Here is a 113125-nt window from a genome sequence, read left to right as displayed (position 1 = left end):
ACGGCTGCCTAAAGCCATACTTTTCAATGGCTTCTGTGGATATATTTCCAGAATTCTCAGCTTACCCGGCGGCTTCTCAATGAACTCTTGCGTGGAGCGATAGGTGGTTTCGTGGTGCTGTACCAGATTCACAAACGGCTGCAGGCTACTTTCGCCAAGCCAGCGCTCCATCCGTTTAAACCACTGCGGGGTGTAGTACATCTGCGAAGGCACGGTGCGGATCACTACAATTGTTTGCGCGCCCCGACGGGCGGCCTCCTGCACCGGGATCGCATCGCTGACGCCGCCGTCCAGATAGCTCACCCCATCCAGCATAACGCCGCTGCGGTAAAAACCGGGAATAGCGCTGGAGGCGCGAATCAGATCGAGCCAGGTTTGCTGGGTAGGGGAAAAGTAGTTGGGCGTATAATCATCGCCGCGGCAGGCGCACATCCAGAACTCTTTACCCTGAGCAAAACGGTCTTCAGCATAAGCCATCGCCAGCGGCATTTTTTTGGCGGTGCTGTCGACCAGCCAGTCGAGATCGATGAGGTTGCCTCCGCGGACAAAACGCATCGGGTCGAAAAACTCGCGGGCGGTGGTGTAGCGGGTGATCACCTTGCGGGCATAGCCAGGCTGGTTGCACAGATAGGCCGAGAGATTTTGCGCCCCGGCAGAGGTACCAAACAGCATATCGAACGGGTTAAATCCCGCGCGCATAAATTCGTCCAGCACCCCGGCGGTAAAAATGCCCCTCTGTCCCCCACCTTCGCACACCAGCGCAAGCCTGCCCGGCTGGAAGGGTTTAACAGATAACGGCGTAATGTTGCCCAACGTAACGGGAATTCGCTGCCCCACCCTGCTTTCCTGTCTGGCTTATTATAAAAACAAAGGTAACGCAATTTTTAACGCCCTGAAACAGAGAAAGCCAGTCTCATTGACTGGCTTTATGTAAGACGGTATTTCACTGATTAACGTCTAGGGACGTCGACGGCCGGTGAACAGGCTGACCAGGAACAGAATAATACCGACAACAAAGACAATTTTAGCAGCCCAGGCAGCGGTACCTGCCAGGCCACCAAAACCCAGAGCGGCGGCAATTAAAGCGATCACCAGAAAAATAATGCCCCATCTAAACATACGTCTCTCCTTACCATAGTTAATGACGGTCGATTTTCTGCGCACTCAGGCCGCGCATACACAACCCTGTGGTGCTACACATCCTGCGGAAAGACCGCAGAATAAATTCTTTTAATGAATGGATTTATTTAACGCTAAGATCGTTCTTCACGCTTTTGACGCCGGAAACGGCTTTAGCAATGCCTTCCGCACGTTCCGACTGCTTGCTGGACTCGACCGTGCCGGATAAATGTACGACGCCATCGGAGGTCTCAACTTTCACGTTACGCGACGGGACGATATCGTCAGCCAGTAATTTAGCTTTGATCTCGCTGGTCACCGCGGTATCGCCCGCGTAGCCCTTCAGCGACGCTGATTTTTCGTTCTGCACGCTAAGCTTGTCGTTTACCGAGCTCACGCCTTCAACGGCTTTAGCTACGCTAAGCGCTTGTTTATGCTGCTCTGAACTATCAACTGTACCGCTTAACGTGACGACTTTATTTTCCGTTTTCACCGAGATATCGGTGCTGCGAATATCCTTATGATCGATCAGCGCCGCTTTCACCCTGGCGGTGATGGTGCTGTCGTCCATAAAGTTTCCGACTTTGTTCATCGAATTATCAACGGCTTGACCGGCATTGCTGGCTGCAGATTTTGCGCTGTCTACGGTCGAGTTTTCTGCATACGCCGAAGCGCTGATTATTGCTGAGCCCAGGAAGAGGGCCAGGAGTGTCTTGCCGCTCTTAAGTCTTGTCATCGTCGTTCCTCGTTATATCTAAGCAGGTAAAGCAAAATAAGTAGTCTATTAAGCCAGGATTCCAAAAATTACTTATTAAATGTAGTAGATACACGGAAGAGTGCGGCATGAACGGGTAAAAAAGCAGGCAAAACGGTAAGAATTAAGAACTTTCCAGATAGGGGCTTCTGAAAGAAAAACGACGTGGAGCGCGGCGAAAACCGCGCTCCGGAGAGGATTAGTGCTCGCGAGTTTTACGGAACTGGACGTCAGGATAACGCTCCTGCGTCAGGTTCAGGTTAACCATGGTCGGGGCGATGTAGGTCAGATTATCGCCGCCATCGAGCGCCAGCTGAATTTCGTTCTTACGCTTAAACTCTTCGAATTTCTTCGCGTCGCTGCATTCCACCCAGCGGGCGGTGGCGACGTTGACCGACTCGTAGATCGCCTCAACGTTGTATTCGCTCTTCAGGCGAGCGACGACGACGTCAAACTGCAGTACCCCCACCGCGCCGACGATCAGATCGTTATTGGCGATCGGACGGAACACCTGCACCGCGCCTTCTTCAGAAAGCTGAACCAGACCCTTCAGCAGCTGTTTCTGCTTGAGCGGATCTTTCAGGCGAATGCGGCGGAACAGTTCCGGGGCGAAGTTCGGGATACCGGTGAACTTCATCATTTCACCCTGGGTGAAGGTATCGCCAATCTGGATGGTGCCGTGGTTATGCAGACCCAGGATATCGCCCGGATACGCTTCTTCCACATGCGAACGGTCGCCGGCCATGAAGGTCAGCGCGTCGGAGATCACCACATCCTTGCCGATACGCACCTGGCGCATCTTCATGCCCTTCTCGTACTTACCGGAAACCACGCGCATAAAGGCCACGCGGTCGCGGTGTTTCGGGTCCATGTTGGCCTGAATTTTAAAGACAAAGCCGGTGAACTTCTCTTCCGAGGCTTCCACGGTGCGGGTATCGGTTTTACGCGGCATCGGCGCAGGCGCCCACTCCACTAAACCGTCCAGCATATGGTCAACGCCGAAGTTACCCAGCGCGGTTCCGAAGAATACCGGCGTAATTTCGCCCGCCAGGAACAGATCTTTATCGAATTCGTTAGACGCGCCCTGCACCAGCTCCAGCTCGTCGCGCAGCTGCTGCGCCAGGTCTTCACCCACCGCCGCGTCCAGATCCGGGTTATTTAACCCTTTAACGATGCGCACTTCCTGGATAGTGTGACCTTTACCGGTCTGGTAGAGATAGGTTTCATCTTTATAGAGGTGGTAAACGCCCTTGAACAGCTTGCCGCAGCCAATGGGCCAGGTGATCGGCGCGCAGCCGATTTTCAGCTCGTTTTCCACTTCATCCAGCAGCTCCATCGGGTCGCGGATGTCACGGTCAAGTTTGTTCATAAACGTCAGGATCGGCGTATCGCGCAGACGGGTGACTTCCATCAGCTTACGGGTACGATCCTCAACGCCTTTCGCGGCATCGATAACCATCAGACAGCAGTCCACCGCCGTCAGCGTACGATAGGTATCTTCGGAGAAGTCTTCGTGCCCCGGAGTATCCAGCAGATTGACCAGACAGTCGTGATAAGGGAACTGCATTACGGAAGTGGTAATGGAGATACCGCGCTGCTTTTCCATTTCCATCCAGTCAGACTTCGCATGCTGACTGGAGCCGCGGCCTTTTACCGTACCGGCGGTCTGGATAGCCTGTCCGAATAACAGCACCTTTTCAGTAATGGTCGTTTTACCGGCATCCGGGTGAGAAATAATGGCAAAAGTGCGGCGCTTGGCCACCTCCTGCAAATAAGGAGACAACGTCATAATTCAATCTTCTTAGTAAACGCGGCAATGCGCCGCGCATGTTGAATACGAAAAAATTGCGGCTATTTTACCCATCAATGGGGGGGAGGCAATCAGTGTTTACACAGGAGTTGCTCCAGTTCGCTTAAAGAGGTGACCGTCCAGTCCGCGCGGAGGTCGGCAGGCAGCTCGCGTTGATGAGGGTTAAACCAGCAGGTGGCCAGGCCGGCATTCACGCCGCCGCGAATATCAGATTCCGCCGTATCACCCACCATCAGCACCCGTGAACGATCGGGGTTGCCCGCCTGCGCCAGGGCATAATCAAAGATGCGCGCATCCGGTTTAGCGACCCCAACCTCTTCAGAAATAATCAGTAAATCAAAATGATCGCGTAACCCGGTACGTTCAAGACGCGTCTGCTGTAGCGAGGTAAAACCGTTGGTGATGATGCCCATTTTCACCTTACCCTGCAGCGAATCCAGCAGCGACACCGCGCCCGGCAGCGGCGAGCAGATCTCCGCCATCGCGTTCATAAACGCGGCGTTCAGCTCACCAGGAGGGACGTTCAGGCGCTCCGCCCAACCGTCAAAGCGCTGATGCTGCAGTTGAAGAGAAGTGATAGCGCCGTTCTGATAATCCACCCACAGCGGCTTATTCACGGCCTGGTAGTCCTGAAAATCCTCTGCGGAAAAGGTCACGCTATAGTCGAGAAACATCCGCTGTAGGCCGCTAAACGAGTCAAACGTAAATAACGTTTCATCGGCATCAAAGAAAATCCAGTCCCACTTCATCGTATCACCTTGTCTTACATACTGATTGGCAGTGCCATAATAATGGCGTCCTCACGTCCGTCGACCGTGGGGTAATAGTTGCGGCGAATCGTCGCCTCGTTAAAGCCTAAGCTTTCATAGAGCGCGATGGCGGCGACGTTAGACGCGCGCACCTCCAGCCACAGCGTGACGACGCCGCGTTTTTCTATTTCATCAATCACCTGCTCCAGCAGCGCTCTGCCCAGACCGCGACGCTGAAAAGCGGGATCGACGGCGATATTAAACAGCGTCGCCTCGTCGAGCACGATTTGCGTAATAGCAAAGGCCGCCATCTCCCCGTCTACGGACAGCTGAAGATTCAGATAGCGATCGCCCTGATTGCTGGCAAACGTCTGCTCGCTCCAGGGGAAAGCGTGGGCGCGCGTTTCAATTTGCCAGGCCCGTGGCAAATCAGCCGCGTTGAGGGTAGAAATCGTGTTCATGTGCGCAGATCTGTTGCCAGAGCGCCATGCGAGCAGGCGTACTGGTCTGAAGTTCATCGAAAGCGGGCGTGGATAGCTGCGCGCCCGCCAGCATCAGCGGCGTGTCCGTACCCAGCCGCCAGCTATTACAGCGTGCGTCCTGAGGCAACATCGCCACGCGCTCAGGCGTCAACTGCATTACCTGCTCCGGCGTCAGGGACAGCGTGCGCAGAATATCGCGGATAAGCGGTTCGGTCAGCGATGGCGGTTCTTCCGCCACCATCACCAGACGAATGTGTCCAGGAAGCGAGATAGCGATTTCACCCTGTAACGCCCCAGGACGACGCAGCGACCACTGGGTAATACCCAGCTGCTGTAATTGCCAGTCTCGTCGGGATGTCATAGCGAAACACTCCTGTTAATTAAGCGCGCAATATAGCAAATACGTCGTATTTGCGCCAACAAACTACGCGGCGGCCGGAGCGCATCCCGCCGCCAACAAAGAGGCAGGCTGAAAGATAACGTGTATAATCGGCGCCAGTCTTAATGAAGGAGTGTTTCATGTCCGCTTTTACCCCGGCAAGTGAAGTCTTGCTGCGCCACAGTGATGATTTCGAGTCCGCCCGCGTTCTGTTTGCCGGTGACCTGCAGGATGACCTGCCCGCTCGTCTGGATACGGCTGCCAGCCGCGCCCATACCCAGCAGTTTCACCACTGGCAGGTACTGAGCCGCCAGATGGCTGAAAACGCCCGTTTTAGCCTGGTCGCGGAAGCCAGCGATGTTGCCGATTGCGATACGCTGATCTACTACTGGCCAAAAAACAAACCCGAAGCTCAGTTTCAGCTGATGAATCTGCTTTCCCTGCTGCCGGTCGGTATTGATATTTTCGTGGTTGGCGAAAACCGCAGCGGCGTGCGCAGCGCTGAGCAGATGCTGGCGGAATATGCGCCGCTGACTAAAGTCGACAGCGCGCGCCGCTGTGGTCTCTATCACGGTCGTCTGGAAAAACAGCCGGCCTTCGATCCCGAGCAGTTCTGGGGCGAGTATCCGCTGGAAAATCTGACGATTAAAACGCTGCCGGGCGTCTTCAGCCGCGATGGCCTGGATATTGGTAGCCAGCTGCTGCTTTCAACCCTGACGCCGCACACCAAAGGTAAAGTATTGGACGTCGGCTGCGGCGCCGGCGTACTGGCAACCGTGCTGGCCAGCCACTCGCCTAAAGTCCGCTTATCCTTATGCGACGTCAGCGCCCCGGCAGTTGAAGCCAGCCGCGCCACGCTCGCCGCTAACGGTATCGAAGGGGAAGTATTCGCCAGCAATGTATTTTCCGAAGTGAACGGCCGCTTCGATATGATTATCTCCAATCCTCCTTTCCACGATGGTCTGCAGACCAGCCTGGAAGCCGCTCAGACCCTGATTCGCGGCGCCGTACGGCATTTGAACAGCGGCGGAGAGCTACGCATCGTCGCCAACGCCTTCTTGCCCTATCCGAATGTGCTGGATGAGATCTTCGGCTTCCATGAAGTGATTGCCCAGACGGGCCGCTTTAAGGTTTACCGGACGGTGATGACGCGTCAGGCCAGGAAATAGTCCCGCGTTTTTTCGGCGACAGCAGACGCTCGTCGCCGAACTTTACCCTCTCAGTCGCCCATTTTTGCAACAATCAATCCAACTGATACAATTAACTATTGACGAATAGCTGAAAACCACTAGAATGCGCCTCCGTGGTAACGATACTTTTATAGTGTCGATGGTATGCGAAGGTGGCGGAATTGGTAGACGCGCTAGCTTCAGGTGTTAGTGTCCTTACGGACGTGGGGGTTCAAGTCCCCCCCCTCGCACCAATATTCTTACCCTTCTGCTTTATCCCATCAGCCTCAAATTCAGCAATATCAGCATTATTCCACCGATCAGCGCCACGCATGATGGCAGCAAAACAAAATGCCGTAGCTGCCGGTGCCAAATCATCATCGCTGACATCAGCATTCCCAAAGTGACCAATCCACGCCAGGCATCTACCGACAAATCGGCAAACCCGAGGGCAGCAAGCACTACGCCAGGGATCAACACGCCCCATCCACTCCCTAAAGTTCGCTGCAACATGATTTCGCCTCTCACAACGATAATGATAACCAATACCATATGATAATTTTTATCATTTGTCATCCAGGGAAAATAGCGCATCCTTATTCTTTACGTTTGCGGTAATGACATACATTCATGAAGGTGATAAATTAAACAAAATAATTTATATATTAAATTGTCTGATTATTTCGTAAAAACCTTATTTTACGCACTGTTTTTTATTATTCATTCCAACCTCACATCACTTTGAATTTTAACGATTAATAATGACAACTCCGACATGACTGCACAATCCTGGCGATCCCATTACGAACAGAAATATCAGTATTCCTTACGGCTATTTTTACTGCTTAATTTGGTTTCATCCTTTTTATCGCTGGTCAGCCCGCTCTTTACCGTCATTACATTTACCCCCCCCTGCTTTTTGATCGTGGCCTGCAGCGCGGTTCTGCTGCTATGGCACTGGAAATTCGCCCAGCACAAAATAAATATTCCGCTTATTTCACTGATATTTGGTTTGCTGTGGGCATGGCATGTAGCCCTAAAAGCAATGGTGATGGGCCCCCCACATTTTAACTACCTGGTCATCGCGTTATTAAGCGTGCTATTTATCGGCACCATTGCTTTTTCCAGCAATATCATTGCCTTTACGTTGCACTCGTTACCCACCTACGTGACCTGCCTGTTCCTCGGCGGAGGCGAACAGTGGTTGCGCATGTCCTGGTGCTTTGTGTTGCCGATTGCAGGGATCGCCCTGCAAAGCCTGATGCAAAAACGCAGCGATGTTTTCACCCAGGGCCTCATGGATAAACTGTTGAAAGAACGTAATACCCTTAACGATCTCAGCATGTTGGATCCTCTCACCGGCTTGTATAACCGTCGGGGCTTACAAAATCGTCTGGACACCATTCTTTCTTTGGACAGTAGCGAGCATTACGTCCTGCTGCTGGATATTGATCATTTCAAAGCCTATAACGACCACTATGGGCATATGATGGGCGACCAGGCCTTAATTCAGGTCTCCGCAGCCATTCGTAACGCCGTGCGCTCGCGCGATATTGTGGCCCGCTTTGGCGGCGAAGAGTTTATGGTGCTATTGACCAGCAGTAGTGCGGAAAACGCCCTTCAGGCCGCGGAGCGAATCAGGCAGCGGGTCTACGATCTGAAAATCCCGCATATGTTCAATGAAAGCGTCGCGACCAATGTCACCATTAGTATCGGCATGACGCCGCTCGTAGATGCCGATATCGATAGCGCCCTGAAACGAGCGGATAACGCGCTCTATGAAGCCAAAAATATGGGGCGAAACATTATTCTCGCCAGCTAACCCCTGTATCGCGCAGCAGGGTGTCATCAGGCGGACAAATCGCTTGCCAAGCTGGCGCCCCGGCATTAACATCGTAAATCATTATCATTTAGATTTGTATCTGGCGCGCAATGGCTTACCGTTCACTTGCATTCAATAATGACCTCATCTGGCGGGCCCCGCTGCCTTCGGCTGAGCGCGAACTGGCGAATGCATTACATGACAAGATCGCTGCGCTACGTCCCCATCTGCTTGATTTTCTGCGACTAAATGAAGAAGCCCCCCATCATGCGCTGACGCTTACAGAGTGGTCGCAGCCCGCAATGCTAAGTTCCCTGTTGGCGACCTGGTCCGACCATATTTATCGTAACCAGCCGGGGAAACCCCGTGAGCAGAAACCGCTGCTTTCCCTGTGGGCACAGTGGTACATCGGTTTGCTGGTTCCGCCATTAATGCTGGCGCTGTTGAGTGAAGAGCGCGCCCTTAGCCTGGCGCCGGAGCATTTTCGCGTCGAGTTTCACGAAACCGGCCGTGCGGCCCGTTTCTGGATTGAGGTACATTCGGCGGGCGCCTCGCCGGAACAATCTGCGCAATCAAGGATGGAAAAGCTGATCGCTACGGCTCTCCAACCTGTCGTTCAGGCGCTTGAAGCCACGGGTGATATCAATGGCAAACTTATCTGGAGCAATACGGGTTACCTGATCAACTGGTATCTGGGTGAAATGAAAACCCTGCTCGGAGATGAAAAAATTGCCGCTCTGCGTCAGCACTGCTTCTTCGAAAAACAGTTTTCTGATGGCCAGGATAATCCGCTCTGGCGTACGGTCGTTTTGCGGGAAGGGCAGCTCGTCCGTCGAACCTGCTGCCAGCGCTATCGCCTGCCGGATGTTCAGCAGTGCGGGGACTGCACGTTGAAATAAACAATTGTTTAAAACGGGCGGCTAAAATAGCCGCCCGTTTTTTTATGCCGTTTGTTGACTCTCTTCCGCCATGCGCTGTGCCTCTTCGGCCTCCTGCGCCAGCAGCTGTTTCTCATACACCTTGAAGAATGGGAAGTAGATAATTGCGGAAACGCAGGCGAGAACGACGACCAGAATCGCCGCCCGGAAATCCCATCCCAGCGCCCACGCGCCGCCGATCGGCGCCGGAGCCGTCCACGGAACAACCGAAATCACCCGGCCGATAAGATCCAGCTTCATTGCCGCCCACGCCAGTACGGCGTTAACCATCGGCGCCAGCAGAAAGGGAATAAAGAACACCGGGTTCATCACGATAGGGGTGCCAAAGATAACCGGTTCGTTGATGTTGAAAAGGCTTGGCACCACGCTAAGACGACCAATTGAACGCAGATGCGCCGAGCGGCTACGCAGATAGCAGAATACTAACCCCATCGTCGCCCCGGAACCGCCAATCACAATGAAGAATGTCCAGAACGCCTCCATAAAAATATGCGGCAGCGGAGCCCCCTGAGCCAGAGCCTGCTGGTTCATTCCAAGGTTAGTCAGCCAGAACATCTGCAGCATACCGGAAACAATAGCGGCACCGTGGATCCCCGCAAACCATAGCAGGTGCCCCACCAGCACCGCCAATAAAATCGCCGGCAGCGAATCCGCTGCGGAAACCAGCGGTTTAAAAATAGCCATAATGGCCTGGGGGATCAGCATATCGAAATGATGCTGGATAAGCAGACTCAAAGGATAAAGCGTCAGGACGACCACCAGTACCGGGATCAACAGATCAAAAGAGTTTTTGATCATCGGCGGCACCTGATCCGGCAGGCGAATACCAATATTATGTGCTTTAAGAAAGCGCATCATCTCAACGCAGTAAACGGCAACCAGAATCGCGGTAAAAATCCCCGTTCCGCCCAGGCTATCTACCGGCAGGTTACCGTTCGTTTTTGGCGCTGCCACCAGCAGGAAGGCCATAATCGACAGCATGGCGCACATGAAGGGATCGAGCTGGTTGCTTTTTTCGTAATGCTTTCCGAGGTTATAGGCGATCGCGGCGCAGATGTAGATAGACATGATGCCCATTGTCATATCGAACGGCGTCAGAATACGCCCTTCAAACTCTTTTGCCAGATCCAGCCAGGCGCGAGCAAATCCCCAGGTGGTATCCGGCGAAAACGGCGGGTAAGCAAATACCAGAAGAAATGAACCAACAATCATAAACGGCATCGCGGAGATGAAACCATCACGAATAGCCATCACGTGACGCTGGGACGAGATGCGTCCGGCGACAGGGCTGATGTAATTCTCTACAAAGCGAAATATCAGATTAAATGCAGCATGGTTAGCAGACATGGCAGCCCTCCTGACAGGCTAGATGAACAGGCCCAACAACGATTATTTTGCCGTTGTGATGAATGCGCTTCTGCGAAGAACCCATCCGTTTGGATAAGCTACCGCCTCTACAGCTCAAGACTTTTCGATTCATCCACGGCTCTTTTGTTATAGGTGAAGCAGGGAAGTTACCTTGTCAGTATTCATATCTAAATGAATAACCGCAACCGGTTACAGTAACCGGTTGCGGCCAATGTGAAGGAGATCCAGAAATTGGAAAGATTCTTGATTATCTATCAGGGATATTTACACTTTGCGAAGCTTGTGACAGATTTTTAACAAGCCTTAATCAGGAGATTCCAATGAGTCTGCAGTCCGTGCGGCAGTTTTTTGCTGACCGCGCCCCCGATATCGAAATCATCGAACTTAATCAGAGTACGGCCACAGTAGCGTTAGCCGCGGCGGCGCATAACGTTGAACCCGGACAAATAGCAAAAACCCTCTCTTTAAAAATAAAGGAAAGGGTCGTACTTGTTGTCGCAAAAGGCGATGCACGCCTGGATAATAAAAAACTCAAGGAAGCATTCGGCGCTAAAGCGCGCATGCTGAGTAGCGATGAGGTCATTACGTTAACCGGACACCCCATTGGCGGCGTTTGCCCTTTTGGCCTGGAAGTTCCGCTGGCAGTGTATTGCGATATTTCATTAAGACAGTATCCGGAAGTGCTTCCAGCAGCAGGTTCAATACATAGCGCCGTTCGCATTTCACCCGAGCGAATGGCGCAGCTGACGGATGCTACATGGATTGACGTTTGTCTTTAATAGACGATTAGCACTACTGGGCAAGGCGCATTACCCTGGCATCATCATTGTTTGCCGATAAGCGCATTAATATATCAGCCGCGCTCAGTAGTCCCATATCAGAACTGACGCCCAGCTTGGTCATGGCATTAAATTTATGCGCCCGAATCGTTTTAATATTGCGCTCCAGCTGTGTCGCAATCTCAGGCAACGAATAGCCATAAGACATATAGCGCAGGATGGTATGTTCCGTCGGGCTCAGAATTTGACTACACATGCCCTGCTTTTGGTTTAGCGAGCTTTCATTTGCCGGGCCGCTGCGTTCGAGAAGCTGCAGCAGATGTTCCTGCAGCTGTAGCCGACAGGCTGATTTATTCAAAATGCCGTGCAGGCGTGAAGGCGTCAGATGGCTAACCAGACGCATTTCAGCTTCATCATTGGCTAAGACAATTCTTTGCATTTCAGGGCAGTAGCGTGCAATCTCATGAAGAAAGAGTAAGCTTTCAAGCCGGGATCGACGGTTACCTGAAAGAGAAAAAATAATCGCCGAAAAATCTTTAGACTGGAACTCCCGCTTTAATGCCTGAGTATCTTTAAAGAATTGAATGCGATAATTCTTACCACTTTCATTAATTAAAATGTGGCGAAGGGCCACTTCCGTCATCGCACATTTCTCTACGATAGCGACATATCGTGCTGTGAGGTCTTTTTCCATTCAGTTTGATCTCCATAGGCTGAATAAATATTCAGCTCCTTCATTCCCTGTGCACTATTAATCCAGGCATACATCTCTGCATTGCTACGCAAAGACAAGCGGCGCATAGCACTATTTTTCTGCGCACTTATGGTTTTATTGCTCTTCTTCAATAAAGCAGCAATTTGATTAATTCCCCATCCTTTAGCGAGAAGCCGCAACACTTTTCGCTCAGAAAGCGTCAGAATGACCATTTTTTGCTGTTCGTCACCGATGTGTTCCACTTCAGGAGAGAACAATGTCTGGCTGATTCGCTCGGCGGCAAGCCCACCCGCGCGAACCACTTCGATGAGACGTTTTACCGGCTCACTGTCTGAAATTAATGTGCTTTCAGGCCGCATTAATAATTCAACCGCTAATGGGAAACAGGCACTTCCTACCATAAAGACCCAGTGTATATCCCTGTATTGCGTCATTAAGGAGTAGTAGTGTTCACAAATATTTCTTGGATTCTCTATTTCACCGGATAAATCTGCAATAACCAGTACTGCGCGCCGCAGTTGCAGCAGGGTGAGCTCATCCTGAGAACGGCAAAAACTCAATTCATAATCGGGTAGATGCTCCCCAACAATGGCCTTCAAGCCGGACTGCATAACCGGTATTCTGCTGATAATAATGCCGAACTTACCCTGTCCTGGTAACATAAACCCTCCGCTTCCTGTCGAAGATTCACGACCGGCAGAAAAACAATTGGATGAATAACTTAATAGCCATCATATTATTTTGCCAAAATGAATCTTTATCGTCCCTGGCGAGCACGCAGTACCGCGCTCTAAAGCCAATTTACATTATATGGAGTAACATATTGCAGTTATCCCCGCCAATGATTAACATTAACACAGGTAGTTGTCAGCAATAAATTAGAAATGATTAAAAGCTTCGTTAGATACGCTAACTTAAGATATGTTTAATAAATCTTTTTTCATTTTATTTTGTTCCTAAATGCTTTAGGAGATTCGCCGTTATAACGACGAAAGAAACGAGAAAAATAGGCTGCATCAGTAAATCCTAAATAATCAGAAAGTTGTGCAATCGTCATGCTGGTGTATTGCAGATTGCGACGCGCCTCAAGCATCAATCTTTGATGTAATACTCCCAGCGCGCTGCAGCCGTAGAATTCATGGCACAAATAATTCAGATGCGTTGCAGAAACGCCCGCCAGCTTTGCATAAGCGGCTAAGGGCATATGTTCGCGATAATGACTTTCTATCAGTCGAGAAAAATGACGCATGACGCTACGCTTGCGCTCAGCTTTGTCTGCCGTTATCGGCTGCGGGCGATGCTGCCGGTTCAACCACACCAGCAGCGCTCCCAGCAGGGAATGCAGCATCATTTCACGCGCGTCATACTCTTCGCGATACTCTTCGCGCAAAGCGGTGAATAGGGCCCGAATATGGCTCCGCGACGCCTTGACCGGCACGCATCGCGGCTGGCCGAGTACATCCAACTGACTGGCAAACTGACTTTCGAGACTTCCGAGCAGCGGCAGCGCCAGCGACAAGACGTAGCCTTCCGTACCCGGGGAAAAACGAAAACCATGAATACACAGCGCCGGAACGATCTGAATACAGGACTCCCTCATCACGGTCGTCGTACCTTCGATTTCAATTTCCGCCTGCCCTTTGTGCAGATATAGCAGCTGCACCAGCTCTGCGTGCTGATGCAGGCGGATATGCCATTCATAAAGATGGCTTCGCTGGAGTATCGACTCGCAGTGCAGCAGATCGGGCGTCGGCCAGCCCTGCTCTTCGCCATACAGTTTAAAAACGGGAATGGTACTCACTGCCTGCATCGGGACTCCTGAACGGTTTCTCTTTATGCCACGCGCTCCATCGGCAAACCGACATAGTTTTCAGCGATCGTGGTTAATCCGGCGCGTGAGCCAAGATAATAACGCCGATCCGCAGCCTGCATTTTTCTATCGAACTCGCTTTGTTGCGGGAAATCATGCAGCAGACGGGTCATAAACCAGCTGAATCTTTCGCCTTTCCATACCCTATCCAGCGCAAAACGAGAGTAGCTCGCCAGCAGGTCAACGCGACCATGGTGATAATATTCACGGAGGATGCGCCATAAATAGTTCACATCGGACGCCGCGAGATTCAATCCTTTTGCCCCGGTAGGCGGTACGATATGCGCCGCATCCCCCACCAGAAACAATCTGCCGTACTGCATCGGCTCCACCACATAGCTGCGCAGCGGCGCGATGCTCTTCTCGAGTGAGTGACCAGTCACTAACTTGCTGGACAGCTCTTCAGGGAGGCGGCGTTTGAGTTCATTCCAGAAACGCTCATCAGACCATGCCTCAACCTTTTCACTGAGCGGGACCTGGAGGTAATAACGGCTTCGAGTTAGTGAGCGCTGACTACAAAGAACAAACCCGCGTTCGTGGTGCGCGTAAATAAGCTCCGGGTTCACCGGCGGCGTATCGGCCAGCAGCCCCAGCCAGCCAAACGGCCAGACGCTTTCGTACTCTTTCAGCACCCCAGGAGGAATACTTTGACGGGACACGCCGTGAAAGCCATCGCAGCCGGCGATAAAGTCGCACTCTAAGCGGCAGTGTTCGCCATTGCTGATAAAAGAGACCGATGGTCGATCGCTCTTTGCCTCATTAATAGTGACTTCGCTGACGCCATAAATCGTCGCCGCCCCGCATTCCGCCCGCGCGGCCATCAAATCCCGCGTCACTTCAGTCTGGCCATAAACCATCACGCTTTTGCCCGCCGTCAGTTCCGTCAGCGCAACCGGTACCCGCTTGCCCTCAAACAAAAATTCGACGCCATGATGCACCAGGCCTTCAGCCTCCATTCGCCGGGCGGCGCCGGCTTCGCGCAGCAGCTCTACCGTTCCGCTTTCCAGAATGCCCGCGCGGATCCTCCCCAGCACGTACTCAGGAGTCTGTCGCTCAAGGATGACGGTTTGAATCCCGGCGTGATGTAACAACTGCCCCAGCAGGAGTCCGGATGGGCCAGCCCCGATAATCGCCACCTGTGTTTTCATAGCATCGCCTCAGTATGGTTAATTATTTGTTTGTTTTTTGTTTATTAAAAGTTTGAATTTGCATTTTTGATAAGTCTGGCGGGAAAAAGAAGGGAGAAATTGGTGCAAAAATTGTACTTTTCACCAATCTTGCGGAAGTGTGGCGGAGTTCAAATTTCAGCGCCCCCAGGATGCGACGGTTTTTTACACATTGTTTGATCCGGACCGCTCAGATAAAACGCAACTTCAGGTAAAAGTATCGCCAGACACTACGGCATCGGGCATCACGGACAGCAGGTATCTATGCAAGCAGATCGGGCAACTCAGCGCGCAATCACGCGATTGTGCATTCAATGTGGTCTTTTCTTATTACAACACGGAGCGGAAAGCGCGCTGGTAGAGGAGCTTTCAACCCGCCTGGGCCTGGCGCTGGGGATGGATAGCGTGGAAAGCGCCATCTCTTCTAATGCGATTGTTCTCACCACCATCAAAGATGGCGAGTGTCTGACGTCGACGCGGAAAAACAGCGATCGCGGCATCAACATGCACGTCGTCACGGAAGTTCAGCATATTGTGATTATGGCGGAACATAAGCTGCTGGATTATAAAGACGTCGAAAAACGCTTCGCCCAGATCAAGCCGCTGCGCTATCCACGCTGGCTGCTGGTTTTAATGGTCGGCCTTTCCTGCGCCTGCTTTTGCAAGCTTAACAACGGCGGCTGGGACGGCGCGCTGGTCACTTTCTGCGCCAGCACGGTAGCGATGTATATTCGCCAGGTCCTGACTCATCGCTCCATGCATCCGCAAATCAACTTCTGCCTCACCGCCTTTGTCGCAACCACCATCTCCGGACTGATGCTGCGCCTGCCGGCTTTCGCCAGCACGCCGACGATCGCGATGGCCGCCAGCGTGCTGCTGCTGGTACCCGGCTTTCCGCTGATCAATGCGGTTGCCGACATGTTTAAGGGACATATCAACACCGGCCTGGCGCGCTGGGCAATCGCCAGCCTGTTAACCCTCGCGACCTGTATTGGCGTGGTGATGGCGATGACAATGTGGGGGCTACGCGGATGGGCATAATCATTTATCTCTACGAACTGGCGCTGGATATGGTGCTGGCCGCCATCCCTGCCGTTGGGTTTGCGATGGTATTCAACGTTCCGCAGCGAGCGCTGCGCTGGTGCGCCCTGTTGGGGGCTATCGGCCACGGCTCGCGCATGGTTATGATGACGGCAGGTTTTAATATTGAATGGGCGACGTTTATGGCCGCCCTGGTGGTTGGCAGCATCGGCATCCAGTGGTCGCGCTGGTATCTGGCTCACCCGAAGATTTTCACCGTTGCTGCGGTAATCCCGATGTTCCCGGGCATCTCCGCCTATACCGCGATGATCTCTGCGGTGAAAATCAGCCATTTTGGTTACTCGGAAGAGATGATGATTATGCTGTTAAGCAATTTTCTTAAGGCTTCGTCTATCGTTGGCGCATTATCCATCGGGCTTTCTATTCCGGGACTTTGGCTGTATCGCAAGCGTCCGCGCGTCTAGCTAACCGCGCCGCCGGTTCGCCCGCGGCGCTCCTTCCTGAGCGACCTCTATGCTACTATGTGTGCAGCTACCCCTCTCTTTTTAGTTGTTCAGAGTTGAGATTGATTTATGTCTTCACGAATATTAACTACCGATTTTAGCGGTCTGGATGACTTCATGCAGGATCACGCGGCGGTGCTGGCAAAATCCACCGCCGGCGCCGTCGCCGTATTTGCCAACAACGCGCCCGCATTCTATGCGCTGACGCCGGAGCGTCTGGCGCAGCTGCTGGAGCTGGAAGCCAAATTATCGCGCCCTAATAGCGATATTGCGCTGGATGCGCAGTTTTTTGACGAGCCGACGACGGCCCCCGTTGCGGTACCGATGGGTAAATTTCCGATGTATGCCGACTGGCAGCCGGATGCCGATTTCCAGCGTCTGGCCGCGCTGTGGGGCATCGCCCTCAGCCAGCCCGTCACGCCGGAAGAGCTGGCGGCATTTGTCGCTTACTGGCAGGCGGAAGGTAAAGTCTTTCATCATGTCCAGTGGCAGCAGAAGCTGGCGCGCAGCGTGCAGATTGGCCGGGCCAGCAACGGCGGCCAGCCGCGACGGGATGTCAACGCGATTAGCGAACCCGATAACCATATTCCACGAGGATTCCGAGGATGAGCATGAAAAATGTCGGCGATTTAATGAAGCGCCTGCAAAAGATGATGCCAGCCCATGTCGAACCCGCGTTCAAGACAGGTGAAGAGCTGCTGGCGTGGCAAAAAGAACAGGGCAAGCTGCGCTCTGAGGCGCTGGAACGCGAAAACCGCGCCATGAAAATGCAGCGTACCTTTAACCGCTCCGGCATCCGCCCGCTGCACCAGAACTGTTCGCTGGATAACTACCGGGTTGAGTGCGAGGGCCAGATGATTGCGCTGTCCAGAGCGCGCCAGTACGTTGAGGAGTTCGACGGCAATATCGCCAGCTTTATCTTCTCCGGAAAGCCGGGTACCGGAAAAAACCACCTTGCCGCCGCTATCTGCAACGAGCTGCTGCTGCGGGGGAAATCGGTATTGATTATCACCGTCGCCGATATTATGTCAGCGATGAAAGATACCTTCGGCAACCGGGAAACCAGCGAAGAGCAGCTACTCACCGATTTGAGCAAGGTCGACCTGCTGGTAATAGACGAAATCGGTATGCAAACGGAATCACGCTACGAGAAGGTCATCATTAATCAGATTGTCGATCGCCGCTCTTCGTCAAAGCGCCCAACCGGTATGCTGACGAACAGCACCATGGACGAGATGAACAAACTGCTTGGCGAGCGCGTAATGGACCGTATGCGGCTGGGCAATAGCCTGTGGGTCAATTTTAACTGGGAAAGCTACCGCGATCGCGTAACCGGAAAAGAGTATTAAGATATTTCTGAACACCGCCAGCGTTATAATCTTTGCATGTTCAGCCACGGCGAAGAGTACGTCTATGAAATCTGCAAAAACGTTGTTCCGCACGGCGATAGTGGCCGGCGCTTTATTCACCTTCGGCGCCCACGCCACCTCCTGGCAGGATTCTCTCTCCAGCGCCGCAAACCAGCTCAGCAGCCAGAACGGTAGCCAGCAAAGCGGCGGGATGTCCCTCTCTTCTCTGACCGGTTTGCTCAACGGCGGCAACCAGTCGTTGACCTCCAGCAGCATGAATAATGCCGCAGGGATTATGTCTTATTGCGCGAAACAGAAGCTGGCTTCAGTCACCAATACTGAAAACATCAAAAATCAGGTGCTGGATAAACTGGGTCTCAGCACGCCGGAAAAACAAAAAGAAGACACCAGCTATCTTGAGGGTCTTCAGGGTTTGCTGACCAGCAAAGATGGCCAGCAGCTGAATCTGAACAACCTTGGCAGCAGCCCGCTGGCGGAAAAAGTCAAAACCAAAGCCTGCGACCTGGTCTTAAAACAGGGCGTGAGCTTCCTCTCCTGATTTATCCTCTTAATGCCGCGTTTGGCGGGTTACCCTGGCCAACGCGGCGGCAACGTCTGTTTTTTAACATCTTTGCCCGGAATCTCCTGTCTGACAGGATGTGAGGCAGATCAAAAACGGCGATTTCTAAACCAATTCTGAACCACAGCACAAATTCATGACGTTACAATTGCGGCAATATTGCGCTGCAATTACAGTGTAGCGTGGAAAAAGATCTATCTGGCCAGCAGACAACTGGCGTGAATGAGGATGAGCTGTGTCAGAGTTGTTATCCATCGCCCTGTTTCTTGCCTCGGTGATGATTTATGCATTAAAAGCCGGTCGTAATACCTGGTGGTTCGCCGCCACGCTCACGGTGCTGGGCCTGTTCGTTATTCTGAATATTACCCTCTACGCCAGCAATTACTTCACCGGCGATGGTATCAATGACGCGGTACTTTATACGTTGACCAACAGCCTGACGGGCGCTGGCGTGGGCAAATATATCCTGCCTGGCGTTGGGCTGGTCGTGGCGCTGGTCGCGGTATTTGGCGCACTCGGCTGGGTGCTCCGCCGCCGCCGGCATCACCCTCATCATTTTGGCTACAGCCTCGTGGCGCTGGTTCTGGCGCTGGCTTCAGTGGATGCCAGCCCCGCTTTTCGCCAGATTAGCGAGTTGGTTAAATCCCAGTCCCGCGATGGCGATCCTGACTTCGTGGCTTACTACAAAGAGCCATCAAAAAGCATCGCCAATCCGCAACTGAACCTGGTGTACATCTACGGCGAAAGTCTGGAGCGCACTTATTTTGATAACGACGCCTTCCCGGACCTGACGCCGGAGCTCGGTAAACTCAAAAGCGAGGGGCTGGATTTCAGCAATACCGCCCAGTTGCCCGGCACCGACTACACGATTGCCGGAATGGTCGCCTCTCAGTGCGGAATCCCGCTGTTTGCGCCGTTTGAAGGCAACGCCTCGGCCTCAGTTTCCAGCTTTTTCCCGCAGAATATCTGCCTTGGGGATATCCTGAAAAACTCGGGTTATGAGAACTACTTCGTACAGGGCGCGAATCTGCGCTTCGCCGGAAAAGATGTCTTCCTGAAGTCTCACGGCTTCGATCATCTGTACGGCGCGGAAGAGCTAAAAACCACGGTTGCCGATCCGGCCTATCGTAACGACTGGGGCTTCTACGATGATACGGTGCTTGATGAAACCTGGAAAAAATTCGAAGCGCTTTCGCAGTCCGGTAAACGCTTCTCGCTGTTTGCTTTGACGGTCGATACCCATCATCCGGATGGTTTCATCTCCCGAACCTGCCAGCGCAAAAGCTACGACATGGACGGCAAAAAGAACCTTTCCTTTAGCGCCGTCTCCTGCAGTCAGGAGCACATTGCGGCGTTAATCGAGAAGATTAAAGCTTCTCCGTGGTTCAAAAATACGGTCATCGTGGTGTCATCCGATCACCTGGCGATGAAAAACAGCGCCTGGGATTATCTGAATAAGCAGGATCGCAGCAATCTGTTTTTCGTCCTGCGCGGCGATCAACCCCAGCAGGATACGCTGGCCGTCAAACGTAATACCATGGATAACGGCGCGACGGTGCTCGATATTCTCGGCGGCGATAACTTTATTGGCCTTGGCCGCAGCAGCCTTTCCGGAGAATCGCTCTCCACTGTGTTCCTCAATATGAAAGAGAAAGTGCTGGCGTGGAAGCCGGATATCATCCGCCTGTGGAATTTCCCCAAAGAGATGAAGAACTTCACCGTTGATGCGCAGAAAAATATGATCTCCTTCTCCGGCAGCCATTTCCGCCTGCCGCTGCTGCTGCGCATCTCCGACAAACGCGTTGAGCCGCTGCCGGAAAGCGAATACTCCGCACCGTTGCGCTTCCAGCTGGCCGATTTCGCGCCGCGTGATAATTTCGTCTGGGTCGACCGCTGCTACAAGATGGGTCAGCTGTGGTCGCCGGAAGTGGCGCTCTCCACCGACTGGTGCGTATCGCAGGGCCAGCTGGGAGGCGAACAGAAAGTCCAGCGCGTTGACAAAGCCCAGTGGCAGGGTAAAACCGCGTTCAAAGATACCCTTATCGATATGGAGCGTTATAAGGGCAACGTCGATACGCTGAAGATTGTCGATAACGACATTCGCTATAAAGCCGACAGCTTCCTGTTCAACGTTGCCGGCGCGCCGGAAGAGGTGAAGCAATTTAGCGGTATCTCTCGACCGGAAACATGGGGGCGATGGTCTAACGCTCAGCTCGGCAGCGAAGTGAAAATTGAATATAAGGAGCCGCTGCCGGAGAAATTCGATCTGGTGATTACCGCCAAAGCCTACGGTCCGAATGCCAATAAGCCGATTCCGGTACGGGTAGGCAGCAGCGAACAAACAATCGTCCTGGCTAATGATGTCACCACCACTACCCTGCATTTCGATAATCCGTCGCGCAGCAGTACGTTGACGATTGCGCCGCCGGACCCGCAGTCCACGAACGAGGGCAATATTCTCGGCCACTCCCCGCGTCAGTTGGGCATCGGTATGGTTGAAATCAAAGTGGTGAAAAGCGAAGGGTAACCCCTTCCACCCGGCGGCTTTTGCGCCGGGTCGCGGTGACTGGGTGCGGATATTAGCTATGCAGCGGCTTTAACTCATCCGCTGAGAGCCCCGTAATCCGCTGAACCGTCTCGGTATCTAAACCGTTTTGCAGCATACTGCCGGCAATGCGCAACGCTTCCCGCCGGCTACCTTCCTGCAGACCTTCCAGGCGCCCTTCCTGCCGGCCTTCCTGTATCCCTTCCTGCTTGAGTTTTTGAGCGATAGACATCAACCTCTCCTCATATTGTGGCAGACGGCGGGCCAACCGGCGGAGAAACACGCTCGGATCGGCGGTGTTGCCGTACTGCAGCATATAATGAAACAGCACTCTCAACTGCCTGCGGTTAGTGTATCCCAGCATGACAAGGGTCGCCAACGACTCCGTAATCCCGCTGAGATCGCGCTGGCGAATATGCTTTTGCATCAGTTCCAGCAGCGCGACCCGCCGGTGCTGAACAATTTCATCGTCCGGTATCACCGTCACATCAACCAGCGGAAACGGACAGGCATACAGCGTCCTCGCCATCTGCGGGTCGGCAAATTCGTCCAGCCAGTTCAGGGAAAAGGGATAGGGGCTGGTCGCTCCGTGATAAAAAAGCATCGGCACCACCAGCGGTAGCGTTTTGTGCCCGGCGTCGAGGTGACGCTGCATGGCGGCAATCGCATAGCGCATCAGGCGAAAAGCCATATGGTTATCCGGCGAGCTCTGATGCTCTATCACCACATACACATATCCCAGGCCGCAGGGGGTTTGTACCGACCATAGTACGTCCGAGTACCAGGCGCGCAGATCTTCATCGACAAAGCTCGCCGGTTCCAGCCGCAGGGTAGAAAAATCACATCGCTGACGGATCGCTTCCGGCAGGTGCAGCGTGAGAAAATCATTCGCCGTTTCCGGGTGGCGAAGAAATCGCTTAAAAACCGCATCATGCGGCGTTGAGGTCATCCGTTTTTTCATGGCCGTCCGCTTGCCTGAAAGAGAAGGAAAGCCGGACTCTACCATCAGTTTTTAACCCGTTGAGTTTGACGATAATTTTCTGGGAAGCGCCTCGGAGAATAGCGCGGCGGCCAGCCGGGCTGGCCGCCATCAGCATAGCTTAGTAATCAAACTGACGATAATAACGACGGATATTAAGGTCGTGTCCGGTATGATGTTCAAAGTGGGCCGCCAGCCGGTCCACCAGCAGAGTAGAAACGACACACGGCGCCATGATCCAGCGGTAAGCATCATCAATACCGTTCAGCGGATAGTCACGCGGGTCGATAACCACCAGGTGGTCGGTGATCTTCTCAGCAAAGCGCTCAACGCGCTCATCCAGCGCCCGACATTTACCCTCGCCTTTCACCAGGAACAGGGGGACCTCTTTTTCCAGTAACTCCAGGGTGCCGTGGAAAAACTCAGCCGAACTCACCGACTTGGTCCGCTTCCACTGCATCTCTTCGAGAATACACATCGAGAACAGATAGACCTCGCCCCACATTTCCGCCCCGCCGATCCACATCATATAGTCGCAGCCGTGATACTGAGCGGCAATTTTATCCGCCTGCGGATCGAACTGGCGTTTGGCCTGCAGAAGATTTTCCGGCAGCAACTCCAGCTGGCTGGCAAAACGATCGTAATGGGCGAAATCGCCGTGACGATAAATGACGCGGAAGAATAACCAGTAGAGCAGCATATATTCATATTCCACGCCGTTCTTGTGGCACATCGGAATATGCCAGCTCGCCGCCTCAGCTAATGGCGAATCGGCATTACGGGTAATGGCCACGACGCGAATCCCCTGCGCTTTGCACCATTCGGCAATGGCCACCGACTCTTTGGTATCGCCGGATTTGGATAACGTCACCACCACCGCATCTTTATTTAATTTTTTATGCCCACGATGGATTAATTCCGCCGCCTGCTCAAGATAAACCGGCACGCCGGTTAATTCTTTAGCAAACTCATTAATTGCCATCATCGGAGCTAAAGAACCGCCTACCGAGGCGAAAAATAAGGCGCTGCAGCCGCTGTGATAAATATCGTCGGCGACGGCTTCCGCCTGTTTGCGCGCAGCGATGATTTCGCGAGCACTGGTCAGGTACTCGTCCTGATTAAAACCCAACATAGTTTTCTCCTGAATAATCAGATTTTACTTTTTAAGACGCGGTCAAAATCGTCAAAAATACGTTTAGCCAGATCGATGCCTTTCAGTCCGGCGGTATGCCAGGCCAGCATCTGGACGGGAACAATCAGCAGCAGCGGCGCCAGGTGATGTTCACACGGGCAGTTTAGCGCCAGCGTCTGCGCATCCTCTTCGTCGCTCAGCGTCAGCGTAAAGGCGCGGGCAATGGACGGCGCCATATAGTCCCGCAGCGCCCGGGTCCGCCCATCCGGCGCATCTTCAATAAACAGCATCACATGGCGGCAATTCGCCTCCAGATAGGGACCATGCATATAAGCTTCCAGCTCAAAGCCGCTCGAAGGCACGCGCACCGTTTCGGTAAATTTAGTTTCAAACTCTTTCGCAACCCCAACCAGAGCGCCATAGCCGGTGGCGACAAAGCGCTCGCCGCCCCACAGCGCTTCGCCATGCCTGTCGATAAACCGCGAGGTGCGGTCAATGACGTCCGGGATCGCCGCCGCCAGCCGCTGCAGTTCGGCAAGATAGCGCTGCTCCTCGGCCTCGCTGGCTTTTCCCTGGCTACGGGCGATGGTCAGCGCCATCAGCAGCAAATTCAGCACCGTCGCGCTAAACCCTCTGGTGACAAACCCCACGCTCTCAATCCCGGTGTTGATATCCAGTATCCCGTCGCAGGCCCGGGCTATCGGGCTTTGCGGATCGGAGGTCAGAGCAAAAACCGGCAGGCTCAATGCCTGCACCTTACGCATCGCCTCCAGCGTTGAGGCGCTTTTACCGCTCTGCGAAATCGCCACCACCAGATCGGTATGCGGATCGACCGCCTCGTAGTGCGTAAAGTTGTACGGCTCTTTAATCTCAACCAGGACGCCGAAGCGCTGCTCAAAGAAATAGCGCGCGCACAGGGCGGCATTCAGCGACGACCCGGTCGCCAACAGCAGAATGCGGCGCACCGGGTGCTGGCGGGCAAAAGTCTCAATCGCCGCCAGCTTTTGCCGGTAGTCGCGCAGGATCTGCGTCAGACAGGCCGACTCCTCACTGATATAGGTCATCATCGTTGCTACCATTTTCGACTCCTGTTAAAACAAGCCAATCCACGAACCCAGAATGCCCACCAGCGCCATCCCCCCGATAATAGAGAGCGGTTTAACCTTGCGCCCCAGCAGCCAGTAAACGATGCCGAAACTTACCAGCGGCAGCATGCAGGGCAGAATGTCGTTGATAATGTCCTGCACCTGGGTTTTCGCCTCTCCGGCGCCGAATGCGATGGGGATGGTGATATCAATCATTGAAGCGGTCATCGCCCCGACCACCATCAGGCCGATAATCGACGCGCCGTAGGTCAGACTCTCCATCATTCCGCTCTTCTGGATGCGCTGCAGTACCCCGGTGCCCAGCACATAGCCCCAGCGGGTAAAGAACCAGCGCACCAGGATGTGCGGCACGTTAAACACCAGCAGAAACAGGATGGGACCGAGAATGTTGCCTTTCAGGGCCAGGCTGGTGCCGATGCCGGTGGCGATCAGGCGCAGCGTGCCCCAGAAGAAGGAGTCCCCCAGCCCGGCCAGCGGCCCCATCAGCGACGCTTTGACGTTATCAATCGCGTTGGCGTCCATGTTCTTCTGCTGGCTATTCTTCTCCTCCATCGCCGCGGTGATCCCCAGCAGCAGGGTGACGATATGCGGCGTGGTATTGAAAAACACCAGATGTCGCTTTAACGCCCCGGCCAGCTCCTCTTTGCGCGGATAGAGCTTTTTCAGCACCGGAATCAACGCGTAAACAAAGGCAAGATTCATCTGCCGCTCATAGTTCCAGGAGAACTCCATCTGGAAGGAGCGCCAGAAGACCCGGCGTAGATCGCGCGGCGTAATACGGGCCTCTTCCTGCGCCTGCGGCTGCAGAGTTTCTTCAGAAATCATCTTCGTCGTCATCGCTGACTCCTTGTTCTGTCGTCGTACGAGGTGAGCTCAACGCGGTGACGTTAACCATGACCACCGCCACAATAGCGCCGAGAATGGCGATGCCGGTTACCGGAATTTTCAGGTAGGCCATCAGCACGAAACCGAGGAAAAAGTACGGCGCAACTTTCTTATTAATCAGTAGCCTGGCGAGCATTGCGAAGCCGAGGGCCGGAATGATGCCAGTGGCGACGCTGAGCCCGTGTTTGATAAATTCCGGGATCGTGTCAAGCAGGGATTTCACCGCATTGCTGCCGACCAGGAATGACACGGTGACCACCGTGGCGAGCATCAGCGACAGCCCGAAGCCAGCAATCAAATGCATACGTTCAATGCCGCGGGTATCCGCCCGCTCCGCATAGCCGTCAGCCTTCTGGCTGAGCATCGGAATAAACATCCCCAGATAGACGTTTTTCAGGATCAGCGTCAGGGTGGCGATGGGCAGTCCAAGCAGCAGCGCCGTTTCCGTTCCCGCGCCGGAGGTAATGGCGAACGCCACGCCGAGAATACCGCCGGTTACTACATCAGGCGGAATCGATGCGCCGACCGAGAAAGAGCCAATAAAGGCCAGCTCAAGCGTCGCGCCCATGATGACGCCGGTTTGTACATCCCCCAGCACCAGCCCGGTCAGCAGCCCGGTCACGATAGGCCGCGAAATCAGCGACGTTCCTAATGCATATTCCGATTGCGCGATAAACGCCACCAGCCCCAGTAAGAGAGCCTCTACCATAATCTGTCCTCCGCGGAATTAAACGCATTCCGCAAAAAGCTGTTTGCGGTCGTTAGGGACCTGGCGAATCTCAACTTCGACGCCTTTCCCAACCAGTTGCTGCAGTTGCTCTATTTCCTCCGGGAGTAAATTAATCGCCTTAGAGATATTTTTACTGCCCTCTTTGGCTTTAATTCCGCCGAGATTAATACTTTTAATTTCCTCGACGGCGCTGGCAATCCGCCAGGCATCATTTACCGATTCCACGACGATAAACAGATTATATTTGTCGGTCACGCCGCTTTTTATCGATTCAATAGAGTCGTTAATATTTTTAATCACCAGTTTGACTGAAGGGGGTTTAGCGAGCTTAATCGTCGTTTTCCGTAGCTCATCATCTGGGACATTATCGTTGGCAATTAAAATGCAATCAGCGCCGACATACTGCGTCCAGGAAAAGGCAACCTGGCCGTGAAGTAATCGATGGTCAACCCTTAATAGCGTAATCATAGTGTTCCCTCATTTCAGAAGTCTTTATCAATAGTCATCGCACTGGCAATCGTCTGATTGCAGTACTGAATGCTCTCTTTGGCGCTTATTAATGCTTCAGAAATTAATTTTTCGGTATTCTCTTCGCCAGCTGAAATGAGCAAATCAATAATCAACGGCAGATTTAAGCCGGACAATAAATGAAAGTGCGGGCGCGATAGAAAGCGCACAAATTCATTATTGACGCTACCGGCGAAAATATCCGTAATCACAATCAGCTCATCCTGGGCGGGAAAACGCGCCAGCAGCGTCTCCACCTGCTGCGTGAGGTCGACCTCCTCCTCGACGTAGGCGCACAGGGTATGAATATCCGGCTGTTTACCGAGGATCAGCTCCACGGAGTTCAGCAAACCGTTAGCAAAGGTGCCATGGCTGGCAAAAATATAGTGTCGTTTCATCCTTACCTCGAAAGCGCATTCCACTGCTTTCTTGATTGCAACCGGCGTGCCAGAAACAGTGGCGCGCCGGCTAGCGCAAGGATCAACTAATGAAGGGGATTAAAACTCTTGATCTTCCTGAATAAATTCAGTTTCCCGCGTCAGAATATCGTGAATGTAGTACAGCTCTACGGCGGGGATTTTGACACTATATCCACTCTCTATGACACTAAAAGCCTCGCGGAGCGTCGCCAGCTCGCTCTGCGGACACTGCCTTCCGGAATAATGGGATGGCGAGGCGTTGCGGATCAGGCGCTCTATCAGACAGCTGATATGCACATACAGCGCTACCTTGCGATCGTTAGGCACATCGCAGCCGGCCAGATGCTCATAGCGCAGTAAAAACTGCTCAACCTGATTGATCACTTTACCGGTATCGAGGATCGTCACCGACTCGATCACCCGGCGCAGCGAGAAATTCTTCAGGATCAGGTTATTGATTTCGCTGACCTGCTCAGCGGTGGCCAGCTCGCCGAAGATGCGCATCAGCGGGCGGCTCCCTTCGCCGGAGATTAACGAATCCAGCGAAATCCACGGCAGATCGGCAAGCTGCGGGTCCAGGGTTCCGACGATCGCCAGCACCTCATAGCGGCTCAGCATCGGCTGCCGCCGCGCGGGATCGGCGAGCGTCTCCACATCGCATGCCACAATATCGATCCCCAGCGCTTCAGGGATGCTGGCTTTTAACAGCGCCGACAGATTCGCCGCCGCTCCCAGGCCGGTGGCGCAGGTCGTAAGAATCGCCCGCGGTTTGTCCGCTTGCGGGTAATAGAGCTGATGCTCGATCGCGAGGTCACCGCGGATCTCCCGGACGATATCTTCCAGCATGTCGCCCTGCAAAATTCGCTCGCCGACGTACATCGCCATCCCGGTCGAGACGTTATTAATTATCGCCATCGGCGTCGTCAGCCGACGGTTAAAATGGCTATGAATGGCGTTCAGCGAACCCATATCGACCAGGATGACCAGTCCGGAGGCCAGCGCGTGACTCTCAATATAGGCCATCACCTGGTTAGCAATAGCCTCCGGCGTGACATCAAGCGGCATATCGAATGACTCAAACAGCTGGCTTTTCAGCAACCGGTTCGCCACGTTAGCGATACTGCTGGCGGTGGCGTAACCGTGGGCGAGGATAATTGCCCGGGTCACCTGCTGCTGGCTAATGGCGCCATTTTTCTGTAACCACAGCACCAGTAACAACAGGTCAATACGTCGGGGTTCAATGTCCAGCTTCAGCGCCAGCGCGGCGAGGATCTCTTCACAAAAGCGATACAGCAACGGATATTTTTGCGCCAGGAAATCCTCCAGCTGGCGGCTTTTCTCGTTGCTCATCGTCGACTGCGCCTGGCGGGAACGATGAATCAGGTAGTGGCTTAGAGCATAAATACAGTTGCCGTTAAACTGGATATTGAAGCGCTTTTCAAGGCGATAAAATTCCTCCCGCACCTGATGCGTTATCAGCAGCAGCATATGCGAACTCTGGGTATCGTGATGATCAAATATCAGCCGATCGAAGAGGGTTTCAATCTCCTCGCCCATGCTTTTTTGCGCTTCTTCCCAGAGCCTTTTTTTGCTCAGCACCGCCTCATACAGCGCGAGAACGCGGCACTGAGTATCATAAATCAGCCCCTGAACCGGGTCGCGCGCGCGCAGCAGCCAGACCAGGCTGGTCTGCGGTTCGATAAGCAGCGGCTCTTCATGGCCCATCGGTTCACTAAGCGCCGGCGTCGCGGCCATGATATTTTCCGGCAGATCGTGCAGCGTGACGTTCAGCTTCTCGCTGCCCGGAGCCCTGGCCCAGGCTGACGCAACGGCGTACTTAATCACGTTTTTTAGCTCACCGACGTTACCGCGATATACGTAGTGCGTCAGCACCTGCAAAAGCCGGGGCGTCAGTTGCAGCCGGGCGGCGAGCGTGCGCGCCTCCTGCCAGAAAAACTGCAGCGTGAGCGCTTCTTTCTCGTGGCGGCTGCGGGTCTGTAAATCAGGCAGGCTAACGAGGATCGGGATACGACGAATAAAGGTGGTCAGAAACGTGCTGTGAATATCTTCGGTGGTGGCAAACACCAGCCGCAGGGATATCGGCATCCCCTGCGCCGTTTCTCCCACCCGATAGATCTCTTTGCGATCCAGCCAGGTGAAGAGCTTCTCCTGTCCCTGCGCATCCAGACGGTGGACTTCATCGAGAAACAGCACGCCGCCGTTTGCCGCTTCAAACGCCCCGGCTTTATCGCCCTGCGCGCCGGTAAACGCGCCTTTCACGTAGCCAAACAGGTTGGCGGCCAGCAGCTCCGGGTTGCTGGCATACTGGGCGCAGTTGAAGCTGACAAAGGGCGCATCGGGCGGCAGCAGTCCCTGGGCGATGGCAAACTCATGCATCAGCTCCGCCATATAGCTTTTGCCAGTTCCGCTGTCGCCGACGATCAGTAGCGGCAGGCCACCGTTGGGATAAAACAGCGCGGTTTTCATCTGTTCGATCGGCTTGCGCAGGCTACCGTCATGGCCGGTAAGCAATGAAAAATGATCCGCCTGCTCCGGCTGTCGATCGCTCTCCGCGAGCAGCTCCGCCATGCTGGTGTACTCGCTGCGGGAAAGGGGGAAAAACTGCTGGCAGAAGGCGGCCTTATGCAGAAAATAGACCGGACGGGTATTAATCTTCACCAGCACATCCTGGGCCACCAGCTGATTCAGATAGTGGCTGGCGGTATTTCTTTGCATGGCAAAACGCCGGGCCAGGTAGCCAGCGGTGAAGACCTCGCTCAGGTTATCCGGATCAAAAAAATCGGTCTGATTTTGCAGAAAAGCCAATAGTTCCGTTTTACGCATCGCATCCCCCTCTTCACCTTACAGGGGCTTATGATGCGGGAAATCCGCCAACCATTGGCGCTTAATTTATTTTTTGCGGTTCAGAGCACAAAAAAAACGGCGTCCAAATCCGCGGACGCCGCACAACAAACCGACTACAGCCGCCTCAGGGCCTCCCGCATCCCCGCGCTCAAAATCATTTCCAGATACCGCGTGACCTGATCGGCAAGCCCCGGAACGGTCGTCAGATCTTCACCCCAGTGCGCTGCATCCTGCAGGACTTCCGTGACCAGTTCATGCAGCGGGCGGCCGCGCGCCACCTGCGCCCATCCTTCGGCAAAACGGGTTAGCCAGACGTCATCATCCTGCAGCGGATAGGTCTGTCCGTCGCGCTGGCCGCGATAGAAGGCGATGAGCGCCGCCAGGGCAAACGTTAGCCGCGGCGGGATCGCGCCGTGCCGGCGGATATTCGTCAGCAGTTGCGGCAGGATCCGGGTACGAAACTTAGTCATGCCGTTCAGGGCGATGGAGAGCAGCTGATGGCGAATCCAGGGATTAAGAAAGCGTCCGGTCACGGCATCGGCAAACTGCCGTAGCTCATCGGCGGGTAAATCCAGCGCCGGGATAATCTCCTCGTCGATAGTTTGCTGCACATAATGGCGTATGGCCTGATCATGCATCGCTTCGCCAACGGTATCGACACCGCACAGCCACGCCACCGGCACCAGCGCGGTATGCGCGCCGTTAAGAATGGCAACCTTGCGCTCTTTGTAGGGCCGGATATCCTCTACGATACGGATATTGAGCGGGTAGCGATCTAGCCGCAGCGTCTCCGCCAGCGCCTGCGATCCCTGGATGACGAATAACCAATAGTATTCGGCGGTATCCAGGAAAGCATCATGGTAGCCCAGTTCCGCCTCCAGCTTTGCCGCTTCCTCGCGCGGATAACCGGTGACGATACGGTCAACCAGCGTTGAACAAAATGTATTGGCGGTCTCAACCCAGTCGCGAAAAGCCGCGGGCAATTGCCACTCGTCGGCGTAGCGTAGCACCAGCGCCTTCAGCGCTTCGCCGTTGTAGTCGATCAGCTCACAGGGGATAATCGTCCACCCCTTATCCGCTGCGCCGTTGAAATGGCGGAAACGTTCGAGCAGCAGCTGGGTCAGCTTCGCCGGAAAGCTGACCGGCGGCTTATCATCAGGCCGGTCCCCGGCATGATAGCTAATACCCGCTTCAGTGGTATTTGAAAATACGAACTCAATCGCCGGATTACGAGCCAGCGCCAGATAGCCAGCAAAATCCTGCCAGGGGTTGATCTCGTTATTAACGGAGCGAATAATCCGCGCTTCGCTCACTGCCTCGCCACGTTCGTCCAGCCCGCGGATCACCGTGGTGTAAAGTCCATCCTGGGTATTGAGCGACGGCGGAAACTCGGTGTTGATCGGGCGAATAATGGTCACCCCTGCCGCCAGATCGGTTTGCTCATTCAGCCGATCCAGCTGCCAGTCGATAAACGCCCGCAGGAAGTTGCCCTCGCCGAACTGAATCACGCGCGTCGGGTAGTGCGGCCCGGGAAAATCTTGTCTGTTTAACGATTTCATAGCCTTTCCTGCTAAAAATGAATGACGCCTTTAATAAGCTGGCGATTGTTAATCACTTCGCTTTCGTAAATCTCGGCCAGCGACCTGAAATCGTAACGGTGGGTCAGCATCATTCTGGCGGTCACTTTCCCCTCAGCCATTAGACGTCCGACTTTGGCGAAATCCTCTTCCGTCGCATTACGGCTGCCCATCATGGTTGTCTCTTTCTTATGAAACTCCGGGTCCGGGAACTGCAGTTCACCTTTAAACAGGCCAACAAAAATGATGCTGCCGCCGTGGCGGATTAAATTTACCGTGTTGTTCATCGCCTGCTGATTCCCCGTGGCGTCGATCACCTTCTGCGCCAGCGAACCACCAAACATGTCACACAGCTGTTCGGTGAATTGCGGGTCAGAGGGGTCGAGCGTGGCCAGACCAAGGTGCTGCGCCACATGGTCGCGCCGCGCCGGGCTGGTATCCGCCACCACCACCTGCGCCCCGTCGGCTTTAGCGATAGCCGCCGCCCCGAGACCAATGGGTCCCGCGCCGACCACCAGCACCTGCTCTCCCGGCTGGATAGCGGCGCGACGCACCGCGTGGGCGCTGATGGCGAAAGGCTCAATCAGCGCTGCGGCTTCCGGCTCGACGTCATCCACCACCAGCAGATTTTTTACCGGCACGCAGAGGTACTCGCTAAACCCGCCGTCCCGATGCACGCCGATCACCGAAATTTTCTCGCAGCAATTAGTCCTGCCGCTCAAACAGGCCGGACACTGACGGCAGGCAACGTAAGGTATGACGACTACCTGCTGTCCGCTTTTCAAGTTAAGAATATTTTTACCGAGACCGATAATCTCGCCGCATATTTCATGTCCGAGCACGCGTGGATAACTAAAAAAAGGTTGATTCCCTCCCCAGGCGTGAATATCCGTACCACAAATCCCCACCGTTTTTATTTTAATGAGCACTTCATCATCACCGGGAATGGGAATCTGGCGTTTTTCCCAGCGCAATATTTTAGGTTCCTGACAAACTAATGTATTCATCGACGTCATAATAATTGCCTCCGTATTTGTTGGCTTAGATATCGATGAAAAACAGAGGTGAGAATAAATTCATTGCAAAAATTGTGAAATCTCACGCACAAAACTGTTTTAAATCCGGCTTTAATAGCTAAAAAAATGGAGATGTATAATGAGCCGCTCGCAAAACCTTCGTCACAACGTCATTAACCAGGTCATTAACGATATGGCGCGCGGCTTTCTTCCGTCGCCGCTGCCCTCACAAAGCGCGCTGGCGGAGATGTACAACATCAGCCGCACCACCGTGCGCCATATCCTCAGCCACCTGTGCGAGCGGGGCGTATTGCGTCAGAACGCTCGGGATTATCAGATCCTTCGCCAGCCGGAGATGCAGGACGGCTTCGATGGCTCCAGCGCCTCGCTGGCCGAGCAGAACCGTCTCTTTGAGCAGGCGTTTTTCACCATGATTAACCAGCGCCAGCTGCGCGCCGGAGAGATGTTTTCCGAGCTGCAGCTGGCGCGTGCTGCCGGCGTCAGTCCGGTCGTAGTGAGGGAATTTCTGTTGAAATTCAGCCGCTACAACCTGATTGAAAGCGAAAAGCGCGGCCAGTGGAACATGAAGAAATTTGAGCAATCCTGGGCTGAGCAGCTGTTCGAGCTGCGGGAAATGCTGGAAACCCACGCGCTTCAGCATTTTCTCAATCTCCCGGACAACGACGCCCGCTGGCTGCAGGCGAAAACCCTGCTTGAGCGCCATCGCGCACTGCGTGACAGCATCGGCGACAGCTTTCGTATGTTTTCCCAGCTCGATCGCGACTTTCACTCGCTGCTCCTGTCCGCGGCTGAGAATATATTTTTCAATCAATCGCTTGAGATTATTTCCGTGATTTTCCACTTTCACTATCAGTGGGATGAGAGTGACCTTAAACAGCGTAATATCATCGCCATTGATGAACATATGACCATCCTGAGCGCGCTTATCTGCCGCAGCGATCTGGACGCCAATCTGGCGCTGCGTAACCACCTGAACTCGGCGAAGCAATCGATGATTAACTCGCTCAGGCAGAGCGAATCCCTGGCTCATTAAGTACCGATTAAAAACAGAAAATGATTATCAGCAGCACAGTTCTCAAAACATAATCCAGTGCCAGAAAAAAGGTTATTTATGCTGAAAACAAGTCGACTTACTTTACTGTGAAATAGGTGGGTGGGTTTAAACCATTCGATGTCACTTGTCGTTCAAATAGAATAACCAGGAGTCAGGCGTGGAATCACGAAATATAACTATCGACCCGCAGACAACCTTTGATAAAGGAAAGGCGGAGACTGCCAGCGTTCCGTTAAATAATACGTTAACGCGCAGCGCGCGCATTAAAAAAATTCAGACAACGGCAATGATCCTGTTATTTCTGGCGGCGGTGATTAACTACCTCGACAGAAGTTCATTGTCCGTCGCGAACTTAACGATTCGCGAAGAGCTGGGGCTCAGCGCCACCGAAATCGGCGCATTGCTGTCCGTTTTCTCGTTGGCCTACGGCATCGCCCAGCTCCCCTGCGGGCCGCTGCTGGACCGTAAAGGCCCGCGCATCATGCTGGGGCTGGGCATGTTTTTCTGGTCGCTGTTCCAGGCGGTCTCCGGGATGGTACATAGCTTTACCCAGTTCGTGCTGGTGCGTATCGGCATGGGGATCGGCGAAGCGCCGATGAACCCGTGCGGCGTCAAGGTGATCAACGACTGGTTTAATATTAAAGAGCGCGGCCGCCCGATGGGCTTCTTTAACGCCGCCTCGACGATTGGCGTCGCGATCAGCCCGCCGATCCTTGCCGCGATGATGCTGATGATGGGCTGGCGCTGGATGTTCATTACCATCGGCGTGCTGGGGATCTTCGTCGCTATCGGCTGGTATATGCTCTATCGCAACCGGGAGGATGTCCCCCTCACCGCCGATGAGCAGGCCTACCTTAATGCCGGAAGCGTCAACGTTCGCCGCGACCCGCTGAGCTTTGCCGAATGGCGCAGCCTGTTTAAAAACAAAACCATGTGGGGAATGATGCTGGGCTTCAGCGGCATCAACTATACCGCCTGGCTGTATCTGGCCTGGCTGCCGGGCTACCTGCAAACGGCGTATAACCTCGATCTGAAAAGTACCGGATTTATGGCCGCCATTCCTTTTCTGTTCGGCGCCGCCGGTATGCTCATCAACGGTTACGTTACCGACTGGCTGGTTAAAGGCGGCATGGCGCCGATCAAAAGCCGTAAAATTTGTATTATTGCCGGGATGTTCTGTTCCGCCGCGTTTACGCTGATCGTGCCGCATGCCACCACCTCTATCGCTGCGGTGCTGTTAATCGGCATGGCGCTGTTCTGCATCCACTTTGCCGGTACTTCCTGCTGGGGATTGATTCACGTCGCGGTGGCATCAAGAATGACCGCGTCCGTCGGCAGCATCCAGAACTTCGCCAGCTTTATCTGCGCCTCCTTCGCGCCGGTAGTGACCGGGTTTATTGTCGATACCACCCACTCATTCCAGCTGGCGCTGGTGATCTGCGGCTGCGTCACCGCCCTCGGCGCGCTGGCCTATATCTTCCTGGTCCGTCAGCCGATTAGCGACCCGCGTAACGGCTGAATCTTAACGCCCTGCTGATGGCAGGGCGCTCAGCGTTGCGCTCATTTCATACTGTTTTAATACCCCAGGCGTATAGCCGGCGGTCTGGAACAGGGGCGTAAAGCGTTCCGGGATGGTCACCGAGGTCCCGAGCCCTGGAAACTGTCGGGCAAGCGCCATCAGCATTTCCCGCCCTAGCCCGCGCCCGCGTGCGGCGGGCTCGACCCATAAAAACTGCAGCTGCGGCCTGCTGGATAAGGTCGCCAGCACGGCGAAAGCCTGCTGATGGAGGCTCAGCGCCCGGCACGGCAGGGTGCTGAAGGTGAGCGGGTCCATCAGCCACGGCAGCTGGCCATTAAGCTCGGCGCCGGCCCTGCGCGTCAGCGCCAGCACGTCATACTCCTGCAATACGGATGACTCCTCGCTCGCGGTCTGCGCGCTCAGATAGCCGCACAGCCCGTGCCGCACCTCGAAGCCCAGCGAGTGATACAGCGCTACCGCAGCGTGGTTATCGCGAATAACCTCCAGCCACATCCGCCGTACGCCCTGCTCGCGCAATGCATCCAGCAGCGACCCCATCAGCCGGCGTCCGACGCCCTTTCCGCGATACGCGGGTCGCATCGCAAATGCCGCCAGCCTGGCTTCATCGCCGCGCCGGGCGACAACGGCCATCGCCGCAGGGACATCACCATCCAGCCAGACGCAGGAATCCAGCAGGCTCAGCCCTTCGGCGCTAAAACGCTGGACAAAAACCTCTACCGACAGCGTGACGGGAACCAGGTAATCTTCGAAACAGTCGCTGAGGATCGTCGTCAGCTGCGCGACGCTAAACTGAGTGGCGGAAACGGCGGTAAGCTCCATACATTTCTCCCGGAGGCTGCTATGCTGAGGTGATGAAAACTAACACTATAACCGCCGCCGCGACGTTACGCCTGACTGAGGAGAGAGACATCCCTCTTCTGCCCGCCATTGAGCGCTCGGCGGCCCAGGCTTTTCGCCAGATTCCGGCGCTGGCCTGGCTGGCGGAAAGCGAAGTGATAAGCCCCGAGCGCCACCGCCTGTTCCTTGAAACTGACCACAGCCTGCTGGCCGTGGCCGATGACCAACCGATAGGTTTCCTGCTGAGCGAACCGCTGGATGATGCGCTGTTTATCGTCGAGATCGCCGTTCATCAGGCATGGCAGGGGCGAGGCATTGGCCGCATGATGCTGGAGCAGGTCATTGAGACAGCCCGCCAGGCGGCTTATCCGGCGGTCACGCTCACCACCTTCCACGATGTGCCCTGGAACGCGCCGTTTTACACGCGACTGGGGTTTTCAATGTTAAGTGAGCGAAGACTACTGGCGGGACTGGCGGCAAAAAGGGAGCTGGAAACGGAACACGGTCTGCCGCCGGAGACGCGCTGCGCCATGCGCCTAACGCTGTAGCCTCCGGCGCTGATTTCAGCGGCGGAATATGGTACAAAGTATCATTGATAACTTACCTGTTGATACCCGTATGTCCTGGTCAATCGATATCATTTCCTGCATAACCGATCGCTTTGTGGAACTCACGGCGACCGAAAAGCGCATCGCGCAGTTCATTCTCGATGATGTCGCGGCGGCGGCGGAGCTGCCCATCGCGGAGATGGCGCGTCTGACCCACACCAGCCAGGCCTCCGTTACCCGCTTTGCCCGGGCGCTCGGCTGTAAAGACGTCCGTGAGCTGAAGATGAGGCTCGCGCAATCTCTGGCGGTCGGACAGCGATTTATCCTCGATGTCCCGGACCTTGAGGGCGTACAGGGGATCTACGAGTCGATCATCGGCGTGCTGGAAACCAACCGCCGGGCGCTGGACATTGAAGCGCTGAAGCGTGCGGTGAGCTGGCTGAGCGACGCGCGGCAGATCCTGGCGCTCGGGATGGGCGGCGGCTCTACCATCTGCGCTCAGGAGATCCAGTATCGCCTGTTTCGCCTCGGCCTCCCGGTTGTCAGCCAGAACGACGGTCTGCTGGTGCGCATGATGAGCTCGGCGGTGACGCCAAAGGATGTGGTTATCGTGCTGTCGTTGGGCGGCTATACCCAGGAAATCATCGAGAGCGCGGCGATTGCCAGGCAGTACGGCGCAAAGGTCATTGCCATCACCCCCGGCGGAACGCCGCTGGCGGAGCAGGCGGATCTGGTGCTGCCGCTGCTGGTGCGCGAAAACGACTACATTTTCAAGCCCAGCACTTCACGCTATGCGATGCTGGCGATGGTTGACGTGCTGGCCACCGAACTGGCGATGGCCAACAAAACTCAGGCAAAAGGCAGATTGCGCCGGATTAAGCTGGCGCTCGACAGCCACCGCGGCGGCGTCGATCGCCAGCCGCTGGGCGATTAACCGCAGCGGGCGGCGGCGATAAACCTCTCCGCCTGCTGACGGGTACGTTCCACGGCCTGCCCGGCGCGATACAGATCGCTTCCCAGGCCAGCGCCGGCGCACCCGGCCTCTACCCAGCTTGCCAGATTCTCCGGCGTCACGCCGCCGACCGCCAGCACCGGCACCTCCGACGGCAGCACCGCTTTCAGCGCCCGAATGTAGTCCGGGCCAAAAGTGGAAGACGGGAAAATTTTCAACCACTGCGCCCCGGCATCCAGCGCGTTAAACGCCTCGGTCGCGGTGGCGCACCCGGCGCAAACCCGCATTCCGCACGCCACCGCCCGGCGGATCGTCGTCGGCTCAGTATTCGGCGTCACGATAAGCTTCGCTCCGGCATCGGCCAGAAAATCGACCTGTTCCACCTTAAGTACCGTTCCCGCGCCAATCACCGCCTGCTCGCCAAAGCGCGCGACCATCTGCGGAATACTCTGCTGCCAGTCCGGCGAATTGAGCGGAATTTCGATATAGCGAAATCCTGCCTCTATCAGCGTCTCAATATGCTCCGCTGCCTCAGCGGGGCGAATACCGCGTAAAATCGCCACCAGTTTAATCTTGTCCATGCATTATCCTCGCCATGCCGCTCAGCAGCGCCTCATCGCCGCTGCAGCTGTTAACCGTCATTCCGCGCGCCTTCATCGCCCGACTGTAGCGGGCATTCAGCGCCGGGTCGCCAACCAGCGTGACGCCAGAGGTACGGTAACGCTGCCCCAGGGTCGCCACTTCCGCGCCAATCAGCAGCCCGGAGAGATAGTCGCTGACCGAGGTCGCGGCCAGGCCTCCCAGCACCCGGGCGGCCCTGGCGACAAACAGTTCGCTAATCAGCGACGGCTGCGCCAGTCCTTTTTCCAGCCCCCGTTCAAACGCCGTCTCGTCCGGCTGCTGGACCGGCAGCCCTTTGCCGATCAGCGATTGCGTCATCAGCAGATGATGCAGTTCACCGGTCATCGCCGTGGCAAAATGACGCACCGCGCCGTTCGCCACCTGTACCCATTTGCAGTGGGTGCCCGGCAGCACGTAACACTCCGCCGGCGCCAGCTGCCAGGCCCCCAGCAGCTGCGTCTCTTCGCCGCGCATCACGTTGAAATCCCCGTCCTGTTCAATCTTGAGGCCGGGAATAATCCACACGCCTTCAGCAACGGCGCATAGCTGCTGCCCTGGCGCGTCGATCGCTGCCGGACAGTCCAGATACGGCACCGCTTGCCAGCCCGCATCGCTGCCGATCATCCCGGCCATCAGCACCGGCAGCGCCTCCGCGCCGCGCCAGGGGGCCAAATGCTCCGCGAATACGTCGGCAGGCGCTCGTCCGTTCAGGCGGGTGATACCCAGCGGCAGCTGCTTTGTTTCGACGCACTGGCCATTGCGAATCAGCCAGCCGCGCAGCTGGGTAGAGCCCCAGTCGACGGCAATATAGTCCTTCATTGTGCTTCTCCTGAGACCTGCACCGTCGTCTTCGCCGGCATCGCCTGCCCTTCACGCTCCTGCGTGATCATTTCCAGCGCCTGCTCACGGCTGACTTTGCTGGCTGGCGTCAATAGGGTGACAAAAATCGCGAAAACAAAGCTGCCGACGACCGACGGAATGCACGGGTTCCCCCAGTAAGCCAGCCAGTCGGCTTTCATCAGAACCACAAGAGAAACCAGCATGCCGCTCAGCAGCGCGGTAAACGCGCCCTGCCAGTTGAAGCGCAGCCAGAAGCGGCCGAGAATCGAACAGACGAACAGACCGGACATCAGCATGGAGATCATTTTGGTGATATAGCTGATGATATCGTTCGAGGTCAGGGCGAAGATCATCGCCAGGCCGATAACGAACGCCAGCATCCAGCGGGAGAGCGTTATCGCTTTATCCGCCGGGGGCATTTTCCCGGTGATGAGGGTATAAACATCACGCATCATGATGGCCACGGCGGCTATCGCGTCAGAACTGGCCGAGGACATGGTGGCCGAAAGCCCGGCAATCAGCACCACCAGCCCGAGGATCGCCGGTAAGAAGCTGGTGGCGAACAGGAAGGCGTAATTACTGTTCTCGAGATTGGGGTTCATGGTCCATGCCGCCATGCCGATAATCGCCGGCAGCACCGAGAAAAACAGATACAGCACGCCGGTATAGACAAACGAGCGGCGCACCGAAGAGACATCTTTCCCCGAGTAAATACGCTGGCGATAGGAAGGGGTCGCCAGCACGCCGACGCCGATGACCATCGCCAGCGATAGCGCCGGAATGACCCCCAGTTTATCGACCGCAAACAGGCTCATCGCCTTGGGATCCATCGCCTGGACGATGGCATCCCATCCCCCGACGTGAACCACCGCCAGAATCGCCATCAGGATAAAACCGAAAAACAGAATTAATGCCTGAATGGTATCCGTCCACACCACCGCAGAATAACCGCCGATGATGACGTAAATCGCAAAGGCCAGAGCGATAATAATTTTCGCTAGCGTCAGATTTATTCCCGTCGCCCAGGATAAATACATGCTGCCGCCAAGAATATGCGCCCCCAGCCAGCCAATAGAGGCCACAAATATCATTATGCCGACGATATTTTTAATTAAATGACTACCGCCGGTATAATAAGAGAGCTCTTCGCTCATGGTCATAAAGCGCAGCTTGCGCACCGGGGCGAACAGCCAGGCGACCAGCAAAATACCGATGGCCCCGCCCACGCCGTACAGCATCCCGGCCCAGCCGTTGCTGTAGCCGAAGCCAACAGCGCCCATGCTTGAACCGGTGCCCACCATGGTCGCCACGGTAGAGCCCAGGGTCAGAAACAGCGGTAAGGAACGGCCACCGAGTAAAAAATCTTCTCCGCTTTTTTGATTACGCGACACGTACCAGCCAAGCCAAATCATGGCCAGCGCGTAAATAATAAAGCCGACTAAAAAGATATGACTATTCATAATTCACATCCTGCCAGTTGAGTAGGTAAAAGGTAAAAGGCTACGAAGCGCTGAATGAATTCAGCGCTCAAAAATCCTGTTTATATTTCTGGTTAATAAATTTTTATACGCGAGCCGCGTTATAACAGGTCACATCCACTTCAACTTTACAATCCACTACCAGGTCCGCTACGCAGCAGATACGGGCAGGCGGATTGTCGCCAAAGAACTCGCGGAATACTTTATTGAAAGACTGAAAATAGCGCGCATCGGTGAGGATCACCTTGACGTGCACCACGTCGGCCAGGGTGTAGCCCGCTTCGGTCATGATATCCACACAGTTCTGAATCGCCAGACGCGCCTGGTCAACGATGCCCCCTTCCACCACTTCACCCTCCTTCATCGGCGTCTGGCCGGAAACGTACAGCCAGCCCCCCGCCTCCACCGCGCGCGCGAACGGCAGATGCTGCCCACCGGTCCCGGTACCGCCCTCAACGCCATAACGTTTAATGCTCATTTTTCTCTCCTTGGTTCATTCGGCGGCGCAGGAAACGCCCTGCGCGCCCGGTAATCTTTTTATCGCTGCCGTAGCTCATCACGCCGTTAACCATCACCGCCTCGATACCGTCCGCCGGTTGTTTCGGGTCGGAGAAGCTGGCGACATCGCGCACCGTCTGCGGATCAAACAGCACCAGATCGGCAAAATAGCCCACTTTCACCAGCCCACGCTCTGCCAGCTGGAAACGCGCCGCCGACAGACCGGTCATTTTGTGGATAGCGGTGGTCAGCGGAAACAGCCGTTCATCTCGGCAGTAGTGGCCCAGGACCCGCGGGAACGCGCCCCATAGCCGCGGGTGCGGCATCGGGTCGTTCGGCAGACCGTCTGAGCCGATCATGGTCACCGGATAACGCAGTACCCGCCGCACGTCCTGCTCGTCCATGTTGTAGTAGATGGCACCTGCGGGCATCAGCCGCGCCGCCGCCTCGTGCAGGCTAACCTGCCAGCCGTCAGCAATCTGCTGCAGGGTTTTTCCGGCCTGCTCGGGCTGCGCCTCCGACCAGGTAATGACAATATCGAACTCATCGGTGACCTGCTTCATATCCAGCGTCGACGAGCTGGCAGAATAGGGGTAGCAGTCGCAGGCGATCTCCTGGCGCTGGCGCATCTCATCGAAGAAAGCCAGCGTCTCCTTCGTGCGACCCCAGTTTTTCGCGCCGGCGCACTTATGGTGCGATACCACCACCGGTACGTTACCGTGGCGGCCAATGCGGAACGCCTCGTCGAGCGCCTCCAGAATCGGTTCGAACTCCGAACGCAGGTGGGTAGTATAAATTCCCCCTTCTGCCGCCAGCTCCTCGGCCAGCGCCATCACCTCTTCAGTGGTGGACTGAAACGCGCTGGCGTAGGCCAGCCCGCTACTCAGCCCCAGCGCGCCCTGACGCAGCGCGTCGCGCAGCTGCACCCGCATTCCGGCAATCTCGATCTCCGTCGCCGGGCGGAACAGATCGTCCATATGGTTATTACGCAGCGCGGTATGGCCAATCAGCGTGCCGACGTTTAATGACGGCTTCGCCGCCGCCACCGCGTGGGCATAAGCGTCAACGGTGGGATAAACAAAGTGCTCCGCCTCACCCAGAAGATTCATCGGGTCCGGTACGCCGTCGCGCATGGTCGCCGTCGCCGCGCTGATCCCGCAGTTGCCGACAATCACCGTCGTCACCCCCTGGCTCAGCTTCGGTAAATACTCCGGCATACGGATGACGTTGATATCGTCATGGGTATGCACATCGATAAATCCGGGAGCCAGCACGCGCCCCTGCCCGTCAATCACCTGCTCCGCCGCCAGGTTCAGCGCCGGGGCCATATCCACAATTCGATCGCCCTTCACCGCCACGTCGCCGCGAAACTGTGGTCCGCCGCTGCCGTCAATGACCGTGACGTTTTTGAAAAGCCAGTTAACTTTCATCGCAATTACTCCCTTTCAACTCTGCCGACAAGTAAACCATTTACAAGGAGGAAAAACAGTGGAAAACTACGCAAAAACCAGATCAAATTGTGATACTTTTATTCACAAACAACATAAACAAATTATATATTCTATATATTTCAATTAATTAAGTTTGATACTTAGCTTTAATCCGATCTTAAACCCTAAAAGGATAGTGTTATGAAATACCATTCCGATACGCTTATTCCGCACAAAGCCGCCATAATGTCCGCACCGGCCAATCTGCTGGCGGAGGAGGTTTGCCTTCCGGCCGCGCTGCTGAAAAAAACGGCGCTGGAAAATAACATCGCCTGGATGCAGCGTTACGCCGACGCGCGCGGCGTCTCGCTGGCCCCGCACGGTAAAACAACGATGACGCCGTGGATTTTTCAGGCGCAGCAGCGGGCGGGCGCATGGGGAATCGGCGTGGGCAGCGCCTGGCAGGCCAGCGCGGCGATGGCCAGCGGCGTTGAGCGCGTCCTGATGGTCAATCAGCTGGTCGGCAGGGCGAATATGCGGGCGGTATCGCGCCTGAAAGCGCATTACCGGGCGGCGGAGTTTATCTGCTGCATTGATAGCCTCGCCAATGCCCGCGCGCTGTCGACTTTCTTCAACGAACGGCGGCAAACGCTGGACGTGCTGATTGAACTGGGCGTGGCCGGTGGGCGCTGCGGCTGCCGCAGCGTTGAGGATGCGCTGGCGCTGGCGCAGGCTGCGGCGGAACTTCCGGGCCTCAGGCTGCGCGGTCTCGAACTGTATGAAGGGGTGTTACACGGCGACGATCCGCAGCCGCAGGTGGAGGCTCTGCTGCGCCAGGCCGCCGATTTGGCCTGCCGGATGGAACATCTGGTTGAGGGGGAGTTTGTGCTGACCGGAGCCGGTACCGTCTGGTACGACGTGGTGTGCAATATCTGGTTGGCGGCGAAGAAACCGGCGCGCTGCCGAATCGTTATCCGCCCCGGGTGCTATATCACCCACGACCGCGGGATCTACGATATCGCGCAGAAAGCGCTGGTGGCCCGCGATCCGATCGCCTGCGATCTGGGCGGTGATTTAACCTCAGCGCTGGAGCTGATGGCGATGGTCCAGTCGGTGCCGGAAGCCGATCGCGCGGTGGTGAACTTCGGCAAGCGCGACTGCGCCTTTGACGCCGGCCTGCCGCAGCCTGTGGCCCGCTATCGCAACGGCGCGCAGCTATCCGCGGAGGGGATCGAGAGCGTGGGAATTATGGACCAGCACTGTATGCTGCGCCTCGCGCCCGGCAGCGACGTGCAGGTCGGCGATATTCTGGTGTTCGGTACCTCGCATCCGTGCCTGACGTTTGATAAATGGAAAACCCTGCTGCTGGTGGACGAGCAGTATAACGTGCTGGAAGAGCTCGATACCTTGTTCTGAAGGACGCTTTCTCCCGGAGGCGGCGCGCTGCGCCTGTCCGGGCTACCGTGCTGTGAACCCGTAGCCCGGACAGGTGCGCCAGCACCGCCTCCGGGATGTTTTTCGCGCGGACAATGTATTATTCCTCTCCCTCTCCCTGCGCTCCATTCCCCAGGGCGATAAACTCCTCCAGCAGCGCGGTAAGCTGACGCATTTTTTCGACGGTAAATTGGGCTTCGATCTGGCGATAGGCTTCTTCTACCTGGGCCTGGGCGCTTTCATAAAGCGTCGAACCCGCCGGCGTCAGCGAAACGTAGAGCTTGCGCTGGTCATTTACCGGTTTTAAACGCAGCACCAGGCCGTCGCGTTCCATACGGGTCAGGATGCCGGTCAGGCTCGGACGTAAAATACAGGCGCGAAAGGCCAGATCGTGAAAATCCATCGACGGATGTTCGGCGAGGATACGCACGATACGCCACTGCTGCTCGGTCAGATTGTGGCGTTTAACGATGGGCCGAAAGTGGGCCATCGCCGCTTCCCGCGCCTGCAGCAGCGCGATAGTTAACGAATCATGCATCACATACCTCTGAAGTAAATCCCCAATCTGTTAATAAGTTAATAATTAGCGCTAATTCCCTCCGAAGGCAACCGGTTTCTGCCTCTGAAAAGTACCAGATGGTACAACTGCTTCTGTTATCTAATTGATTAATAATAATTAAAATACAAATCTGTAAATTTATTGTTAATCAGATCACAAAACATTCACTTCTGTTTGCCAAACATTCCCGCAAAGCATAAAAGATGATCATTAACATATTAATGAATTAACTGACTTCCCAAATCCGTAGCAGAGGAGTGGTAAATGAAAGGTACCATCTTCGCCGTGGCGCTTAACCACCGCAGCCAGCTCGACGCCTGGCGCGAAGCGTTTCAACAGGCCCCCTATAAAACGCCGCCGAAGACCGCGGTCTGGTTTATCAAACCGCGCAACACCGTTATCGGCGATGGCGAGAGCATTCCCTACCCGCAAGGCGAAACCGTGCAGAGTGGCGCCACCGTGGCGCTGATCGTCGGTAAAACCGCGCGCAAAGTCGCTGCAGAAGAGGCCGCGGCTTATATCGCCGGGTACGCGCTGGCGAACGACGTCAGCCTGCCGGAAGAGAGCTTCTATCGTCCGGCCATCAAAGCCAAATGCCGCGACGGCTTCTGTCCGCTTGGCGCACTCGCGCCGCTCAGCGATGTCGATAACCTGACCATCATCACCGAAATCAACGGTCGCGAGGCGGACAGCTGGACTACCGCCGATCTCCAGCGCTCCGCCGCCGAGCTGCTGAGCGCCCTGAGCGAATTCGCCACCCTCAATCCCGGCGATGCGATTCTGATCGGTACGCCCCACTCCTGCGTTACGCTGCGCCCCGGCGATCGCGTACGTATTCTCGCCGAGGGCTTCCCGGCGCTGGAAAACCCGGTGATTGATGAAGGAGAGCTGGTATGAGGCAAGCACGTATTGAGTGGCAGGGACAGCGGCACGATGTCCAGGTGAATGAACGTGGTCAGGTCCAGCTCGCCAACGGCAGTCTGCTTAAGGAAGGCGAGTTTCGTTGGCTGCCGCCCGCCGACGGCACCCTGTTCGCGCTGGGCCTGAACTACGCCGATCACGCCAGCGAGCTGGCGTTTACGCCGCCAACCGAACCGCTGGTGTTTATCAAAGCGCCCAACACCTTTATCGGCCATAGGCAAGAGTCGGTGCGCCCGGATAATGTCGAGTACATGCACTACGAGGCTGAACTGGTGGTGGTGATCGGCAAAACCGCGCGTAAGGTCGCCGAAGCCGACGCCATGGAGTACGTAGCCGGGTACACCGTCTGCAACGACTACGCCATCCGCGACTACCTGGAAAACTACTATCGCCCCAACCTGCGGGTCAAAAGCCGCGACACCCTGACGCCGATAGGCCCGTGGATCGTCAGCAAAGAGGCGATCCCCGATCCGCACAACCTGGCGCTGTGCACCTGGGTCAACGGCGAGCTGCGCCAGCAGGGCACTACCGCCGATCTGATCTTCAGCATTCCGTTCCTGATCGCTTACCTCAGCGAATTTATGACCCTGCAGCCGGGCGACATGATCGCCACCGGCACGCCGAAGGGGCTGTCGGACGTGGTGCCGGGCGATGAAGTGATCGTCGAAGTGGAAGGCGTCGGCCGTCTGGTCAACCACATCATTAGCCAGCAGGCATATGAGGAGAAGCTGTCATGAAAAAAATTAACCACTGGATCAACGGCAAAAACGTCGCCGCCGCGGAGTATTTCCATACCACTAACCCGGCCACCGGCGAAGTGCTGGCGGAGGTCGCCTCCGGCGGGGCTGACGAGGTGAATCAGGCGGTGGCGGCGGCAAAAGAGGCGTTTCCGAAATGGGCCAATCTGCCGATGAAAGAGCGCGCGCGTCTGATGCGCCGACTGGGCGATCTGATCGACCAGAACGTCCCGGAGATCGCCGCCATGGAGACCGCCGACACCGGCCTGCCGATCCACCAGACCAAAAACGTGCTGATCCCGCGCGCTTCGCACAACTTCGAATTCTTCGCCGAAGTGTGCCAGCAAATGAACGGTAAGACCTATCCGGTTGATGACAAGATGCTCAACTACACCCTCGTGCAGCCGGTCGGCGTCTGCGCGCTGGTGTCGCCGTGGAACGTGCCGTTTATGACCGCGACCTGGAAGGTGGCGCCGTGCCTGGCGCTGGGGAATACCGCGGTGCTGAAAATGTCCGAACTGTCGCCGCTAACCGCTGACCGTCTTGGCGAGCTGGCGCTGGAAGCGGGTATTCCGGCGGGCGTACTGAACGTGGTTCAGGGCTACGGCGCGACGGCGGGCGATGCGCTGGTACGCCACCATGACATACGCGCGGTATCGTTTACCGGCGGTACCGCTACCGGGCGCAACATCATGAAAAACGCCGGGCTGAAAAAGTACTCCATGGAGTTGGGCGGCAAATCGCCGGTGTTGATTTTCGAAGACGCCGATATTGAGCGCGCTCTCGACGCCGCGCTGTTCACCATTTTCTCGATCAACGGCGAACGCTGCACCGCCGGCTCGCGCATCTTCATTCAGCAGAGCATCTACCCCGAGTTCGTTAAACGCTTTGCCGAACGCGCGAATCGCCTGCGCGTCGGCGACCCTACCGACCCGAACACTCAGGTGGGCGCGCTGATTAGCCAGCAGCACTGGGAGAAAGTCTCCGGCTATATCCGCCTCGGCATTGAAGAAGGAGCGACCCTGCTGGCCGGCGGCGCGGATAAGCCCGCCGATCTGCCTGCCCATCTGAGAAACGGCAACTTCCTGCGGCCAACGGTGCTGGCGGACGTCGATAACCGCATGCGCGTGGCGCAGGAAGAGATTTTTGGCCCGGTAGCCTGTCTGCTGCCGTTTAAAGACGAGGCGGAAGGTCTGCGCCTGGCCAACGATGTGGAGTACGGCCTCGCCTCTTATATCTGGACCCAGGACGTCAGCAAAGTGCTGCGCCTGGCGCGCGGCATCGAAGCCGGAATGGTGTTCGTCAACACCCAGAACGTCCGCGACCTGCGTCAGCCGTTCGGCGGCGTGAAGGCCTCCGGTACCGGCCGCGAAGGCGGCGAATACAGCTTTGAAGTGTTCGCTGAAATGAAAAACGTCTGCATCTCGATGGGCGACCATCCGATCCCAAAATGGGGAGTCTGATATGGGAAAGTTAGCGTTAGCAGCAAAAATTACTCACGTACCGTCGATGTATCTCTCTGAACTGCCGGGTAAAAACCACGGCTGCCGCCAGGGAGCCATCGATGGGCATAAAGAAATCGGCAAGCGGTGTCGCGAGCTGGGTGTGGATACCATCATCGTCTTTGATACCCACTGGCTGGTCAACAGCGCCTACCACATCAACTGTGCCGACCATTTCCAGGGCGTCTACACCAGCAACGAGCTGCCGCATTTTATTCGCGACATGACCTATGACTATGACGGTAATCCGGAGCTCGGCCACCTGATCGCCGACGAAGCGGTCAAACTCGGGGTCCGCGCCAAAGCGCACAACATTCCAAGCCTGAAGCTGGAGTACGGCACCCTGGTGCCGATGCGCTACATGAACAGCGATAAGCATTTCAAAGTGGTCTCTATCTCGGCGTTCTGTACCGTCCATGACTTTGCCGACAGCCGCAAGCTGGGCGAAGCCATTCTTAAAGCGATTGAGAAATATGACGGCACCGTGGCGGTCTTTGCCAGCGGCTCGCTGTCGCACCGTTTTATCGACGACCAGCGCGCCGAAGAGGGAATGAACAGCTATACCCGCGAGTTCGATCACCAGATGGACGAACGGGTCGTGAAGCTGTGGCGCGAAGGCAAATTCAAAGAGTTCTGCACCATGCTGCCGGAGTACGCCGACTACTGCTTCGGTGAAGGCAATATGCACGACACGGTGATGCTGCTGGGCCTGCTGGGCTGGGACAAATACGACGGCAAAGTAGAGTTTATTACCGAACTCTTTGCCAGCTCCGGCACCGGTCAGGTCAACGCCGTCTTCCCGCTGCCGGAAACGGCGTAAGGAGCACGCAGAATGCCGCATTTTATCGCTGAATGTACCAACAACATCCGTGAGCAGGCTGATTTACCGGGTCTGTTCAGCAAAGTGAACGCCGCGCTGGCGGCAACCGGCATCTTTCCTATCGGCGGCATTCGCAGTCGCGCCATCTGGCTGGATACCTGGCAGATGGCCGATGGCCAGCATGACTACGCCTTCGTGCATATGACGCTAAAGATTGGTACCGGACGCAGCCTGGAGAGCCGTCAGGACGTGGGCGATATGCTGTTCACGCTGATCAAAGCCCATTTCGCCGCGCTGATGGAGAGCCGCTATCTGGCGCTGTCGTTTGAGATCGATGAACTGCACCCGACGCTGAACTACAAGCAGAACAACGTACACGCGTTGTTTAAATAGGTGCGGCCCGCCCCTCTCCCGGTGGGAGAGGGTGAAAACAAGTACTGCCACAAACCCCAGGCCGGCTAAGACGCCTCCGCGTCGCCACCCGGCGCAGCAGCACCGAATGACGTAACAGGAAGCAACTATGCTCGATAAACATACCCATACCCTGATCGCCCAGCGGCTGAACCAGGCGGAAAAACAGCGTGAACAGATCCGCGCTATTTCGCTGGATCACCCGACGATCACCATCGAAGACGCCTACGCGGTACAGCGCGAATGGGTAAATATGAAGATCGCCGAAGGCCGCGTGCTGAAAGGGCATAAAATCGGCCTGACCTCGAAAGCGATGCAGGCCAGTTCGCAAATCAGCGAACCGGACTACGGCGCGCTGCTGGACGATATGTTTTTCCACGACGGCGGCGATATTCCTACCGACCGCTTTATCGTCCCGCGTATCGAAGTCGAGCTGGCTTTCGTGCTGGCCAAACCGCTGCGCGGCCCCAACTGCACCCTGTTCGACGTCTACAACGCCACCGACTACGTGATCCCGGCGCTGGAGCTGATTGACGCTCGCTGCCACAACATCGACCCGGAAACCCAGCGCCCGCGCAAAGTCTTCGACACCATCTCCGATAACGCCGCCAACGCCGGGGTGATCCTCGGCGGCCGTCCGATTAAACCCGACGAGCTGGATCTGCGCTGGATCTCCGCCCTGCTCTATCGCAACGGCGTGATTGAAGAGACCGGCGTCGCCGCAGGGGTTCTGAATCACCCGGCCAACGGCGTGGCCTGGCTGGCGAACAAGCTGGCGCCTTACGACGTCCAGCTGGAAGCCGGGCAGATTATTCTCGGCGGCTCCTTTACGCGTCCGGTACCGGCGCGCAAAGGCGACACCTTCCACGTTGATTACGGCACCATGGGCGCGATTAGCTGCCGGTTCGTCTAGGAGGAATATGATGAATAACGCCTTTAAAGACGCCATAAAAGCGGGTCGACCGCAGATTGGCCTGTGGCTGGGACTGACCAGCAGCTACAGCGCTGAGCTGCTGGCCGGGGCCGGGTTCGACTGGCTGCTGATCGACGGCGAGCACGCGCCAAACAGCGTGCAGACGATACTGACCCAGCTGCAGGCGATCGCCCCTTATCCCAGCCAGCCGGTGGTGCGCCCCTCGTGGAACGACCCGGTGCAGATTAAACAGCTGCTGGATATCGGCGCGCAAACCCTGCTGGTACCCATGGTGCAGAACGCCGACGAAGCGCGGCTGGCGGTGAAAGCCACCCGCTATCCGCCCGCGGGTATTCGCGGCGTCGGCAGCGCCCTCGCCCGGGCCTCGCGCTGGAACCGCGTCCCGGATTATCTCCATCAGGCTAACGACGCGATGTGCGTGCTGGTGCAAATCGAAACTCGCGAAGCGCTCAGCAATCTGCCGCAGATCCTCGATGTCGAGGGCGTGGACGGCGTGTTTATCGGCCCGGCGGATTTGAGCGCCGACATGGGCTTCAGCGGCAACCCTCAGCACCCGGAAGTACAGGCCGCCATTGAGCACGCCATCGGGCAAATTCGCGCAGCGGGCAAAGCGCCGGGGATCCTGATGGCCAACGAACAGCTGGCGAAGCGTTACCTGCAGCTCGGCGCGCTGTTTGTCGCCGTCGGGGTCGATACCACCCTGCTGGCCCGCGGTGCGGAAGCGCTGGCGGCACGATTTGGCGCAGAAAAAACCGCCGAGGGTTCGTCAGGCGTCTATTAACGCCAGGTGGCGCAGCGCCACCCGGCAACCCGCAGTACCCTACAAAATTCCCATTAGAGGAAAATGATAATGAGCGATACATCATCTGCCATCCCGGAAAAGTTCGATCCGGCTAATCAGCACAAGCAGCTGACGGCGCAGCAGCAGTCGGTTATCAACAAGCTCTTTCGTCGCCTGATCGTGTTTTTGTTCGTGCTGTTTATCTTTTCGTTTTTAGATCGCATCAATATCGGCTTTGCCGGGCTGACCATGGGGCAGGATCTGGGCCTTAACGCCACCATGTTCGGCCTTGCCACCACCCTGTTTTACGCGACCTACGTCATTTTCGGCATTCCGAGCAACGTGATGCTCAGCATCGTCGGCGCCCGCCGCTGGATCGCCACCATCATGGTGCTGTGGGGCATCGCCTCCACCGCCACCATGTTCGCGACCGGGCCGAATAGCCTCTATATCCTGCGCATGCTGGTGGGGATCACCGAGGCCGGTTTTCTGCCCGGCATTCTGCTCTATCTGACCTACTGGTTCCCGGCCTTTTTCCGCGCCCGCGCCAACGCGCTGTTTATGATCGCGATGCCGGTGACCACCGCGCTGGGGTCGATTGTTTCAGGCTATATCTTGTCGATGGACGGCCTGTTGAACCTGCACGGCTGGCAGTGGCTGTTCCTGCTGGAAGGCTTCCCGTCGGTGCTGCTCGGTATTATGGTCTGGTTCTGGCTGGATGATTCGCCGTCGAAGGCCAAATGGCTGACCGCAGAAGATAAAAAATGCCTGCAGGAGATGATGGACAACGACCGCCTGACGCTGGTCCAGCCGGAAGGGGCGATCAGCCATCACGCCATGCAGCAGCGCAGCCTGTGGCGGGAAGTATTCACGCCGATCGTGCTGATGTACACCCTGGCCTACTTCTGCCTGACCAATACGCTCAGCGCGATCAGCATCTGGACGCCGCAGATCCTCAAAAGCTTTAACGAAAGCAGCAGCAATATCACCATCGGCCTGCTGGCGGCGATCCCGCAGATTTGTACCATTCTGGGAATGATCTACTGGAGCCGGCACTCCGATAAGCACCAGGAGCGTAAGCACCACACCGCCCTGCCGTTCCTGTTCGCCGCCGCAGGCTGGCTGCTGGCGTCGGCGACCGATCATAACCTGATCCAGCTGCTCGGGATCGTGATGGCTTCGACCGGATCGTTTAGCGCGATGGCCATTTTCTGGACCACGCCGGATCAGTCGATCAGTCTGCGCGCCAGAGCGATCGGTATCGCGGTGATCAACGCGACCGGCAATATCGGATCGGCGCTCAGCCCCTTTATGATCGGCTGGCTGAAGGATATTACCGGCAGCTTCAGCAGCGGCTTGTGGTTCGTCGCCGCCCTGCTGATCATTGGCGCAGTCATTATCTGGGCGATTCCGATGAAAGGATCGCGTCCGCGCGCGACGCCGTAAGGAGCCGCTATGTGCCAGAGTCCTGTTGCCAATATCGATATTAATAAAGAGTACGATGAGAGTCTGGGAACGGAGGAGGTACATTACCAATCCTTTGCCCGGATGGCGGAGTTTTTTGGCCGCGATATGCAGGCGCACCGTCACGACCAGTATTTTCAGATGCACTTTCTCGATACCGGGCAGATTGAGCTGCAGCTCGACGATCATCGCTATTCGGTGCAGGCGCCGCTGTTTGTCCTGACGCCACCCTCGGTGCCGCACGCTTTTATCACCGAGTCCGATAGCGACGGTCATGTGCTGACGGTGCGCGAGGATCTGGTCTGGCCGCTGCTGGAGGTGCTCTATCCCGGCACGCGGGAGGCTTTCGGTCTGCCGGGCATCTGCCTGTCGCTGGCCGATAAGCCCGAGGAGTTGGCGGCGCTGGCGCATTACTGGCGGCTGATTGAACGGGAATCGACGTCGCAGCTGCCGGGGCGGGAACATACCCTGACGCTGCTGGCGCAGGCGGTGTTCACCCTGCTGCTGCGCAACGCGAAACTTGACGATCATGCGGCCAGCGGGATACGCGGCGAGCTCAAGCTGTTCCAGCGGTTTAACCAGTTGATCGATAGCCACTACCACCAGCACTGGACGGTGCCGGATTACGCCAGCGAGCTGCATCTGACCGAATCAAGGCTAACCGATATCTGCCGCCGCTTCGCCAACCGGCCGCCCAAGCGGCTGATTTTCGACAGGCAGCTGCGCGAGGCCAAACGGCTGCTGCTATTTTCCGACAACGCGGTAAGCGAAATAGCCTGGCAGCTGGGCTTTAAAGATCCGGCCTATTTTGCCCGCTTTTTTAACCGCTTAGTCGGCTGCTCGCCGAGTGCCTATCGGGCGCAGAAAGTACCGGTGTCGTAAGATCTTTCCGGCGACGGCGCGGCGAGTTCGCAGCCGTCTGAGAGGCGGTAGCCCGGGCAAGGCGCGTCAAGCGCCGCCCCCGGGAGCAGAGCGTAGAGTCGCTGAATTTCCCGGAGGCGATGCTGCGCATCTGTCCGGGCTACAAATTCAAAACCCGCCCTGGCTTGTCGTCGGTTCACCGGAGAGCCAGGCCGGAAAATAGAAAAACCAACCCCCGATCACATAACCCAACCCCGCCTGAAAAGTACCGACCATTGACCTAAAAGTCTCTTCACGAAAGCCGCGTTAACCGCTTCAATTGAACAACAAAAACAAAACATAAATTTAACATCGCATTCCGATTAATACTGAAGAGGTCACCTATGAAACCTGAAAATTTCCGTGCAGACGCTAAACGCCCGTTAACTGGCGAAGAGTACCTGAAGAGCCTGCAGGACGGCCGCGAAATCTATATCTACGGCGAACGCGTTAAGGACGTGACCACCCACCCGGCGTTCCGCAACGCCGCCGCCTCCGTCGCCCAGATGTACGATGCGCTGCATAAACCCGAGCTGCAGGATACCCTGTGCTGGGGCACCGATACCGGCAGCGGCGGCTATACCCACAAGTTCTTCCGCGTCGCGAAAAGCGCCGACGATCTGCGCCAGCAGCGCGACGCCATCGCTGAATGGTCGCGTCTGAGCTACGGCTGGATGGGCCGTACCCCGGACTACAAAGCCGCATTCGGCTGCGCGCTCGGCGCAAACCCGGCGTTTTATGGTCAGTTTGAACAGAACGCCCATAACTGGTACACCCGCATCCAGGAAACCGGCCTCTACTTTAACCACGCCATCGTCAACCCGCCGATCGACCGCCATAAGCCAGCCGACGAAGTGAAAGACGTCTATATCAAGCTGGAGAAAGAGACCGATGCCGGGATCATCGTCAGCGGCGCGAAAGTGGTGGCCACCAACTCGGCGCTGACCCACTACAATATGATTGGCTTCGGCTCGGCGCAGGTGATGGGCGAAAACCCGGACTTCGCGCTGATGTTTGTCGCGCCGATGGATGCCGAAGGCGTTAAGCTTATCTCCCGCGCCTCCTATGAACTGGTCGCCGGAGCAACCGGATCGCCGTACGACTATCCGCTCTCCAGCCGCTTCGACGAAAACGATGCGATCCTGGTGATGGATAATGTGCTGATCCCATGGGAAAACGTGCTGATCTATCGCGACTTCGATCGCTGCCGCCGCTGGACGATGGAAGGCGGTTTCGCCCGCATGTATCCGCTGCAGGCCTGCGTGCGTCTGGCCGTGAAGCTCGACTTTATCACCGCCCTGCTCAAGCGCTCGCTGGAGTGCACCGGCACCCTGGAGTTCCGCGGCGTACAGGCGGATCTCGGCGAAGTGGTAGCCTGGCGCAATATGTTCTGGGCGCTGAGCGACTCGATGTGCGCCGAAGCCACGCCGTGGGTTAACGGCGCGTATCTGCCGGATCACGCCGCGCTGCAAACCTATCGCGTGATGGCGCCGATGGCCTACGCCAAAATCAAAAACATTATTGAACGCAACGTCACCAGCGGCCTGATCTATCTGCCGTCCAGCGCCCGCGATCTCAACAATCCGCAGATCAACGAATATCTGGCGAAATACGTGCGCGGATCGAACGGCATGGATCACGTCGAGCGTATCAAGATCCTCAAATTGATGTGGGACGCCATCGGCAGCGAGTTTGGTGGGCGTCACGAACTGTACGAAATCAACTACTCAGGTAGCCAGGATGAAATTCGCCTGCAGTGCCTGCGTCAGGCGCAGAGCTCCGGCAACATGGACAAAATGATGGCGATGGTGGATCGCTGCCTGTCCGAGTACGACCAGAACGGCTGGACGGTGCCGCATCTGCACAACAATACCGATATCAACATGCTGGATAAGCTGCTGAAGTAAGCGGCAGCGGGAGGTCACAATGCAATTAGATGAACAACGTCTGCGTTTTCGCGATGCCATGGCCAGCCTGTCGGCCGCCGTTAACGTCATCACCACCGAAGGCGAGGCGGGCCGCTGCGGTATCACCGCCACCGCGGTCTGTTCGGTGACCGATACGCCGCCGTCGGTGATGGTTTGCATCAACGCTAACAGCGCGATGAATCCGGTGTTTCAGGGCAACGGCAAGCTATGCATCAACGTGCTGAACCACGAGCAAGAGGAGATGGCGCGCCACTTCGCCGGCATGACCGGGATGACGATGGACGACCGTTTCGGCCTCAGCTGCTGGCAAAAAGGCGAGCTCGGCCAGCCGGTGCTAAAAGGCTCACTGGCGAGTCTCGAAGGCGAGATTAGCCAGGTACAGACCATCGGCAGCCACCTGGTCTATCTGGTAGAAATCAGGAATATAACCCTGAGCCAGCAGGGCCACGGGCTGATCTACTTTAAGCGCCGCTTCCATCCGGTGATGATGGAGATGGAGGTCGTGGCGTAGTTTTCTATATTTATTCGCCCCCTGATGATCTCGTCAGGGGGTTCATGCCATCTGCTGCGTTGGTTGACAACATAATTTCGCTACGCAATTTTTATTTGATTTGGCGAAAGGGATTTTCTCCACGTTTTACGATGTCAAAAAATTTTCCTACGGAAAACACGGTGTCGCCATCGTTCTCTATAAATACCGCATTGGTAAGCAACCGGGCGGCATCATCAAAATAATTCCAGTTCCAACCCCATCCGCTACCATAGCTTTCACCGATACGTATATTCTTAGTTTCAGATAAGTCACCAACTTCTATATAAATAGATTCTCCAACGTCAGACTTCCTGGGCATGCAATGATCGTAGGCCAGTAAATAGGGTGTAGTAAGTATCCCCTTTACCTCCAGCGAACCATCATTATACGCACCGTAAATTCCGTATTTAATATACGCATCCCCCTGTATTAATGTATGGCCATCACCGGAATACAGACAATCGCAGGTGACATCGTTGACGACTGAAAGAATACATCGGTCGAGGGCGATATCGCCTTCTACAGTGAGATTGCCATCAATCAGGATGCCGAATAGATCATTTTGCCATGTGATATCTTCAAGCTGTTTTTCATACCATTCTTCATCGAGGTTTTGTTTAATATGCAGGTTACCCTTGTACAATAAAAAGCAATCATCATCGTCGTAAAAATTTTCGGTAAATGCGTATTTACCTCTTGCCTCCTTGATAAGAACGATTTGCTTTTCGGGGATCGACTCTTCCTTCAAGGGGGACTTTAACGGTTCTTTCGAAGTCAGTGATTTAAAATGAGTGGTAATTCTGGCTGCTTTTTGTAGAAACGCCATTTCCTGCTCAGAATATTCAATAGTTCCTGTATCGAAGTTATTTTTCCAGTCCTGATACTCCTTTTGTTTCTTGATATCAGAAAAATCAGAGAAGTCGGGAAATTGCTGCAGACAAGTAAAAACGATTTTAAAAGCTTTTTCTTTTCGGCCCAATTTAAGTAAGATACGGACTTTAGTATCGAAAGCGTAAAAGTAATCAGGGCTGTCAATATAATTACAGCCAAGAGATATGGTTTCCAGCGCGCGTTCTAGTTCATCGGTACTATCGGAGTGTTCGTATGCATACCATGCTATATTGTTTGTCGCATAGCGGATCACTTCCTCATAAAACCGCCCCATATCAGTATAATGAAATATCGCACCCGCACTTATGGTATCAGCCATCAACGCCATACACTGTTTAGCCAGAGGCAGCGCTTTTCCCGACTCACCTAAATTAGAGTAAATCCACATCGCCTGATAATTTGCATACAGAAAGTCGTATTCCTGATCTTGATTTAGATTATATGAATTTATCCTTGCCAAATATTTCTTCAATGCTTCATCCGAAGCATCCCCTTCTTCCTGCTGTATAGCAAGCGCTTCTTTGATATAATTCTTTAACATTTTCGCATCCGTTCATAGTTTTTGATCGTCCAGGAATCTCATATTACAAACTCACTGCAAGCCATGCACTTATTATTTAATTTACAGCATTTTTGTTATAACCTATTGACGTGTCATATTATAAATCGCGATAAATAACCGAATCAATTAGGTTATATATTTGTATCGTTCTGTCTTATATTTTCAGTGTTTATATTCAAGAAATTAACTTCCCCCCCCGGGGGTGAATATCATTGAATGAAACCATGATGCAGACTGGAGAAAACGGTGCAGCATTGCTTATCCGTGAAGAATCCAATCTACTCCATCTTTTCCTGTGATCTCAATCACATAATTATCCCCTGTTAACTTCCCTCCCAACCGCTTACCCCGGCAAGTGACCGCTTAATCCCGAATATAACCACTCACAGATTTACCCATCTTTACGCGCGCGAAGTTCTGGCAAGATCGTCTCCAGCATAGCTAATCAATACCTCCACCAACCCTGACTCAAAACTAAACGGCTTCGGCCCATTATTCATCTCATTAACGCCAGGTTTTACTATGGATACTAAAAAGTTATTCAAGCACATACCCTGGGTGATTCTTGGAATCATCGGGGCATTTTGCCTCTCGGTCGTCGCTCTGCGCCGCGGTGAGCACGTCAGTGCGCTGTGGATCGTGGTAGCGTCGGTTTCCGTCTACCTCGTCGCCTACCGTTATTACAGCCTGTACATTGCGCAAAAGGTGATGAAGCTCGATCCTACGCGTTCGACGCCGGCGGTAATTAATAACGATGGCCTGAACTACGTTCCGACCAACCGCTACGTGCTGTTTGGCCACCACTTTGCCGCGATTGCCGGCGCCGGTCCGCTGGTGGGCCCGGTGCTCGCCGCGCAGATGGGCTATCTGCCGGGTACCCTGTGGCTGCTGGCGGGCGTCGTGCTGGCAGGCGCGGTACAGGACTTTATGGTGCTGTTTATCTCCTCGCGTCGTAACGGCGCCTCGCTGGGTGAGATGATCAAGCAGGAGATGGGTCCAGTACCGGGTTCCATCGCGCTGTTCGGCTGCTTCCTGATAATGATCATCATCCTCGCGGTGCTGGCGTTAATCGTGGTTAAAGCGCTGGCGGAAAGCCCATGGGGCGTGTTCACCGTCTGCTCGACCGTGCCAATTGCCCTGTTTATGGGGATCTACATGCGCTTCCTGCGCCCGGGTCGGGTAGGCGAAGTGTCGGTTATCGGCATCGTTCTGCTGGTGGCGTCTATTTACTTCGGCGGCGTGATTGCCCACGACCCTTACTGGGGCCCGGCGCTGACCTTTAAAGACACCACTATTACCTTTACCCTGATTGGCTACGCGTTTATCTCGGCTCTGCTGCCGGTATGGTTGATTCTGGCGCCGCGCGACTACCTGGCGACCTTCCTGAAAATCGGCGTAATCGTTGGCCTGGCGCTGGGTATCGTGATCCTTAACCCTGACCTGAAAATGCCGGCGGTGACCCAGTACATTGACGGTACCGGTCCGCTGTGGAAAGGCGCGCTGTTCCCGTTCCTGTTTATCACTATTGCCTGCGGCGCGGTCTCCGGCTTCCACGCCCTGATCGCTTCCGGCACCACGCCGAAGCTGCTGGCTAACGAAACCGACGCCCGTTTTATCGGCTACGGCGCGATGCTGATGGAGTCCTTCGTGGCGGTGATGGCGCTGGTGGCGGCATCAATTATCGAACCGGGTCTCTACTTCGCGATGAACACCCCGCCGGCGGGTCTGGGCATCACCATGCCGAACCTGCACGAAATGGGCGGTGAAAACGCCGCGCTGATTGCCGCCCAACTGAGGGATGTCACCGCTCACGCGGCAGCGACCGTCAGCTCCTGGGGCTTCGTGATCTCTCCTGAACAAATCCTGCAAACCGCGAAAGATATCGGCGAACCGTCGGTCCTGAACCGCGCAGGCGGCGCGCCGACGCTGGCCGTGGGTATCGCTCACGTGTTCCACAAAATCATCCCGATGGCGGATATGGGCTTCTGGTACCACTTCGGTATTCTGTTTGAAGCGCTGTTTATCCTCACCGCACTGGATGCCGGTACCCGCGCAGGCCGCTTTATGCTACAGGACCTGCTGGGCAACTTTGTACCGTTCCTCAAGAAAACCGACTCGCTGGTAGCAGGCATTATCGGTACTGCGGGCTGCGTTGGTCTGTGGGGCTACCTGCTGTATCAGGGCGTGGTCGACCCGCTGGGCGGCGTGAAGAGCCTGTGGCCGCTGTTCGGCATCTCTAACCAGATGCTGGCCGCCGTGGCGCTGGTGCTCGGTACCGTGGTGCTGGTCAAAATGCAGCGCACCAAATATATCTGGGTCACCGTGATCCCGGCTGCATGGCTGCTGCTGTGCACCACCTGGGCGTTGGGCCTGAAACTGTTCAGCACCAACCCGCAGATGGAAGGCTTCTTCTTCATGGCTCAGCAGTACAAAGAGAAGATCGCTTCCGGCGGCGAACTGACCGCACAGCAGATTGCCAACATGAACCATATCGTGGTGAATAACTACACCAACGCCGGTCTGAGCATTCTGTTCCTTGTCGTGGTCTACAGCATCATTTTCTACGGCATCAAAACCTGGCTCAACGTACGCAACAATAAAGTGCGTACCGACAAAGAGACACCGTACGTACCGGTACCGGAAGGCGGCGTGAAGACCTCTTCACGTCACTAACCCCTAATGCCGGATGGCGCTACGCTTACCCGGCCTACACAAGCGAATGTTTGTAGGCCGGATAAGGCGCTAGCCGCCATCCGGCTTTATTCGTTCTCTGGAAAGCATAATGTTTGGTAACTTAGGTCAGGCAAAAAAATATCTCGGTCAGGCAGCGAAAATGCTGATTGGCATTCCGGATTACGATAATTACGTCGAGCATATGCAGACCAATCATCCGGACCAGCCGTACATGACCTATGATGAATTCTTTCGCGAACGCCAGCAGGCCCGCTACGGCGGCGACGGCAAAGGCGGCGTGCGCTGCTGCTAATGGAGGCAAATATGGCACCGATTGCAGTTACCCTATTAACCGGTTTTCTTGGCGCCGGTAAAACCACTCTACTGCGCCATATCCTGAACGAACGGCACGGCTTTAAAATTGCCGTTATCGAAAACGAATTTGGCGAAGTCGCCGTCGATGACCAGCTTATCGGCGACCGCGCGACGCAGATTAAAACCCTGACCAACGGCTGTATCTGCTGTACCCGCTCCAACGAACTGGAAGACGCTCTGCTCGATCTTCTCGACAGCCGCGATCGCGGAGAAATTGATTTTGACCGACTGGTGATTGAGTGTACCGGCATGGCCGATCCCGGCCCGATTATTCAGACCTTCTTCTCTCATGATGTACTGTGCGAACGTTACCTGCTGGATGGGGTGATTGCGCTGGTTGATGCGGCACATGCTGACCAGCAGATGAACCAGTTCACCATTGCCCAGTCGCAGGTGGGGTACGCCGATCGTATCCTGCTCACCAAAACCGACGTGGCGGGCGACAGCGACAAGCTCCGCGAGCGGCTGACGCGCATCAACGTCCGCGCGCCCATTTACCGCGTCATCCACGGCGATATCGACCTGAATCTGCTGTTTAACACCAGCGGTTTTATGCTGGAGGAGAACGTGGTTAGCAGCAAACCGCGCTTCCACTTTATGGCCGACAAGCAGAACGACGTATCGTCAATCGTAGTGGAACTGGATTATCCGGTAGATATCAGCGAAGTCTCCAGGGTGATGGAAAATCTGCTGCTCACTTTTGCCGAACAGCTGATGCGCTATAAAGGGATGCTGTGGATCGACGGCGAACCGAATCGCCTGCTGTTTCAGGGCGTTCAGCGCCTCTACAGCGCCGACTGGGACCGACCATGGGGCGATGAGCGGCCTCACAGTACCCTCGTCTTTATCGGCATCAATCTACCGGAAAAAGAAATTCGCGCGGCGTTTGCCAGCTTGCGCAAATAGCCGCATGGACGGTTCCCTCTCCCCTTGGGGGAGAGGGTCAGGATGAGCGAAGGAGGCGCAAAATTACCCTTCCCCTCCCTCTTTCTGAGGAAGAAACCCTCGCCAATCGATGTCTTCCGGGAGGGCCATTAGTCCGGTGGGGGAGTCAGAGCATCTGCGCGCTCGGTTGCTTAGCGGCGAACCACCACCAGCTTCTGATTCACAAACTCTTTAATCCCAAGATCGGAAAGCTCGCGGCCGAACCCGGAGCGCTTAACGCCGCCAAACGGCAGCTCCGGCGCGGTATCGGTTAACCAGTTGATATAGACCATCCCGGTTTCAATCCGCGAAGCCATGCGTTTCGCCCTGTCGATATCCTGGCTGAACACGGCTCCGCCGAGGCCGTAATGCGAATCGTTGGCCAGTTTCACCGCTTCATCGTCATCTTTCACCACGTAGATTTGCGCGACCGGACCGAAGAACTCTTCAAAATAAGCCGGATTATCGCGGGTAATGCCGGTCAGTATGGTGGGCTCGAAAAAGCTGCCTTCTCGCTGCGCAGGTTTGCCGCCCAGATGCAGTTTCGCGCCATTTTTCACCGCCTCGTCCACCTGTTTGGTCAACGTTTCCAGCGCGTCTTTTGAGGAGAGCGGGCCCAGCGTGGTACTTTCGTCCAGCGGATCGCCAATTTTCACCTCGCGGAAGGCTTGTGTAAACTGGCTGAGGAAAGCGTCGGCAATTTTTTCATGCAGGATAAAACGTTTCGCCGCGGTGCACACCTGCCCGGCATTATTGAGCCGCGCCTGCACGCCGGTCTTCACCGCTTTCTCCAGATCGGCATCGTCGAGAACGACAAATACATCGTTGCCGCCCAGTTCAAGCGTCGCTTTCTTAATGTGTTTAGCCGCCTGCGCCGCTACCACGCCACCGGCTTTTTCCGAGCCGGTCAGGGCCGCACCCTGTACGCGATCGTCGGCGATAATCTTCGCTACCTGATCCTGAGAAATGAACAGGTTAGTCCATGCGCCCTCTGGCGCGCCGGCCTCACGAACCAGCTGAGCGAAGGTTTCCGCACAGTGCGGGACGATGCTGGCATGTTTGGCGATCACCGGGTTCCCTGCCGCCAGGTTCGGCGCCAGCACGCGCATCAGCTGATAATAAGGGAAGTTCCACGGCTCTACCGCCATCAGTACGCCGATGGGATGGTGTTCGACCCAGGCTTCACCCAGTTCTGACGGATATTTTACCGGCGCCAGAAACTGTTTTGCGTTATCGGCGTAGTAGCGGGCAATTTGCGCGCACAGTTTGACCTCACCGCGGCTTTGCTCGATAAGCTTACCCATCTCCTGGCTGGCGATTTTGGCCAGCTCTTCAACCCGGCTGTCGATCAGGTCCGCCAGCTTGTGCAGGATCGGTAGCCGTTGGTCAATATTTCCCTTGGCCCACTGCGAATGATAAAGCGCATCCGCCTTTTGCAGCGCCGCTTCCACGTCAGCATCGCTGTGTGCCGGATACGCTTTGATAAGCTGATTATTGGCAGGATTCACCGTCTGATAAGCCATATCGCATGTCTCCTTGTTATCGCTGTTAACGCAGTCATAAATACCGCACAGGTTATTAAGGGTAGTCGAGATAGCTGAGGATGCGCTCCGGATCAGGTAGATACGGAATTTTCCAGGAATGAAATGGTGAACGCCTGGAGGGCTAAACGGCTCCAGCTGCCCCCCGGCGCATCAGGGGCCTAATGATGCCTGACCGCAAGCGCCGCCTCCGGCAAACCGGTAATTCTTAGCACCGTCTCCAACGCCATACCTTCGGCGAGCATCGTTTGGGCGATACGCAGCGCTTCGGCGCGCTGCCCCTCTTCAACCCCCTCCAGACGACCTTTCTCAAGGCCTTCCCGCTTCCCCTGCCTGCGCCCTACTTCACGTAACCTTTCGGCGATAGTCATTAGCTTCTCCTTGTGCTGCGGTACCCGCTGGGCCACTTCGCGGATGAACTTACCTAACCGAAGCGCTTTGCCCGAGTGAATCAGATAATTAAACAGCGTTTTCAGCTGCCTGTCATTAGCGTATCCATTAAGCAAAATGGCCGTCAGATGCTCCACAATACCCAGCAGATCGCGCTGACGAATATGTTTTTGCATCAGCTCCAGCAGGGCGACTCTTCGATGCTGCACAATTTCGTCATCAGGTACGACGGTAATATCCACCAGCGGAAATAGTCCGGTATAAAGCTGTTTTGCCAGGGCTGGGTCGGCGAACATGTCAAGCCAGGATAACGACCAGGGGTATGGCGTGGCGACGCCATGATAAAACAGTATCGGGATCACCAGCGGCAGCGTTTTATGCCCGTTATCCAGATGGCGCTGCATCGCGGCAATAGCATAACGCATGAGTCTGAAGGCCATAAACGCATCCGGGGAGCTTTGATGTTCGATGACCACATAGATATAGCCTTCTCCCGCGGCAGTTTTCAGCGCCCACAGAACATCGGAGTAGTAAGCCCGCAGGTTCTCTTCAATAAAGCTACCGGACGCAAGCGTTAACGTATCCAGGTCGCACATTTTTCGTAGCGCTGGCGGCAGATGGATATCAAGGAAGTCCCGCGCGGTGTCAGCATGACGTAGAAACTGTTTGAATACCGCATCGTGCGGCGTGGACGTAGTACCCTTTTCCATGGCTATCCGCCTGCGTAAGAAATCCTGCCGCCACTCTACTGCGCCCTGTTTCTCACCACACGCCCTGCTGTTGGTCTTTACGAGCCGCGACGAAAGCTATTTTTCTTCGGCTGCAAGCAAAACATTTTTGTCCAACGCGACTCGCAGTTTTCCCACCGGCTGATGGCATGTTATAAACAGCTATTCCCTTCAGCTCAGGAGCCAGCCGTGAGCCATACGCGCGACATTCAGCAAACTTTCTGGCGTAACGAACAGCTTCCCTGGCTGGAGCTGCGCAGCACATGGCTTAGCCGCCAGGCCTATAAACGGCATCGTCATCCGCAGCTCTCCATTGGGGCGATTATCGAGGGGGAAACGCGCTGTATCTGCAGCGGGCAGGAGTATCTGCTGCGCCCTGGCGACCTGATTATTATCCCCGCGCAGGCACCCCACAGCTGTAATCCGCGCGACGGCCAGCCGCGCAGCTACCATATGCTCTATCTCGAGCTAAGCTGGTGCTGGCAACAGCTGACAGACGGTGTGCATCAGGCAAGGTTGATCACATCATCGCCCGTCATTTGCGATGCCGGGCTCTTTGCGCAGTATCTGCAGATCGTGGAGCAGATGAGGCAGCAGCAGACCATGCAGCTCCCTGCAAGCGTCGCTCGTCTGGTTCATACTCTACCGCTGCGCCCGCATGCGCCTCAGGCGCTAAGCGAGACCAGCGCCCGTCTTTTCAGCCGCCTGGCAACCGATCTGCAGGCTCCGCCGACGCTGGATAGCCTCGCCGACGAGTTTGCTCTACGTAAAGAGACGCTGATCCGCACCTTCAAGCAGGAGACCGGCCTGACGCCCGCCAGTTTTATCAATATCGCGCGTATTGAATTCGCTAAAACGCGCCTGCGCGCAGGGGATAATATTGCCGATGTGGGCTACCAGGCCGGGTTTGCCGATCAGAGTCACTTTCATAAAACCTTTGTCAGCTATACCGCTGCCACGCCGCGCCAGTATGCGCAGTCCCGATCAATAACAGACAATAATTAGCGTTCACGCTGGCGTAGGGTGACCTCAGGTTACTACTGAGGTTGCTATGGACATACTCGCTACGCTCTTTCCCTCCGCCTTCCCCGCGCTGGCGCTTTCTCATTTTGTCGCCCTGCTGAGCCCCGGGCCGGATTTTTTTCTGCTGGTGGGCTACGCCATCCGCTATCGCCTGCGCGGCAGCGTCGGCCTGTGTATCGGCATTGCCGCCGGAAACGGTCTGTATATTATTCTGGCGGTAATCGGCTGGGGGATCCTGCGCCACGCGCCGCTGCTGTTTACGGTGATTGAGCTGCTGGGCGCGGCGTATTTACTGTGGATTGGCAGCCTGCTGATAAGAAGCCGTCCGACTACGCTGGCGCTGGATGGCGCCTCGGCTTCGCGCCCGTCGCTGGTGAAACAGCTTTTTCTCGGGCTGGGTTCTTCACTGCTCAATCCGAAAAACGCCCTGTTCTACCTCGCGCTGATGACCTCCCTGTTGGGACCGAACGTCACGCTGGTGCAGCAGGCCGTCAGCGGGGCATGGATGACCAGCGTGGTGTTGATATGGGATCTGTTGCTGGTTACGCTGATTGCGCTACCGTCGGTGCAGCGCCGCCTTTCCGCCGTCGTCTGGCGAGTCGAGCGCACGGCCGGCACCATCCTGATGGCTTTTGGCGGCTGGATTGTCTGGCAATTTATTTTTAATTAATATTGTCGACGCCACAATAAGGACATAGCCTCGTTATTCTCTGTACCAGAATAAACGAGGCTCGATTCTATTTCTCTATTAAGCAATATTTATTCCGGGCTTTTTGCCGTCAACATATCCATCGGCACAAATACCCACTGCTGCGCTTCCGAGCCATTAAATTCGTAAAGTATAATCGGATTCCCCTGGTGCGTGCCGCGGTTGACGCTGTCAATAACAAAGCTCGGGTTTTGTTTGCTTTTAATAAAGCGACGTGAGCTGACTAAATCCCACCGCTGTGTCGCTTTACTCCCCCGCGCCTGGAGTTCAATCGCTGCGCCTGAACCCATTTGATCCCCGTGGATACCCAGCAGCAGCTCCTCGCTGGCGGCCAGAGCGATCTCGCCGGTCCTGTCATCAACCGTCCACAGAATTTTATTTAGCGGTGAGGACATCGGTAATATAACGGCCCGAGCCCCGGTTTGCTGATCGCTAATACCTAATACCATGTCTTTTTTTGCTGCATATTTAAATATACCAATCATGCTCAACTCCTTTTATAAAAGATTAGTAGTAAGAGAAAGTGATTACCGTTCTCCTTGAAATAAACAATGCCTTATTTATCCTTAACCATAATGTGATAATGGTCACTTATTAATAATTAATTTAAGAAAAACCTTATATAACATATATATTGTGAATGCATTTAACTTTAAATATTTAAAAATGGAACTTAAGCTACGAAAATTAAATTAACCCTCATCATCGCTATCGACGTGAAAAAAGAATCCGCATGCCCAGGAAGTCAAATAGCGAAGATTTTACGCATTAGCCGTCAGGCTATATGCTTAGACCTATGGAAAAACTCGCTGAACTGAAACGCGCCAAGCTGCTGGCGCTCTCGCTGCTGTTGATTGCAGTCGCCATTTTTATCACTACCCTCGTGCTGCCGCCGACGCCATGGGTCGGTGCGCTAAAGGCTATTTCCGAAGCGGCGATGGTGGGCGCGCTGGCGGACTGGTTCGCGGTGGTTGCGCTGTTTCGCCGCATTCCGCTGCCGTTCGTGTCGCGACATACGGCAATTATCCCGCGTAATAAAGACCGAATTGCCGACAATCTCGGCTATTTCGTGCAAGAAAAATTTCTCGACACGCCCTCGCTGGTCGCGCTGATCCGCCGCTACGAACCGGCGCTGATGCTCGGCAACTGGTTCAGCCAGCCGGAAAACGCGCGTCGGGTCGGCCAGCATCTGCTGCAGGTGATGAGCGGCTTTCTGGAGCTTACCGACGACGCGCGCATTCAGCGCCTGCTGCGTCGTGCGGTGCATAAAGCGATTGATAAGGTCGATTTAACCCAAACCAGCGCCATGATGCTGGAAGGATTGACGCGCGATAACCGCCATCAGAAGCTGCTGGATTCGCTAATTAGCCAGCTGATCGCCCTGCTCCAGCGCGACAGCTCGCGGGCATTTATTGCCCGCGGTATCGTGCACTGGCTGGAGACCGAGCATCCGCTTAAAGCCAGGCTACTGCCTACCGAATGGCTGGGCGAGCACAGCGCTGAAATGGTTACCGATGCGGTTAACACGCTGCTCGACGAAGTCAGTCAGGATCGCGCTCATCAGATCCGCCAGGCCTTCGATCGCGCGGCGCTTAAGCTGATCGATAACCTGAAGTCCGATCCGCAGATGGCGGAAAAAGCGGACAGTATCAAAGCGTATCTGAAAAATGATGAGACGTTTAACCGCTATCTGGGCGAAGTGTGGGCCGACCTGCGCGGTTGGGTCAAAAACGACGTCAATAGCGAGGATTCACGCATTAAACAGCGCATTGCCGAAGCCGGGCAGTGGTTTGGCGAAACGCTGCTCCACGATGAGGCGCTGCGCGAATCGCTGAACGAACATCTCGAGCAGGCGGCGCACCGGGTGGCACCGGAGTTTGCCACCTTCCTGACGCGCCATATCAGCGATACGGTCAAAAGCTGGGATTCCCGCGATATGTCGCGGCAAATCGAACTGAATATCGGGAAGGATCTGCAGTTTATCCGTATTAACGGCACGCTGGTTGGCGGCACCATCGGTCTGCTGCTGTGGCTGTTTTCACAAATTCCGTCGCTGCTGCATTTACATATTTAATTCAACTTTTTGTTTTAAAAGTATTTCTTCCATAAATATATATTAACCACTAAAAAAGCAGGGATTTTTAAGTTGATCCTAAATTTATTGCAGTGTGAAGTGCTGAAACAGCGGGCACCGGCTAAGCGCGTACCGCTGTTTTAACACGCAAGCTCAGGATAGATTCGCCCCTTTCCGATCGTCGTTGCGTAGAGACTCAACAAGGAGCCCACCGATGTTGCAATGGATGACCCGTTTTTTCGCCCGCCATTCCGCCACGCTGTTCTTTCCGGCGGCGCTGATCCTGTATGACTTTGCCGCCTATCTGACCACCGACCTTATTCAACCGGGGATTATCCACGTTGTGCGCGATTTTGACGCCGACGTGGCGCTGGCTCCCGCCTCGGTCAGTCTGTATATGGCCGGTGGCATGGCGCTACAGTGGCTGCTCGGGCCGCTCTCCGATCGTATCGGCCGCCGTCCGGTGCTGCTCACCGGCGCGCTGATCTTTACCCTGGCCTGCGTAGCGACCCTGTTCACCACCTCAATGGAGCAGTTCCTCGCGGCGCGCTTTGTTCAGGGCACCAGCATCTGCTTTATCGCCACGGTCGGCTACGTCACCGTGCAGGAGGCATTTGGCCAGACAAAAGCCATTAAGCTGATGGCGATTATTACCTCGATCGTGCTGATCGCGCCGATCATTGGTCCGCTTTCCGGCGCCGCGTTGATGCATTTCGTGCACTGGAAGGTGCTGTTCGGGATCATTGCGGCGATGGGGTTTATTGCCTGGCTGGGTCTGCTGCTGAACATGCCGGAAACCGTCCGGCGCGGCGACGTTCCCTTCAGCGCCAGCGGCGTACTGCGCGATTTTCGCGATGTCTTCCGCAACCGCATTTTCCTGTTCGGCGCCGCCACGCTCTCGCTCAGCTATATACCGCTGATGAGCTGGGTTGCGGTCTCGCCGGTTATCCTGATTGACGACGGCGGACTGACCACCGCCGAGTTTGCCTGGACCCAGGTACCGGTCTTCAGCGCAGTGATTATTGCCAACCTGTCGGTAGCGCGCTGGGTCAAAGACCCTACCCGCCCGCGCTTTATCTGGCGCGCGGTGCCCATCCAGATGACCGGGCTGGCGATCCTGATCCTCGGCAACCTGCTGTGGCCGCACGTCTGGCTGTGGTCGGTGATCGGCACCTGCTTTTACGCTTTCGGCATTGGCCTGATCTTCCCGACGCTGTTCCGCTTTACCCTGTTTTCCAACGATCTGCCAAAGGGCACCGTTTCCGCGTCGCTGAATATCGTGATCCTCAGCGTCAGCGCACTTTCTATCGAAGCGGCGCGCTGGCTGTGGTTTAACGGCGGCAGGCTGCCGTTCCATCTGCTGGGGGTAACGGCAGGGATCGCGGCCGCGTGCTGTCTGGCGGGGCTGTTAAGCCGGATACGCCAGCGTCCCGAAGCCATGCTGGCACAGCAGGAGTAGCGAAAGGCGCTACTCCACGGTCCAGGCTTCGCTAAAGCTCTCGTCGGCGAACAGCTCCGTCAGGCCGCTGATCTGTTTCAGACGCAGCACCTCATCAGCATCCATACCGAGCTCTTCGCCGATGCGCCGATCGTCCCAGCCCTGACGATGTAAATCGCGGACGATATCGGACATCGCCGCGATCTGGTGTTTACCCCTGGCGCGATTATGGCGAATAGTGGCGGCGATACGCTCTTTCTGCCCCTCGCGCTCAGCATTGATAAGCGTCACCGGGAGATAACCATGCAGACGCCGGCTCAGCTCCGGGCGGCTCTTCCCAATCAGGTGGCGATGAAAACCATCCACCACCAGGTGCCGTCGCTGCTGGCGAGCCACCACTACCGGTTGGGTAAAACCATCCAGTTCGATAGATCGTTCCAGAAGCTTTTTTTCCACCGTCGCCATCACGTTAGGATTGTAGTCATTCGCCTCAACCGTTTTGGCTTCAACCCACAGCACGCAGTCCACCGGCTCGCGGCAGAACGGGCTGTGCTGGTGGATCAGGCTCTTCAGCTCGTTAATCGCTTTGATTTTCAGGTCAACATCGTCAAACGACTCGAGATATTCAATCACTGTCTTAGCCACATCCGGTGACATCAGAGCGTCCTCCACTCTTTACGTTTGTTACTCATCAGTCGACAGTAGCGCTCATAGTGCTTAGGCTGCGTCGGGCTGAACGACAGCATCCGGCACCAGAAATCGTTTTTCAGCAGCGTCTTACAGATGCGGCGCCATGAAGGGATATCGCGATAGCCGAGATCTTTTTCCTGCTCATCGGGGATATCGTCGGGAAACCCGCGGGTCTGGTACCAGTGCAGATAAATAGCGATTTTATTACGGTAATGCTCGGCGGTTTTTTCCGGCATGCTGTCGAGCAGAAAGAGCGCGTACTCGCGCCAGCTAAAATGCGCCGGTTTGCGGATTTTGGTCTTCAGCGCAAAGTAGTCGCCGCTGGCGTTGGCATAAATCGCACCGCTGTGCGCGCCGCATACGCGTCGGCACATCCGCTCCCAGGTCTCCGGCTCAAGAATGTGATACAGCCACAGCCCGCGCCGCTGCTCGGGGCCGAAGGGTTCGCAGACGCGCATATTTTTTAGCGGCACCCCGGCGCGATGCATCAGGTCATAAAGCGGGTTGTAGGGGAGTCGTGACTTATGATTAAAGATCCAAATGTCGCGGGTCCGCCAGTCATAAAGGGGATAGCAGGTATAGCTGAATCCCTCCGGCGAGGCGGTCGTCCACGGCTTATCGTCCTCAAAGCGCAGTTTGGTCTGCGAGGTAAGCGCCATGTAGCGATGCAGCGACTCGTCGGTGCGGATGCCGATAAGCGAAGCAAGACTTCTCCCCGCGGCCAGCCAGTGGGAAAAGGCCGGAATAAACGCTTCAAAGGTCATTTCCGGCTGATAAAAAGGAAAAAAACCGGCATCGGTGATGGCATCCTCGGGCGGCTGCCTGACCCATTCAACCCCGGCCCGCCAGGCGACCCATTCAGGCTCATGCTGCGATACGCCGCTCACCGTCGTCATCGGCAGCGCCACCCAATAGAAGCGGCTCACTACATCCTGATAGCGCTCTTTCATATTTTGCACGTGCTGGATGGTTAATAAATACTGCGCCTCCCAGTCCACGAACAGCACCGCAAATTTTTTCCCTTTTTTACGCGCAACGGCTGCCGCCAGATGAAATAATACCGTTGAATCTTTACCGCCGGAAAAAGATAAACAGACCTGCTCGAAGGTATCAAATACCCAATCCAGGCGCATCAGAGCAGCGTCAAAAACATTCATATCCAGTTTTACGCGTTTCATCCTTCACCCCTGATAAATGAATCGCCGTCAGAATGTACTTATAGAAAAAATCCGTAAGCCAGATAACCTGAAAACAGGTCTATAGATTATTCATCCAGATACCGCATGCTGAAAAAAGGCGAGCGCAACTAAATGTTATTCACACCATGAAAAACATGTTATCTCATTTAAATTCATGAAGTTATGAGAATCGCTCTTATTGTCTTCATTTTAACGAGAATACTGTGATCTCAGTCACAATTAGCTCCTGAGCGATTTAATCAACCTCCTTCGTTGTGGCCAAAAACATCACGCCATATCACAACTGACTCCCCGCGATCGGATATAATCAGCAGCCCTGTTTAACCGTAACAATATTGATTAAGGAACGCTATGAGCGATATAGATCTCAGCCCGCCGCAACGCGATCTGCTACGCGAAAAGCTGTATAAATACTGCCAGGAGAATTTTGAACTGGAACTGGAGCAATTTGACGCGGAATTTTTTGTCGACTTTATCGCGAAAGAGCTGGGTCCAATGTTTTATAACGCCGGGATTGATGCAGCCATCGCCACCCACCTTGCATGGAGCGATCGAATTCAGGAAGAGATGGATCTGAAAAAAGTCTATTAGCGGAAGATCAATAAATACCCATACAAAATGTGGCTATAATGCGACCTCTTTCATCATCTCCCGTGTACGGGGAAGGAAAACCATGTCGCTTATCACCGATCTACCCGCCATTTTTGACCACTTCTCTTCAGCCCGCCAGCAGGGTTTCCTCACGGTCATGGAGCTTAAAGAGCAAAATATTCCGCTGGTTGGCACCTACTGCACCTTTATGCCGCAGGAGATCCCGTTGGCCGCGGGCGCGGTGGTGGTGTCGCTGTGTTCCACCTCCGACGAGACGATTGAAGAGGCCGAAAAGGATCTGCCGCGCAACCTCTGCCCGCTGATAAAAAGCAGCTACGGTTTTGGCAAGACCGACAAATGCCCCTACTTCTACTTTTCCGACCTCGTGGTGGGCGAAACCACCTGCGATGGCAAAAAGAAAATGTATGAATACATGGCTGAATTCAAAGCCGTGCACGTGATGCAGCTGCCGAACAGCGCCAGCGATGATGCCTCGCGAGCGCTGTGGAAAGCGGAAATCCTGCGCCTGCAAAAGGCGGTGGAAGATCGCTTTGGTACGCCGATCACCGAAGCCGCCCTGCGCGACGCGATTATCCTCAAGAACCGCGAAAGGCGGGCGCTGGCGAACTTTTATCGCGTCGGCCAGCTCAATCCGCCCGCGCTCAGCGGTAGCGATATTTTAAAAGTGGTCTACGGTGCGACCTTTCGCTTCGATAAAGCGGCGCTAATCGATGAACTCAACGGCATGGCCGATCGGGTGCGTCTGCAGTGGCAAGAGGGGAAACGGCTGGAGGCGCGGCCGCGTATTCTGATCACCGGCTGCCCAATCGGCGGGGCGGCGGAAAAAGTGGTGAAGGCCATTGAAGACAACGGCGGCTGGGTGGTCGGTTTTGAAAACTGCACCGGCGCGAAAGCCACCGAGCGCTGCGTGGAGGAGACTGGCGACGTTTACGACGCCCTGACCGATAAGTATCTCGCTATCGGCTGCTCCTGCATCTCGCCGAACGACCAGCGCCTGGATCTGCTCAGCCAGATGGTGGACGAGTATCAGGCAGACGGCGTGGTGGATGTTATTTTGCAGGCCTGCCATACCTATGCGGTGGAATCGCTGGCGATAAAACGCCACGTGCGCCAGCAGCACAACATCCCCTACATCGCCATTGAGACCGACTATTCGACGGCGGATATCGGTCAGCTCAGCACCCGCGTGGCGGCCTTCATTGAGATGCTTTAGGAGCGCGCGTGACAGTTACCGTAGGGATTGATTCCGGATCGACCGCCACCAAAGGCATCCTGCTCGACGACGGCGTGATTCAGCGCCGCTTTCTCTGCCCGACGCCGTTTCGCCCCGCCGACGCCATCGTTGAGGCGTGGGAAACGCTCCGCGCTGGGCTAAGCGAGCCCCCCTTTTTAACCTTAACCGGCTACGGACGCCAGCTGGTGGATTTCGCCGATAAGCAGGTCACCGAGATCTCGTGCCACGGACTCGGCGCACGCCTGCTGGCCCCGCATACTCGCTCGGTCATCGATATCGGCGGCCAGGACAGTAAGGTTATCCAGCTTGACGAGGCGGGTAATCTGACTGATTTCCTGATGAATGATAAATGCGCGGCGGGCACCGGGCGCTTCCTGGAGGTGATTTCGCGTACGCTGGGGGCCAGCGTCGAGCAGCTCGACAGCATCACCGATGGTATTGAGCCCCATGCGATTACCAGCATGTGTACGGTATTTGCCGAATCGGAGGTCATTAGCCTGCGTTCGGCCGGGGTGCCGCCGGAGGCGATCCTCGCCGGGGTGATCAACGCCATGGCCCGACGCAGCGCCAATTTTATCGGCCGTCTGTCGGCGCAGGGCCCGCTGCTGTTTACCGGCGGCGTCAGCCACTGTGCGGCCTTCGCGCGGAGGCTGGAGGGGCACGTGGGTATGGAGGTACAGACGCATCCCGACGCACAGTTTGCCGGGGCGATCGGCGCGGCGCTGATCGGTTTACGTCAGAGGAGCCGCCGGTGACGGAATATCTGTTTTTATTTCACTCAACGGTGGGGGTGGTGCGAATGCGCAAAGCCCTGCAGGCGGCGGGCATGACCTTCCGGGTGAAGGACATTCCGCGCCAGCTGCGCGGCGGCTGCGGGCTTTGCATCTATCTGAGCTGTGAGCCGGGCGAAGAGCAGAGGTGGATTCTCCCCGGCCAGACGGAAGCTCTGTTTCGCGTGGCCGGGGATGATTATCAGCTGCTGGCTCAGTTTCCGCAGTAGGCGTAACCAGGGCGTGAATCATCGCCCGGCGGCGTACAGCGAGCGCAATCACCGCTTGTATGCCGGGTACTGCCCGGCGTGAAACGAGCGCAAGGTCGGGATTTATCCTCTCATCCCAGCAGCTGGCGAATGCAGGATTTAAACACCCGCACGCCATCCGCCAGAGCGGCGCGATCGAAGTGCATCTCCGGATGATGCAGCCCCGGCAGCAGGTCGCAGCCCAGCCCCCAGAACCCGCCCTTCACCTGTGGACGCAGGCGCAGGTAGTGGAAAAAGTCCTCGCTGCCCGGCGTACTCTTCGCTGCCGTTAAGCCGGCTTCGCCAAACGTTTCCCGAATCGCCTGGCTGACGATAGCCGTGGCCTGTTCATCGATAATCGCGGCAGGCATCTCCTTGACGATCTGGATATCGACGGTGGCGCCGTAAGCGGCCGCGCTGCTCTCTATCGCCCGTACCACCCGCTCTTTCAGCATCGCCATACCGTCATTTTCCGCGCTGCGCAAATCCCAGCACACGTGCGCTTTCGCCGGCACCGAGTTGGTTACCCCCGCATCGCACAGGAAGCGAGTCGCTTTTGCGCTCCAGGTCAGCGAAGGCGCCAGATGAATGCCGTTTACCGCCTGCACCGCGTGCGACGCGGCATCCAGCGCGTTAACGCCCAGATGAGGCCGGGCGGCATGCGCGGCTTTGCCGTGAAAGTCGGCCATCACCGTCGCCGAGGCGGAGTAGTACATCGCCGGCGCCGCCTTGCCCTTCGGACACTCCTCCAGCGGCCTGAGGTGGAAGCCGAACAGCATCTCCACGTCGTCCAGCACACCCGCTTCCGTCAGCGCGATCGCCCCTGTACCCAGCTCTTCGGCAGGCTGAAAGAGTATTTTCAGCTTCCCGCGTTTTACCAGCCCCTCGGCGAGGATCTCTTCCGCGGCGGTCAACACCACCGAAGAGTGCCCGTCATGGCCACAGGTATGGCGAGCCTCCAGGCGGCCATCAATCATATGGCCCAGCGCATCCATATCCGCCCGCAGCGCCACGACCGGCCCCGGCTTACCGCTATCCAGCAGCGCAACAATGCCGGTGGTACCGCCGACGTTGCGCTGCACCTGAAACCCCGCGGCTTCTAATGCATCGCCGATGTATGCCGACGTTTTGTACTCCTCAAAGCCCAGTTCAGGAATTTGGTGCAGATAATTGAAATGCTCTAAAGTTCGCGACACGTTTGACTCCTTGCCTTCTATTATGCAATCACGCGCATGACCAGCATGGCGATGACGGCATTGATAATGCTCACCGCCATCAGCAGCGGCCAATATTTTTTCGGGACATCCGCCACGCCGAGCAGGCGCCCCATGTACTGAAGCTGCGACCCCATAAGGAAAATCGCCGGGATCAGAATCGTGATATCCGCCACGTTGAGGGTGCCTTTGCTCAACAGGCTCACCGCCACGCCGGTTCCCGCCGAGGCGGAAAGCCAGGAGGTCAGCAGCACGGTAATCGCTTCGCCCGGCAGGCCGAACAGGCCCATCAGCGGCGCGCAGACGTGGCCGATTATCTGCATCACGCCGAGCAAATTCAGCATCTCGGCGATCACGTAAGCCATTAATACATTCGGCATCAGATTGTTGATGGCGATATTAAATCCTTTACGCGCGCCGATAACGAAAATATCGAACGGGTTACTGGAGACTTTTGCCGAATTATTCATTTTCAAAATCGCCTTTATAAGCAGTATTCAGTACCAGACGGGTGATTGCCGCGCCGACGAATTTCAGCACAAACATTAATAGCAGCGGAATAATGATAGGAATGGTTAACGAAGCGAAAAGCGCTGAACCAATCGAGAAATAGTTATTTATCAGACCGGCGCCGGAATATTGCCAGGCCCCCATAATGACCAGATCCTTACGATTTATTTTCTTGCTGTCATACAGCTCTTTGGTTAGCGCAGCACCAGCATCGGTACTCTGTAAATCGGTAATCAGCGCCAGTCCGGTATAACCCGGGATCCCAAGCAGCGGGCGCAGCAGTGGGGTCAGCAGTTTGTGCGCGGCGCGAATCGCGCCGTAATGGGTAAATATCTCCAGCAGCCCCAGCGCCAGCATCACCGTGGGCACCAGCGATAGCGCAAACAGAAAACCGGCCTTGGCGCTGATACCGCCGCTGCCGATAAAGGTGTTGGTTTCCGGCGTTTTCATGGTGCCGAACGCACCGCCGAGAGTGGTAAAGTCAAATGCCCCCAGCCAGGCCATCCCCTCCACTTTAAACAGCAGCCCGGAGAAAACTAATAATACGATGACCAGTGAAATCCAGGCCCCGGGCCCGACTTTCCACTCATTTGTCGTTTCGTCGGAGGAACATTCCAACGTTTTATTTTCACTCATACCCTGTCCTCACATAATGAAATGTTAGTGCGATTGTTTGCAATTTGAAATTATGTCAATTTATTGTTATTCAAATTTATTATTTCGGCTGATAAGCTTTTCCATATTCCCGCAGTCAGTACCATCACGATTTCTTATTCTTCGACTTCCTGAGCCTTGCAAACTTAATAGCAAGCCGGGAATAAGCGCTGAGATTTTTCCTCCCTGCCAGTTTTTGTCCGAATTACGATTATCTATAACTCGTCGGGATGATAAATACCTGTGAAAGGGTGTTATTGTTGACCACAGGTCAACAAAGGAGTGAGAAACGATGTTGCATGAGAGGCCTATGAGCTATCTGTATGAAGTCGGGATTCAGGGAGGCATTCGCCGGGCCGCCGATATGCTGGGCATCAACCCGTCAGTCATCAGCCGCCAGATAGCGCAGCTGGAACGGGCGCTGGAGCTGCCGCTGCTGGAACGCCAGGGACGAAACGTGGTGCTCACCGAAGCAGGGCGTCTGCTGGCGGAGGACTACTACGAAAGCCGCCAGCGCCGGGAAAAGCTGGAAAGTCACCTGAAGGATTTACGCCATATGCGCGGCGGGACAATTTCAGTGAGGATTGGCGGCGGGCTGGTCACGACCTTTATTGAATCAGTGATGAGCACCTTTTCTCAGTCCTGGCCTAACGTGTTCGTGGATATTATTGTCGGCAGCATGCAGGAGATGCTCAACGATATCGCCAGCGGCGAAGCGGATATGGCGGTCGCCTTCGGCCCCATCGGCAACCCTGAGCTTAAACGCCACAGCTTTCAGTGGGGCCCCATCTGCGCGGTGGTCTCTCCTGAGCATCCCATCGCTGCCCTGCCCGCCGTCACTATCGATGAGCTCACGCACTATCGCCTGATCGCGCTCACCGACAGCTTTGGCCTGCAGCGCCATATGAACGCCATGTTTAAAACTGCAGGACGGCAGTTTCACCCGGCCTATCGCTGCAACCTCTTTTCGACCGCCATGAGCCTGAGCCAGGCGGGATTAGGCGTCTCTTTTATGACCGCATACGCCGCCCGGGAGGCGATCGCCCACGGTATTCTGCGGGCGGTTCCTATCGACCATCCTATTGCCAGCAGCGCCCAGTGCCATCTGCTACGCAACTCCGATCGCCGCTTTTCCCCGGCGGCGCATCATATGTGGCGGCTGTTGCATAACGCTTTTCGCGATGCGCAGCGGGCGCTGGCGGCCTGAGCTTATTCGGTCACCACGAACCGGGTTGGCGCAAAGCAGTTCAGCAGCCGATGCATAAGAAAGACCATGGTCAGCGTAACGATCAGCGCCACGGTCACGGAGGTAATGCGGTACAGATCGCTGAACACCAGGTCCTGGTCCGGATGCAGGTTCTGGCCGAACATGATGCCGATAGTGGTGATGCTGGCGAAGCCAACGCCTGCCCCCACTTTCTCCATCACGTGCAGCCGGGCGCTAAACGCCAGCCCCAGCCCAATCAACGGCATCATCAGCACCATATGGTTGCTGAAGTCGTAGATAATCAGCTGCACCACCAGGATATAAAGGCAGGCCAGCACCACCCCCACCACGCGCCAGATCGAGCTGATCACCGCGCCGCGATAGTGCATCGGGAACAGAATTAAGATGCCCGCCATCAGCGCCGACAGCGAGTCGCTCAGATCGCAGACCTGAAAAATCACAAAGATCATCGTCGCCACGCTGCCGGAAAGCAGCGATTCGTGGCGGATACGCGCGGCATCTTTTTCAATGCGCGGCGGCGGCTTGCGCGGTTCAACGTCCGGGATGAAGTAGTTCAGCAGCGCGCTGAGCGCCACCGCCATCACGCAGGCCTCCATATTGGAGAACATCAGCGTGTGCCAGTTGCTGGTGGGATAGCTCATAAAGTTGAGCATCGTGCTTTGACACACCACGCCCATCGACCCCAGCAGAAACAGCGGCCCCTGGCTCATAAAGCGAAAGCGCATCACGTACAGGCCAAACACCACCAGCGTCATGATGACCGGCCACTGCGACAAATAGCCGACGATTAACACCATTTCGACGCAGTTCACCGCCGCACTGAACACAAACTGCCGCGCCACGTGGCGGTTAAACACCGGCACCAGCGACAGCAGCATCAGCGGATAAACCACGAAGAAGACGCCGTACTGCACGTCATAGAAAGTGGAAATGCTCAGCGCGATAGTGCCGGCCACGGCGATACGCAGGGTCTGGCGAAAATCGTTCGCCGTATAGACGATGTTGCCGTGCGGGGTGAAGACCCGCGCCAGGGTATTAATAGACATAGTGCAGGAAGCTCACCAGATGGATCTGCGCGCCGGCGAAGGTACGGGCGAACGGGCCATCGCTGTTATAGAGCTGTACCGTGGCGCGGGCGCCGGTGGGCAGCGGCTTATCCAGCGGCTCGTCCAGAGCGACGTGAATGCGCATGCGCTGCGCGTCGCGCACCCAGCGGGTGGATTGCTCCGGCTGCGATAGCTGGCCGTTAACTTCTTCTTGTCCAGCCAGAATACCGGCATCGCTGCTGGTGACGTGCGCCGGGAAGACTTTGCCCGGCAGCGCATCGAACACCACCGCGGCATCGGTATTCACGCCGGTGTGGCGCAGGCTCTTCTCGCGGAAATCGGCGACGATATCGGTCTGGTTGCTCACCAGCGCCAGCAGCGGCGTGGCCGCAGTGGCGTACAGACCTGGATTAAGCTGCAGGTTGCTCACCATCCCGTCAGTCTCCGCGCGGACCTTCGTCCAGCCGAGATTAAGCTGCGCTTCTTCCAGCGCATTGCGATACTTTTGCAGCGTCACGTTGCGCCCATCGTCGCGCTCGCCGCGCTGGATCAGCAGATTCTGGATACTGGCATTAAGCGCGCTCACCGACTGTTCGCTGGTCTGCCAGGTGGTGCGCACTTTATCCAGATCCGACTGGGAAACGTTCTGCATGGTGCTCAGGCGCTGATAGCGATCGAACGTGACCTTATCGTTACGCGCGGTGTACTGGGCGGTACGCAGGTTGGCGCGGGCAGAGGCGATCTGCGCGTCCAGCTGCTGGTTACTGAGTTTCGCCTGTTCAAGCGCGATCTGCGCCGCTTCCACTTTATTGATAAACGGCGTTGGATCCAGTTCATAGAGCAGATCGCCCTTCTTCACCTGGCTGTTGTTATGCACATAGACATGGGAGACATAGCCGGAGACGCGCGACGAGACCGGCGTGACCACGCGCATCACGGTGGAATCCGGCGTGAGCGGGATCCAGATATCGGCAACAATAAACCAGGCGAATATGACCAGGAAGGCGGCAATACTCACCCTTACCCAGCGGGCAAATTTCTGTTCAGGGGTCATCATAGTGTTTTAGATCTTGTTATCTTCTTCGCGGATAGTCCGCAGATTGCAGGCGATTTGATTTAACGTGGCGCTAAAGGCGGCGAGCTGCGCTTCAGGGAGGGTTTCGGTGACGCGCTGTTGATAGGCCTCAATCACGCGGTTCAGCTTCTCCAGAATAGCGCGGCCTTCCGCCGTCAGCGTCAGCAGGCGTATGCGTTTGTCATAAGGCGATGTTGAACGCAGCAGATAGCCCTGCTTTTCCAGCTGCGTGAGGGTGCGCATCAGTGGCGGCAGTTCTATGCCCTGCACCTCCGCCAGCTCGCTGACCGAGACGTTATCACCCAACTGGTGCAGCTGCATCAGCACCGTCCAGCTTGACTGGGTCAGGCCGGTGTCGGTAATGGCAGAATCAATAATCGCGCGCCACTGGCGCACCACCATCGCCATGCGCATGCCCATCGGGCGGCGGGCAAACAGGTCGTCTTCGGTCATTTTACTTTCCTCACTTAGCTGTGAAGAAAATAATACTTATCACGATAAGTATCAAGAAACGAAGAGTGGATAAGCATGAATTGATAAATTATGTGAATGTATCATCCCCGGTCGCGCTCACGCTTACCGGGGCCACAGCTCTGCGCGGTCTGGTAGCCCGGCAAGGCGCGTCAAGCGCCGCCTCCAGGAAAATCCACCGTCCGCACTCACGCTCCCGGGGCTACAGCTCTGCGCGGTCTGCTCGCCCGGACAGGCGCGTCAAGCGCCGCCTCCGGGGAAATCCACCGTCCGAACTCACGCTCCCGGGGCTACAGCTCCGCGCGTTCTGGTAGCCCGGACAGGCGCGTCAAGCGCCGCCTCCGGGGAAATCCCCGGCCGCGCTCACGCTTACCGGGGCTACAGCTCTGCGCGGTATGGTAGCCCGGACAGGCGCGTCAAGCGCCGCCTCCGGGAAAATGCCGGGTAACAAATCGCACTTTTTAATTGATCTGATCCCGGCGCAGCCCGACATCTTTTAGCTGTTCGTCGCTCATACGCTGCAATGTTCTGCGCGTTTGCTCACGAAGCCACCACTTTTTGAACGCACGCGCCAGAAATACGAAGCCGATAAACGGCTGTCTTGCCCGATTTTCGTGAAATTCCATCCTCTACCTCCTCACCTTGCCAGAGGCTTTATCTTCACGGATCCGCGGCCAAACAATACAGATTCACAAAATACTTTTCTTTAACATACAGATTCGCTAAAACGTACAGCAGACCTCACTTTTACCGCCAATCTGTACTGGTTTATTGATCTGTATGGCGACGATCAAGGATACAGCATGACCCGCTATCAACATCTGGCCAGCCTGCTGGCAGAACGCATCGAACAGGGGCTGTATCGCCCCGGCGAAAAGCTGCCGTCGGTGCGCAGCCTGAGCCAGGAGCACGGCGTCAGCATCAGCACCGTTCAGCAAGCCTACCAGACGCTGGAACAGCAGCAGCTGATCGTACCGCAGCCGCGTTCCGGCTATTTTGTAGCCCCGCGTAAAGCTCAGCCGCCGGTGCCGCCGATGTCGCGGCCGGTCCAGCGCCCGGTAGAGATCACTCAGTGGGATCAGGTGCTGACCATGCTCGACGCCCGCCACGATAAATCGATTATCCCCTTCGGCGGCGGCTCGCCGGACGTCACCCAGCCAAGCCTGAAGCCTATCTGGCGCGAGCTGAGCCGGGCCATTCAGCACAACCTTAGCGAAGTGCTGAACTACGACGAGCTGGCCGGGCGTCGCGAGCTGCGCGAACAGATCGCCCGCCTGATGCTCGACGGCGGATCGGTGGTCACCGCCAACGATCTGGTACTTACCAGCGGCTGCCACAGCGCGCTGTCGCTGGCGCTGCTGTCGGTGTGTCAGCCCGGCGATATCGTCGCCGTCGAATCCCCTTGCTACTACGGCACCATGCAGATGCTGCGCGGATTAGGGCTAAAAACCATCGAGATCCCCACCGATCCGGAAACCGGGATCAGCATCGAGGCGTTAGAGCTGGCGCTGGAGCAGTGGCCGATCAAAGGGGTGATCCTGGTCCCCAACTGCAATAATCCGCTGGGATTTATCATGCCGGATGCCCGCAAGCGGGCGGCGCTATGCCTCGCCCAGCGCCACGATATCGTTATCTTTGAGGATGATATCTACGGCGAACTGGCGACCGAATACCCGCGCCCACGCACGATCCATTCCTGGGATATCGACGGCCGGGTGATGCTTTGCAGTTCGTTTACCAAAACCATCGCTCCCGGCCTGCGCATCGGCTGGATTGCCCCCGGCCGTTATTACGATCGTCTGCTGCAGATGAAGTATGCCGCCAGCGGCACCAACGTTCCCTCCACCCAACTGGCGGCCTGTAATTTTATTCGCGAAGGCCACTATCACCGCCACGTGCGAAGAATGCGGCAGATCTACCAGCGCAATATGGAGATCTACACCTGCTGGCTGCGGGAGTTTTTCCCCAGCGGGATCTGCGTTACCCGCCCGAAAGGCGGCTTTATGCTGTGGGTCGAGCTGCCGGAGCAGGTGGACATGGTCTGCGTCGCGAAGCAGCTGTGCCGGCTGAAAATCCAGGTCGCGCCGGGATCGCTGTTTTCCGCATCCGGGAAATACCGCAACTGCTTAAGGATCAACTGCGCTCTGCCGCCGATAGATAAACATAAAGAGGTGATGGTGCAGCTGGGCATGGCGGTGAAGGTGGCGATGGAGTGGGCGCCGGAGTGAGGTTATAGGGTGGTCCCGGTGGCGCTGCGTATGACCGGGCTACAGGTTCACCGCCGCCTGCGGGCCTGTAGCCCGCTCGGGTGCGCCAGCACCGCCTCCGGTTTTCCCTCTTTGAGAGCCCAAATCCCTTGGTATTATCATCAATGCTCCCCCGGCATATTGCGCTAAATGACCAGCATGTAAATTTTCGCAGAGTAATCTGCTATATAAACGATTAATATCAGTAAATAATGAAAAAATGACAACCAGTAATACAACATTGAACAGCCAAACAATTTAATAACCAGCATATAAAAATATTAGAATAAAATATTTAACCGCATGATTCATCAGCAAATATATATCATTTATTTTTGGAAAACCTGACCTGATTGCCTTCCTGTAATAATCCCGATAAATTCACTCCTTCCCCCTGCGGGAAACTCTAAATATAAAAAACGCAACAATATAACCGGGATGAATGTCATGAAAATAACCAAAGACCAGGTGGTCTACGCCATGTCGCGCGATAACGCTCCTGTCGCTACCGTCAGCAGCGGAAGCGAAGTGCTGTTTGAAACCTGCGACTGCTTCTCCGACCAAATCACCTCCGCCGATGCCGTGTTCAATGAACTGGACTGGCAACGCATCAACCCGGCGACCGGGCCGGTGTACGTCGAGGGCGCCGAGCCGGGTGATGCGCTCAAGGTCACCATCAAGCGCATTACCCTGACGAGCAATCAGGCGGTGATGGTCACCGCGCCGCAGCTCGGAGTGATTGGCGATGAGCTTGATGCCCCGAAGGTCACTATCGTCCCGATTGAAAACGACCATGCCGTGCTGCCCGGCAACGTGCGCGTCCCGCTCAACCCGATGGTCGGCGTGATCGGCGTCGCGCCTGCCGGGGAAGCCATCTCCTGCGGCACGCCGGATAGCCACGGCGGCAATATGGACTGCAAAATGATTACCGCCGGCAGCACCCTGTGGCTGCCGGTCAACGTTCCCGGCGCGCTGTTCGGGCTGGGCGATTTACACGCCGCGATGGGCGATGGTGAAGTCTCGGTCTGCGGTCTGGAAATCCCCGGCGAAGTGCTGGTCGAACTGACGGTGGTTAAAAACCGCCGCCTGCCGCTGCCGATGCTCGAAAACAGCGAGACCCTGTTTACCCTCGCTTCGGCACAGACGCTTGATGATGCCGCCGCCCTGGCCACCCGTAATATGGCGCATTTTATCGCCGACAATACCTCCCTGACGCTGGCTGAAGCGATCAGTATTCTGAGCATCGCCGGCGACCTGCAAATCTGTCAGGTAGTCGACCCGCTGAAAACCTGCCGCTATGCGTTACCCAAATCGGTGGCGCAGCAGCTCTCCCTGAGCATCGAAGGGGAGCAGGCATGAGCGTTGAACAATTTGGCTATAAGCAGGAGCTGCATCGGGCGCTGACCTTCCGCGATCTGCTGGTCTACGGCATGATATTTATGGTACCCATCGCGCCGTTTGGCGTCTTTGGCTACGTCTGGGACGGCGCGCAGGGCATGGTGGCGCTGGCCTATCTCATCGGTATGATGGCGATGTTCTTTACCGCCATGAGCTACTGGTCGATGTCGCGCGCGTTCCCGGTCTCCGGATCGGTATACGCGTATGCCCAGCGCGGTATTCATCCGATTGTCGGCTTTTTTGCCGGCTGGCTGATCCTGCTGGACTATATTCTGGTGCCCTCGCTGCTCTACATCGTCAGCGCGGCGGCGCTGGCGCCTATGCTGCCTGGCGTGCCGGGCTGGCTGTGGATTGTCGGCTTTATTGCGATTAACAGCCTGATTAACCTGCGCGGCATTACCTTTACCGCGCGCGCCAATAACACGATTCTGATCGCGGAGATCGTGGTGCTATCGGTGTTCGTCGTTCTCGGGCTGATTGCGCTCTACTCCGGCGCCGGGGCGGGCCATCTGACCCTCGACCCGCTCTATAACGCCGATAAGTTCAGCCTGCCGCTGGTGATGGGCGCGGTCTCCATCGCCGTGCTCTCTTTCCTCGGCTTCGACGGGATCTCCACGCTGTCGGAGGAAACGAAAGGCGGCGTAGATACCGTGGGTAAGGCGTCGCTGGGCGCGCTGATGCTGGTCGGTTCGCTGTTTATCCTGCAGACGTGGATTGCCGCCGATCTGGCGCAGGGCATGACGTTTAGCAGCCTCGATACCGCCTTCTACGATACCGCGAATCTGGCGGGCGGCGGCTGGCTGAAGTATGTCACCATGTGGTCGACGGTGATCTCCTGGGGGATTGCCAACGCCCTGGTGGCGCAGGCCGCCGTGTCGCGCATTCTGTTTGCGATGGCGCGCGACAAGCAGCTGCCGCAGCTGCTGGCAAAAGTGCACCCGCGGCTGAAAACGCCTTACGTTAGCACCCTGTTTGTGGCGCTGATTTCGCTAGCTTCCGGCCTCTGGTTCTATGGTGATATTGATAACCTCAGCCGTCTGGTGAACTTCGGCGCGCTGATGGGCTTCCTGGTGCTGCATATTGCGGTCATCAACCACTATCTGATCCGCAATAAGTCACGCAATCTGTTGATGCACCTGCTGTTCCCGGTGATTGGCCTGTGCATTATCGGCTTTGTGATTTATGAGATGGACGTGCAGGCCAAGGTGCTTGGGCTGAGCTGGCTGGCGGTTGGCGTGGTCTATTACCTGCTGATGCGCCTGGTGCTCAAGCGCAATGTGGAACTGAAGCTGGAAGGCTAGCGCGATTTATCTCCCCGGCTCGCGCTGCGCTTAGCCGGGCTACGGGTTCCCGGCCGTCTGCGAGCCGGTAGCCCGGACAAGGCGCGTCAAGCGCCGCCTCCGGGGAAACAACGCGCAATGCAGCCTCCGCTTTTCCCCGGCTCGCGCTACGCTTAGCCGGGCTACGGGTTCCCGGCCGCCTGTTCGTCCTCGCCAAAAAACACCATACCTTTATAGGGCTTCGCCCGGCACGCCGCCAGGCGCTGGGCGAGGTTGCCAACATGCAGCTCCAGCTTGTGGCCGTCCGGGTCGAGAAAATAGTGCGACGCGCCTTCGCTTTTATTGGTTTTCCAAACCGGAACGCCAGCCGCATTCAGCCGTCCGGCAAAAAGCGCGAAATCCGCCTCCGCAATGCTGAAAGCATAGTGGGTGTAGTCGCTCTCCTCCGGCGGGGTAACGCGCCGCTGCGGGTCCAGCGACAGGCACAGCCAGAGGTCGCCGCAGGAAAAATACGCGCCGTTATCCCAGCGGGCGTGCAGCGTCATCCCCGGCAGCTGCTGATAAAACGCCACGCTCGGTACCAACTGGCTGACCGCCAGGGTCAGGTGATTTAATCCGCTTAACATGGTTTATCCTCTAATGACGTTACGATTTGCTGGCGCAGCCACCGGTGCGCCGGATCGCGGTGCCAGCGCTCGTGCCACAGCATCAGCATCTCAAACCCGGCGACCGCCAGCGGCGGTTCGACCACCGTCAGCCCCTCTGCTCCGCTCACCAGCCGCTCCGGCAGCACCGCCACCAGCTCGCTATTGCGCAGCGTCTCCAGCATAAACAGGAAATGTGGCACGGAAAGGACAACTCGCCGCGCCAGACCGAGATTCGCCAGCGCGCTATCGGTCGCGGCGCTGAATCCTCCGCCGTCCGGCGAGACAATCACCTGTTCCAGCTGGCAGAACTGCGCCAGAGTTAACGCCGACTGCAGCGCCGGGTGCCCGGCCCGCCCGGCAAGCACGTAGCGTTCGTGGAACAACAAACGCTGATGCAGCGCGGGCGGTGCACCATCGCGCGTGTGAAAAAACAGATCCACTTCGTCGCGATCCGCCTGCTGAACCAGCCGCGAAGGCTGCAGCTCAAACAGCGCCAGACGGCTGGCCGGAGAGGCGATGCGCAGCGCGTTGAGCGCCGGCAGCAAAATCGCCGACGCCATATAGTCGGTCGCCGCCACCCGCCAGGTCTGCGCCGCCGTGGCCGGGTCAAAAGGCTGAACCGGCGCCACCGCCAGCTCCAGCGCCAGCAGCGCATCGCGCAGCAGCCCGCGCAGTTCATCGGCGCGGGCGGTGGGCTGCATTCCGCGTGGCCCCGGCAGCAGCAGCGGGTCGGCGAAAATTTCCCGCAGTCTCGCCAGTTGGACGCTAACCGACGGCTGCGACAGGTTGAGGCGCTGCGCCGCCCGGGTGACGTTATTTTCGCTAAGCAGGACGTGAAGCGTGCGTAGCAGATTGAGATCCAGACGCTGGAGATTAACCATGACTATACCTGTCATTAAAGTAATTCATTTCTACTATAGCGCCGCCAACTCTACTCTGCAGCTCTCCCTTATGCTGAGATGATTTCAATGAAAATATTACTGGTTTACGCCCATCCTGAACCGCGTTCACTTAACGGCGCGCTGAAAGATTTTACCGTGCAGCATCTGCAAAACGCCGGTCACGACGTGCAGGTGTCCGATCTCTACGCCATGCGCTGGAAGGCGGGATTTGATGCCGACGACAGCAGCGCCCCGCCGGTGGGTGCAAGCTGGCGGGCGACGCGAGATTCGCAATATGCTTTCGCTCACGGCACGCAGAGCGCGGATATCGTGGGCGAACAGGAGAAGCTGCTGTGGGCCGATACGGTGATTTTCCAGTTCCCGCTGTGGTGGTTTTCACTGCCCGCCATCATGAAAGGCTGGATTGATCGGGTTTACGCTTACGGGTTTGCCTACGGCGTCGGCGAGCACAGCGATACGCACTGGGGCGATCGCTACGGCGAAGGCACGTTCGCGGGTAAACGGGCGATGCTGGTCGTTACCGCCGGCGGATGGGCGGAGCACTATGCTCCGCGTGGAATTAACGGGTCTATCGACGACATTCTGTTCCCCATTCAGCACGGGATGCTGTTCTATCCCGGATTTGAGGTGCTGCCGCCGGTGGTGTTCTACCGCACCGACAAACTCGATGAACAGCGCTTCGCCATCCTGCGCGAGGAGCTGGCCCGGCGGCTGGATACCCTCTCTGAAACGCCGCCCATTCCCTTCCGCCGTCAGAATCACGGCGACTATTTGATCCCCTCTCTGAACCTGCGTCCGGAGCTGGCGCCTGGAGAAAATGGCCTCGCTATCCACGTGAAGCCTGTGTGAATCTCGGTGGGTGATATTCGCGGCGCGGCGAATATCACCACAATTCATAAGGTGAACTGTGAGCCTCCACGCAATAACGGCATCGCGCCCCGCTACGCCCCTTCGCATATTGATAGCGATCAAGAATAATCATACCGTCTGGTCGGTATGATTCGGGCCATGAATATGGAAGCCCAACATCGTAAAAAAGATCCTGTCCGCCTGCATAAGCAGCTGCTGGAATCCGCAGCCACTATCGCCGGTCGGGACGGTATCGCCTCGCTGTCGCTGAACGCCGTCGCGCGCGAAGCGGGCGTCAGCAAAGGCGGCTTACTGCACCATTTCCCCAACAAGCAGGCGCTGATTTTCGCTCTCTTTGCCCGTCTGCTGGCGATTATGGAAGAAGCGATTTCAGAGCTTATGGCCGCGGATAACGTCTCTTATGGCCGATTTACCCGCGCCTATCTGCGCTATCTGTCGGCGCCGGAACTCACGGACACCCAGGAGAGCCGCCAGCTGATGGTGCTGTCGCTGGCCATGCCGGATGAACCGGTGCTGCGAAAATGCTGGCGCGACTGGATGCTGGACCATCTGGCGAAAGGGGATGAACTGGACAATAGCCATACCGGCACGCTGGTGCGCTATGCGGCGGACGGCATCTGGCTATCGGAATTAACCGAGGGGCGCACCATGAGCCCCAGGCACCGGCAGTCGCTGGTCAGCGATTTGACGAAGATGACGCTTCCTGCGTGAAGCATGTTGAGGCCACGATGCGCTATAACATCCATGGCCGTCTTATTTATGATGCAATGGACGGCACGCTAACGTTACCGGGAAGCGATGAGGCGGACAGCCAGCTGTCCATCACCGCCAACGCGCTGCTGTGGTTCTTCCTGCGCCACACCGAGGTGGTCAGCCGCGACGAAGTGCTTAAAAAAGTCTGGGATGACAATGGGTTAACCTCATCCAACAGCAATCTCAATCAATATCTGAGCATGCTGCGCAAAACCTTTCGCCACTACGATATCGACAACATTATCGTCACCGTATCGCGCGGATTGCTGCAGCTCAATCCGGACCTCGCTATCGAGATGCTCGACGCCAGCCCGGAGCCGGAACCGGCGCCTGCGGCAGAAGCTGAGCCAGATCTGGCCACCGCCCCGGCAGAACAGAAGACCGTCTCCAGTCGCCACGCGCGCGGCACCTGCTGGTATCTGGCCGGCGGCTGCCTGCTCACCATCGCCCTGCTGCTGGTGGTCTGCAGTTTTCTCGGCGGCAGCACAGCGCACCCCATTACCCTGACGCAAATACGCCACAGCCAGTGCGAACTGCTGGCCAGCGATGAGATGCTGCGATCCGTTGCCGAAAGCGCCTACGGCAAGAATTTTGATGCTGTACGCCAGCGCCTGAAGCTGGAGTGCAAGCCCGGCGAACGCTTCGTCTTCTTCTATGGCGACCGGCTGGAAACCAACGGTCTGGGCCGGGTGTTCCTCGCCCACTGCGCGATGCATGAAGATAACCCGTTCAGCTACTGCGATAACTATTTTTATTATTCATGGAAGCCGCAATGAGAATCGCCCCGCGCCCCTTTTTCGCCCTCTCCAGCCTGGTGTTTATTGCCGCCGCCGGGTTCTGCGCCTGGAAGCTGCTGCCGGTCGAAAAAGGCGGGGTAATGAGCTGTTCGACAAAAGCGATTATGCGCTTTGAGAACATGGAGAAGGAGAACGTTAACGGCAATATCCATTTCAACTTTGCCGCCAACGGCAAAGGGTCGATGGTCGTTGAAGGCTACACCGATTCCGCCGCCGGCTGGCTTTACCTCCAGCGCTACGTCAAATTCAGCTACACCAGCAAGCGCATCTCCACCACCGAGCGCCACTATCGCATCAGCAAGTGGGAATCCAGCGCCTCGTCCATCGATGAGTCGCCGGACGTGATCTTCGACTACTTTATGCGCGAGATGTCCGACAGCCACGATGGCCTGTTCCTGAACGCACAGAAGCTCAATGAGAAAGCCATTCTTCTCAGCTCTATCAACTCCCCGCTCTACGTCTGCACGCTGAAGTCCGGCAGCAAGCTTGACTAAGCTCACACCCGCTTTTCCTTCCTCGCTTTCCCGTTAGTAAAACCGCACGTTTTGCATTTAGCCTGCCGAAGAAAACACGATCCTCCCCACACTTAGCATGGGAATAAATTACCCCCGATCTGCAATAAATTAGCAACTTATTAACATCAATCCGCCTCAGGCTAAATGGTGAAAAAAGCGCCACAATCGTCACTCAATCCTCCCCGCCATCGCAGCACAAATGCATAAATAATCGCCTTAACTAATCTAAATCACAGAGTAAAAGACTAAAAATACCACGTCAGCAGATTTAAATTTCACTTCATTCGCCATTCCCTATAGTGAACCCCGAACGCCGCATCCGCGTCCTGACGCCGTTACGCGGTCGGTTTTCCGAATCACAAAACCTGTTCTGGAGGAGAAACCATGGGTGATGCATTAGGGCTTATCGAAACCAAAGGTCTGGTGGCCTGCATTGAAGCCGCGGATGCGATGTGTAAAGCCGCCAACGTCGAGCTGATTAGCTATGAAAACATCGGCTCGGGGCTGGTGACCGTCATGGTGAAGGGCGACGTCGGCGCAGTGAAAGCGGCTGTGGATTCCGGCGTGGAATCCGCGCAGCGCATCGGTGAAGTGGTGACCTCGCTGGTTATCGCTCGTCCGCATAACGACATCAACAAAATCGTCATTAAACACAAGGCCTGATGGCCAGGAGAACGCAAATGGGTGATGCATTAGGTCTGATCGAAACCAAAGGTCTGGTGGCCTGTATCGAAGCGGCGGATGCCATGTGTAAAGCCGCCAACGTTGAACTGATTGGCTATGAAAACGTCGGCTCCGGCCTCGTCACCGCGATGGTGAAGGGCGACGTCGGCGCGGTGAAAGCGGCGGTGGATTCCGGCGTCGAATCCGCGCAGCGCATCGGCGAAGTGGTGACTTCTCTGGTTATCGCCCGCCCGCATAACGACATCAACAAAATCGTCTCGCATTACAAAATCATAGATTAACCGGAGAAAAACCTGATGAAAGAAGCGCTAGGGCTTATCGAAACCAAAGGTCTGGTGGCCTGTATTGAAGCGGCGGATGCGATGTGCAAAGCCGCTAACGTTGAGCTGATTGGCTATGAAAATGTCGGCTCCGGCCTGGTCACCGCGATGGTGAAGGGCGACGTCGGCGCGGTGAATGCCGCGGTAGATTCCGGCGTGGAAGCGGCAAAACGCATCGGCGAAGTCGTCACCTCTCGCGTCATCGCGCGTCCGCATAACGACATCGAAAAAATCGCGGCGCAGCACAAAGCATGACCTGACAGGGCGCGCCCCGTCTCCACTCTTTTAGTCTGATGAAGGATAGACTCATGATTGAACTGGATAACGATTTGCAGTCCCGGCAGAACGCCCGGGAACTGGTGCGCAATGCCAAAAAGGCGCAGGCGATTCTGGCCACCTTTTCGCAGCAGCAAATCGACGCCATCGTGAAGAACGTGGCCCAGGAAGCAGCGCATCATGCAGAAGCGCTGGCGAAAATGGCCGCGGAAGAAACCGGTTTTGGCAACTGGCAGGACAAAGTGCTGAAGAACCGCTTCGCCTCGCTGCGCGTCTACGACGCCATCAAAGATATGAAGACCGTCGGCATCATTCATGACGATCCGCTACAAAAAGTGATGGACGTGGGCGTGCCGCTGGGGGTGATTTGTGCGCTGGTACCGTCGACCAACCCGACCTCCACGGTCATCTACAAAACGCTGATTGCCCTGAAGGCCGGCAACGCGATTATCTTCTCCCCGCATCCCGGCGCCCGCCAGTGCAGCTGGAAAGCGATTGAAATCGTGAAGCGCGCGGCGGAAGCGGCAGGGGCGCCTGCCGGTAGCGTCGACGCCATTAGCCAACTGACCCTCGAAGCCACCTCAGAGCTGATGCACAGCAAAGACGTGTCGCTGATCCTGGCGACCGGCGGCGAAGGCATGGTGCGCGCCGCCTACGCGTCCGGCACGCCGACCATTAGCGGCGGTCCGGGTAACGGCCCGGCGTTTATCGAACGCAGCGCCGATATCCCCCACGCAGTGAAAGATATCATCACCAGTAAAACCTTCGATAACGGCGTGATCTGCGCCTCCGAGCAGTCGATTATCGTCGAACGCTGCATCTACGACGAAGTGCATCGCGAACTGGAAGCGCAGGGCGCGTACTTCATGAACGAAAACGAAGCGGCGAAAATGGCGGCCCTGCTGCTGCGTCCCAACGGCACCATCAACCCTAAAGTGGTGGGTAAAACCGCGCTCTATCTGAGCCAGATGGCCGGTTTCTGCGTCCCGGCCAGCACCCGAGTGCTGATTGCCGAGCAGACCACGGTATCGCATACCAACCCCTACTCGCGGGAAAAACTGTGCCCGGTACTCGGCCTGTACGTCGAAGAGGACTGGAAAGCCGCCTGTCACCGCGTCGTGGAACTGTTGACCAACGAAGGCCTCGGCCACACGCTGGTGATCCACACCCGCAATCAGGACGTCATCCGCCAGTTCTGCCTGGAAAAACCGGTTAACCGCATTCTGATCAACACCCCGGCGGCGCTGGGTGGCATCGGTGCGACCACCAATATCACTCCGGCCCTGACCCTCGGCTGCGGCGCAGTCGGCGGCGGCTCCAGCTCAGATAACGTCGGACCGATGAACCTGCTCAACATCCGCAAAGTGGGCTACGGCGTTCGCTCCATCGATGAACTGCGCGCGCCGGGTAGCCGCCCGGAACCGCAGCCGACCATCGTCAGCCCGGCGTCCGGCCCGAACCGCAGCATCTTCGACGATGAACGTTTTAACGCCCCGGCGACCGCCGCCACCGCAGCCCATCCGGCCAGCGCCGACGATCGCTTTGCGGCTGCCGCCGTCGTCGGCGCGGAAAGCGAGATTAATGAGCAAAACGTGGAACGCGTCATCCGCCAGGTGCTGGAACGCCTCGGTAAGTAACACATTGATATAAGGCGATAAAAACAATGATTCTCGCAAAGGTAGTCGGACATGTCGTCGCCACGCAGAAGTGCGATGAGCTACGGGGCAGCAACCTGCTGCTGATCGTCAAATTGGATGATGACCAGCAGCCGATGAAAGACCAGACCTGGGTTGCCGTTGATAGCGTCGGCGCCGGTATGCACGACATCGTGCTGGCCGAAGAGTACCTGGCGCTCAACAAAGAGCGCTACAAGGCCATGTCGGTGGTCGCCATTGTCGAGAACGTGTTTCGGGACGCTTAAGGAGTCAATAACCCAATGAGTGAATTTTTGCTGAAACCCCGGATTCGCTTTGGTCAGGATGCGCTTGCCATCCTGAACGAGCTGCCCGCCCGCAACGTGCTGCTGGTCACCGACCAGGCGATGGTTAAGTTTGGCCTCGCCGATCGCGTCACGCAGATCCTCCATGCGCGCGGCATCGCTTTCCAGGTCTGGGACGACGTGGTGGCCGACCCGGATATCACCACCGTGGTGCGCGGTATGAAGCGGATGGATACCAGCTATCCGGATCTGGTTATCGCGCTGGGCGGCGGTTCGGTGATTGATGCAGCCAAAGCGGTTATTTTCGCCCTGGCGCAAACCCGTCCGGACGCTCACCGCGAGCCGCCCTGCTTTGTGGCGATCCCCACCACCAGCGGCACCGGCTCTGAAGTCACCGCCTTTTCAGTGGTAAAAGCACACGCCGAGAAGCTGGTACTGGTGGACCCGTCGCTGCTGCCGGATATCGCCATTCTTGACCCGGCGCTGGTGGCCTCGGTGCCGCCGGCGATCACCGCCGATACCGGTATGGACGTGCTGTGTCACTCGCTGGAAGCCTATGTCTCCCTCGCCGCCAGCGACTTTTCCGATGCGCTGGCGGAGAAAGTGGTGCAGCAGGTATTTCGCTTTCTGCCGACCTGCTGGCGCAACGGTGCCGACCTGCTGGCGCGGGAAAAGATGCACAACGCTTCCTGCATGGCGGGCATGGCCTTCACCAACGCCTCGCTGGGCATTACCCACAGCCTTGCCCACGCGCTCGGCGGCGTGTTTCGCGTCCCCCACGGTCGCGCCAACGCCCTGCTGATGGCGGACGTGGTGGCCTGGAACGCCGATTATCACGGGCTGTGCGATACCGATGCCGCCCGCAAATATGCCCGATTAGCCCATCTGCTGGATCTGCCTGCGGCCACTACCCGCCAGGGCGTCGCCAGTCTGCTGGTCGCCATTCAGGCGCTTAAAGACGAAATGAGCATGCCGGCCGGCATCCGCGATACCGGCGTCCTTGCAGACGAGTTTGAACAACGGCTGGCGGAGATGGTCGGCCAGGCGTTACGCGACAGCTGTACCCCGACGAACCCACGCGCGCCGGATGCTCACGCACTGACCGAACTCTATCGCCGGGCATGGACCGGCAACGCCGTTCAGGGCCACTGATAACAAGATTTGGAGAACCTTACCCATGGCACACTACAGCTTAACGCCGCGCGTCAAAGTGTTGGCAGAACGTTTACTCTCACAAAAAAGCACCCTGTGCACCGAACATGCCACCACGCTCAACGCCCTTGATGGCGATATCGCCGGGGTTCCCGCCGCCGTCAAACCGGCGCGCCGTTTCTATGAACTGATGCGCCAGCTGCCGCTGTGCATCAGCGCCGACGAGCTGATCGTCGGCAACCAGACCCGCAAACCGCACGGGGCGATTTTCCACGACGAGAGCGCCGCCCGTCGCCCGTCCGCGTTCCAGTTTCTCAATCTGAATAGCGATCTCGACTCCCCGGATTACAAGCTGGTGGTCGAAAAAGGCGTACTGGCGATAAAACATCAGCTGGAAGAGAAAACCCGCGCGCTGGGCAGCGCCGTCAGCCGCAGCGGCATGGACGAAGTCAACGGCTGCCGTGCGGCCATCTACGCCTGCGATGCCCTGCTGGCGCTGGCGCAAAACCTGGCCAACAGCGCGGAACAGCTGGCCGCCGCGGAAACCAACGCTTACCGCCGGGCGGAACTGCTGGACAGCGCCGCCATTCTGCACCATGTTCCGGCGCATCCGGCGCGCAGCTTCAAAGAGGCGTGCCAGGCCTTTTATCTGTTCCAGCTGGCGCTCCAGCTGGATAACGGCAGCTACGCCGTCAACCCGGAAGGCGCCGACAAAGCCCTGCTGCCTTACTACCAGCACGATATCAACAACGGCGCGCTCTCCCCGCAGCAGGCGTATGAAATCGTCGAATCGCTGTGGTTCAAGCTGGCGGAACTGTGCGAAGTGCGCGCCGCCTGCGCGATCGACGGTTATCCGATGTTTGACGCCATGCTGCACGGCGCAAGCCTTGAGAATGCGCGCATCAACGAACTCTCCGACATGTTCCTCAGCGCGCAGCAAAACCTGAGCGCCCTGAATCTGCCGGTGCGTCTGTTCAAGGGAGTACAACACGTTTCCGCCGCCCCGTTTGCCGCCGCCGGCGATACGCCGGCAGCAGAAGGGCTGACTCCGCGCATGCAGCGCCTGCGCAACCACTACCTGACCGTGCGCCCGAGCGTCTCTATCTATCGCGCGCTGGCCTTTACCGAAGTGGTCAAAGCCAACCCCGGCATGCCGACAATTCTGCTGCGCGCCAAAGCCTTCCGCCACGCCTGCGAAACCGCGCCGATTCTGATTCAGGATGATGAGCTGATCGTCGGTCATCCGTGCGGCAAACCGCGCGCGGGCGCCTTCTCGCCGGATATCGCCTGGCGCTGGGTGCGCGACGAACTCGACACCATGAGCACACGTCCGCAGGATCCGTTTGAGATCAGCGAAGCAGATAAAAAAACCATCCGCGAAGAGATCGTACCGTTCTGGGAAGGCCGCTCGCTGGACGAAATCTGCGAAGCCCAGTACCGCGAAGCCGGCGTATGGGCATTCAGCGGCGAAACCTTCGTCAGCGACCTCTCCTACCACCAGATCAACGGCGGCGGCGACACCTGCCCGGGCTACGATGTGCTGCTGTTTACCAAAGGGATGAACGGCATTAAAGCCGACGCCGAGGCGCATCTTGCCAGCCTGAGCATGGAAAACCCGGAAGATATCGACCGTATTTACTACTACAAGGCGGCCATTGAAACCTGCGAAGGGGTGATTAACTACGCACACCGCATCGCCGCCCGCGCCCGCGAACTGGCCGCCGTTGAACAGAACGCCCAGCGCCGCGCCGAGCTACTGACCATCGCTGAGGTGAACCAGAACGTGCCGGCGAACCCGCCGAAAACGCTGCAGGAGGCACTGCAGAGCATCTGGACCGTGGAATCGCTGTTTGAAATTGAAGAGAACCAGACCGGGCTGTCCCTGGGTCGCGTAGACCAGTACTGCTACCCGATGTTTGAAGCCGATATCCGCGAAGGCCGCCTGACTCACGACACCGCTCTGGAGCTGCTGCAGGCGTTTATCATCAAATGCGCCGAGCTGATGTGGATGTCCAGCGAGCTGGGGGCGAAATATTTCGCCGGCTATCAGCCGTTTATCAACCTGACCGTCGGCGGTCAGAAGCGCTCCGGCGGCGATGCCTGTAACGACCTGACTTATCTGATCATGGACGCCGTGCGCTTCGTGAAGGTTTACCAGCCGTCGCTGGCCTGCCGTATTCACAACCAGTCGCCGCAGAAGTATATGGAAAAAATCGTCGACGTCGTCAAAGCGGGGATGGGCTTCCCGGCCTGCCACTTCGACGACTCCCATATCAAGATGATGCTGCGAAAAGGCTTCGATTTCGAAGACGCCCGCGACTACTGCCTGATGGGCTGCGTTGAGCCGCAGAAATCCGGCCGCATCTACCAGTGGACCTCCACCGGCTACACCCAGTGGCCCATCGCCATTGAGTTCGTTTTAAACCGCGGTCGGATGGTGCTGTTTGACAGCTATCAGGGGCTGGATACCGGCGACCTGCGCGACCTGCACACCTTCGAAGCGTTCGACGCGGCGGTGAAAAAACAGATTGCCCATATCGTACGCCTGTCGGCGATCGGTACGGTCATCAGCCAGCGCGTGCACCGCGACGTGGCGCCGAAGCCGCTGATGTCGCTGCTGGTAGAAGGCTGCATGGAAAAAGGGAAAGACGTTGCCGCCGGCGGCGCGATGATCAACCACGGCCCGGGGCTGATCTTCTCCGGTCTGGCGACCTACGTCGATTCCATGGCGGCGATTCGTAAGCTGGTGTTTGAAGATAAGAAATACACCCTTGAGCAGATGCGCGACGCGCTGCTGGCGAACTTCGAAGGCTTTGAAGGCCTGCGTCGCGACTGCCTTAACGCGCCGAAATACGGCAACGATGATAACTACGTTGACCAGTATGCACTGGATATCACCGAGTGGACCGAGCGCGAGTGCCGTAAGTACAAGATGCTCTACTCCACCCTGAGCCACGGCACACTATCCATCTCCAACAACACGCCGATCGGTGAGCTGACCAACGCCACGCCGAACGGTCGCCTGGCGTGGATGCCGCTCTCCGACGGTATCAGCCCGACTCAGGGCGCGGATAAGCAGGGTCCGACGGCGATCATCAAGTCGGTGAGCAAGATGAACGTCGAAACCATGAATATCGGCATGGTGCACAACTTCAAGTTCCTCAAAGGGCTACTGGATACCCCGGAAGGTCGTCACGGCCTGATTACCCTGCTGCGCACCGCGTCGATTCTCGGCAATGGCCAGATGCAGTTCAGCTATGTCGATAACGAAGTGCTGAAAAAAGCCCAGCAGGAGCCGGAAAAATACCGCGATCTGATCGTCCGCGTCGCGGGCTACAGCGCCTACTTCGTTGAGCTGTGCAAAGAAGTTCAGGACGAGATTATCAGCCGTACGGTAATTGAGAAGTTCTGATAAAAACACGGACGTTTTTGGACACGGATGTCCCGATCGTATTTCTGGAGGTAAATGTGAGCGCAAAACAAGAATTAACCGGGCGAATATTCAATATTCAGAAATATTCGATCTATGACGGCGATGGGATCCGCACGCTGGTTTTTTTCAAAGGCTGCAATATTCGCTGCCCGTGGTGCGCTAACCCGGAAGGGCTGAATAGCCAGTTTCAGGTGATGTTCTCCCAGGATAAATGCATTAACTGCGGCGACTGCGTCAACGTCTGCCCGGCGGGAATTCATTATCGGGCGGAAGAAAACGGCGAAATGAAGCACTTCGTCAACCGCAATAAAGACTGCATCGGCTGCCGCAAGTGCGAAGAGATCTGCACGCAGAACGCGCTGGATATTATGGGTAAAGATGTCACCGTCAGCGAACTGATGGAGATCATCATGCAGGACTACGACTTTTATATCTCCTCCGGCGGCGGCGTCACCATCGGCGGCGGAGAAATGAGCCTGCAGACCGATTTTGCCGTAGCGCTCTTTAGCGAATGCAAAAAGATGATGCTCAATACCGCCGTGGAAACGCAGGGCACTACGCCGCTGGCTAATTATCAAAAGCTGGCGCCGGTGACCGACACCTTCTTATTCGATATTAAGCAAATTAATAGCGAGCACCATAAAGCGTTATTTGGCATTGGCAACGAAGGCATTCGCCGCAACCTGGAGTGGCTGGTGGATTCCGGCGCTAACGTCATTATCCGCATGCCGCTGGTTCGCGGCTATAACGACTCGTTCGATGCCATTACCGGGGCCATTGATTATGTCCAAAAGCTGGCGAAGCGCGGAAATATCCGCCGCATCGATATGCTGCCGTACCACCAGCTCGGGCGCAAAAAATATGAGCGCCTCGATATGCCCTACCCCATCGCCCGGGACCCGACATATTCCGCCGAAGAGTTAGACCGGCTGGAAACGTTCTTCACGCAGTTTGATTTTGATATTCGCTTAGTCCGCCATTAACAGGAGCCGACAATGAAAAGTTTAGGCGTAATTGAAACGCGAGGGTTAGTTGCCGCCGTTCAGGCCGTAGATGCCGCCTGTAAAAGCGCAGGAGTGACCTGCTTTGGCTACCGCAAAGTCGGATCGGGGCTGGTTAGCGTCTGCTTTGAGGGGGAGATCAGCGCGATTCACACCGCCATCGAACGCGGCGTGGCCGTCGCTGAGCTTATCGACCCGCAGGTGAAATCCCTGACGATTGCTCGTCCGGAACGCAGCGTCGTGGAAGCCCTCAGCACCCTCAAAGGCCATCCGCCGCGTGCGAAAGCTGCCGCTGCAGCCCCGCTTGAGGCTGAAATCGTCGCACCCGCCGCTGTGGAAACAAGGGAACCCACTGAGCCCGCCGCCGCGCCCGCGGCGACGGAAGATAAAAACGCGGCGATGAGGAAAGGGAAGAAGGCATGATCGACACCCTGCTCCATGAAAAAATCGCCGCCCGCCTGAGCCACGTTGCGCCGGCTATCCCGGTCGGCATCTCTAACCGTCACGTCCATCTGGCGCAGCAGGACGTCGAAGCGTTGTTTGGCAAGGGCTATGTCCTGACACCGTTTAAGCCGCTGCGTCAGCCGGGACAGTTCGCCGCCCAGGAGTGCGTCACTGTGGTCGGTCCGAAGGGCTCGCTCACCCACGTGCGCGTCCTCGGCCCAACCCGCCCGGTATCGCAGCTGGAAATCTCCCGCGCCGACTGCTTTACCCTCGGCATCAAAGCACCGGTTCGCGAATCCGGCCAGCTGGAGAATGCGGGCAGCGCGCTGCTGATCGGCCCGGCAGGCCACGTTGAACTGCGGTCTCAGGTGATCTGCGCCTGGCGGCATATCCATATGTCGCCGCAGGACGCCCGCCAGCTGAACGTCACCAACGGCCAGAAGGTTAGCGTCCGCAGCAACGGTGAACGCCAGCTGACCTTCGATGAAGTAGTCGTGCGGGTACGCGAAGACTTCGCGCTGGAGTTTCATATTGATACCGAAGAGGCCAACGCCGCCGGCTTGAAAAACGGCGCGCAGGTCGCGCTCATCGGCTAACGGAGGCTCGCCATGACCAACCAACAGATGGAAGAGCTGGTTGAACGCATTATCCAGCGTCTGCGGCCGCCGGTACTGGTAATGGTGACCGCCGCGGCGGGCTACCGGCACGCTATTCGCCAGCGGCTGGCCGGCTGCGGCGAGAGCCTGCACCTGGCGCTGGATAGCGGCATTGACGACGGCGAGCAGTGGCAGAGTATCGGTAAAACGCTACCGGCGACTGACTGGCAATATGGGCTGCCGTCCGCTGCGTATAAAGCGCTGCTGCTGCCATTTCTCGACTACCCGCTGGCGGCGGATCTGGTGAATGGTTCTCTGCACAGTCCCCTTGCCCACCGCGTGCACGATGCTCTGCTGAGCGGTCTGCCGGTGCTGGCGCTGCGCTATCACTGCGATCCCGCCAGCGAGCTTAACCAGCTGCGGGGCGCGCAGCCTGATACCGCTTACGCCGGGCATATGCAGGCCACGCTTTCCCGCCTGGCCGAATGCGGCGTCACGCTGTGCACCATGAACGAATTGCTGGAGAAGCTGGCGTCGGGTCGCGAAGTAACGGTGGCGCCGGCGAGCGGTCCGCGCCGTTATCTCACTGTCACAGACGTGGTGAATAATCCGGCGCTGGCCGGTGCGCCTCAAGCGCAGTTAACCGATGCCGCTATCGATTTTTTAAAAAACAGAAAAAAAGAACCTTACCTTAAATAGTAAACCCGGAGTTTAACTTATGTCTTCAAAAACAAAGTGTTGGCTATGGATGCTGCTGGTTATCGTTTCCGAAACCTCAGCCACCTCCACCCTCAAAATGTTCGGCAGCAGTGAAGGGATAACCAAAATGCTGCTGCTCGGGCTGCTGGTGCTGCTGTATTGCACCTGCTACTACTCGCTGTCCCGCGCGGTGAAAGATATTCCCGTCGGTCTGGCTTATGCCACCTGGTCCGGTACCGGCATCCTCGTGGTATCGACGCTGGGAATGGCGTTTTACGGCCAGCACCCGGATACCGCCGCCATTATCGGCATGGCGGTTATCGCCAGCGGTATCGTGATCATGAATCTGTTTTCCAAAATGGGTAGCGAAGAGAGCGAGGAAGCGCCCGCAGAACCCTCGGCTGCTTCATCGCTGGACAAAAAAGTCGCCAACTAACTGAAAAGGAATCGCATATGTTTAACCTCGGATTTTTATGGCTGGCGCTGTCTATCGGCTCCGAAATCACCGGCACGTCGATGATCAAAAAGACCAACGGCTTCAGTAAACTGGCGCCGTCGGTGCTGGTGGTCTGCGCCTACGGCCTGTGCTACTTCGCCCTCACCCGCGCGATGAGCACTATTCCGGTCGGCGTCGCCTACTCGTTATGGTGCGGCTTTGGTATCGTCGGCGTCACGATTTGCTCGATGATCCTCTATAAGCAGAAACCGGATATTCCGGCCATCCTCGCCATGGTGCTGATCATCTCCGGCGGCATCATTATGAACGTCTTTTCCAGCATGTAAGTCACTCCTGCGCCTTCATTTATTGCGGTGAAGGCGCTAAATACCCCTACTAAATAAGCCGTCATTGGCACAATTAAAAAAACAAAAAACCATCGCCTGCTAACCAAATAATCAATAACGCTAAAAATACGACGAGCGTCAAATTTTTATACTCCACTTATCAATAACTAATTTTTTGTGATTTTAATCGTGGTTATTTTCTCATATTACCTTATTTTTATGGCATCCCTTCAACCACAGAGGACGATGTCATGACGCAAAAATCGATTTATCGCCTCATCGCCCAGGGCGGCCTGGACGACTGGTATAATTTAGATCACCGCATCTCCAACGACTTCCCTCGTTAATTCTCCGCTGCTGTTTACTCCCTAAAAAAATTAATTCAGCACTGCGTTTAGTCGCTATTTGTTGCGCCCATTACTTGTCGCCAAATAGCCAGACGCGGCACAGCATTCCCATGGAGAAAATAAATGAAACGTATCCCTGAGCCGTTCCGCATTAAAATGGTCGAAAATATTCGTATGACCACCTTTGACGATCGCGTCAAAGCGCTGGAAGAGGCGGGCTATAACCCGTTTTTGCTCAATAGCCAGGACGTGTATATCGACCTGCTGACCGACTCCGGCACCGGCGCGATGAGCGACCATCAATGGGCCGGGCTGATGATGGGCGACGAAGCCTACGCCGGGTCGCGTAACTATCAGCATCTGTGTGAAAAGGTCAAAGAGATTATCGGCTATCCGTATACCATTCCCACCCACCAGGGGCGCGGCGCGGAGCAGATTCTGTTCCCAAGCCTGATTGCTCGCCGCAAGTCGGCGCATCCGGTGTTTATTTCCAACTTCCACTTCGATACTACCGCCGCTCACGTGGAGCTTAACGGCGCAAAAGCCATTAACGTGGTGACGCCGAAAGCCTTCGACACGACCTCGTGGTACGACTGGAAAGGCAACTTTGATATTGATTTACTGAAAGCGACCATCGCCGAGCACGGCGCGGAAAACGTGGCGGCGATTATTACTACCGTCACCTGTAACAGTTCCGGCGGCCAGCCGGTATCGCTGGCGAATATGCGCGAGGTGTATCAAATTGCGCGCCAGAACAATATTCCGGTGGTAATCGACTCCGCCCGCTTCTGCGAAAACGCCTGGTTTATTAAACAGCGCGAAGAGGGCTATGCCGATAAATCGGTGAAAGAGATTATTCTCGAGATGTACCAGTACGGCGATATGCTGACCATGTCCGCCAAGAAAGACCCGATGGTGAATATTGGCGGACTGTGCTGCTTCCGCGATGACGAAGAGCTCTTCAACGAAGTGCGCATTCGCTGCGTGCCGATGGAAGGCTTTGTCACCTACGGCGGCCTGGCGGGGCGCGATATGGAGGCGCTGGCTATCGGTCTGGAAGAAGGGACCAACGAGGATTACCTCGCTTATCGCATCAATCAGGTGGAGTACCTCGGTGAACGCCTGCGCGAAGGCGGCATTCCGATTCAGTATCCGACCGGCGGCCATGCGGTGTTCGTCGATGCTAAGCTGCTGCTGCCGCATATTCCGCCGGAGCAGTTCCCGGCGCACGCGCTAAACAACGAGCTGTATCTGGAAGCGGGCATTCGCAGCGTGGAAATCGGCTCCCTGCTGCTGGGACGCGACCCGGAAACCGGTAAGCAGAAGGCGTCGCCGATGGAGCTGCTGCGCCTGACCATTCCGCGTCGGGTTTATACCAACGATCATATGGACTATATCGCTGATGCGCTGATCGCCGTTAAGGCGCGCGCCGCCACGATTAAGGGCCTGACCTTTACCTATGAACCGCCGGTACTGCGCCACTTCGTCGCCAGACTGAAACCGGTGAAATAAACCGCATCACGGCGCTCTCGCAACGGGAGCGCCATTATTTAAAATCCATCTCTTTAAGCTCAATCATTCGGGTTGCGCCGGGTAGCCGTTTGCCCGCAGCCCGTTATTTACTATATAGCCACGTGAGGAATGCACCTTATGGCTACATTATCAGTCTCAAAAGCGGTCTCAACTAATACACCATCGCTGATTGGCGGAGCGATGATTATCGGCGGCACGATTATTGGCGCAGGCATGTTTTCTTTACCGGTGGTGATGTCCGGTGCCTGGTTTTTCTGGTCGCTGCTGGCGCTTATCTTTACCTGGTTTTGCATGCTGCATTCCGGGCTAATGATCCTCGAAGCCAATCTCAATTATCATATTGGCGCCAGCTTCGATACAATTACGAAAGATTTACTGGGAAACGGCTGGAATATTATCAACGGTCTGACCGTCGCCTTTGTATTATATATCCTGACCTACGCCTATATTTCCGCCAGCGGTTCGGTTATTCAGCATACTTTTGCGCAGATGAACCTCGCGGTTCCCGCACGCCTGGGCGGGCTGGCGTTCGCGCTGATCGTCGCCTTTATCGTCTGGCTGAGTACGAAAGCGGTAAGCCGGATGACGACTATCGTGCTGGGCGCCAAAATTCTCACCTTCTTTATGACCTTTGGCGGTCTGATGTGGCACGTGGAGCCCGCGATTCTGTTTAACCGCGCGGAGGTCAATGCGTCCTATCTGCCCTACGTTCTGATGACGCTGCCGTTCTGCCTGGCCTCCTTTGGCTATCACGGCAACGTCCCCAGCCTGATGAAGTACTACGGTAAAGACCCGCTTATCATTCGCCGCTGCCTGCTGCTCGGCACGCTGATGGCGCTGGTGCTATATATCATCTGGCTGGTCGGTACAATGGGCAATATTCCGCGCCCGGCGTTTATCGCTATCGCCGAAAAAGGCGGCAACATCGACGTGCTGGTGCAGACCTTAAGCGGCCTGCTGAACAGTTCGACTCTCGATTTATTGCTGACCGTCTTTTCCAACTTCGCCGTCGCCAGCTCATTCCTGGGCGTAACACTCGGCCTGTTCGATTACCTGGCGGATCTGTTTAAGTTTGACGATAGCCGGCTGGGGCGGTTTAAAACCGCGCTGGTGACCTTTCTGCCGCCGATCGCCGGCGGTCTGCTGTGGCCTGACGGTTTTATCTACGCCATTGGCTTCGCCGGTCTCGCCGCTACCGTCTGGGCCGCTATCGTCCCCGCCCTGCTGGCGCGCGCCTCGCGCAGGCGTTTCGGCAGCCCGAACTATCGGGTCTGGGGCGGCAATGCCATGATTATCCTGATTTTATGCTTCGGCGGCGCCAACGCGATAATTCATGTTTTATCCAGTTTTAACCTGCTGCCAGTTTATCGCTAAATGAAAAAAGGGCTTTCACTCGCGCCACTTTTCGTGGCAGGATAAAAAGATGAACAGAAACGTTGTCATCTCTCACCTCCGCCGTTGGTGGCTGCCTGCATAACAGGCGGCAAGATTTTACGTTTCCTCTATTCAAAGCCGCCGGAAGGCGGCTTTGTTGTTTCTGAGTGTCGCCCTTCGGCCTGATAGCATCCTAAGGAGTCACTCATGAACACCAGCCAAACGATCCTGACCGGCGACCGTCCTACCGGCCAGCTGCACCTCGGCCACTACGTTGGTTCCCTGCGCCAGCGCGTGCTGCTCCAGCACGACCATCAGCAGTTTATCCTCGTCGCGGACCTGCAGGGACTGACCGACAACGGCAGTAACCCACAAAAAATCAGCAGCAATATCCTTGAGGTGATGGCCGATTATCTCGCCGTCGGTATCGATCCGCAGAAGACCACCATTTGCCTGCAATCCGCTCTGCCGGCGCTGGCCGAACTCAGCGCGCTGTATATGAATATCGTCACCGTCGCCCGGGTTGAACGCAATCCGACGGTGAAAAATGAAATCGCCCAGAAGGGGTTTTCCCGCTCGCTGCCGGTGGGATTTTTAGCCTATCCCATAAGCCAGGCCGCCGATATCACCGCCTTTAAGGCCGAACTGGTGCCGGTTGGCGACGATCAGCTACCGATGATTGAACAGACCAACGAGATCGTGCACAAAATGAATAGCCTGACGACGACGCCGATCTTACAGCACTGCAAAGCGCTGCTCAGCGACGTCAGCCGCCTGCCGGGCATCGATGGCAACGCCAAAATGTCGAAATCGCTGGGCAACACGCTCACCCTTTCGGCCAGCGAAGAGGAGATCCATCGTGCGGTCAGCGCCATGTATACCGATCCGAATCATCTGCGGGTCGCCGACCCGGGTCAGACAGAAGGCAATGTGGTCTTTACTTATCTCGACGCCTTTCATGCTGATAAGGCCTTCGTTGCCGAGATGAAAGCCCACTATCGGCGCGGAGGGCTGGGAGACAGGCAGTGCAAAAACGCGCTGGAGACCTGCTTACAGGAGCTGCTGGCGCCGATACGCGAGCGTCGGGCGACTTATATTCAGGATAAAGGCATGCTGCTGGCGCTGCTGCGCCGGGGAAGCGAACGGGCGCACGAACTGACACAACGGACGCTGCATGAAGTAAAACGCGGGCTGGGGCTGCCGGTGCTGTTTTGAGGCGTGGAAATATCTCCGCGTTGAAAGCCGTTGCCATATCTCTCCCGGGGGCGGCGCCTGACGCGCCTTGCCCGGGCTACAGGTTCACAGCCGCCTGCGGTCAGGTAGCCCGGACAGGCGCAGCGCGCCGCCTCCGGGAAGGGCTCGGCAGATTGGCAGATTAATTCCCGTCGCCTTCATGCATCTTCACGCAGTTGCGCCCATTGCGCTTGGCGACGTACAGCGCGCTGTCGGCATCGCGCAGCAGCAGATTGTAATCCGGATGACCGGAGTGGACGGCGTAGCCGATGCTGGCGGTAATCGAAATCTCATTGTCAGCGCCAACGCTAAACGCCAGCTGGCTGATTTTTTTACGCAGCCGTTCGAGGATAGTAAAGGCTTCCGCGGCGCCGGTCTCCACCAGCACCAGCAGAAACTCTTCGCCGCCGTAGCGGAAGATATAATCGCTGGAGCGAATATTATCGCTGAGCAGCTCCGCAACGTGCTTAATCGCCCGGTCGCCGACCATATGACCCCAGCTATCATTGATCTCTTTAAAGTGGTCGATATCGATAATCGCCACCGTCATCGGCAGTTCATATTCCATCGCCAGCGTCACTTCATGCTTAAGCACCACCGGCAGATAGCGGCGGTTCAGCAGGCTGGTCAACGTATCTTTACCGCTTTGCATCTGCGACAGGCTGCTAAACAGCACGCCCAGCTGGCTGCCGATCTGCTGGCAATGGATATGGATCCCCTGCAGCAGAGCCTGCGTATTTTTATACTCAGAACCGTCAGATGAGGATTTCCAGGCGGATAACAGCGCATCCACCTTGCTAATTAAATCGGCGATTTCCTGCATTTGCGGATTTTTGTTAAAATAACGCACGCATTTATGGCGGAACCACAGGCCAAATTCCGAATCAGATAATAACGCCCCGTTAATATCCGTCTTATTATCGCTGACAATATTAAAAATAGCGGTATTTTCCCATCCGGAGAGCGAAGCCTGCTGTTTGCCATATTCCAGCGGCACGTTATCCATCAGGCTATACAGGCGGTAGGCCTCTTCATTTTTCGTCGCCCGATAGTGCGACAGGGTATAGGCATGGCACATCATTTCTACCGCCATATTAATGGCCATGATGGCGTAGTAGATGGCGGCGACGCTGGTCTCGCGATCGAAGTGACTATCGCGGATATTTTCAATCAGCCCGGCTTTCAGCTGGCGCGCGCCGCGAAGTACCGCCTCTGCCGGGATTCCGATGCGTGAATGAATGCTGCCGATCAGATACTGCCGCTCCGCCAGCGCCTGCAAATTTTCCTTATCGCACATCAGGATATCTTTCACCCATCCGGCCAGCGAGCTGCTGAGCCGTTCCTGAACTAAGTCATAGCTAAGGTGCCGCGCGATGTCAGGATCCTGGAAAATAAAATCATAAAAACGGGTCGCTAACGCCTCCGCCTGCTGCCCGGCAATATTTTTAAGTACCGCCCTCACTTCCGGCGTCAGGCTGTCGTACAGCGGCAACCACTCCTTAAAAATAATTGAGATATATTTTTGGCTTTCATCTTTCATTGAATAAAGCGCTCGCCCGGCGTGAGTGTATTTTCAGGGCCGCCGATCATACAACAGTTCTCCAGGAGCAACCAGATTAAAAATGCACCAGTCGCCCGGGAATAATATCCTCTGGTTATTAGCACTGAAAAATAGCTTATATGTACGATGATTTAATGAAGCGCGGAAAGATTATCTGCGCCGGTATCCGGAGCATAAAACCCAATAAGCATAATGGATAATATTGACCCACTGCGCTGCGGACCGTTTTTATGTTAACTCAACGACAAGACCCTGCTTTGTATATGGACATACTCATCGCGGGTGTTAGTATGACATTGACGGTAGCAATAAATATGCGTGTTTCATTTAAGGCGAGGATTGCTGATGATGACCACATTGATCGCACCTCCTTCTGACCGGTTAGCAGCGCTGCTGGAACCCTGCGCCGGTTGGCCTTATCCCCGATTCCTCCCTTTCCTGAAGAGACGAAACTTCGCCATGCGGAGGAGAAGCGCGCACCACTCAGCCAATGGAAAAAAGCGAGTCGCGTATGGACAAAATCAAACGACGTTGGGTTGGATACGTTATTGGTTTAGCAGTGGTGATTGCCGCTGCGGCATGGTGGATGCTGCGCCCGCCGGGGGTTCCGGCAGGATTTGCCAGCAGTAACGGTAGAATCGAAGCTACAGAAGTCGATATTGCCACCAAAACCGCCGGACGTATCGATACCATCCTGGTCAAAGAGGGGCAGTTTGTTCGTCAGGGCGATGTGCTGGCGCGTATGGACACCCGAGTGCTCAACGAACAGCGGCTGGAGGCCGCCGCGCAAATCAAGGAAGCAGAGAGCGCGATTGCCGCCGCGAAAGCCCTGCTCGACCAGCGTCAAAGCGAAATGCGCGCCACGGAAGCGGTGGTGAAGCAGCGGCAGGCGGAGCTGAACTCCTCGGCTAAACGCCACGTCCGCTCCAGCACGCTCTCGCAGCGCGGTGCGGTCTCCGCCCAGCAGCTGGATGACGACCAGGCGGCGGCAGAAAGCGCCAGGGCGGCGCTGGAATCCGCGAAAGCTCAGGTCTCTGCCGCCAGGGCCGCGATTGAGGCGGCGCGAACCAGCATCATTCAGGCGCAAACCCGGGTCGAGGCCGCCCAGGCGACCGAACGGCGGATTATCGCCGACATCGACGATAGCGAGCTGAAAGCGCCGCGCGATGGCCGTATTCAGTACCGCGTTGCCGAACCGGGAGAGGTACTGGCGGCGGGAGGCCGGGTGCTGAATATGGTCGACTTGTCCGACGTTTATATGACCTTCTTCCTGCCGACCGAGCAGGCGGGTCTGCTGGCGCTGGGCAGCGAAGCGCGAATTATCCTTGATGCCGCGCCGAATCTGGTGATTCCCGCCAATATCAGTTTTGTCGCCAGCGTGGCGCAGTTTACGCCCAAAACGGTGGAAACCAGCGATGAACGGCTGAAGCTGATGTTCCGCGTGAAAGCCCGCATTCCGCCAGAGCTGCTGGCAGAGCATCTGGAGTATGTGAAGACCGGCCTGCCCGGTATGGCATGGGTCCGTCTGGATAACCAGCAGGCGTGGCCTGAAGCGCTGAAGGTGAGGTTGCCGCAATGAAAACCGTCGCCCGCCTGGAAAACGTCAGCCAGCACTTTGGCGCAACCGTCGCGCTGAAGGACATTACGCTGAGCATTCCCGCCCGCTGTATGGTGGGCCTGATCGGGCCTGACGGCGTGGGCAAGTCCAGCCTGCTATCGTTGATCTCCGGCGCGCGAGTGATTGAGCACGGTAACGTCATGGTGCTCGGCGGCGATATGAGCGATGTGCGCCATCGCCGGGACGTCTGCCCGAAAATCGCCTGGATGCCGCAGGGGCTAGGAAAGAACCTCTACCATACCCTGTCGGTCTATGAAAATGTCGATTTCTTTGCTCGTCTGTTCGGCCATGATAAAGCCGAACGCGACATCCGCATCAATGAGTTGCTGCAGAGTACCGGCCTGGCGCCGTTTCGCGACCGTCCGGCGGGAAAACTCTCCGGCGGGATGAAGCAAAAGCTCGGCCTGTGCTGCGCGCTTATTCACGACCCGCAGCTGCTGATTCTTGATGAACCTACCACCGGCGTCGATCCCCTCTCGCGAGCCCAGTTTTGGGATCTGATCGACAGCATTCGCCAGCGTCAGCCGGACATGAGCGTGCTGGTCGCCACCGCTTACATGGAGGAGGCGGAACGTTTTGACTGGCTGGTAGCCATGAACGCGGGGGAAGTTCTGGCAACCGGCAGCGCCGATGAGCTTAAAGCGCATACGGCAAGTCAGACGCTGGAACAGGCGTTTATCGCTCTGCTTCCCGAAGCCCAGCGCCTGGCGCATAAAGAAGTGATCATCCCACCGCGCAATGCCGATGAAAGCGAAATTGCGATTGAAGCGCGCGGGCTGACGATGCGCTTCGGTCAATTTGTCGCTGTTGATCACGTCAACTTTCGTATCGCCCGCGGCGAGATTTTCGGCTTCCTCGGATCTAACGGCTGCGGCAAATCAACAACCATGAAAATGCTGACCGGACTGCTACCGGCCAGCGAAGGCGAGGCGTGGCTGTTTGGACAACCGGTCGATCCCAGAGATATCGAAACCCGCCGCCGCGTCGGCTATATGTCGCAGGCCTTCTCTCTCTATAGCGAACTGACCGTACGGCAAAACCTTGAGCTGCATGCCCGCCTGTTCCACATTCCGGATGCGGAAATCCCCGGGCGGATCGCCGAAATAAGCCAGCGCTTTATGCTGGAAGAGGTAGAGGATACCCTGCCCGCTTCGCTACCGTTAGGTATTCGTCAGCGGCTCTCGCTGGCGGTCGCGGTGATTCATCGCCCGGAAATGTTAATTCTTGACGAACCTACCTCCGGCGTCGATCCGGTGGCCAGGGATATGTTCTGGCAGCTAATGGTCGATCTGGCCCGTCAGGATCGGGTGACCATTTTTATCTCCACCCACTTTATGAATGAAGCGGAACGCTGCGATCGCATTTCGCTGATGCATGCCGGAAAAGTCCTGGCCAGCGATACGCCGCAGGCACTGGTCGAACAGCGCGGTTCGGCCACGCTTGAAGAGGCATTTATCGCCTGGCTACAGGAGGCGGCAGAGGCGACGCAGCCGCCAGATGCGCAGGCTACAGCGGTTCCCGCGATAGAACACAAAACCGAAAGCAGTGTGCCGCGACAGGCGTTCAGCCTGCAGCGCCTGTTTAGCTACAGTCGCCGCGAGGCGCTTGAGCTGCGCCGCGATCCGGTTCGATCGACCCTGGCGCTGCTCGGCACGGTGATCCTGATGTTTATCATGGGTTACGGGATCAGTATGGACGTCGAAGATCTGCGATTTGCGGTGCTCGACCGCGACCAGACCGTCAGCAGCCAGGGATGGTCGCAAAATATCGCCGGCTCGCGCTACTTCATCGAACAGCCACCGCTACAAAGCTATAGTGAACTGGACAGAAGAATGCGCAACGGCGAGCTGGCGGTGGCTATCGAGATCCCGCCCAACTTTGGCCGCGATATCGCCCGAGGGACGCCGGTGCAAATTGGCGTCTGGGTGGACGGCGCGATGCCGAACCGCGCGGAAACCGTGCGCGGCTACGTGCAGGCCATGCATCTGGCCTGGCTGCAGGAGATGGCCAGCCGCCAGGCTAGCCCCAATCGCGATACTTCACTGATTTCCATTGAGACCCGCTACCGCTATAACCCGGATGTGAAGAGCCTGCCGGCGATTGTTCCGGCGGTGATCCCGCTACTGTTGATGATGATCCCGGCGATGCTCAGCGCGCTCAGCGTGGTCCGCGAGAAAGAGCTTGGTTCAATCATCAATTTATACGTGACGCCAACCACCCGCAGCGAATTTCTGCTGGGTAAACAGGTGCCGTATATCGTACTGGGGATGTTTAACTTCTTTCTGCTCTGCGCACTGTCGGTCTTTGTCTTTGGCGTACCGCACAAAGGGAGTTTTCTGACGCTCACCCTGGCCGCGCTGCTCTACGTCACTATCGCCACCGGACTTGGCCTGCTGATTTCAACCTTTATGAAAAGTCAGATTGCGGCGATTTTCGGCACCGCGATCATTACGCTTATCCCGGCGACGCAGTTTTCCGGGATGATCGACCCCGTCGCCTCGCTGGAAGGGCCTGGGCGCTGGATTGGCCAGATTTATCCAACCAGCCACTTTCTGACGATTGCGCGAGGAACGTTTTCCAAAGCGCTGAATCTGACCGACCTGTGGGGATCCTTTATTCCGCTACTTATCGCGGTTCCGCTGGTGCTGGGCCTGAGCGTGTGGCTGTTGAAAAAACAGGAGGGATAATGCGCGGACTACGCAATATTTATAATTTGGGAATGAAAGAGCTCCGTAGCCTGCTGGGCGATAAAGCGATGCTGACGTTAATTGTCTTCGCATTTACCGTCTCGGTTTACTCCTCCGCAACCGTCATGCCGGGTTCGCTGCATCTGGCGCCCATCGCTATTGCCGACATGGATAAGTCGCAGCTTTCATCGCGTATCATCAATGGTTTTTACCGGCCCTGGTTTTTGCCTCCGGAGCTGATTACAGCTGATGAGATGGACGCCGGACTGGATGCGGGGCGGTATACTTTCGCCATCAATATCCCGCCGGATTTTCAGCGCGACGTTCTGGCCGGACGCCACCCCGAGCTGCAGGTTAACGTGGACGCGACGCGAATGAGCCAGGCGTTTACCGGCAATAGCTATATCCAGAATATTGTCACCGGCGAGGTGAACAGCTTTGTCGCCCGCTACCGGGACAACGGCACGCTGCCGGTTGAGCTGGCCGTCAGAATGCGTTTTAACCCGAATCTGGAGCAGGAGCGTTTCGGCGCCGTCATGGCAATCATTAACAATATCACCATGCTGGCGATCGTGCTGACCGGGTCGGCGCTGATACGCGAGCGGGAACATGGTACCGTGGAGCACCTGCTGGTTATGCCGGTCACGCCGTTCGAAATCATGATGGCAAAGATATGGTCAATGGGGCTGGTGGTGCTGGTGGTTTCCGGGCTCTCGCTGATGCTGATGGTTCAGGGGGTTCTGCAGGTACCGATAGAGGGCTCAATACCGCTATTTATGCTGGGGGTAGCCCTGAGCCTGTTTGCTACCACCTCAATCGGCATTTTTATGGGGACGGTGGCGCGTTCAATGCCGCAGCTGGGGCTGCTGATGATTCTGGTGCTTTTGCCACTGCAGATGCTATCCGGCGGCTCCACGCCTCGCGAAAGTATGCCGCAGGCAGTACAGGACATTATGCTCACCATGCCGACAACCCACTTTGTTAGTCTGGCGCAGGCTATTCTTTATCGAGGCGCTGATTTCTCTATCGTCTGGCCGCAGTTTCTGACGCTGCTGGCTATCGGTGGCGTGTTTTTTACTATCGCGCTACTGCGTTTTCGTAAGACGATCGGGGAAATGGCCTGAGGTCATGCCGGTATCGTCGCTTGTCGCCGTACCGGCTCTATTTCTTACGGTTCATAAAGCGCCGCAGGAGCCAGGTGAATCCCATCGCCATGCTGAACAGGATAAATAGCAGCAGCACCCAGCTAACGGAGATTCGCAGCAGCGTACTTAGCGTCATAAAAGGCTGTAAATTCACGGTAAATGAGTGGTCTACCGACTTGCCCAGCATCGTCATTACGCTCTCCGTTAGCCATACGAGCAGCCAACAAACCAGCCAGATAATCGCCGGCCAGCAGAGCAAAACCAGAAAGGTAAAACGCTCCTGGATATAATTTATCAGTTGGCGCAAAGGAGGCCAGTTAATCAGAATTTTCATTACTATTCTCATATTGCCAGCCGGTAACATGCATTATTCGTCAAAAGACGTTACCGGATTAGCTTCCATACAGGCAATGCACCCTATGTTTTTAGCAAATTTGAATTAACTTAAACCAGATCGAGTTAACAAAGTGTTAAGGACACTAAGACATTTCACTGAAAAAGTCCAGCGGTTATGCCCATAGCCCGCCGCGTCGCGAAGCTTTCTCACCTGTTTGTTAATATATTTACATTAGAGTAACTTAAGAATTAGCACAGAAATATTCTTTAAATAATTCACATTAAATATTAAGAAGCAGGTTTATATATATGGTTATTTCTTTGTCAATTGCCAATCAATAGAAAACAACGCCTCAGGATATTATTTCATTCAGAAAGCGAAATTATCGTCGATTATTTTCCAATAAATAATAACGCTGCCATAAATGTATTTTCATTCTTCGTAGCGGCTAGTTGGTATCTTTCGGGGCGGCCTCCACAGAAACAGAGGCGCTCACAAGGATGATGCAGGCAATAAAAGATAAAAAGTTATCTGTATCAACAGGATGGGGAGATTCTGCGCATGATAGCCAGCGATACCCTCGGATACCAGGCGTCCCGCACAAGAGCGAGAAATGTTGCCCGTGGCAGGAAAAAAGCAAATTTACTTCAAAAACGCAAAAAGCCCATCCGTCAGGATGGGCTCTTCACTTGTTTGATGCCTGGCAGTTCCCTACTCTCACATGGGGAGACCCCACACTACCATCGGCGCTACGGCGTTTCACTTCTGAGTTCGGCATGGGGTCAGGTGGGACCACCGCGCTAGTGCCGCCAGGCAAATTCTGTTGTCAGAAACGAATCTTTTACACCGATGCTGCGTTGGCTGCATTCGTAAAGTCAGTCACATACTTCAGTATGCTCCTTCCTTTCCTTCATTTGCCGCCTTGCCTCAGCGTAAAATCTTTCGTTCCCGAAAATCTGTAATCAATGCTGAAATTGTTGTCTTCTCAATCCGCCAAAACATCTTCGGCGTTGTAAGGTTAAGCCTCACGGTTCATTAGTACCGGTTAGCTCAACGCATCGCTGCGCTTACACACCCGGCCTATCAACGTCGTCGTCTTCAACGTTCCTTCAGGACTCTCAAGGAGTCAGGGAGAACTCATCTCGGGGCAAGTTTCGTGCTTAGATGCTTTCAGCACTTA

At 56.2% G+C, this 113125-nt stretch carries 112 protein-coding genes, 1 tRNA gene and 2 rRNA genes (1 of these 115 cut by a window edge); 66 read left to right on the top strand and 49 right to left on the bottom strand.

Translation table 11 applies throughout. The features are described 5' to 3' along the window. The 7 genes from ABLV12_RS15900 to ABLV12_RS15870 form a co-directional block, all read right to left on the bottom strand. Nucleotides 1-837 carry the 5' portion of a patatin family protein gene (locus ABLV12_RS15900; protein ID WP_325906175.1) on the bottom strand. It extends 237 nt beyond the left edge of the window, so only the first 837 of its 1074 coding nucleotides appear in the window; its start codon is at nucleotides 835-837; the stop codon falls past the left edge of the window. A gap of 120 nt (nucleotides 838-957) precedes the next feature. Then, nucleotides 958-1119 (bottom strand): DUF1328 domain-containing protein, encoded by a 162-nt coding sequence (locus ABLV12_RS15895; RefSeq protein ID WP_003856556.1) that lies wholly within the window; start codon nucleotides 1117-1119, stop codon nucleotides 958-960. Between the two features lie 124 nt (nucleotides 1120-1243). Further along, nucleotides 1244-1855: a molecular chaperone OsmY gene (gene osmY, locus ABLV12_RS15890; RefSeq protein ID WP_325906176.1), complete on the bottom strand. Its 612-nt coding sequence runs from the start codon at nucleotides 1853-1855 to the stop codon at nucleotides 1244-1246. A gap of 217 nt (nucleotides 1856-2072) precedes the next feature. Beyond that, nucleotides 2073-3662 (bottom strand): peptide chain release factor 3, encoded by a 1590-nt coding sequence (prfC, locus tag ABLV12_RS15885; RefSeq protein WP_004108474.1) that lies wholly within the window; start codon nucleotides 3660-3662, stop codon nucleotides 2073-2075. Between the two features lie 92 nt (nucleotides 3663-3754). After that, a complete protein-coding gene (gene yjjG, locus ABLV12_RS15880) occupies nucleotides 3755-4432 on the bottom strand; it encodes a pyrimidine 5'-nucleotidase (RefSeq protein ID WP_004098385.1) in 678 nt (225 codons plus the stop codon). A gap of 14 nt (nucleotides 4433-4446) precedes the next feature. Continuing rightward, nucleotides 4447-4893, bottom strand: coding sequence for a ribosomal protein S18-alanine N-acetyltransferase (rimI, locus tag ABLV12_RS15875; protein WP_004110373.1), 447 nt, complete (start codon nucleotides 4891-4893; stop codon nucleotides 4447-4449). Next, the gene (locus ABLV12_RS15870) at nucleotides 4862-5275 is read right to left on the bottom strand and encodes a DNA polymerase III subunit psi (RefSeq protein ID WP_004108476.1); all 414 of its coding nucleotides are present in this window, start codon (nucleotides 5273-5275) and stop codon (nucleotides 4862-4864) included. The genes rimI and ABLV12_RS15870 overlap by 32 nt, the downstream gene beginning before the upstream one ends. A 158-nt stretch (nucleotides 5276-5433) precedes the next feature. Between ABLV12_RS15870 and rsmC the strand changes: the two genes are divergently transcribed. Together rsmC and ABLV12_RS15860 are read left to right on the top strand one after the other, a co-directional pair. Beyond that, on the top strand, nucleotides 5434-6462 hold the full coding sequence (gene rsmC / locus ABLV12_RS15865; protein WP_023320294.1) for a 16S rRNA (guanine(1207)-N(2))-methyltransferase RsmC: 1029 nt from the start codon (nucleotides 5434-5436) through the stop codon (nucleotides 6460-6462). Between the two features lie 167 nt (nucleotides 6463-6629). Beyond that, nucleotides 6630-6716 (top strand) — tRNA-Leu (locus tag ABLV12_RS15860). Nucleotides 6717-6735: 19 nt separating this feature from the next. Here ABLV12_RS15860 and ABLV12_RS15855 read toward each other — a convergent pair. Then, nucleotides 6736-6975 carry a DUF1435 domain-containing protein gene (locus tag ABLV12_RS15855; protein ID WP_004110371.1) on the bottom strand — a complete coding sequence of 80 codons (240 nt, stop codon included), beginning with the start codon at nucleotides 6973-6975 and terminating at the stop codon, nucleotides 6736-6738. A 262-nt stretch (nucleotides 6976-7237) separates the two neighbouring features. Between ABLV12_RS15855 and ABLV12_RS15850 the strand changes: the two genes are divergently transcribed. Beyond that, nucleotides 7238-8284 (top strand): GGDEF domain-containing protein, encoded by a 1047-nt coding sequence (locus ABLV12_RS15850; protein ID WP_004110370.1) that lies wholly within the window; start codon nucleotides 7238-7240, stop codon nucleotides 8282-8284. A gap of 110 nt (nucleotides 8285-8394) precedes the next feature. Beyond that, on the top strand, nucleotides 8395-9183 hold the full coding sequence (fhuF, locus tag ABLV12_RS15845) for a siderophore-iron reductase FhuF (protein WP_004108480.1): 789 nt from the start codon (nucleotides 8395-8397) through the stop codon (nucleotides 9181-9183). 42 nt (nucleotides 9184-9225) lie between these two features. Here fhuF and ABLV12_RS15840 read toward each other — a convergent pair whose 3' ends face one another. Further along, on the bottom strand, nucleotides 9226-10569 hold the full coding sequence (locus tag ABLV12_RS15840) for a PTS cellobiose transporter subunit IIC (protein ID WP_004108481.1): 1344 nt from the start codon (nucleotides 10567-10569) through the stop codon (nucleotides 9226-9228). Nucleotides 10570-10910: 341 nt separating this feature from the next. Between ABLV12_RS15840 and ABLV12_RS15835 the strand changes: the two genes are divergently transcribed. Then, nucleotides 10911-11369 (top strand): YbaK/EbsC family protein, encoded by a 459-nt coding sequence (locus tag ABLV12_RS15835; protein WP_004108482.1) that lies wholly within the window; start codon nucleotides 10911-10913, stop codon nucleotides 11367-11369. Nucleotides 11370-11382: 13 nt separating this feature from the next. Here ABLV12_RS15835 and bglJ read toward each other — a convergent pair whose 3' ends face one another. From bglJ to pobA, 4 genes are all read right to left on the bottom strand, one after another. Then, entirely contained in the window at nucleotides 11383-12063 is a 681-nt protein-coding gene (bglJ, locus tag ABLV12_RS15830; RefSeq protein WP_004108483.1) for a DNA-binding transcriptional activator BglJ, read from the bottom strand. Beyond that, nucleotides 12024-12746, bottom strand: a complete 723-nt coding sequence (locus ABLV12_RS15825) for a LuxR C-terminal-related transcriptional regulator (protein WP_004108484.1) — start codon at nucleotides 12744-12746, stop codon at nucleotides 12024-12026. Before ABLV12_RS15825 ends, bglJ begins: the two co-directional genes overlap by 40 nt. Nucleotides 12747-13024: 278 nt before the next feature. Then, nucleotides 13025-13894: a helix-turn-helix domain-containing protein gene (locus ABLV12_RS15820; protein WP_004108485.1), complete on the bottom strand. Its 870-nt coding sequence runs from the start codon at nucleotides 13892-13894 to the stop codon at nucleotides 13025-13027. Between the two features lie 23 nt (nucleotides 13895-13917). Beyond that, nucleotides 13918-15102, bottom strand: coding sequence for a 4-hydroxybenzoate 3-monooxygenase (pobA, locus tag ABLV12_RS15815; RefSeq protein WP_016809293.1), 1185 nt, complete (start codon nucleotides 15100-15102; stop codon nucleotides 13918-13920). A gap of 282 nt (nucleotides 15103-15384) precedes the next feature. On the opposite strand from pobA, the gene ABLV12_RS15810 reads away from it, so the two are divergent. From ABLV12_RS15810 to opgB, 6 genes are all read left to right on the top strand, one after another. Next, nucleotides 15385-16161 (top strand): threonine/serine exporter ThrE family protein, encoded by a 777-nt coding sequence (locus ABLV12_RS15810; protein ID WP_004108487.1) that lies wholly within the window; start codon nucleotides 15385-15387, stop codon nucleotides 16159-16161. Next, a complete protein-coding gene (locus tag ABLV12_RS15805; protein WP_004108488.1) occupies nucleotides 16152-16625 on the top strand; it encodes a threonine/serine exporter in 474 nt (157 codons plus the stop codon). Before ABLV12_RS15810 ends, ABLV12_RS15805 begins: the two co-directional genes overlap by 10 nt. 108 nt (nucleotides 16626-16733) lie before the next feature. Continuing rightward, complete coding sequence (gene dnaT, locus ABLV12_RS15800) at nucleotides 16734-17273, top strand: primosomal protein DnaT (protein ID WP_023320292.1); 540 nt, start codon at nucleotides 16734-16736, stop codon at nucleotides 17271-17273. Between the two features lie 2 nt (nucleotides 17274-17275). Beyond that, nucleotides 17276-18013: a DNA replication protein DnaC gene (gene dnaC, locus ABLV12_RS15795; protein WP_024273697.1), complete on the top strand. Its 738-nt coding sequence runs from the start codon at nucleotides 17276-17278 to the stop codon at nucleotides 18011-18013. A gap of 64 nt (nucleotides 18014-18077) precedes the next feature. After that, complete coding sequence (locus ABLV12_RS15790; RefSeq protein WP_004108494.1) at nucleotides 18078-18572, top strand: DUF2501 domain-containing protein; 495 nt, start codon at nucleotides 18078-18080, stop codon at nucleotides 18570-18572. Nucleotides 18573-18828: 256 nt separating this feature from the next. Then, nucleotides 18829-21120, top strand: coding sequence for a phosphatidylglycerol--membrane-oligosaccharide glycerophosphotransferase (opgB, locus tag ABLV12_RS15785; RefSeq protein ID WP_049128123.1), 2292 nt, complete (start codon nucleotides 18829-18831; stop codon nucleotides 21118-21120). 52 nt (nucleotides 21121-21172) lie between these two features. Here the strand turns inward: opgB and ABLV12_RS15780 are convergent, their stop codons facing one another. The 10 genes from ABLV12_RS15780 to ABLV12_RS15735 form a co-directional block, all read right to left on the bottom strand. After that, complete coding sequence (locus ABLV12_RS15780) at nucleotides 21173-22099, bottom strand: Rpn family recombination-promoting nuclease/putative transposase (RefSeq protein ID WP_017145046.1); 927 nt, start codon at nucleotides 22097-22099, stop codon at nucleotides 21173-21175. Between the two features lie 139 nt (nucleotides 22100-22238). Beyond that, nucleotides 22239-23249: an SIS domain-containing protein gene (locus ABLV12_RS15775; RefSeq protein ID WP_325906184.1), complete on the bottom strand. Its 1011-nt coding sequence runs from the start codon at nucleotides 23247-23249 to the stop codon at nucleotides 22239-22241. 17 nt (nucleotides 23250-23266) lie between these two features. Further along, nucleotides 23267-24328 (bottom strand): SIS domain-containing protein, encoded by a 1062-nt coding sequence (locus ABLV12_RS15770; RefSeq protein WP_160886952.1) that lies wholly within the window; start codon nucleotides 24326-24328, stop codon nucleotides 23267-23269. 12 nt (nucleotides 24329-24340) lie between these two features. Further along, a complete protein-coding gene (locus ABLV12_RS15765; protein ID WP_004108503.1) occupies nucleotides 24341-25192 on the bottom strand; it encodes a PTS system mannose/fructose/sorbose family transporter subunit IID in 852 nt (283 codons plus the stop codon). After that, entirely contained in the window at nucleotides 25170-25949 is a 780-nt protein-coding gene (locus ABLV12_RS15760) for a PTS mannose/fructose/sorbose/N-acetylgalactosamine transporter subunit IIC (protein ID WP_004108505.1), read from the bottom strand. Before ABLV12_RS15760 ends, ABLV12_RS15765 begins: the two co-directional genes overlap by 23 nt. 18 nt (nucleotides 25950-25967) lie before the next feature. Then, a complete protein-coding gene (locus ABLV12_RS15755) occupies nucleotides 25968-26438 on the bottom strand; it encodes a PTS sugar transporter subunit IIB (RefSeq protein ID WP_004108507.1) in 471 nt (156 codons plus the stop codon). Between the two features lie 14 nt (nucleotides 26439-26452). Further along, nucleotides 26453-26875 (bottom strand): PTS sugar transporter subunit IIA, encoded by a 423-nt coding sequence (locus tag ABLV12_RS15750; RefSeq protein ID WP_160886948.1) that lies wholly within the window; start codon nucleotides 26873-26875, stop codon nucleotides 26453-26455. Between the two features lie 99 nt (nucleotides 26876-26974). Further along, nucleotides 26975-29740, bottom strand: coding sequence for a sigma-54-dependent transcriptional regulator (locus ABLV12_RS15745; RefSeq protein ID WP_142448268.1), 2766 nt, complete (start codon nucleotides 29738-29740; stop codon nucleotides 26975-26977). A gap of 134 nt (nucleotides 29741-29874) precedes the next feature. Continuing rightward, on the bottom strand, nucleotides 29875-31320 hold the full coding sequence (locus ABLV12_RS15740; protein ID WP_348867150.1) for a tagaturonate reductase: 1446 nt from the start codon (nucleotides 31318-31320) through the stop codon (nucleotides 29875-29877). Nucleotides 31321-31331: 11 nt separating this feature from the next. Beyond that, on the bottom strand, nucleotides 31332-32354 hold the full coding sequence (locus tag ABLV12_RS15735) for a zinc-binding alcohol dehydrogenase family protein (protein WP_004110354.1): 1023 nt from the start codon (nucleotides 32352-32354) through the stop codon (nucleotides 31332-31334). A 139-nt stretch (nucleotides 32355-32493) separates the two neighbouring features. On the opposite strand from ABLV12_RS15735, the gene ABLV12_RS15730 reads away from it, so the two are divergent. Together ABLV12_RS15730 and ABLV12_RS15725 are read left to right on the top strand one after the other, a co-directional pair. Then, complete coding sequence (locus ABLV12_RS15730; protein WP_004108518.1) at nucleotides 32494-33408, top strand: GntR family transcriptional regulator; 915 nt, start codon at nucleotides 32494-32496, stop codon at nucleotides 33406-33408. Between the two features lie 178 nt (nucleotides 33409-33586). After that, nucleotides 33587-34948: an MFS transporter gene (locus ABLV12_RS15725; protein WP_004108520.1), complete on the top strand. Its 1362-nt coding sequence runs from the start codon at nucleotides 33587-33589 to the stop codon at nucleotides 34946-34948. Between the two features lie 3 nt (nucleotides 34949-34951). On the opposite strand, the gene ABLV12_RS15720 is transcribed toward ABLV12_RS15725, so the two are convergent. Continuing rightward, the gene (locus ABLV12_RS15720) at nucleotides 34952-35788 is read right to left on the bottom strand and encodes a GNAT family N-acetyltransferase (RefSeq protein WP_348867149.1); all 837 of its coding nucleotides are present in this window, start codon (nucleotides 35786-35788) and stop codon (nucleotides 34952-34954) included. Between the two features lie 32 nt (nucleotides 35789-35820). On the opposite strand from ABLV12_RS15720, the gene ABLV12_RS15715 reads away from it, so the two are divergent. After that, nucleotides 35821-36354 carry a GNAT family N-acetyltransferase gene (locus tag ABLV12_RS15715; protein ID WP_160886940.1) on the top strand — a complete coding sequence of 178 codons (534 nt, stop codon included), beginning with the start codon at nucleotides 35821-35823 and terminating at the stop codon, nucleotides 36352-36354. Nucleotides 36355-36424: 70 nt separating this feature from the next. After that, the gene (locus ABLV12_RS15710) at nucleotides 36425-37288 is read left to right on the top strand and encodes a MurR/RpiR family transcriptional regulator (RefSeq protein WP_024273690.1); all 864 of its coding nucleotides are present in this window, start codon (nucleotides 36425-36427) and stop codon (nucleotides 37286-37288) included. Here ABLV12_RS15710 and ABLV12_RS15705 read toward each other — a convergent pair. The 5 genes from ABLV12_RS15705 to ABLV12_RS15685 form a co-directional block, all read right to left on the bottom strand. Next, nucleotides 37285-37887, bottom strand: coding sequence for a 2-dehydro-3-deoxy-6-phosphogalactonate aldolase (locus ABLV12_RS15705; protein ID WP_064370950.1), 603 nt, complete (start codon nucleotides 37885-37887; stop codon nucleotides 37285-37287). The genes ABLV12_RS15710 and ABLV12_RS15705 overlap by 4 nt on opposite strands. Further along, nucleotides 37874-38746: a 2-dehydro-3-deoxygalactonokinase gene (locus ABLV12_RS15700; RefSeq protein ID WP_004108530.1), complete on the bottom strand. Its 873-nt coding sequence runs from the start codon at nucleotides 38744-38746 to the stop codon at nucleotides 37874-37876. The genes ABLV12_RS15705 and ABLV12_RS15700 overlap by 14 nt, the downstream gene beginning before the upstream one ends. After that, nucleotides 38743-40227: a sodium:solute symporter family protein gene (locus tag ABLV12_RS15695; RefSeq protein WP_004108532.1), complete on the bottom strand. Its 1485-nt coding sequence runs from the start codon at nucleotides 40225-40227 to the stop codon at nucleotides 38743-38745. The genes ABLV12_RS15700 and ABLV12_RS15695 overlap by 4 nt, the downstream gene beginning before the upstream one ends. Nucleotides 40228-40330: 103 nt before the next feature. After that, nucleotides 40331-40723, bottom strand: a complete 393-nt coding sequence (locus tag ABLV12_RS15690; protein ID WP_004108533.1) for a RidA family protein — start codon at nucleotides 40721-40723, stop codon at nucleotides 40331-40333. Further along, complete coding sequence (locus ABLV12_RS15685; RefSeq protein ID WP_335270633.1) at nucleotides 40713-42173, bottom strand: D-aminoacylase; 1461 nt, start codon at nucleotides 42171-42173, stop codon at nucleotides 40713-40715. Before ABLV12_RS15685 ends, ABLV12_RS15690 begins: the two co-directional genes overlap by 11 nt. A 201-nt stretch (nucleotides 42174-42374) precedes the next feature. Between ABLV12_RS15685 and ABLV12_RS15680 the strand changes: the two genes are divergently transcribed. Continuing rightward, nucleotides 42375-43589: an amino acid deaminase gene (locus ABLV12_RS15680; RefSeq protein ID WP_049129231.1), complete on the top strand. Its 1215-nt coding sequence runs from the start codon at nucleotides 42375-42377 to the stop codon at nucleotides 43587-43589. Between the two features lie 118 nt (nucleotides 43590-43707). Here ABLV12_RS15680 and hpaR read toward each other — a convergent pair whose 3' ends face one another. After that, a complete protein-coding gene (gene hpaR / locus ABLV12_RS15675) occupies nucleotides 43708-44145 on the bottom strand; it encodes a homoprotocatechuate degradation operon regulator HpaR (RefSeq protein WP_004110337.1) in 438 nt (145 codons plus the stop codon). A 285-nt stretch (nucleotides 44146-44430) separates the two neighbouring features. On the opposite strand from hpaR, the gene ABLV12_RS15670 reads away from it, so the two are divergent. The 11 genes from ABLV12_RS15670 to ABLV12_RS15620 all read left to right on the top strand — a co-directional run bounded on the left by ABLV12_RS15670 (nucleotide 44431) and on the right by ABLV12_RS15620 (nucleotide 55075). Beyond that, nucleotides 44431-45063: a fumarylacetoacetate hydrolase family protein gene (locus ABLV12_RS15670; RefSeq protein ID WP_348867148.1), complete on the top strand. Its 633-nt coding sequence runs from the start codon at nucleotides 44431-44433 to the stop codon at nucleotides 45061-45063. Continuing rightward, the gene (locus ABLV12_RS15665) at nucleotides 45060-45824 is read left to right on the top strand and encodes a fumarylacetoacetate hydrolase family protein (RefSeq protein ID WP_004108544.1); all 765 of its coding nucleotides are present in this window, start codon (nucleotides 45060-45062) and stop codon (nucleotides 45822-45824) included. The genes ABLV12_RS15670 and ABLV12_RS15665 overlap by 4 nt, the downstream gene beginning before the upstream one ends. Next, entirely contained in the window at nucleotides 45821-47287 is a 1467-nt protein-coding gene (gene hpaE / locus ABLV12_RS15660) for a 5-carboxymethyl-2-hydroxymuconate semialdehyde dehydrogenase (protein ID WP_160886930.1), read from the top strand. Before ABLV12_RS15665 ends, hpaE begins: the two co-directional genes overlap by 4 nt. Before the next feature lies 1 nt (nucleotide 47288). Further along, the gene (gene hpaD / locus ABLV12_RS15655) at nucleotides 47289-48146 is read left to right on the top strand and encodes a 3,4-dihydroxyphenylacetate 2,3-dioxygenase (protein WP_004110330.1); all 858 of its coding nucleotides are present in this window, start codon (nucleotides 47289-47291) and stop codon (nucleotides 48144-48146) included. 12 nt (nucleotides 48147-48158) lie between these two features. Further along, nucleotides 48159-48539, top strand: coding sequence for a 5-carboxymethyl-2-hydroxymuconate Delta-isomerase (locus ABLV12_RS15650; protein ID WP_016809284.1), 381 nt, complete (start codon nucleotides 48159-48161; stop codon nucleotides 48537-48539). Nucleotides 48540-48666: 127 nt separating this feature from the next. After that, nucleotides 48667-49470, top strand: a complete 804-nt coding sequence (gene hpaH, locus ABLV12_RS15645) for a 2-oxo-hept-4-ene-1,7-dioate hydratase (RefSeq protein WP_004108551.1) — start codon at nucleotides 48667-48669, stop codon at nucleotides 49468-49470. A gap of 10 nt (nucleotides 49471-49480) precedes the next feature. Then, nucleotides 49481-50272 (top strand): 4-hydroxy-2-oxoheptanedioate aldolase, encoded by a 792-nt coding sequence (hpaI, locus tag ABLV12_RS15640; protein ID WP_024273687.1) that lies wholly within the window; start codon nucleotides 49481-49483, stop codon nucleotides 50270-50272. Between the two features lie 69 nt (nucleotides 50273-50341). Further along, a complete protein-coding gene (gene hpaX / locus ABLV12_RS15635; protein WP_004108554.1) occupies nucleotides 50342-51718 on the top strand; it encodes a 4-hydroxyphenylacetate permease in 1377 nt (458 codons plus the stop codon). Nucleotides 51719-51727: 9 nt separating this feature from the next. Further along, on the top strand, nucleotides 51728-52618 hold the full coding sequence (gene hpaA, locus ABLV12_RS15630) for a 4-hydroxyphenylacetate catabolism regulatory protein HpaA (RefSeq protein WP_004108556.1): 891 nt from the start codon (nucleotides 51728-51730) through the stop codon (nucleotides 52616-52618). Nucleotides 52619-52980: 362 nt separating this feature from the next. After that, the gene (gene hpaB / locus ABLV12_RS15625; RefSeq protein WP_032728858.1) at nucleotides 52981-54543 is read left to right on the top strand and encodes a 4-hydroxyphenylacetate 3-monooxygenase, oxygenase component; all 1563 of its coding nucleotides are present in this window, start codon (nucleotides 52981-52983) and stop codon (nucleotides 54541-54543) included. 19 nt (nucleotides 54544-54562) lie between these two features. After that, complete coding sequence (locus ABLV12_RS15620; protein WP_004110317.1) at nucleotides 54563-55075, top strand: 4-hydroxyphenylacetate 3-monooxygenase reductase subunit; 513 nt, start codon at nucleotides 54563-54565, stop codon at nucleotides 55073-55075. A 91-nt stretch (nucleotides 55076-55166) separates the two neighbouring features. On the opposite strand, the gene ABLV12_RS15615 is transcribed toward ABLV12_RS15620, so the two are convergent. Further along, nucleotides 55167-56528, bottom strand: coding sequence for a hypothetical protein (locus ABLV12_RS15615; RefSeq protein WP_348867147.1), 1362 nt, complete (start codon nucleotides 56526-56528; stop codon nucleotides 55167-55169). 543 nt (nucleotides 56529-57071) lie between these two features. Here ABLV12_RS15615 and btsT point away from each other — a divergent pair. From btsT to yjiA, 3 genes are all read left to right on the top strand, one after another. Further along, on the top strand, nucleotides 57072-59222 hold the full coding sequence (btsT, locus tag ABLV12_RS15610) for a pyruvate/proton symporter BtsT (protein ID WP_348867146.1): 2151 nt from the start codon (nucleotides 57072-57074) through the stop codon (nucleotides 59220-59222). A gap of 109 nt (nucleotides 59223-59331) precedes the next feature. Beyond that, nucleotides 59332-59535, top strand: coding sequence for a YbdD/YjiX family protein (locus ABLV12_RS15605; RefSeq protein ID WP_004108577.1), 204 nt, complete (start codon nucleotides 59332-59334; stop codon nucleotides 59533-59535). Between the two features lie 11 nt (nucleotides 59536-59546). After that, nucleotides 59547-60503, top strand: a complete 957-nt coding sequence (yjiA, locus tag ABLV12_RS15600) for a GTPase (protein WP_004108579.1) — start codon at nucleotides 59547-59549, stop codon at nucleotides 60501-60503. A gap of 170 nt (nucleotides 60504-60673) precedes the next feature. Here yjiA and ABLV12_RS15595 read toward each other — a convergent pair whose 3' ends face one another. Together ABLV12_RS15595 and ABLV12_RS15590 are read right to left on the bottom strand one after the other, a co-directional pair. Further along, nucleotides 60674-62044 carry an NAD-dependent succinate-semialdehyde dehydrogenase gene (locus ABLV12_RS15595; RefSeq protein ID WP_004108581.1) on the bottom strand — a complete coding sequence of 457 codons (1371 nt, stop codon included), beginning with the start codon at nucleotides 62042-62044 and terminating at the stop codon, nucleotides 60674-60676. 179 nt (nucleotides 62045-62223) lie between these two features. Continuing rightward, nucleotides 62224-63162, bottom strand: coding sequence for an Rpn family recombination-promoting nuclease/putative transposase (locus ABLV12_RS15590; RefSeq protein ID WP_348867145.1), 939 nt, complete (start codon nucleotides 63160-63162; stop codon nucleotides 62224-62226). A gap of 207 nt (nucleotides 63163-63369) precedes the next feature. Here ABLV12_RS15590 and ABLV12_RS15585 point away from each other — a divergent pair, with 207 nt between their 5' ends. Further along, nucleotides 63370-64185: an AraC family transcriptional regulator gene (locus ABLV12_RS15585; RefSeq protein WP_348867144.1), complete on the top strand. Its 816-nt coding sequence runs from the start codon at nucleotides 63370-63372 to the stop codon at nucleotides 64183-64185. 46 nt (nucleotides 64186-64231) lie between these two features. Beyond that, nucleotides 64232-64873, top strand: a complete 642-nt coding sequence (locus ABLV12_RS15580) for a LysE family translocator (RefSeq protein WP_142475645.1) — start codon at nucleotides 64232-64234, stop codon at nucleotides 64871-64873. Between the two features lie 89 nt (nucleotides 64874-64962). On the opposite strand, the gene ABLV12_RS15575 is transcribed toward ABLV12_RS15580, so the two are convergent. Beyond that, complete coding sequence (locus tag ABLV12_RS15575) at nucleotides 64963-65397, bottom strand: ricin-type beta-trefoil lectin domain protein (RefSeq protein ID WP_064345404.1); 435 nt, start codon at nucleotides 65395-65397, stop codon at nucleotides 64963-64965. Nucleotides 65398-65696: 299 nt separating this feature from the next. Between ABLV12_RS15575 and ABLV12_RS15570 the strand changes: the two genes are divergently transcribed. Further along, complete coding sequence (locus ABLV12_RS15570; RefSeq protein WP_004108595.1) at nucleotides 65697-66986, top strand: DUF445 domain-containing protein; 1290 nt, start codon at nucleotides 65697-65699, stop codon at nucleotides 66984-66986. A gap of 214 nt (nucleotides 66987-67200) precedes the next feature. Next, entirely contained in the window at nucleotides 67201-68445 is a 1245-nt protein-coding gene (mdtM, locus tag ABLV12_RS15565) for a multidrug efflux MFS transporter MdtM (protein WP_004108596.1), read from the top strand. A 9-nt stretch (nucleotides 68446-68454) separates the two neighbouring features. On the opposite strand, the gene ABLV12_RS15560 is transcribed toward mdtM, so the two are convergent. Further along, nucleotides 68455-69081, bottom strand: a complete 627-nt coding sequence (locus ABLV12_RS15560; protein WP_004108598.1) for a ParB/RepB/Spo0J family partition protein — start codon at nucleotides 69079-69081, stop codon at nucleotides 68455-68457. Then, complete coding sequence (locus ABLV12_RS15555; RefSeq protein ID WP_348867143.1) at nucleotides 69081-70292, bottom strand: DUF3440 domain-containing protein; 1212 nt, start codon at nucleotides 70290-70292, stop codon at nucleotides 69081-69083. Before ABLV12_RS15555 ends, ABLV12_RS15560 begins: the two co-directional genes overlap by 1 nt. Before the next feature lie 372 nt (nucleotides 70293-70664). Between ABLV12_RS15555 and ABLV12_RS15550 the strand changes: the two genes are divergently transcribed. From ABLV12_RS15550 to ABLV12_RS15535, 4 genes are all read left to right on the top strand, one after another. Further along, complete coding sequence (locus tag ABLV12_RS15550) at nucleotides 70665-70904, top strand: DUF2164 domain-containing protein (protein WP_004108602.1); 240 nt, start codon at nucleotides 70665-70667, stop codon at nucleotides 70902-70904. Between the two features lie 82 nt (nucleotides 70905-70986). Next, a complete protein-coding gene (locus ABLV12_RS15545; protein ID WP_004108604.1) occupies nucleotides 70987-72138 on the top strand; it encodes a double-cubane-cluster-containing anaerobic reductase in 1152 nt (383 codons plus the stop codon). A gap of 8 nt (nucleotides 72139-72146) precedes the next feature. Then, nucleotides 72147-72914: a putative 2-hydroxyacyl-CoA dehydratase activator YjiL gene (gene yjiL, locus ABLV12_RS15540; RefSeq protein ID WP_064398549.1), complete on the top strand. Its 768-nt coding sequence runs from the start codon at nucleotides 72147-72149 to the stop codon at nucleotides 72912-72914. Continuing rightward, complete coding sequence (locus tag ABLV12_RS15535; RefSeq protein ID WP_064398551.1) at nucleotides 72911-73159, top strand: DUF3343 domain-containing protein; 249 nt, start codon at nucleotides 72911-72913, stop codon at nucleotides 73157-73159. Before yjiL ends, ABLV12_RS15535 begins: the two co-directional genes overlap by 4 nt. A 110-nt stretch (nucleotides 73160-73269) precedes the next feature. Here ABLV12_RS15535 and ABLV12_RS15530 read toward each other — a convergent pair whose 3' ends face one another. The 3 genes from ABLV12_RS15530 to ABLV12_RS15520 are packed head-to-tail and all read right to left on the bottom strand — an operon-like array spanning nucleotide 73270 to nucleotide 75537. Next, entirely contained in the window at nucleotides 73270-74373 is a 1104-nt protein-coding gene (locus ABLV12_RS15530) for a M20 peptidase aminoacylase family protein (protein ID WP_004108610.1), read from the bottom strand. Nucleotides 74374-74393: 20 nt separating this feature from the next. Continuing rightward, nucleotides 74394-74861, bottom strand: a complete 468-nt coding sequence (locus ABLV12_RS15525; protein ID WP_004108612.1) for a YjiG family protein — start codon at nucleotides 74859-74861, stop codon at nucleotides 74394-74396. Further along, nucleotides 74854-75537: a nucleoside recognition domain-containing protein gene (locus ABLV12_RS15520; protein ID WP_004108614.1), complete on the bottom strand. Its 684-nt coding sequence runs from the start codon at nucleotides 75535-75537 to the stop codon at nucleotides 74854-74856. The genes ABLV12_RS15525 and ABLV12_RS15520 overlap by 8 nt, the downstream gene beginning before the upstream one ends. Before the next feature lie 310 nt (nucleotides 75538-75847). On the opposite strand from ABLV12_RS15520, the gene ABLV12_RS15515 reads away from it, so the two are divergent. After that, the gene (locus tag ABLV12_RS15515) at nucleotides 75848-76762 is read left to right on the top strand and encodes a LysR substrate-binding domain-containing protein (protein ID WP_004108616.1); all 915 of its coding nucleotides are present in this window, start codon (nucleotides 75848-75850) and stop codon (nucleotides 76760-76762) included. A 2-nt stretch (nucleotides 76763-76764) separates the two neighbouring features. Here ABLV12_RS15515 and ABLV12_RS15510 read toward each other — a convergent pair whose 3' ends face one another. The 4 genes from ABLV12_RS15510 to ABLV12_RS15495 form a co-directional block, all read right to left on the bottom strand. Beyond that, nucleotides 76765-77829, bottom strand: coding sequence for a DUF2955 domain-containing protein (locus ABLV12_RS15510; protein WP_004098265.1), 1065 nt, complete (start codon nucleotides 77827-77829; stop codon nucleotides 76765-76767). Beyond that, nucleotides 77819-78886: an HlyD family secretion protein gene (locus ABLV12_RS15505; protein ID WP_004110295.1), complete on the bottom strand. Its 1068-nt coding sequence runs from the start codon at nucleotides 78884-78886 to the stop codon at nucleotides 77819-77821. Before ABLV12_RS15505 ends, ABLV12_RS15510 begins: the two co-directional genes overlap by 11 nt. Nucleotides 78887-78892: 6 nt before the next feature. Continuing rightward, nucleotides 78893-79357, bottom strand: a complete 465-nt coding sequence (locus ABLV12_RS15500; RefSeq protein WP_004110293.1) for a MarR family transcriptional regulator — start codon at nucleotides 79355-79357, stop codon at nucleotides 78893-78895. A gap of 479 nt (nucleotides 79358-79836) precedes the next feature. After that, nucleotides 79837-80001, bottom strand: coding sequence for a DUF1127 domain-containing protein (locus ABLV12_RS15495; RefSeq protein WP_004108628.1), 165 nt, complete (start codon nucleotides 79999-80001; stop codon nucleotides 79837-79839). Nucleotides 80002-80178: 177 nt separating this feature from the next. On the opposite strand from ABLV12_RS15495, the gene ABLV12_RS15490 reads away from it, so the two are divergent. From ABLV12_RS15490 to ABLV12_RS15480, 3 genes are all read left to right on the top strand, one after another. Further along, the gene (locus tag ABLV12_RS15490; protein ID WP_053064572.1) at nucleotides 80179-81603 is read left to right on the top strand and encodes a PLP-dependent aminotransferase family protein; all 1425 of its coding nucleotides are present in this window, start codon (nucleotides 80179-80181) and stop codon (nucleotides 81601-81603) included. Between the two features lie 465 nt (nucleotides 81604-82068). Next, nucleotides 82069-82980 carry an acetamidase/formamidase family protein gene (locus tag ABLV12_RS15485; RefSeq protein WP_064398555.1) on the top strand — a complete coding sequence of 304 codons (912 nt, stop codon included), beginning with the start codon at nucleotides 82069-82071 and terminating at the stop codon, nucleotides 82978-82980. Then, a complete protein-coding gene (locus ABLV12_RS15480) occupies nucleotides 82977-84320 on the top strand; it encodes an APC family permease (protein WP_348867142.1) in 1344 nt (447 codons plus the stop codon). Before ABLV12_RS15485 ends, ABLV12_RS15480 begins: the two co-directional genes overlap by 4 nt. Nucleotides 84321-84481: 161 nt before the next feature. On the opposite strand, the gene ABLV12_RS15475 is transcribed toward ABLV12_RS15480, so the two are convergent. Both ABLV12_RS15475 and ABLV12_RS15470 read right to left on the bottom strand, forming a co-directional pair. Next, nucleotides 84482-84925 (bottom strand): FosA family fosfomycin resistance glutathione transferase, encoded by a 444-nt coding sequence (locus tag ABLV12_RS15475; protein ID WP_200145559.1) that lies wholly within the window; start codon nucleotides 84923-84925, stop codon nucleotides 84482-84484. After that, nucleotides 84919-85827 (bottom strand): LysR family transcriptional regulator, encoded by a 909-nt coding sequence (locus ABLV12_RS15470; RefSeq protein WP_224314013.1) that lies wholly within the window; start codon nucleotides 85825-85827, stop codon nucleotides 84919-84921. The genes ABLV12_RS15475 and ABLV12_RS15470 overlap by 7 nt, the downstream gene beginning before the upstream one ends. Before the next feature lie 87 nt (nucleotides 85828-85914). Here ABLV12_RS15470 and ABLV12_RS15465 point away from each other — a divergent pair, with 87 nt between their 5' ends. From ABLV12_RS15465 to trpS, 21 genes are all read left to right on the top strand, one after another. Further along, complete coding sequence (locus ABLV12_RS15465; protein ID WP_348867141.1) at nucleotides 85915-86697, top strand: NAD(P)H-dependent oxidoreductase; 783 nt, start codon at nucleotides 85915-85917, stop codon at nucleotides 86695-86697. A 147-nt stretch (nucleotides 86698-86844) separates the two neighbouring features. After that, nucleotides 86845-87429 carry a TetR/AcrR family transcriptional regulator gene (locus ABLV12_RS15460; RefSeq protein ID WP_023320276.1) on the top strand — a complete coding sequence of 195 codons (585 nt, stop codon included), beginning with the start codon at nucleotides 86845-86847 and terminating at the stop codon, nucleotides 87427-87429. A gap of 17 nt (nucleotides 87430-87446) precedes the next feature. After that, a complete protein-coding gene (locus tag ABLV12_RS15455; RefSeq protein WP_004110280.1) occupies nucleotides 87447-88247 on the top strand; it encodes a helix-turn-helix domain-containing protein in 801 nt (266 codons plus the stop codon). Further along, on the top strand, nucleotides 88244-88762 hold the full coding sequence (locus tag ABLV12_RS15450) for a FidL-like protein (RefSeq protein WP_348867140.1): 519 nt from the start codon (nucleotides 88244-88246) through the stop codon (nucleotides 88760-88762). The genes ABLV12_RS15455 and ABLV12_RS15450 overlap by 4 nt, the downstream gene beginning before the upstream one ends. A 405-nt stretch (nucleotides 88763-89167) precedes the next feature. Continuing rightward, nucleotides 89168-89446 carry a BMC domain-containing protein gene (locus tag ABLV12_RS15445; protein WP_004098239.1) on the top strand — a complete coding sequence of 93 codons (279 nt, stop codon included), beginning with the start codon at nucleotides 89168-89170 and terminating at the stop codon, nucleotides 89444-89446. Between the two features lie 17 nt (nucleotides 89447-89463). Continuing rightward, a complete protein-coding gene (locus tag ABLV12_RS15440; RefSeq protein ID WP_004108664.1) occupies nucleotides 89464-89748 on the top strand; it encodes a BMC domain-containing protein in 285 nt (94 codons plus the stop codon). 15 nt (nucleotides 89749-89763) lie between these two features. After that, on the top strand, nucleotides 89764-90042 hold the full coding sequence (locus ABLV12_RS15435) for a BMC domain-containing protein (protein ID WP_002442217.1): 279 nt from the start codon (nucleotides 89764-89766) through the stop codon (nucleotides 90040-90042). 53 nt (nucleotides 90043-90095) lie between these two features. Beyond that, nucleotides 90096-91700 (top strand): acetaldehyde dehydrogenase (acetylating), encoded by a 1605-nt coding sequence (locus ABLV12_RS15430; RefSeq protein WP_064398557.1) that lies wholly within the window; start codon nucleotides 90096-90098, stop codon nucleotides 91698-91700. Between the two features lie 26 nt (nucleotides 91701-91726). After that, entirely contained in the window at nucleotides 91727-91984 is a 258-nt protein-coding gene (locus tag ABLV12_RS15425; protein WP_004098229.1) for a EutN/CcmL family microcompartment protein, read from the top strand. Between the two features lie 15 nt (nucleotides 91985-91999). Beyond that, complete coding sequence (locus ABLV12_RS15420; RefSeq protein ID WP_348867139.1) at nucleotides 92000-93154, top strand: 1-propanol dehydrogenase PduQ; 1155 nt, start codon at nucleotides 92000-92002, stop codon at nucleotides 93152-93154. Nucleotides 93155-93179: 25 nt separating this feature from the next. After that, a complete protein-coding gene (gene cutC, locus ABLV12_RS15415) occupies nucleotides 93180-96566 on the top strand; it encodes a choline trimethylamine-lyase (protein WP_016807795.1) in 3387 nt (1128 codons plus the stop codon). Between the two features lie 56 nt (nucleotides 96567-96622). Then, nucleotides 96623-97570 carry a choline TMA-lyase-activating enzyme gene (gene cutD / locus ABLV12_RS15410; protein WP_016807794.1) on the top strand — a complete coding sequence of 316 codons (948 nt, stop codon included), beginning with the start codon at nucleotides 96623-96625 and terminating at the stop codon, nucleotides 97568-97570. A 12-nt stretch (nucleotides 97571-97582) separates the two neighbouring features. Beyond that, complete coding sequence (locus ABLV12_RS15405; RefSeq protein WP_004108679.1) at nucleotides 97583-98011, top strand: BMC domain-containing protein; 429 nt, start codon at nucleotides 97583-97585, stop codon at nucleotides 98009-98011. Then, nucleotides 98008-98628 (top strand): phosphate propanoyltransferase, encoded by a 621-nt coding sequence (locus ABLV12_RS15400; protein ID WP_004108682.1) that lies wholly within the window; start codon nucleotides 98008-98010, stop codon nucleotides 98626-98628. Before ABLV12_RS15405 ends, ABLV12_RS15400 begins: the two co-directional genes overlap by 4 nt. Nucleotides 98629-98640: 12 nt before the next feature. Beyond that, nucleotides 98641-99327: a hypothetical protein gene (locus ABLV12_RS15395; protein WP_133497476.1), complete on the top strand. Its 687-nt coding sequence runs from the start codon at nucleotides 98641-98643 to the stop codon at nucleotides 99325-99327. 19 nt (nucleotides 99328-99346) lie between these two features. Beyond that, nucleotides 99347-99763 (top strand): multidrug efflux SMR transporter, encoded by a 417-nt coding sequence (locus ABLV12_RS15390; protein WP_004110265.1) that lies wholly within the window; start codon nucleotides 99347-99349, stop codon nucleotides 99761-99763. A 17-nt stretch (nucleotides 99764-99780) separates the two neighbouring features. Then, entirely contained in the window at nucleotides 99781-100110 is a 330-nt protein-coding gene (locus tag ABLV12_RS15385; protein ID WP_004108688.1) for a multidrug efflux SMR transporter, read from the top strand. A gap of 251 nt (nucleotides 100111-100361) precedes the next feature. Continuing rightward, nucleotides 100362-100457, top strand: a complete 96-nt coding sequence (gene tnaC, locus ABLV12_RS15380; RefSeq protein WP_004098218.1) for a tryptophanase leader peptide — start codon at nucleotides 100362-100364, stop codon at nucleotides 100455-100457. 123 nt (nucleotides 100458-100580) lie between these two features. Further along, nucleotides 100581-101969, top strand: coding sequence for a tryptophanase (gene tnaA, locus ABLV12_RS15375; protein ID WP_004108691.1), 1389 nt, complete (start codon nucleotides 100581-100583; stop codon nucleotides 101967-101969). Between the two features lie 138 nt (nucleotides 101970-102107). After that, nucleotides 102108-103364 (top strand): tryptophan permease, encoded by a 1257-nt coding sequence (mtr, locus tag ABLV12_RS15370; protein ID WP_004108693.1) that lies wholly within the window; start codon nucleotides 102108-102110, stop codon nucleotides 103362-103364. Nucleotides 103365-103571: 207 nt separating this feature from the next. Beyond that, nucleotides 103572-104579 (top strand): tryptophan--tRNA ligase, encoded by a 1008-nt coding sequence (trpS, locus tag ABLV12_RS15365; protein ID WP_004108695.1) that lies wholly within the window; start codon nucleotides 103572-103574, stop codon nucleotides 104577-104579. A 160-nt stretch (nucleotides 104580-104739) separates the two neighbouring features. Here the strand turns inward: trpS and ABLV12_RS15360 are convergent, their stop codons facing one another. After that, complete coding sequence (locus tag ABLV12_RS15360; RefSeq protein WP_004108697.1) at nucleotides 104740-106137, bottom strand: diguanylate cyclase; 1398 nt, start codon at nucleotides 106135-106137, stop codon at nucleotides 104740-104742. A gap of 532 nt (nucleotides 106138-106669) precedes the next feature. On the opposite strand from ABLV12_RS15360, the gene ABLV12_RS15355 reads away from it, so the two are divergent. The 3 genes from ABLV12_RS15355 to ABLV12_RS15345 are packed head-to-tail and all read left to right on the top strand — an operon-like array spanning nucleotide 106670 to nucleotide 111587. Then, on the top strand, nucleotides 106670-107737 hold the full coding sequence (locus tag ABLV12_RS15355) for an HlyD family efflux transporter periplasmic adaptor subunit (RefSeq protein WP_023329190.1): 1068 nt from the start codon (nucleotides 106670-106672) through the stop codon (nucleotides 107735-107737). Next, the gene (gene rbbA, locus ABLV12_RS15350; protein WP_004110251.1) at nucleotides 107734-110463 is read left to right on the top strand and encodes a ribosome-associated ATPase/putative transporter RbbA; all 2730 of its coding nucleotides are present in this window, start codon (nucleotides 107734-107736) and stop codon (nucleotides 110461-110463) included. The genes ABLV12_RS15355 and rbbA overlap by 4 nt, the downstream gene beginning before the upstream one ends. Beyond that, nucleotides 110463-111587 (top strand): ABC transporter permease, encoded by a 1125-nt coding sequence (locus ABLV12_RS15345; RefSeq protein ID WP_004108704.1) that lies wholly within the window; start codon nucleotides 110463-110465, stop codon nucleotides 111585-111587. Before rbbA ends, ABLV12_RS15345 begins: the two co-directional genes overlap by 1 nt. A gap of 37 nt (nucleotides 111588-111624) precedes the next feature. Here ABLV12_RS15345 and ABLV12_RS15340 read toward each other — a convergent pair whose 3' ends face one another. The 3 genes from ABLV12_RS15340 to ABLV12_RS15330 form a co-directional block, all read right to left on the bottom strand. Continuing rightward, nucleotides 111625-111942, bottom strand: a complete 318-nt coding sequence (locus ABLV12_RS15340; protein WP_004108706.1) for a hypothetical protein — start codon at nucleotides 111940-111942, stop codon at nucleotides 111625-111627. Between the two features lie 701 nt (nucleotides 111943-112643). After that, nucleotides 112644-112759 (bottom strand): 5S ribosomal RNA (gene rrf / locus ABLV12_RS15335). A 200-nt stretch (nucleotides 112760-112959) separates the two neighbouring features. Then, nucleotides 112960-113125, bottom strand: a 23S ribosomal RNA gene (locus tag ABLV12_RS15330); the annotation flags it as partial.

Source organism: Klebsiella sp. CN_Kp100, assembly GCF_040065315.1.
Lineage (GTDB): Bacteria > Pseudomonadota > Gammaproteobacteria > Enterobacterales > Enterobacteriaceae > Klebsiella > Klebsiella oxytoca.
This window is presented reverse-complemented; position numbering and strand designations above follow the sequence as displayed.

Coding starts and splice junctions, on each gene's coding strand:
- pobA (WP_016809293.1), bottom strand. CDS start 15,102: ATGAAAACACAGGTGGCGATTATCGGGGCTGGCCCATCCGGACTCCTG.
- hpaE (WP_160886930.1), top strand. CDS start 45,821: ATGAAAAAAATTAACCACTGGATCAACGGCAAAAACGTCGCCGCCGCG.
- ABLV12_RS15400 (WP_004108682.1), top strand. CDS start 98,008: ATGATCGACACCCTGCTCCATGAAAAAATCGCCGCCCGCCTGAGCCAC.
- ABLV12_RS15700 (WP_004108530.1), bottom strand. CDS start 38,746: ATGAAGGACTATATTGCCGTCGACTGGGGCTCTACCCAGCTGCGCGGC.
- ABLV12_RS15620 (WP_004110317.1), top strand. CDS start 54,563: ATGCAATTAGATGAACAACGTCTGCGTTTTCGCGATGCCATGGCCAGC.
- ABLV12_RS15485 (WP_064398555.1), top strand. CDS start 82,069: ATGAAAATAACCAAAGACCAGGTGGTCTACGCCATGTCGCGCGATAAC.
- ABLV12_RS15340 (WP_004108706.1), bottom strand. CDS start 111,942: ATGAAAATTCTGATTAACTGGCCTCCTTTGCGCCAACTGATAAATTAT.
- ABLV12_RS15775 (WP_325906184.1), bottom strand. CDS start 23,249: ATGTTGGGTTTTAATCAGGACGAGTACCTGACCAGTGCTCGCGAAATC.
- tnaC (WP_004098218.1), top strand. CDS start 100,362: ATGACGCAAAAATCGATTTATCGCCTCATCGCCCAGGGCGGCCTGGAC.
- ABLV12_RS15840 (WP_004108481.1), bottom strand. CDS start 10,569: ATGTCTGCTAACCATGCTGCATTTAATCTGATATTTCGCTTTGTAGAG.
- ABLV12_RS15760 (WP_004108505.1), bottom strand. CDS start 25,949: ATGGTAGAGGCTCTCTTACTGGGGCTGGTGGCGTTTATCGCGCAATCG.
- ABLV12_RS15445 (WP_004098239.1), top strand. CDS start 89,168: ATGGGTGATGCATTAGGGCTTATCGAAACCAAAGGTCTGGTGGCCTGC.
- mtr (WP_004108693.1), top strand. CDS start 102,108: ATGGCTACATTATCAGTCTCAAAAGCGGTCTCAACTAATACACCATCG.
- rimI (WP_004110373.1), bottom strand. CDS start 4,893: ATGAACACGATTTCTACCCTCAACGCGGCTGATTTGCCACGGGCCTGG.
- mdtM (WP_004108596.1), top strand. CDS start 67,201: ATGTTGCAATGGATGACCCGTTTTTTCGCCCGCCATTCCGCCACGCTG.
- ABLV12_RS15705 (WP_064370950.1), bottom strand. CDS start 37,887: ATGGACAAGATTAAACTGGTGGCGATTTTACGCGGTATTCGCCCCGCT.
- ABLV12_RS15560 (WP_004108598.1), bottom strand. CDS start 69,081: ATGTCACCGGATGTGGCTAAGACAGTGATTGAATATCTCGAGTCGTTT.
- prfC (WP_004108474.1), bottom strand. CDS start 3,662: ATGACGTTGTCTCCTTATTTGCAGGAGGTGGCCAAGCGCCGCACTTTT.
- ABLV12_RS15615 (WP_348867147.1), bottom strand. CDS start 56,528: ATGTTAAAGAATTATATCAAAGAAGCGCTTGCTATACAGCAGGAAGAA.
- ABLV12_RS15735 (WP_004110354.1), bottom strand. CDS start 32,354: ATGACGTCGATGAATACATTAGTTTGTCAGGAACCTAAAATATTGCGC.
- ABLV12_RS15440 (WP_004108664.1), top strand. CDS start 89,464: ATGGGTGATGCATTAGGTCTGATCGAAACCAAAGGTCTGGTGGCCTGT.
- ABLV12_RS15680 (WP_049129231.1), top strand. CDS start 42,375: ATGAAATACCATTCCGATACGCTTATTCCGCACAAAGCCGCCATAATG.
- hpaB (WP_032728858.1), top strand. CDS start 52,981: ATGAAACCTGAAAATTTCCGTGCAGACGCTAAACGCCCGTTAACTGGC.
- yjiA (WP_004108579.1), top strand. CDS start 59,547: ATGGCACCGATTGCAGTTACCCTATTAACCGGTTTTCTTGGCGCCGGT.
- ABLV12_RS15850 (WP_004110370.1), top strand. CDS start 7,238: ATGACTGCACAATCCTGGCGATCCCATTACGAACAGAAATATCAGTAT.
- rbbA (WP_004110251.1), top strand. CDS start 107,734: ATGAAAACCGTCGCCCGCCTGGAAAACGTCAGCCAGCACTTTGGCGCA.
- ABLV12_RS15500 (WP_004110293.1), bottom strand. CDS start 79,357: ATGACCGAAGACGACCTGTTTGCCCGCCGCCCGATGGGCATGCGCATG.
- dnaC (WP_024273697.1), top strand. CDS start 17,276: ATGAAAAATGTCGGCGATTTAATGAAGCGCCTGCAAAAGATGATGCCA.
- ABLV12_RS15480 (WP_348867142.1), top strand. CDS start 82,977: ATGAGCGTTGAACAATTTGGCTATAAGCAGGAGCTGCATCGGGCGCTG.
- ABLV12_RS15695 (WP_004108532.1), bottom strand. CDS start 40,227: ATGAATAGTCATATCTTTTTAGTCGGCTTTATTATTTACGCGCTGGCC.
- ABLV12_RS15420 (WP_348867139.1), top strand. CDS start 92,000: ATGAGTGAATTTTTGCTGAAACCCCGGATTCGCTTTGGTCAGGATGCG.
- hpaH (WP_004108551.1), top strand. CDS start 48,667: ATGCTCGATAAACATACCCATACCCTGATCGCCCAGCGGCTGAACCAG.
- ABLV12_RS15740 (WP_348867150.1), bottom strand. CDS start 31,320: ATGAAATCGTTAAACAGACAAGATTTTCCCGGGCCGCACTACCCGACG.
- btsT (WP_348867146.1), top strand. CDS start 57,072: ATGGATACTAAAAAGTTATTCAAGCACATACCCTGGGTGATTCTTGGA.
- ABLV12_RS15470 (WP_224314013.1), bottom strand. CDS start 85,827: ATGGTTAATCTCCAGCGTCTGGATCTCAATCTGCTACGCACGCTTCAC.
- ABLV12_RS15450 (WP_348867140.1), top strand. CDS start 88,244: ATGAGAATCGCCCCGCGCCCCTTTTTCGCCCTCTCCAGCCTGGTGTTT.
- ABLV12_RS15720 (WP_348867149.1), bottom strand. CDS start 35,788: ATGGAGCTTACCGCCGTTTCCGCCACTCAGTTTAGCGTCGCGCAGCTG.
- ABLV12_RS15895 (WP_003856556.1), bottom strand. CDS start 1,119: ATGTTTAGATGGGGCATTATTTTTCTGGTGATCGCTTTAATTGCCGCC.
- ABLV12_RS15545 (WP_004108604.1), top strand. CDS start 70,987: ATGTCGCTTATCACCGATCTACCCGCCATTTTTGACCACTTCTCTTCA.
- ABLV12_RS15435 (WP_002442217.1), top strand. CDS start 89,764: ATGAAAGAAGCGCTAGGGCTTATCGAAACCAAAGGTCTGGTGGCCTGT.
- ABLV12_RS15490 (WP_053064572.1), top strand. CDS start 80,179: ATGACCCGCTATCAACATCTGGCCAGCCTGCTGGCAGAACGCATCGAA.
- ABLV12_RS15870 (WP_004108476.1), bottom strand. CDS start 5,275: ATGACATCCCGACGAGACTGGCAATTACAGCAGCTGGGTATTACCCAG.
- ABLV12_RS15855 (WP_004110371.1), bottom strand. CDS start 6,975: ATGTTGCAGCGAACTTTAGGGAGTGGATGGGGCGTGTTGATCCCTGGC.
- ABLV12_RS15575 (WP_064345404.1), bottom strand. CDS start 65,397: ATGATTGGTATATTTAAATATGCAGCAAAAAAAGACATGGTATTAGGT.
- ABLV12_RS15780 (WP_017145046.1), bottom strand. CDS start 22,099: ATGAAAAAACGGATGACCTCAACGCCGCATGATGCGGTTTTTAAGCGA.
- ABLV12_RS15525 (WP_004108612.1), bottom strand. CDS start 74,861: ATGAATAATTCGGCAAAAGTCTCCAGTAACCCGTTCGATATTTTCGTT.
- ABLV12_RS15430 (WP_064398557.1), top strand. CDS start 90,096: ATGATTGAACTGGATAACGATTTGCAGTCCCGGCAGAACGCCCGGGAA.
- ABLV12_RS15495 (WP_004108628.1), bottom strand. CDS start 80,001: ATGGAATTTCACGAAAATCGGGCAAGACAGCCGTTTATCGGCTTCGTA.
- ABLV12_RS15355 (WP_023329190.1), top strand. CDS start 106,670: ATGGACAAAATCAAACGACGTTGGGTTGGATACGTTATTGGTTTAGCA.
- hpaA (WP_004108556.1), top strand. CDS start 51,728: ATGTGCCAGAGTCCTGTTGCCAATATCGATATTAATAAAGAGTACGAT.
- ABLV12_RS15460 (WP_023320276.1), top strand. CDS start 86,845: ATGATTCGGGCCATGAATATGGAAGCCCAACATCGTAAAAAAGATCCT.
- ABLV12_RS15605 (WP_004108577.1), top strand. CDS start 59,332: ATGTTTGGTAACTTAGGTCAGGCAAAAAAATATCTCGGTCAGGCAGCG.
- ABLV12_RS15790 (WP_004108494.1), top strand. CDS start 18,078: ATGAAATCTGCAAAAACGTTGTTCCGCACGGCGATAGTGGCCGGCGCT.
- dnaT (WP_023320292.1), top strand. CDS start 16,734: ATGTCTTCACGAATATTAACTACCGATTTTAGCGGTCTGGATGACTTC.
- ABLV12_RS15395 (WP_133497476.1), top strand. CDS start 98,641: ATGACCAACCAACAGATGGAAGAGCTGGTTGAACGCATTATCCAGCGT.
- ABLV12_RS15820 (WP_004108485.1), bottom strand. CDS start 13,894: ATGCAGGCAGTGAGTACCATTCCCGTTTTTAAACTGTATGGCGAAGAG.
- ABLV12_RS15810 (WP_004108487.1), top strand. CDS start 15,385: ATGCAAGCAGATCGGGCAACTCAGCGCGCAATCACGCGATTGTGCATT.
- ABLV12_RS15345 (WP_004108704.1), top strand. CDS start 110,463: ATGCGCGGACTACGCAATATTTATAATTTGGGAATGAAAGAGCTCCGT.
- ABLV12_RS15570 (WP_004108595.1), top strand. CDS start 65,697: ATGCTTAGACCTATGGAAAAACTCGCTGAACTGAAACGCGCCAAGCTG.
- ABLV12_RS15710 (WP_024273690.1), top strand. CDS start 36,425: ATGTCCTGGTCAATCGATATCATTTCCTGCATAACCGATCGCTTTGTG.
- ABLV12_RS15360 (WP_004108697.1), bottom strand. CDS start 106,137: ATGAAAGATGAAAGCCAAAAATATATCTCAATTATTTTTAAGGAGTGG.
- ABLV12_RS15715 (WP_160886940.1), top strand. CDS start 35,821: ATGAAAACTAACACTATAACCGCCGCCGCGACGTTACGCCTGACTGAG.
- ABLV12_RS15510 (WP_004098265.1), bottom strand. CDS start 77,829: ATGTCTATTAATACCCTGGCGCGGGTCTTCACCCCGCACGGCAACATC.
- osmY (WP_325906176.1), bottom strand. CDS start 1,855: ATGACAAGACTTAAGAGCGGCAAGACACTCCTGGCCCTCTTCCTGGGC.
- hpaI (WP_024273687.1), top strand. CDS start 49,481: ATGAATAACGCCTTTAAAGACGCCATAAAAGCGGGTCGACCGCAGATT.
- rsmC (WP_023320294.1), top strand. CDS start 5,434: ATGTCCGCTTTTACCCCGGCAAGTGAAGTCTTGCTGCGCCACAGTGAT.
- ABLV12_RS15765 (WP_004108503.1), bottom strand. CDS start 25,192: ATGACGACGAAGATGATTTCTGAAGAAACTCTGCAGCCGCAGGCGCAG.
- hpaX (WP_004108554.1), top strand. CDS start 50,342: ATGAGCGATACATCATCTGCCATCCCGGAAAAGTTCGATCCGGCTAAT.
- cutC (WP_016807795.1), top strand. CDS start 93,180: ATGGCACACTACAGCTTAACGCCGCGCGTCAAAGTGTTGGCAGAACGT.
- hpaD (WP_004110330.1), top strand. CDS start 47,289: ATGGGAAAGTTAGCGTTAGCAGCAAAAATTACTCACGTACCGTCGATG.
- ABLV12_RS15405 (WP_004108679.1), top strand. CDS start 97,583: ATGAAAAGTTTAGGCGTAATTGAAACGCGAGGGTTAGTTGCCGCCGTT.
- ABLV12_RS15455 (WP_004110280.1), top strand. CDS start 87,447: ATGCGCTATAACATCCATGGCCGTCTTATTTATGATGCAATGGACGGC.
- bglJ (WP_004108483.1), bottom strand. CDS start 12,063: ATGGAAAAAGACCTCACAGCACGATATGTCGCTATCGTAGAGAAATGT.
- ABLV12_RS15425 (WP_004098229.1), top strand. CDS start 91,727: ATGATTCTCGCAAAGGTAGTCGGACATGTCGTCGCCACGCAGAAGTGC.
- ABLV12_RS15390 (WP_004110265.1), top strand. CDS start 99,347: ATGTCTTCAAAAACAAAGTGTTGGCTATGGATGCTGCTGGTTATCGTT.
- ABLV12_RS15805 (WP_004108488.1), top strand. CDS start 16,152: ATGGGCATAATCATTTATCTCTACGAACTGGCGCTGGATATGGTGCTG.
- ABLV12_RS15385 (WP_004108688.1), top strand. CDS start 99,781: ATGTTTAACCTCGGATTTTTATGGCTGGCGCTGTCTATCGGCTCCGAA.
- ABLV12_RS15770 (WP_160886952.1), bottom strand. CDS start 24,328: ATGGTAGCAACGATGATGACCTATATCAGTGAGGAGTCGGCCTGTCTG.
- ABLV12_RS15825 (WP_004108484.1), bottom strand. CDS start 12,746: ATGTTACCAGGACAGGGTAAGTTCGGCATTATTATCAGCAGAATACCG.
- trpS (WP_004108695.1), top strand. CDS start 103,572: ATGAACACCAGCCAAACGATCCTGACCGGCGACCGTCCTACCGGCCAG.
- ABLV12_RS15665 (WP_004108544.1), top strand. CDS start 45,060: ATGAGGCAAGCACGTATTGAGTGGCAGGGACAGCGGCACGATGTCCAG.
- ABLV12_RS15670 (WP_348867148.1), top strand. CDS start 44,431: ATGAAAGGTACCATCTTCGCCGTGGCGCTTAACCACCGCAGCCAGCTC.
- ABLV12_RS15515 (WP_004108616.1), top strand. CDS start 75,848: ATGTTGCATGAGAGGCCTATGAGCTATCTGTATGAAGTCGGGATTCAG.
- ABLV12_RS15685 (WP_335270633.1), bottom strand. CDS start 42,173: ATGAAAGTTAACTGGCTTTTCAAAAACGTCACGGTCATTGACGGCAGC.
- ABLV12_RS15730 (WP_004108518.1), top strand. CDS start 32,494: ATGAGCCGCTCGCAAAACCTTCGTCACAACGTCATTAACCAGGTCATT.
- ABLV12_RS15690 (WP_004108533.1), bottom strand. CDS start 40,723: ATGAGCATTAAACGTTATGGCGTTGAGGGCGGTACCGGGACCGGTGGG.
- ABLV12_RS15555 (WP_348867143.1), bottom strand. CDS start 70,292: ATGAAACGCGTAAAACTGGATATGAATGTTTTTGACGCTGCTCTGATG.
- ABLV12_RS15835 (WP_004108482.1), top strand. CDS start 10,911: ATGAGTCTGCAGTCCGTGCGGCAGTTTTTTGCTGACCGCGCCCCCGAT.
- hpaR (WP_004110337.1), bottom strand. CDS start 44,145: ATGCATGATTCGTTAACTATCGCGCTGCTGCAGGCGCGGGAAGCGGCG.
- ABLV12_RS15550 (WP_004108602.1), top strand. CDS start 70,665: ATGAGCGATATAGATCTCAGCCCGCCGCAACGCGATCTGCTACGCGAA.
- ABLV12_RS15475 (WP_200145559.1), bottom strand. CDS start 84,925: ATGTTAAGCGGATTAAATCACCTGACCCTGGCGGTCAGCCAGTTGGTA.
- ABLV12_RS15520 (WP_004108614.1), bottom strand. CDS start 75,537: ATGAGTGAAAATAAAACGTTGGAATGTTCCTCCGACGAAACGACAAAT.
- yjjG (WP_004098385.1), bottom strand. CDS start 4,432: ATGAAGTGGGACTGGATTTTCTTTGATGCCGATGAAACGTTATTTACG.
- tnaA (WP_004108691.1), top strand. CDS start 100,581: ATGAAACGTATCCCTGAGCCGTTCCGCATTAAAATGGTCGAAAATATT.
- ABLV12_RS15465 (WP_348867141.1), top strand. CDS start 85,915: ATGAAAATATTACTGGTTTACGCCCATCCTGAACCGCGTTCACTTAAC.
- fhuF (WP_004108480.1), top strand. CDS start 8,395: ATGGCTTACCGTTCACTTGCATTCAATAATGACCTCATCTGGCGGGCC.
- ABLV12_RS15750 (WP_160886948.1), bottom strand. CDS start 26,875: ATGAAACGACACTATATTTTTGCCAGCCATGGCACCTTTGCTAACGGT.
- ABLV12_RS15580 (WP_142475645.1), top strand. CDS start 64,232: ATGGACATACTCGCTACGCTCTTTCCCTCCGCCTTCCCCGCGCTGGCG.
- ABLV12_RS15505 (WP_004110295.1), bottom strand. CDS start 78,886: ATGATGACCCCTGAACAGAAATTTGCCCGCTGGGTAAGGGTGAGTATT.
- ABLV12_RS15755 (WP_004108507.1), bottom strand. CDS start 26,438: ATGATTACGCTATTAAGGGTTGACCATCGATTACTTCACGGCCAGGTT.
- ABLV12_RS15650 (WP_016809284.1), top strand. CDS start 48,159: ATGCCGCATTTTATCGCTGAATGTACCAACAACATCCGTGAGCAGGCT.
- ABLV12_RS15590 (WP_348867145.1), bottom strand. CDS start 63,162: ATGGAAAAGGGTACTACGTCCACGCCGCACGATGCGGTATTCAAACAG.
- ABLV12_RS15595 (WP_004108581.1), bottom strand. CDS start 62,044: ATGGCTTATCAGACGGTGAATCCTGCCAATAATCAGCTTATCAAAGCG.
- ABLV12_RS15745 (WP_142448268.1), bottom strand. CDS start 29,740: ATGCGTAAAACGGAACTATTGGCTTTTCTGCAAAATCAGACCGATTTT.